Annotated in this window: 71 protein-coding genes, 3 tRNA genes and 1 pseudogene (1 of these 75 cut by a window edge); 43 read left to right on the forward strand and 32 right to left on the reverse strand. The window is 61.0% G+C overall.

The window, feature by feature from the left end; genetic code table 11:
* On the reverse strand, positions 1–2,790 hold the 5' portion of the coding sequence (gene mfd / locus AWB64_RS20090; RefSeq protein WP_060857179.1) for a transcription-repair coupling factor. 702 nt of this gene lie to the left of the window's left edge; the window shows 2,790 of its 3,492 coding nt (coding positions 1–2,790); it begins with the start codon at positions 2,788–2,790; its stop codon lies off the left edge, out of view.
* Between the two features lie 110 nt (positions 2,791–2,900).
* Between mfd and ispD the strand changes: the two genes are divergently transcribed.
* The gene (gene ispD / locus AWB64_RS20095; protein WP_060857180.1) at positions 2,901–3,614 is read left to right on the forward strand and encodes a 2-C-methyl-D-erythritol 4-phosphate cytidylyltransferase; all 714 of its coding nucleotides are present in this window, start codon (positions 2,901–2,903) and stop codon (positions 3,612–3,614) included.
* 51 nt (positions 3,615–3,665) lie between these two features.
* Positions 3,666–4,157: a 2-C-methyl-D-erythritol 2,4-cyclodiphosphate synthase gene (gene ispF / locus AWB64_RS20100; protein WP_060857181.1), complete on the forward strand. Its 492-nt coding sequence runs from the start codon at positions 3,666–3,668 to the stop codon at positions 4,155–4,157.
* Between the two features lie 69 nt (positions 4,158–4,226).
* Here ispF and AWB64_RS20105 read toward each other — a convergent pair whose 3' ends face one another.
* The 4 genes from AWB64_RS20105 to ompR all read right to left on the reverse strand — a co-directional run bounded on the left by AWB64_RS20105 (position 4,227) and on the right by ompR (position 7,808).
* Positions 4,227–4,751 (reverse strand): carboxymuconolactone decarboxylase family protein, encoded by a 525-nt coding sequence (locus AWB64_RS20105; protein WP_060857182.1) that lies wholly within the window; start codon positions 4,749–4,751, stop codon positions 4,227–4,229.
* A 114-nt stretch (positions 4,752–4,865) separates the two neighbouring features.
* Positions 4,866–5,414: a peroxiredoxin gene (locus AWB64_RS20110; protein WP_060857183.1), complete on the reverse strand. Its 549-nt coding sequence runs from the start codon at positions 5,412–5,414 to the stop codon at positions 4,866–4,868.
* A 218-nt stretch (positions 5,415–5,632) separates the two neighbouring features.
* The gene (locus AWB64_RS20115; protein ID WP_060857184.1) at positions 5,633–6,994 is read right to left on the reverse strand and encodes a two-component system sensor histidine kinase GluS; all 1,362 of its coding nucleotides are present in this window, start codon (positions 6,992–6,994) and stop codon (positions 5,633–5,635) included.
* Positions 6,995–7,082: 88 nt separating this feature from the next.
* Positions 7,083–7,808 carry a two-component system response regulator GluR gene (gene ompR / locus AWB64_RS20120; protein WP_056353156.1) on the reverse strand — a complete coding sequence of 242 codons (726 nt, stop codon included), beginning with the start codon at positions 7,806–7,808 and terminating at the stop codon, positions 7,083–7,085.
* 203 nt (positions 7,809–8,011) lie between these two features.
* On the opposite strand from ompR, the gene AWB64_RS20125 reads away from it, so the two are divergent.
* Positions 8,012–8,539, forward strand: coding sequence for a hypothetical protein (locus AWB64_RS20125; protein WP_244164128.1), 528 nt, complete (start codon positions 8,012–8,014; stop codon positions 8,537–8,539).
* A 64-nt stretch (positions 8,540–8,603) separates the two neighbouring features.
* On the forward strand, positions 8,604–9,629 hold the full coding sequence (locus AWB64_RS20130; RefSeq protein ID WP_060857186.1) for a DUF1501 domain-containing protein: 1,026 nt from the start codon (positions 8,604–8,606) through the stop codon (positions 9,627–9,629).
* On the opposite strand, the gene AWB64_RS20135 is transcribed toward AWB64_RS20130, so the two are convergent.
* From AWB64_RS20135 to AWB64_RS20150, 4 genes are all read right to left on the reverse strand, one after another.
* Positions 9,626–10,462, reverse strand: a complete 837-nt coding sequence (locus AWB64_RS20135) for a squalene/phytoene synthase family protein (protein WP_060857254.1) — start codon at positions 10,460–10,462, stop codon at positions 9,626–9,628. The genes AWB64_RS20130 and AWB64_RS20135 overlap by 4 nt on opposite strands.
* Before the next feature lie 248 nt (positions 10,463–10,710).
* The gene (locus AWB64_RS20140; protein WP_060857187.1) at positions 10,711–11,526 is read right to left on the reverse strand and encodes a transglutaminase-like domain-containing protein; all 816 of its coding nucleotides are present in this window, start codon (positions 11,524–11,526) and stop codon (positions 10,711–10,713) included.
* Between the two features lie 37 nt (positions 11,527–11,563).
* Complete coding sequence (locus AWB64_RS20145; RefSeq protein WP_060857188.1) at positions 11,564–12,436, reverse strand: transglutaminase family protein; 873 nt, start codon at positions 12,434–12,436, stop codon at positions 11,564–11,566.
* 261 nt (positions 12,437–12,697) lie between these two features.
* Positions 12,698–13,477 (reverse strand): sigma-70 family RNA polymerase sigma factor, encoded by a 780-nt coding sequence (locus tag AWB64_RS20150; RefSeq protein WP_060857189.1) that lies wholly within the window; start codon positions 13,475–13,477, stop codon positions 12,698–12,700.
* A gap of 185 nt (positions 13,478–13,662) precedes the next feature.
* Between AWB64_RS20150 and clpP (AWB64_RS20155) the strand changes: the two genes are divergently transcribed.
* Entirely contained in the window at positions 13,663–14,262 is a 600-nt protein-coding gene (gene clpP, locus AWB64_RS20155) for an ATP-dependent Clp endopeptidase proteolytic subunit ClpP (protein WP_060857255.1), read from the forward strand.
* An 87-nt stretch (positions 14,263–14,349) separates the two neighbouring features.
* Here the strand turns inward: clpP (AWB64_RS20155) and AWB64_RS20160 are convergent.
* Positions 14,350–14,436: transfer RNA gene (locus tag AWB64_RS20160), tRNA-Leu, on the reverse strand.
* Positions 14,437–14,660: 224 nt separating this feature from the next.
* Between AWB64_RS20160 and AWB64_RS20165 the strand changes: the two genes are divergently transcribed.
* The 3 genes from AWB64_RS20165 (at position 14,661) to AWB64_RS20175 (ending at position 19,038) form a co-directional block, all read left to right on the forward strand.
* Entirely contained in the window at positions 14,661–15,056 is a 396-nt protein-coding gene (locus tag AWB64_RS20165; RefSeq protein WP_060857190.1) for a DUF2946 domain-containing protein, read from the forward strand.
* A gap of 216 nt (positions 15,057–15,272) precedes the next feature.
* Positions 15,273–17,579 carry a TonB-dependent receptor gene (locus AWB64_RS20170; RefSeq protein WP_374728639.1) on the forward strand — a complete coding sequence of 769 codons (2,307 nt, stop codon included), beginning with the start codon at positions 15,273–15,275 and terminating at the stop codon, positions 17,577–17,579.
* Positions 17,580–17,625: 46 nt separating this feature from the next.
* Positions 17,626–19,038 carry a PepSY-associated TM helix domain-containing protein gene (locus AWB64_RS20175; RefSeq protein ID WP_060857192.1) on the forward strand — a complete coding sequence of 471 codons (1,413 nt, stop codon included), beginning with the start codon at positions 17,626–17,628 and terminating at the stop codon, positions 19,036–19,038.
* Between the two features lie 14 nt (positions 19,039–19,052).
* On the opposite strand, the gene AWB64_RS20180 is transcribed toward AWB64_RS20175, so the two are convergent.
* On the reverse strand, positions 19,053–20,210 hold the full coding sequence (locus AWB64_RS20180) for a glycerate kinase (protein ID WP_060857193.1): 1,158 nt from the start codon (positions 20,208–20,210) through the stop codon (positions 19,053–19,055).
* A gap of 452 nt (positions 20,211–20,662) precedes the next feature.
* Here AWB64_RS20180 and tig point away from each other — a divergent pair, with 452 nt between their 5' ends.
* The 6 genes from tig (at position 20,663) to AWB64_RS20210 (ending at position 27,719) form a co-directional block, all read left to right on the forward strand.
* Positions 20,663–22,015, forward strand: a complete 1,353-nt coding sequence (gene tig, locus AWB64_RS20185) for a trigger factor (RefSeq protein ID WP_060857194.1) — start codon at positions 20,663–20,665, stop codon at positions 22,013–22,015.
* A gap of 178 nt (positions 22,016–22,193) precedes the next feature.
* Positions 22,194–22,847 (forward strand): ATP-dependent Clp endopeptidase proteolytic subunit ClpP, encoded by a 654-nt coding sequence (gene clpP, locus AWB64_RS20190; protein ID WP_056353750.1) that lies wholly within the window; start codon positions 22,194–22,196, stop codon positions 22,845–22,847.
* A gap of 258 nt (positions 22,848–23,105) precedes the next feature.
* Positions 23,106–24,377 carry an ATP-dependent Clp protease ATP-binding subunit ClpX gene (gene clpX / locus AWB64_RS20195; protein WP_060857195.1) on the forward strand — a complete coding sequence of 424 codons (1,272 nt, stop codon included), beginning with the start codon at positions 23,106–23,108 and terminating at the stop codon, positions 24,375–24,377.
* 207 nt (positions 24,378–24,584) lie between these two features.
* Positions 24,585–27,008 (forward strand): endopeptidase La, encoded by a 2,424-nt coding sequence (gene lon / locus AWB64_RS20200; protein ID WP_060857256.1) that lies wholly within the window; start codon positions 24,585–24,587, stop codon positions 27,006–27,008.
* Between the two features lie 271 nt (positions 27,009–27,279).
* Entirely contained in the window at positions 27,280–27,552 is a 273-nt protein-coding gene (locus AWB64_RS20205) for an HU family DNA-binding protein (RefSeq protein ID WP_060857196.1), read from the forward strand.
* 91 nt (positions 27,553–27,643) lie between these two features.
* Positions 27,644–27,719 (forward strand) — tRNA-Val (locus AWB64_RS20210).
* A 96-nt stretch (positions 27,720–27,815) separates the two neighbouring features.
* On the opposite strand, the gene AWB64_RS20215 is transcribed toward AWB64_RS20210, so the two are convergent.
* The 3 genes from AWB64_RS20215 to AWB64_RS20225 form a co-directional block, all read right to left on the reverse strand.
* Positions 27,816–29,240, reverse strand: coding sequence for a sigma-54 dependent transcriptional regulator (locus tag AWB64_RS20215; protein WP_082850562.1), 1,425 nt, complete (start codon positions 29,238–29,240; stop codon positions 27,816–27,818).
* Positions 29,241–29,839: 599 nt separating this feature from the next.
* Entirely contained in the window at positions 29,840–30,598 is a 759-nt protein-coding gene (locus tag AWB64_RS20220; RefSeq protein WP_157766663.1) for a hypothetical protein, read from the reverse strand.
* Between the two features lie 204 nt (positions 30,599–30,802).
* A complete protein-coding gene (locus AWB64_RS20225) occupies positions 30,803–31,051 on the reverse strand; it encodes a hypothetical protein (protein WP_157766664.1) in 249 nt (82 codons plus the stop codon).
* Positions 31,052–31,162: 111 nt separating this feature from the next.
* On the opposite strand from AWB64_RS20225, the gene AWB64_RS20230 reads away from it, so the two are divergent.
* Entirely contained in the window at positions 31,163–31,642 is a 480-nt protein-coding gene (locus AWB64_RS20230; protein ID WP_060857199.1) for a RidA family protein, read from the forward strand.
* On the opposite strand, the gene AWB64_RS20235 is transcribed toward AWB64_RS20230, so the two are convergent.
* On the reverse strand, positions 31,639–32,427 hold the full coding sequence (locus AWB64_RS20235; protein ID WP_060857200.1) for a helix-turn-helix transcriptional regulator: 789 nt from the start codon (positions 32,425–32,427) through the stop codon (positions 31,639–31,641). The genes AWB64_RS20230 and AWB64_RS20235 overlap by 4 nt on opposite strands.
* A gap of 283 nt (positions 32,428–32,710) precedes the next feature.
* Here AWB64_RS20235 and AWB64_RS20240 point away from each other — a divergent pair.
* Together AWB64_RS20240 and AWB64_RS20245 are read left to right on the forward strand one after the other, a co-directional pair.
* Positions 32,711–32,787 (forward strand) — tRNA-Asp (locus AWB64_RS20240).
* Between the two features lie 168 nt (positions 32,788–32,955).
* Complete coding sequence (locus tag AWB64_RS20245) at positions 32,956–34,056, forward strand: LacI family DNA-binding transcriptional regulator (RefSeq protein ID WP_060857201.1); 1,101 nt, start codon at positions 32,956–32,958, stop codon at positions 34,054–34,056.
* Positions 34,057–34,079: 23 nt separating this feature from the next.
* Here AWB64_RS20245 and AWB64_RS20250 read toward each other — a convergent pair whose 3' ends face one another.
* Positions 34,080–35,873: an IlvD/Edd family dehydratase gene (locus tag AWB64_RS20250; RefSeq protein WP_060857202.1), complete on the reverse strand. Its 1,794-nt coding sequence runs from the start codon at positions 35,871–35,873 to the stop codon at positions 34,080–34,082.
* Positions 35,874–35,923: 50 nt separating this feature from the next.
* Complete coding sequence (locus AWB64_RS20255; protein WP_060857203.1) at positions 35,924–36,871, reverse strand: 2-hydroxyacid dehydrogenase; 948 nt, start codon at positions 36,869–36,871, stop codon at positions 35,924–35,926.
* Positions 36,872–36,969: 98 nt separating this feature from the next.
* Between AWB64_RS20255 and AWB64_RS20260 the strand changes: the two genes are divergently transcribed.
* From AWB64_RS20260 to AWB64_RS20270, 3 genes are all read left to right on the forward strand, one after another.
* Positions 36,970–37,839 carry an NAD(P)-dependent oxidoreductase gene (locus AWB64_RS20260; protein ID WP_060857204.1) on the forward strand — a complete coding sequence of 290 codons (870 nt, stop codon included), beginning with the start codon at positions 36,970–36,972 and terminating at the stop codon, positions 37,837–37,839.
* A 102-nt stretch (positions 37,840–37,941) separates the two neighbouring features.
* Positions 37,942–39,318: an MFS transporter gene (locus AWB64_RS20265; protein WP_060857205.1), complete on the forward strand. Its 1,377-nt coding sequence runs from the start codon at positions 37,942–37,944 to the stop codon at positions 39,316–39,318.
* Positions 39,319–39,641: 323 nt separating this feature from the next.
* A complete protein-coding gene (locus AWB64_RS20270; protein ID WP_060857206.1) occupies positions 39,642–41,576 on the forward strand; it encodes a SurA N-terminal domain-containing protein in 1,935 nt (644 codons plus the stop codon).
* Positions 41,577–41,654: 78 nt separating this feature from the next.
* On the opposite strand, the gene AWB64_RS20275 is transcribed toward AWB64_RS20270, so the two are convergent.
* Together AWB64_RS20275 and AWB64_RS20280 are read right to left on the reverse strand one after the other, a co-directional pair.
* A complete protein-coding gene (locus AWB64_RS20275; RefSeq protein WP_060857207.1) occupies positions 41,655–41,996 on the reverse strand; it encodes a hypothetical protein in 342 nt (113 codons plus the stop codon).
* A gap of 163 nt (positions 41,997–42,159) precedes the next feature.
* Positions 42,160–42,876 (reverse strand): arylesterase, encoded by a 717-nt coding sequence (locus AWB64_RS20280; protein WP_060857258.1) that lies wholly within the window; start codon positions 42,874–42,876, stop codon positions 42,160–42,162.
* On the opposite strand from AWB64_RS20280, the gene AWB64_RS20285 reads away from it, so the two are divergent.
* Positions 42,851–43,552, forward strand: coding sequence for an ABC transporter ATP-binding protein (locus tag AWB64_RS20285; RefSeq protein WP_060857257.1), 702 nt, complete (start codon positions 42,851–42,853; stop codon positions 43,550–43,552). The two genes, AWB64_RS20280 and AWB64_RS20285, sit on opposite strands and share 26 nt — an antisense overlap.
* Positions 43,553–43,592: 40 nt before the next feature.
* Here AWB64_RS20285 and pgi read toward each other — a convergent pair whose 3' ends face one another.
* The 3 genes from pgi to AWB64_RS20300 all read right to left on the reverse strand — a co-directional run bounded on the left by pgi (position 43,593) and on the right by AWB64_RS20300 (position 48,349).
* A complete protein-coding gene (gene pgi, locus AWB64_RS20290; protein ID WP_060857208.1) occupies positions 43,593–45,218 on the reverse strand; it encodes a glucose-6-phosphate isomerase in 1,626 nt (541 codons plus the stop codon).
* Positions 45,219–45,378: 160 nt separating this feature from the next.
* Positions 45,379–46,941 carry an NAD(P)H-hydrate dehydratase gene (locus AWB64_RS20295; protein WP_060857209.1) on the reverse strand — a complete coding sequence of 521 codons (1,563 nt, stop codon included), beginning with the start codon at positions 46,939–46,941 and terminating at the stop codon, positions 45,379–45,381.
* A gap of 103 nt (positions 46,942–47,044) precedes the next feature.
* A complete protein-coding gene (locus AWB64_RS20300) occupies positions 47,045–48,349 on the reverse strand; it encodes an FAD-dependent oxidoreductase (RefSeq protein ID WP_060857210.1) in 1,305 nt (434 codons plus the stop codon).
* 494 nt (positions 48,350–48,843) lie between these two features.
* On the opposite strand from AWB64_RS20300, the gene purL reads away from it, so the two are divergent.
* Positions 48,844–52,902: a phosphoribosylformylglycinamidine synthase gene (gene purL, locus AWB64_RS20305; RefSeq protein ID WP_060857211.1), complete on the forward strand. Its 4,059-nt coding sequence runs from the start codon at positions 48,844–48,846 to the stop codon at positions 52,900–52,902.
* Between the two features lie 106 nt (positions 52,903–53,008).
* Here the strand turns inward: purL and AWB64_RS20310 are convergent, their stop codons facing one another.
* The 5 genes from AWB64_RS20310 to AWB64_RS20330 form a co-directional block, all read right to left on the reverse strand.
* Positions 53,009–53,791 (reverse strand): peptidylprolyl isomerase, encoded by a 783-nt coding sequence (locus tag AWB64_RS20310; RefSeq protein ID WP_060857212.1) that lies wholly within the window; start codon positions 53,789–53,791, stop codon positions 53,009–53,011.
* An 87-nt stretch (positions 53,792–53,878) separates the two neighbouring features.
* Positions 53,879–54,202, reverse strand: a complete 324-nt coding sequence (locus AWB64_RS20315; RefSeq protein ID WP_060857213.1) for a BolA family protein — start codon at positions 54,200–54,202, stop codon at positions 53,879–53,881.
* A complete protein-coding gene (locus AWB64_RS20320; protein ID WP_060857214.1) occupies positions 54,199–54,738 on the reverse strand; it encodes a septation protein A in 540 nt (179 codons plus the stop codon). Before AWB64_RS20320 ends, AWB64_RS20315 begins: the two co-directional genes overlap by 4 nt.
* Positions 54,739–54,995: 257 nt before the next feature.
* Entirely contained in the window at positions 54,996–55,418 is a 423-nt protein-coding gene (gene msrB / locus AWB64_RS20325) for a peptide-methionine (R)-S-oxide reductase MsrB (RefSeq protein WP_060857215.1), read from the reverse strand.
* A gap of 63 nt (positions 55,419–55,481) precedes the next feature.
* The gene (locus AWB64_RS20330; RefSeq protein WP_060857216.1) at positions 55,482–57,068 is read right to left on the reverse strand and encodes a protein adenylyltransferase SelO; all 1,587 of its coding nucleotides are present in this window, start codon (positions 57,066–57,068) and stop codon (positions 55,482–55,484) included.
* 174 nt (positions 57,069–57,242) lie between these two features.
* Here AWB64_RS20330 and AWB64_RS20335 point away from each other — a divergent pair, with 174 nt between their 5' ends.
* The 9 genes from AWB64_RS20335 (at position 57,243) to AWB64_RS20375 (ending at position 66,934) form a co-directional block, all read left to right on the forward strand.
* Positions 57,243–58,901: a 3-(methylthio)propionyl-CoA ligase gene (locus AWB64_RS20335; RefSeq protein ID WP_060857217.1), complete on the forward strand. Its 1,659-nt coding sequence runs from the start codon at positions 57,243–57,245 to the stop codon at positions 58,899–58,901.
* Positions 58,902–59,152: 251 nt separating this feature from the next.
* Positions 59,153–61,237: a 3-hydroxyacyl-CoA dehydrogenase NAD-binding domain-containing protein gene (locus tag AWB64_RS20340; RefSeq protein WP_060857259.1), complete on the forward strand. Its 2,085-nt coding sequence runs from the start codon at positions 59,153–59,155 to the stop codon at positions 61,235–61,237.
* Positions 61,238–61,260: 23 nt separating this feature from the next.
* Entirely contained in the window at positions 61,261–61,887 is a 627-nt protein-coding gene (gene pncA / locus AWB64_RS20345) for a bifunctional nicotinamidase/pyrazinamidase (RefSeq protein ID WP_060857218.1), read from the forward strand.
* Between the two features lie 39 nt (positions 61,888–61,926).
* Positions 61,927–63,105 (forward strand): acetyl-CoA C-acyltransferase, encoded by a 1,179-nt coding sequence (locus tag AWB64_RS20350; protein ID WP_060857219.1) that lies wholly within the window; start codon positions 61,927–61,929, stop codon positions 63,103–63,105.
* A gap of 89 nt (positions 63,106–63,194) precedes the next feature.
* Positions 63,195–63,497 (forward strand): Dabb family protein, encoded by a 303-nt coding sequence (locus AWB64_RS20355; RefSeq protein ID WP_060857220.1) that lies wholly within the window; start codon positions 63,195–63,197, stop codon positions 63,495–63,497.
* Between the two features lie 4 nt (positions 63,498–63,501).
* Positions 63,502–63,966: a PaaI family thioesterase gene (locus AWB64_RS20360; RefSeq protein ID WP_060857221.1), complete on the forward strand. Its 465-nt coding sequence runs from the start codon at positions 63,502–63,504 to the stop codon at positions 63,964–63,966.
* Between the two features lie 39 nt (positions 63,967–64,005).
* Complete coding sequence (locus AWB64_RS20365; protein ID WP_060857222.1) at positions 64,006–65,013, forward strand: NADP-dependent oxidoreductase; 1,008 nt, start codon at positions 64,006–64,008, stop codon at positions 65,011–65,013.
* A gap of 26 nt (positions 65,014–65,039) precedes the next feature.
* Positions 65,040–65,909 (forward strand): SDR family oxidoreductase, encoded by an 870-nt coding sequence (locus tag AWB64_RS20370; protein ID WP_060857223.1) that lies wholly within the window; start codon positions 65,040–65,042, stop codon positions 65,907–65,909.
* Between the two features lie 59 nt (positions 65,910–65,968).
* The gene (locus AWB64_RS20375) at positions 65,969–66,934 is read left to right on the forward strand and encodes an alpha/beta hydrolase (RefSeq protein WP_060857224.1); all 966 of its coding nucleotides are present in this window, start codon (positions 65,969–65,971) and stop codon (positions 66,932–66,934) included.
* Here AWB64_RS20375 and AWB64_RS20380 read toward each other — a convergent pair.
* A complete protein-coding gene (locus AWB64_RS20380) occupies positions 66,931–67,764 on the reverse strand; it encodes an NRDE family protein (RefSeq protein WP_060857225.1) in 834 nt (277 codons plus the stop codon). The genes AWB64_RS20375 and AWB64_RS20380 overlap by 4 nt on opposite strands.
* 9 nt (positions 67,765–67,773) lie before the next feature.
* Positions 67,774–68,772 (reverse strand): CAF17-like 4Fe-4S cluster assembly/insertion protein YgfZ, encoded by a 999-nt coding sequence (gene ygfZ / locus AWB64_RS20385; RefSeq protein WP_060857226.1) that lies wholly within the window; start codon positions 68,770–68,772, stop codon positions 67,774–67,776.
* Positions 68,773–68,833: 61 nt separating this feature from the next.
* On the opposite strand from ygfZ, the gene mltG reads away from it, so the two are divergent.
* From mltG to AWB64_RS20435, 10 genes are all read left to right on the forward strand, one after another.
* Positions 68,834–69,850 carry an endolytic transglycosylase MltG gene (mltG, locus tag AWB64_RS20390; RefSeq protein ID WP_060857260.1) on the forward strand — a complete coding sequence of 339 codons (1,017 nt, stop codon included), beginning with the start codon at positions 68,834–68,836 and terminating at the stop codon, positions 69,848–69,850.
* Entirely contained in the window at positions 69,850–70,470 is a 621-nt protein-coding gene (tmk, locus tag AWB64_RS20395; RefSeq protein WP_060857227.1) for a dTMP kinase, read from the forward strand. Before mltG ends, tmk begins: the two co-directional genes overlap by 1 nt.
* A gap of 81 nt (positions 70,471–70,551) precedes the next feature.
* The gene (locus AWB64_RS20400) at positions 70,552–71,571 is read left to right on the forward strand and encodes a DNA polymerase III subunit delta' (RefSeq protein ID WP_060857228.1); all 1,020 of its coding nucleotides are present in this window, start codon (positions 70,552–70,554) and stop codon (positions 71,569–71,571) included.
* A gap of 29 nt (positions 71,572–71,600) precedes the next feature.
* Positions 71,601–72,122 carry a GNAT family N-acetyltransferase gene (locus AWB64_RS20405; RefSeq protein ID WP_060857229.1) on the forward strand — a complete coding sequence of 174 codons (522 nt, stop codon included), beginning with the start codon at positions 71,601–71,603 and terminating at the stop codon, positions 72,120–72,122.
* 33 nt (positions 72,123–72,155) lie between these two features.
* Positions 72,156–72,947, forward strand: a complete 792-nt coding sequence (locus AWB64_RS20410) for a TatD family hydrolase (protein ID WP_060857230.1) — start codon at positions 72,156–72,158, stop codon at positions 72,945–72,947.
* A 135-nt stretch (positions 72,948–73,082) separates the two neighbouring features.
* Positions 73,083–73,784, forward strand: coding sequence for an ankyrin repeat domain-containing protein (locus tag AWB64_RS20415; RefSeq protein WP_244164124.1), 702 nt, complete (start codon positions 73,083–73,085; stop codon positions 73,782–73,784).
* A gap of 150 nt (positions 73,785–73,934) precedes the next feature.
* Positions 73,935–74,291, forward strand: a complete 357-nt coding sequence (locus AWB64_RS20420) for a Rap1a/Tai family immunity protein (RefSeq protein ID WP_060857232.1) — start codon at positions 73,935–73,937, stop codon at positions 74,289–74,291.
* A 167-nt stretch (positions 74,292–74,458) separates the two neighbouring features.
* Positions 74,459–75,736, forward strand: a complete 1,278-nt coding sequence (locus AWB64_RS20425) for a mechanosensitive ion channel family protein (RefSeq protein ID WP_060857233.1) — start codon at positions 74,459–74,461, stop codon at positions 75,734–75,736.
* Between the two features lie 155 nt (positions 75,737–75,891).
* A complete protein-coding gene (gene otsA, locus AWB64_RS20430) occupies positions 75,892–77,298 on the forward strand; it encodes an alpha,alpha-trehalose-phosphate synthase (UDP-forming) (protein ID WP_060857234.1) in 1,407 nt (468 codons plus the stop codon).
* A 252-nt stretch (positions 77,299–77,550) separates the two neighbouring features.
* Entirely contained in the window at positions 77,551–78,618 is a 1,068-nt protein-coding gene (locus tag AWB64_RS20435; RefSeq protein WP_060857235.1) for a glycosyltransferase family 4 protein, read from the forward strand.
* A gap of 119 nt (positions 78,619–78,737) precedes the next feature.
* On the opposite strand, the gene AWB64_RS20440 is transcribed toward AWB64_RS20435, so the two are convergent.
* The 3 genes from AWB64_RS20440 to AWB64_RS20450 all read right to left on the reverse strand — a co-directional run bounded on the left by AWB64_RS20440 (position 78,738) and on the right by AWB64_RS20450 (position 80,794).
* The gene (locus AWB64_RS20440; RefSeq protein WP_060857236.1) at positions 78,738–79,328 is read right to left on the reverse strand and encodes a BPSL1445 family SYLF domain-containing lipoprotein; all 591 of its coding nucleotides are present in this window, start codon (positions 79,326–79,328) and stop codon (positions 78,738–78,740) included.
* Between the two features lie 390 nt (positions 79,329–79,718).
* Positions 79,719–80,198, reverse strand: coding sequence for a hypothetical protein (locus AWB64_RS20445; RefSeq protein WP_060857237.1), 480 nt, complete (start codon positions 80,196–80,198; stop codon positions 79,719–79,721).
* Between the two features lie 287 nt (positions 80,199–80,485).
* The gene (locus tag AWB64_RS20450) at positions 80,486–80,794 is read right to left on the reverse strand and encodes a PsiF family protein (protein ID WP_060857238.1); all 309 of its coding nucleotides are present in this window, start codon (positions 80,792–80,794) and stop codon (positions 80,486–80,488) included.
* Between the two features lie 417 nt (positions 80,795–81,211).
* Here AWB64_RS20450 and AWB64_RS20455 point away from each other — a divergent pair, with 417 nt between their 5' ends.
* Positions 81,212–81,493, forward strand: coding sequence for a hypothetical protein (locus AWB64_RS20455; protein ID WP_060857239.1), 282 nt, complete (start codon positions 81,212–81,214; stop codon positions 81,491–81,493).
* A 198-nt stretch (positions 81,494–81,691) separates the two neighbouring features.
* Positions 81,692–82,016: pseudogene (locus AWB64_RS20460) on the forward strand (sugar ABC transporter substrate-binding protein); the annotation flags it as partial.

Raw genomic sequence — 82,016 nt, forward strand, 5'->3', positions numbered from 1 at the left:
CTGTTTCGTGAGCGCGGCGGGGTCGTGCACCAGCAGGTACGCGTAGGCCTGATGGTGCGAGCGCCCGACGCGGCCACGCAACTGATGCAACTGCGCGAGGCCGAATTTATCGGCGCGATGAATCAGGATGGTGTTTGCGCTCGGCACGTCGATACCGGTTTCAATAATCGTCGTGCACAGCAGCACGTTCGCGCGCTGGCCGACGAAATCGCGCATCACGCGTTCGAGTTCGCGCTCGTGCATTTGCCCGTGGGCGACCGCAATCCGCGCCTCGGGCACGAGGGCTTCGAGCATCGAACGGCGGTTCTCGATGGTCTCGACCTCGTTGTGCAGGAAATAAACCTGGCCGCCGCGTTTGAGTTCGCGCAGCATCGCTTCGCGGATCACGCCGTCTTCCTCGCGGCGCACGAAGGTCTTGATCGCGAGGCGCTTTTGCGGCGCGGTCGCGATGATCGAAAAATCGCGCAAGCCTTCCAGCGCCATGCCAAGCGTGCGCGGAATGGGCGTGGCGGTGAGCGTGAGTACATCGACTTCAGCGCGCAGCGCTTTCAACGCTTCCTTCTGGCGTACGCCGAAGCGGTGTTCCTCGTCGATGATCACGAGCCCCAGCCGTTTGAACACCACATCGTTGGAAAGCAGCTTGTGCGTGCCAATGACGATATCGACAGTGCCGTCGTTGATTGCCTGGATCGATCCGGCCACTTCTTTCGTGCTCTTGAAGCGTGACAACTCGGCAATCTTCACGGGCCAGTCGGCAAAGCGGTCGGTAAAGGTGTTGGTGTGCTGTTCGGCGAGCAGGGTGGTTGGCGAGAGAATCGCCACCTGTTTGCCGCCGAGCACCGCAATAAACGCCGCCCGCAGCGCCACTTCCGTCTTGCCGAAACCCACGTCGCCGCAAACGAGCCGGTCCATTGGCTTGCCGCTCGTCATGTCGCCAATAACAGCCGCGATCGCCGCGGCCTGGTCGGGCGTTTCCTCGAAGCCGAAGCTTTCCGCGAATTTCGCGTAGTCGCGGGCTTCGAGGGGGAATGCGTGTCCCTGACGCAGTGCGCGGCGTGCGTAGAGGTTGAGCAGCTCGGCGGCGGTATCGCGGATCTGCTGGGCGGCCTTGCGTTTGGCCTTGTCCCACTGGCCGGAGCCAAGCGCATGCAACGGCGCCGTGTCCGGGTCCGCGCCGCTGTAGCGCGAGATCACGTGAAGCTGCGCGACCGGCACGTACAGCTTGGTTTCGTTCTGGTACTGGAGATGGAGGAATTCGGTTTCGCCTTCGCCGAGATCCATCGATACCAGTCCCATGTAGCGCCCGATCCCGTGCTGCGTGTGCACGACCGGGTCGCCGATCTTCAGTTCGGAGAGGTCGCGCACCATCGAATCGACGTTGCTCGCCTGTTCCTGGCGGCGGCGTCCGGCGCGGCGCGTGAGTTGTCCGTAAAGCTCGGTCTCCGTGACGATCGAGATGCCTTCTTCGGGCAACGCGAAGCCGTTCGCAAGCGGCGCCACGCCCAGCGAGAACTTCGCTTCGCCCGCGAGCCATTGCTGGAAGGTGTCGTCTAGCGCGGCACGCAGGCCGTTGTCGGCAAGCAGTTGCTGGATGGTTTCCCGCCGGCCGGCCGATTCGGTTGCGAGCAGCACGCGATTCGGCGTCTGCTCGAGATAATGACGCAGCGCGAGCAGCGGGTCCTCGGCATGGCGATCGACGGCAAGATCCGGCAACGGCACCGCCCAGCCGCCTTCCGGTGTGGGCGGAAACTTGAGTTGCGCGAAGGGCTTGGCGAAGGAAAAGAAGTCGTCGTCGGAAAGAAAGAGGCGTTGTGGTTCGAGCAGCGGCCGCTCGCGGTCATGAGACAGGAAGTTATAGCGCTGCTTCGTGTCGTTCGTGAAACGCTTGATGGCCGCGTCCATGTCGCCCACAAACGCCAGTTGCGCGTCTTGCGGCAAATAATGGAAAAGCGTGGCGGTTTCGTCGAAGAACAAAGGCAGGTAATACTCGATCCCCGCCGCCGGCACGCCATTGCCAATGTCCTTGTAGATCGAAGAACGGCTCGGGTCGCCTTCGAACACCTCGCGCCAGCGGCTGCGAAAGGCGGTGCGGGCGGGTTCATCGAAGGGAAATTCGCGGCCCGGGAGCAGGCGCACTTCGCGCACGGGATACAAGCTGCGCTGCGTGTCGGGATCGAAGGCGCGAATGGAATCGACCTGATCGTCGAACAAATCGATCCGATACGGCAGCGCGGAGCCCATCGGATACAGATCCAGCAACGACCCCCGCACGCAATATTCGCCGGGACGCACGACCTGGCTCACGTGCTCGTAACCCGCGAGCGTCAACTGGCTCTTGAGCTTCGCCTCGTTGAGCCGCTCGCCCTGCGTGAACGAAAACGTGTACGCGGCCAGGAAGGACGCGGGCGGCATCCGGTACAACGCCGTGGTCGCAGGCACGAGCAGGATGTCGCAGCGGCCTTCGCCCAGATCGTGCAACGTGGCTAAGCGGGCGGAAACCAGGTCCTGATGGGGCGAGAACGTGTCGTAAGGCAGCGTTTCCCAGTCGGGCAGGAGCCTCACGCGGGCGTCGGGCGCGAAGAACGGAATTTCGACGGCGAGACGCTGCGAATCCACGGCGCTTGCGCACATCACGACCAATAAAGGGACTTTTTCGCGGAACGCGAGGTGATAACGCGCGAGCGCGAGGGCGTCGGAGGAACCGGTGGCGCCATCGAAGACAAAGCGTTGACCGGCCTTGACGAGTGCGATAGGAGACGTTGAGTGCAAACTGACGGCTTTTGAAGGCATAAAGTGTGCGGGGAACCGTTCGCGTGCGAAAGTGCATGCGGGACCGGCATGGTCGCGATAGACCTATTATAAAATCCGGGCTTCACTTTTGACTTGGGCGTTTTCAACTCGTGACTTCCCGCCTGTTCGCCCTCATCCCGTGCGCCGGCAACGGCAGCCGGTCCGGCGCGCCAATACCGAAGCAATATCAGACCGTCGGCCGCCATCCTATGTTGCGATATTCGCTCGCCGCGTTTGACGCCTGCTCGGAGTTTGCGCAGACGCTCGTGGTGCTCGCGCCGGGCGATCATCACTTCGATGACCGCCGTTTTGCCGGCCTGCGCTTTGCCGTGCAGCGCTGCGGGGGCGCGACGCGGCAGGCGTCGGTATTCAACGGTCTCGCCGCACTGGCCGGTTTTGGCGCCCGCGACGACGATTGGGTTCTCGTGCACGACGCCGCACGGCCAGGGCTCACGCCCGAGATGATCCGCAGGCTGGTGGGCGAGTTGAAGAACGATCCCGTCGGCGGGATTCTGGCGCTGCCGGTGGCGGACACCTTAAAGCGCATCGAGGCCGAAGGCGCGCTGCACGACGAAGGGCGCATCGCCCGTACCGAATCGCGCAACGGATTGTGGCAGGCGCAGACGCCGCAGATGTTCCGGCTCGGCATGTTGCGCGACGCGATCACGCGCGCGCAGCAGGACGGCCACGATCTCACCGACGAAGCCAGCGCCATTGAATGGCTCGGGCATGCGCCGCGTTTGATTCAAGGAAGCTTGCGCAATTTCAAGGTCACGTATCCCGAGGATTTCGCGCTCGCGGCGGCCATGCTTGGCGCAGCCTGAGTTTCGTTTGGCTTTTCGCTGTATTGCTCGCTTACCTATCTAGGATTATCGATGGATTTCAGAATCGGACAAGGCTACGACGTTCACCAACTGGTCGAAGGGCGGCCGCTGATCATCGGCGGGGTGACGATTCCCTATGAGCGCGGATTGCTCGGACACTCGGACGCCGACGTGCTGCTGCACGCGATCACGGACGCGTTATTCGGCGCGGCGGCCATGGGCGATATCGGCCGCCATTTTCCGGATACCAATGCCGAATTTTCGGGCGCCGATAGCCGGGTTTTATTGCGGGAAGCTTTTGCGCGGGTATCGGAGGCGGGGTTCGCGATCATGAACGTCGATTCCACGGTGATTGCGCAGGCGCCGAAGCTTGCGCCGTTTATCGAAGCGATTCGCGCGAATATTGCGGAGGATCTGGAACTGCCGCTGAGTCGCGTGAACGTCAAGGCGAAGACCAACGAAAAACTGGGCTATCTGGGACGCAAGGAAGGGATCGAAGCGCAGGCGGCGGTGCTGTTGATGCGCACGGGGATTGACGCGTAGGCGGAAACCAACCTCTGCTGAACCGGCAAACGATGAAAACCATCCGCCGGTTCGAGCAGGACATATCCGTTACTTGCCTTCGGCCGTAATCGCCAACTGGGCGGCGACAATCACGGCGGCGATTCGCCCGACATCGCGAAGTTGGGTCGTGCTCATTCCTTCGCCAACAAGATTTTCATAATGCGATTTCACGCAGAAATGGCATTTCCCGACAATCGATGCCGCCAGCGCGAACATTTCGAAGCGCCGTTTATCCACGCCGCCATGCGTGGCATACGCGTTCATCCGCAGGTTGGCGGGTTGCGTCTTGAGATCGGCGTTATCGGCCATTTCCAGATACGGGTACCAGACGTTGTTCATGCCCATCAACGCGGCCGCGGTCAGCGCGCCATTCGTTTCCTCGGCCGTTAAAACGCCTGAATCGCGGATCAACGCGACAATCTTCGTAGCCTTTGCGGCATACGCGGCCGCGAGCGCGACGCCCACGGCGTCGTTGCCTTCCAGCGATGACCGCGCAATCGTCCCGTCCACGTTGAGCCGGATGTCCTTGGCGTAATCGGGAATCAGTTCTTTAATCGATGCGAGGAATTCCATAAATTTCTCCTATTCTTTAACCGATAAAAAAGCCCGCCGGCTCGAGCGCAACGCGCAAGCAGACGGGCTCGGGCGCCAAGCCACGAGGGCTTCTCGCCGGAATACGATTCCAATTTATAGCGTCGTGCCGCCGACAGCGCGATTGCACGGGCAGAGTTCGTCCGTTTGCAGGCCATCCAGAATACGCAGCACTTCTTCCGGATTGCGGCCGACGTTCAGGTTGTTCACGGACACGTGCTGGATCACGTTGTCCGGATCGATGATGAACGTTGCGCGCAACGCTACGCCGGCTTCCTTGTCGCGCACGCCGAGCTGGTCGATCAACTCGCCTTTCACGTCTCCGAACGAATAGTGGTTCAGCTTGTTCAGGTCCTTGTGCTCGCGGCGCCATGCAAGCTTCACGAACTCGTTGTCCACGCTGCCGCCAAGCAGCACCGCGTCGCGGTCGGCAAAGTCGCTGTTCAGCTTGCCGAACTCGACGATCTCCGTGGGGCAAACGAACGTGAAGTCCTTCGGGTAGAAATACAGGATCTTCCATTTGCCAGGAAATGACTGTTCGGTGATCTCCTCGAACGCCGACACGCCATTTTCTTCGTGATTGTTGAAACCCGGTTTAGCGGCAGTAACGGTAAACGCTTCGACTTTATCGCCCACGGTCTTCATATGAATACTCCTGTGTTCGTTGGAAGAAAAACCAAGATTACCCGATCGCTGTAACGCTCGCATGACGCCGCATCAAGCGCGGACGCCGTGCAAAGTGCGCAGAACGAGGTTCACTATAACTCTATTAAGCGATCGTATCAATAGTTTTTAGCTAACACTTTAGATAGCTTTTGACGAACGGATTGATAGATTTTTTAAACGCTGCAATGCGCCATTTCTCAGGATCGCAGGGTGCGCTTTTCCATCGCCGGGAAGTCGATAGTGACTTCGAAGCCCGGTTGCGGCGCACGATTGCGAAGCCGCAACGTGCCGCGCTGTCGTGTCACCAGCCGCTGCACGATCGCCATGCCCAAGCCGGTGCCGTTGGCTTGCGTGCGGGCTGTATCGACGCGATAGAACGGCCGTGTGATCAGCGCCACCTGATCTTCGGGAATGCCGCGCCCTTCGTCCATCACGGATAATTCCACGCGCCCGTGACTGACCCGAGTGTGCAGCGTGATCCGCGCGACGTCGTCGGCGGCGCTGCGGCCATATTTGCGCGCGTTCTCCAGCAGGTTGCCGATCACGCGCCGCACATCGGTGGGATCTCCCTCGATGATCGCGCCTTGCGCAAGATCGGTTTTCATCACCACGCCTTCCTCGGTCAGGAAGCGCGCGGCCATCTCACCGCCGATCATGGAAAGATCCACGGCTTCCGCCATGCGCTGCATCGGGCGGGCGTAGTCAAGAAAACGCCCGATGATCATGTCCATCTGTTCGATGTCATCGACCATCGCGAGTTTCGTGGCTTCGTCCGACGGACTCATCTCGGTTTCCAGCCGCAGGCGCGCAAGCGGCGTGCGCAAGTCGTGCGAGATGCCGGCGAGCATCAGCGCGCGGTCGGCGTCGAGTTGCTCCAGGTCCTGCACCATCTGGTTAAAGCTTCGATTGGTTTCAGCGGCAACGCCCATGCCGCGCTCCGGGAGCGGCTCGGGCGACTGACCCGATCCAACCTTGCGCGCGGCGAGCGCGAGCCGCGCAAACGGCCGATTGACGAGACTGGTGATGAACGCCGCACCGAAGAGGGACAGCGCGAGCGCGAAGATACCCCAGCCGGCCCATTGCAGGCCAGTGACGGTATCGAGCTGATCGCGATCGAGCGCAACCCAGTAGTCGTCGTCGTCGATCTTGAAGCTGATCCACACGCCCGGGATGTCGTTCACCGACTGCGCGATGACGGTGTCGTTGCCAAGCCGGCCGCGCACGTCGCGCTCGATCAGCCGGTTCAGCGACTCATCGGGTTGCAGGCGGTATTTGTCCGTGGTCTCACGCGGATACACGCGCACCCCTTCGTTGCTTTCCAGATCCTGCAGCAGGGCGCGGCGCAGATCGGGATCGGAATAAAGGAGGGCGGTGCGCGTAAGTTTCACGACGGCGACGAGCTGCAGCGCCACGCGCTGGGCGCGCGGCTCGCGCTCGATCACACGGAAGCTCTGGAACCAGGCGGCAATGCTCACCGCGATCAACAGCGCGATAAGGGCGAACGTCCGCCAGAACAGGCCGCCGAACGCGAGCGTCAGTAGCCGCCTGTCAATCCGCATGGCTCGTTGATGCTCGTGCTTGTGGCGCGCGTAAAGCGCGTGTGCGAGGGCTCAATCAGAACTCAATCGTACTAATCGTACTCAACGCTCAAGCCGCGCCGTCAGGAATGAAGACGTACCCAAGCCCCCACACCGTCTGGATAAAGCGCGGGCTGCTCGGGTCCGGCTCGATCAGCTTGCGCAGCCGGGAAATCTGGACATCGAGACTGCGGTCGAACACTTCATATTCACGTCCGCGCGCCAGTTCCATCAGTTTTTCACGCGACAGCGGCGCACGCGGATGACGCGCAAAGACTTTCAACACGGAGAACTCACCCGTGGTCAGCGGGATTTCCTGTCCATTCTTGGTGAGCGTGCGCGTGGCGAGATTCAACGCAAATTCGCCGAACTCAAAGACTTCCGCGGTCTCGGACGGTGCGCCGGGCAATTCCGATGGCGACTGCCGGCGCAGCACGGCATGAATCCGGGCCACGAGTTCACGCGGATTGAACGGCTTGGGAAGGTAATCGTCGGCGCCCATTTCCAGGCCCACGATACGATCCACGTCTTCACCCTTCGCGGTCAACATGATGATTGGCGTGCGGTCGTTGCTGCCGCGCAAACGCCGGCAGATCGACAGGCCGTCTTCCCCCGGCAACATGAGGTCGAGCACGAGCAGGTCGAAACGTTCGCGAACCCAGAGCTTGTTCATCGACGGCGCATTTTCGGCAACATAGACATTAAAGCCCTGTTCACCGAGATAACGCCGTAAAAGATCGCGCAAACGGGGATCGTCGTCGACTACGAGTATTTTTGAGGGATTTTTGGTTTCCATGACGGCATCTTAGCGCGATTAGAAAGAGGTGCGAGTTTGCGTGAATTATAAGGTAACAGATAGTTACAAAATTTACGGCGACTGTGGCACGACGTAAAGGTTCTATGCGTACACTCCTTTACCTAAGCCCGTCATTCGGTAGATACTCCATTAGTACAACGATTGCGCGTCAGCATCATGGCGGCATTGACCGTCCACCTTGCATGCCACGCAAGCACGCCAAAGAGCCTGAGACTGTCCGGTTGTCGAGCAACGAAGGGAACAACATGAAGGGAGCGCGGCGGCGCAAACCTGTGCGCACCAAGCGCATCATCCGACTAACGCTGATCGCCAGCGCGTTTTACGCCGTGTTTGCCGTGCGCTGTGTTTTCGCGCAACCATCCCAATCCTCCAGTCGCAATGCGTCGGCATTTGACCGGCCCGATTCGTCGTGGGCTTCTTCTTCATCAGGTTATTTGAATCGGGAAGGCGGTGAGAATTCGGCTTCCGACGATTCAAATACGCGTCCTCAAAAAAGCCGCAGTTTCGACGGACGCGTTATGCGCGCCCAGCATCGAATGGGAAAGCAGCCGGGAAATACTCACGCCCAGCAAATGCCTGTCATGCAGCCTCCGCCGCCAGATCCGCAACCGCCCGAACGTCCGCCGAGGCACGGGGTAATGACCGCCGACGAACGCAGGCTGCTGCGCCAGCATATCGAGGAAGCGGTCCGGGACTTGTACAAGCGGTGAGTGCAATCTGGTTCGTGCCTGCGAGTTGTGAGATGCGTGAGATGCGTGAGATGCGGATCGGCCAATGAACCGACGCGATTTTCTATGCACATCCATGGCGGCCAGCACGTGTGTGCTGATACCGCCAGCGCTCGTCATGGCTCGCGAGGTTCTGCCGCGTCGCCATGAAAAGCTCCTTATCCTGATCGAGTTGAACGGCGGCAACGACGGCCTGAATACGGTCATTCCCTTCGCTGATCCCGCTTACTTGAGCTTGCGTCCGACGATCGGCATTCATCGCGAGCATGTGCTGCAGTTGGACGAGCGCACGGGGATTCATCCCTCGATGCAGTCCCTGATGCCTATCTGGCGCGACGGGCAACTCGCGATTGTGCAAGGCATGGGTTATCCACGCCAGAACCTCTCGCATTTTCGATCGATGGAAATTTGGGACACGGCGTCACGTTCTGATCAGTATCTTCGCGATGGCTGGCTCACGCGCGCATTCGATACCCAAGCGGCGCGGGCAAGCTTCGCCATGACGACCAGCAGGTTCGAATCCTTGCAGGCTGCATCGCCGGCGTTAGAGACAACTTTCCCCGATGGTCCATTTGGCGCGTCGATCGAAACAGCAATGAGCGCGCTCGCTAGAAGGGACGCGTTGTCCGGCCAGGGAATACCGGTTATCCGCCTCACTCTCAGCGGCTTTGATACCCATCAGAACCAGCCGGTACAGCACGCGGCTTTGCTCAAGCAGCTATCGGAGGGATTGGCCGCCATTCGGTCGTCGTTGACCGAACTCGGCCAATGGAACAATACGCTCGTGATGACGTACTCCGAGTTCGGCCGCGGGCCCCGCGAAAACGAAAGCAATGGTACGGATCACGGCACGGCCGCGCCGCATTTCGTCATGGGCGGCGGTGTGAACGGTGGATTGCACGGCGAAGCGCCCGCGCTCGCGCGGCTCGACGGTAACGGCAATCTTCCAGTGAGCGTGGACTTCCGCCAGATGTATGCGACCGTCCTTGGACCCTGGTGGGGCATGGACTGCGCCGCAATCCTCGGCGGCAGGTTCCAGACGCTGCCGTTATTACGCGCCCGGGCGGCCTAGCGGACCAGCCAGGTGATCCACAGCTTGCGGATCGGCGTAAGCGCGATGCGCTGGTGCAGGACCTGAAAATTCTCGCGTTCGATCTCATCGAGTAAAGCCAGCGATAACGCCGCGTGCGAGCGCAACACGCGCTGCGTCGGGCGTTCGTCGGCGGGAATCGCTGCCAGCGCCTGGTTGAGCGCGTCACGGGCGCGGCCCGTCTGAAAGCGCATGAGTTCGATAAACGCGTCGCTGTATTTGCGGTTGATCAGATCGGCGGCCGTGACGCCATGGCGCTGCAGTTCATCTATAGGCAAATAGATGCGGCCATGACGCGCGTCGTCGCCGATATTCTCCACGCGCTCGGCAAGCATCAGTGCCGATCCAAGCGCCATCGCCCAGTTTGGGGCGTCTTCGGGGCGGCGTGCGGTGGCGCGCGCGACGATCGCGGCAAACGCGCCGCCCGCGTTATCCAGATAACGCCGAAGACCGGCCCAGTCCATATACCGCGCTTGCTCCAGATCGAGTTCGAAGCCATCGACCATGTTGTCGATGTATCCGCGGCCTTCATTGTCCAGAACGGGCGTCGCGGCCTGATGGGCGGCAATGGCTTTCGTGACCGGATGCATCGGCTCACCACCAAAGAGGCTCGCCAGTTCCTTCTGCCACCATGCGTGTTTTGTCCGGCCGATGGTCGGATCGCTTGTTTCCCTGGCCGTTTCCTCGAGTTCGCGGCGCAAGGCGTGGAGTGCGGTCAGAAGCGCCTGCTTCGAAGCTGGCGCGCGGCGCAGTGCGTAGTAAGTGCTGGAGCCATCGGGTGCGGCTTTTTGCTGGCAATAGTCGTCGAAGTTCACGGCAATGGAGTGAAGACGGCGCGAAGCCGAAAAGTCCCGCCCAGAAAAAAAGCCATTGAAACTCAATGGCTCTGGCCGTTCTGGCGTGAGGACGAGTAGGGGAGGACGGTTAGTCTGTTGTGCCTGCGCGTGTTCTGGTCCCGCGCGAGTTTCCGGGCGAATTATCACCCGGATGGGAATGTGCTGCAAGGCGCAAGTACCTGCGCAGAAACAGCGGCGTCTCAGCGCGAGCTACTTGGCATTCCGAATCAAACACGTGCTTCCTCCGGCTCGCAAATGACATCGAATTTAAGCAGGGCCGTAGGCCCGAAAGTATTGCTGATCGCTACATCCGCCGCATCGCGGCCACGCGCCATCAACACGCGTCCGATCCGCGGCGCGTTGTTGCGTGGATCGAAAGTCTGCCAGCTTGCGCCGATATATGCCTCGAACCACGCCGCGAAATCCATCGCGGCGTAAGGCGGAGGAAGGCCGACGTCGCTGATATAACCCGTGCAGTATCGCGCCGGAATGTTCATGGCCCGGCACAGCGTCACGGCCAGGTGCGCAAAGTCGCGGCAGACGCCCTGACGCTCCTGATAGGCTTCAAAGGCGGTTTTCGTGGGCCGTGCGTGCGCGTAGTTGAAGACAATGTGGTTGTGCACGAAATCGCAGATCGCCTGCACGCGCGCCCGTCCCGGCGGCGTATTGCCGAACTGCTTCCACGCGAAGTCGGAGAGCAGATCGGTCTCGCAATAACGGCTGCCCAGCATGAACACGAGGCACTCGTTTGGCAGATCTTCCACCGGGTGCTGTTCGCCGTTCGGCCCGGGCTGCTCGAATTCGCCCGATACCTCCAGCAGCGCGGACGTCGACAGCGATATGCGTCCCGCCGGCGCGACGAGCCGGCTGCACAGGTTGCCGAATCCATCGCGATACTGCGAGATCGGCACCGGCGGATCGACTGTCAGCACGTCGGCCAGCAACACCTGCGGCGCAAACGTGAAATGCGTGTTCAACATGAGCAGCATGGGTGTCGGTTGCGGACACTCATAGACCAGTTCGTAGCCAACGCGGAGTTTCATGGGAGGTGCCTTTTGCTATGAACTATGAAAGAAGACGTCACTGGTTCTCGGTCACGCTGACCTCGACATCGAGGCTTCGAAACGATCCTGGCTCGCCATTCCAGGTTCCCCACAGTGGCAGGGCCTGATGGTGATCCCAGGCGACCGCGACGCGGATCAGATGACGATTGCCAACAATGCTGTTGGTAGGATCGAAATCCACCCAGCCCGCGCCCGGCAGATAGATCTGCAGCCACGCGTGCGTCGCGCCGCCGCCGCGCGTGGCGTCGCGTTCCGGCACGAAGATGTAGCCGCTGACAAAGCGCGCCGCAAGCCCGAGCGATCGCACCGCGTCCATCATCAGCACCGCAAAATCGCGGCAACTGCCGCTGCGCAAACGCAACGTGTCGGCGGGGCGATTCACGCCTTTTTCCGTGCGCCGCACGTACTTGAAATCGTCGTTGATCTCCTGCGTCATTGCCCGCAGGAGCGCCATCGTGCCGATACTTTCACCCGGCGCGACAAACCGCCGTGCCCACGCGTCGACGTCGCTGTCCGGTTCCGGGCGATTGCGCGCATTAACCAGATCCGATGCTTCCTCGTTCGTGTACGCGAAGGGAAACGTGAGCGCATAGCGCTCCAGCGCGTAGTCCGGTTGCGGCGACTCGAAATGCTCCAGCGTGACCTCGCTTTCGAAAGTCAGTTCGGTCGCCTGCGTGTCGAATGTGGCGACGGCCACCGAGTTATCGAAGACGTCGTGCAGCCAGCGCAGCCGCGCCGGCTCGGGCGTGATCTTCAACTGCGTGGTAACCAGCCGCAGATCGTGGCTGGACCTTGGCCTGAACATCATTCGATGCTCGCCGAAATCGACCGGCTCCGAGTATCGATAAATACTCGTATGCCGGACCGTAAAGCGTTGCGGCTCTTTCACCTGATGACTCGTCCCAAATGCAGGCCGGGGAGCCGGTCGGCGCCGTGCGAGCACACTGCCGCTTTCGGAACCTGTTTGCTGAAATCCATGTGAACCCTTTTATTGCGGCGGCCGGACGATCCAGCCGCCTGAATTCAGGATACACGAGACAGTTCCGGCGAAAGAATTCGTTTGCGACCCGGTGCGTGGAGTTTTTGTCCGCAATGCGACGCGCGTAGCGCAAGCCGCGCCGTGAACCGGCGCATAGCGGGCAAATTTGCCTTATGCGAGGACGGGAGCGGTAATGAGCGGCGTGTGGGCGTTGGCGTGCAGATCGATACGTCCGATCCTCAGTCGCGCGATCAGGTCGCGCGTCAGCATTGCCGCGTGCGCACTCGCCGATGTTGCTGGCGCGGCGGCGAGCGTCAATGCAACGAGCGCATGCACGTCCTGACGCGCGATGGCATCGAGTAGCGGTTCGATGGCGGGTTCGACGGCGGGTTCGACGGTGTCACGCACATCAGACGTGTTATCCGGACGATCGCGCCGGTCGTCGCGCACGCGGTCTTTTGCCCGATGCACGATCTGCCGGCAATGCGCCGCGCTCCGGTTCAGGATGCTGGCGATGCTCGCATAGTCCTCGTCGAACGCTTCGCGCAGCAAAAACGCGGCGCGTTCTTCCGCCGAAAGACGCTCGAACACGCGGCGCATTCCGTACGATAAATCGGACGTACGCTCGGCCAAAGCCTGCGCGGACGGCACGTTATCCCCGAGCAGGAAATCGATTTCGTCCACGAGCCGCGAGTCCCGCGCCTTACGCCGCAACCGGTCGATAGCCATGCGTTTTGCGACCGTCGTGAGCCACGCCGCCGGCGTATCGAGCGTATCCGCAGCGCTCGCCCGCTGATGCAGATGCCATTTCACGAACGTGTCCTGGACGACGTCCTCGGCGTCCGCGCGCACGCCAAGAATCCGGTACGCGAGCGAGAAAAGCCGCGGGCGCGCGGCCTCGAAAATGGCGAGCTGCGCCCGATCGCGATGTGATTCGATATCCACGTTCATGCCTTTTCTCCTTGTTGCATTTATGACGTATGACGGTCTTTGACGTCCGTTACGCGGCAAACGTGACAGCCGGCGGAAAAAATATATCGCGGGCGACGGTATTGCGCTGGTGTCACGCACATACCGTCGCGCGCGTCATACCGGATGGAATTCCCAAAACCGGAAACACCCAGGAACCGATAGACATGAACCCGTTGAACCTTGGTCTCGTACCGACCGTCATCGAGCAATCCGGACGCGGCGAGCGCGCCTACGACGTTTATTCGCGGCTGCTGCGCGAACGCATCATTTTCATGGTCGGGCCGGTGACCGACCAGACGGCGAGTCTTGTCGTCGCGCAGTTGCTGTTTCTCGAAGCAGAGAACCCGGAAAAGGACATTTCGCTGTATATCAACTCGCCGGGCGGCTCGGTCTACGACGGCATGGCGATTTTCGACACCATGCAGTTCATTCGCCCGGACGTATCCACGCTGTGCACAGGTTTTGCCGCCAGCATGGGCACGTTTCTGCTGAATGCAGGCGCAAAAGGCAAGCGCTATGCACTGCCGAACGCGCGCATCATGATTCACCAGCCATCGGGCGGCTCGCAGGGCACGGCGGCGGATATTGCCATTCAAGCCGAGGAGGTGCTGCACCTGCGCCGCCGGCTGAATGGAATCATGGCCGAGCGCACGGGGAAAACCGAGGAGGAGGTCGCACGCGACACCGACCGCGATAATTTCATGTCGGCGCATCAGGCACAGGAATACGGTTTGGTCGATGAAGTGCTGCTGCAGCGCACTTGAAGCGGGTTCGGCGCGCAGGTCCGGCGCGCATTCGGCGCATTAACGACGAAGCCCCGCGGCTTTTGCCGCGGGGCTTCGTTTTCAATCTGGTGCGTGAGGTCGGACTCGAACCGACACGACATTGCTGCCGTCAGGACCTAAACCTGGTGCGTCTACCAATTTCGCCACTCACGCGTGTCTTTTCCGGTGACTCGACTCATGAACGTCGTCATGAAAGCCACTGAGCCCGGCATTCTAACCGAATCGATCGCCAATGTCTGCACGGCGGCGCTTTCGATGCGAACAGCCCGAAGCCCGACGCGGTTCCACGCGTAACAATCTACATTGCATACAAACAACGACCTGCCTACAATCGCAACTCATTCCTGTTTGTCTGCGTATCGGCAACTTTCACGCCCATGAACCGCACTTCGCGCAATCGCTTTGTTGCATGGCTCGGCATTGCCGCCATGTGGCTTGCCATTGTCGCGCCGGTGATCAGCCAGACGCTGGTCTCGCACGAAGCGCGGTTCAACCTGATCGCGGCGCTGTGCTCGGTCGATACGCCGCGACACACTCAAAGCGCGTCGCCGGTGCCGGACGAACACGCCGGCCATCACATGGCAGGCGATACCTTCGACGCCTGTTCGTACTGTGGACTGCTCGCGCACAACGTACCGCTTGCCTCGGCGCCACCGGCCGCGCTCGCGCGGGTCGAACGCGTCACGCGCCTTGCCGCCGAGCCGATCGTGCGCGCGGTACATGTCAAGTCGTTCAACGCCGCGTCACCGCGCGCGCCTCCCATCGTTTCCTGAAGTCCGTCGTCAGAGCCAGTCTGCCGTGATCTCGCGCGCCGTTTGAGCGTTCATTCGAACGCGTTCGTCCGGCTGGACCGGCTCTCGTCCACTCATTCAGGATTTTCTTCGATGCTCAAGCTCCTCAAGCGAGCACGGCAGCCATCCGGCCGCCGTGCCGCCGTGCGTTCGCGCGCGTTCAGTTTTCATTCCCATGCCTGCGTGCCGCTTTCGCTGATGGCGCCTGCGTTCGCGCTAGCCGCGCCTGTCACCACGGCCACGGCCCCGGGCAACTCCGAAACGCCGCCCGATCGCCGCGATGCCGACGCCAGCGCGGTTCAGCTCGCTCCCGTCATTGTCACCAGCACGTCGAGCCCGTCCGCCCGTTCCCCGCTCGATCCCGATCTGCCGTCCACGACCGCGACCGTTACCACCGATCAGTCGCAATACTGGAACGTGGTGACGGCCGAAGACGTGTTGAAATACGTGCCGAACCTGGCTGTACGCAAGCGTTTCATAGGCGATGTGAATTCGCCCATCGCCGTGCGCGGCACGAGTAATTCGCAAACGGCGCGCGGTCTCGTCTACGCCGACGGACTTCTGCTCAGCAATTTCCTCGGCAACACGTTCACGTTCGCGCCGCGCTGGTCGATGGTCTTCGCGGACAACATAGAACGTACCGATGTGATCTATGGTCCGTATTCGGCGCTCTATCCCGGCAATTCGATTGGCGCAACCGTCGCGATCACTACGCGCATGCCGCAGAAATTCGAGGCGGACGCGCACGTCCAGGCGTTCAGTCAGCATTTCGATCTGTTCGGCGTGAACCGCAGCTTTAACGGGACCAACTCGTCGGCGACCATTGGCGACAAGAACGGCAATCTGTCCTGGCTGATTGGCGTCGATCATCTGGAAAACACCGGTCAGCCGTTGCAGTTCGCGACACTGGCTGCATCGAATGTTCCGGCGAAGGCCACCGACCGTCCTGTGACCGGCGCCATTTTCTACAACGACCAGAACAATGCGCGAACCGCGGTTCTGGGCGTAACGGCGGAAGGCATAGAGCGGACCTTCCAAGATCAGTTCAAGCTGAAGCTGGCGTACGATTTCACGCCGACCTTGCAAGCCGGTTTCACGCTTGGCTACTGGCATCAGAAATACAACAGCGACACACAATCGTTTCTTCGCGACGCCGCGGGCAACGCCGTTTATAGCGGCCTTGTGAATATCGGCGGCTACGAATACAACGTCCCGGCCGCCACGTTTGCGCCGAGCCAGGGTTCGAGCGAAAACTTCCTCTACGGGCTGTCGCTCAAGACGCGCAATGCGACGGGCTGGAACGCCGAGGCGGTCGCGTCGTATTTCGACATCACGCAAAGCATTGCACGCACGGCGAACTCGGGCGTTCCAGGCAATGGACCGGGCACGATCGCTTTTGGCAACGGCGCCGGCTGGAAAACATTCGACCTGCGCACAACGTGGACGCCTGCATCGGCAACACCGGGACTTGCTGCGCACTGGCTCTCGTTCGGTTACCACTACGACGACTATTTCCTCGACAACGAAACCTACAACACAGCCGCGTGGCGCGATGGCGGCGGAGCCTCGTTCGCCAATGCATTCGGCGGGCGCACGCAAACTCAAGCCGTCTATGCGCAGGATGCGTGGCGCTTTTTGCCGCGCTGGAAGTTCACATATGGCGCGCGCTACGAGAACTGGAACGCTTATGACGGCTCGCGTGCAATCGGCGCGACGTCGCTTGCCTACAGCGATGTGAGCCAGAGCCACTGGTCGCCCAAGGCGTCGCTTTCCGTCGATGCCACGCAAGACCTCTTGCTGCGTGCATCGATAGGACGCGCTTATAGATTCCCCACCGTCGGCGAGTTGTTTCAAGGGCAGATCACGGGGTTATCGATTGTCAATAACAACCCTAACCTGAAGCCCGAGGACGATCTCTCCAAGGAACTGACCGCCGAGTGGCAGCATGGAGACGGGGTGTACAGGTTCACGATGTTTCAGGACGACGTGAAAAACACCTTGTTCAGCCAGACCAACACCACGGTGATACCGAACATCACCAATTTCCAGAACATCGACAAGGTGCGCTCGCGCGGCATTGAGACAAGCTACGAAGGGCAGGACGTGCTGGTTCATGGCCTCGATATCACCGCGGGTCTTGCGTACACGCAGTCGAAGATCGTGGCGAACAGCGGTAATCCGGCGTCGGTAGGCAAGTACTTTTACCGGATCCCGTTGTGGCGCGCGAACCTGGCCGCAACCTGGCGCGCGACCAGCCAGAGCGCCGTCACCGTCGCCGCGCGTTATTCGGGCCGCGAGTACAACACGCTCACCAACACGGACACGAACCCCAACACCTACGGCGGCACGAGCACGTACACCGTGGTGGACGCCAAGTTCACTTTCAAGCCAACCAAGCGCACCGAGCTTGGAATCGGCGTGGATAACCTCTTCGATCATCGCTATTACGTGTTCCATCCGTACGCGGGACGCACGGTTTATGTCGAAGGACGTATCGGTATCTAGGACGCGTGCGCGCGCTTGCTGCCTGATTAATAAGAGGACACCTCACATGCAATCCGCTTCTCTATCCGATGCCCGCGCGCTCGCGCGGCATCGTCTTCTCTGGCGCTGGCATTTTTATGCCGGCTTGTTCGTCATGCCGCTGCTGCTGGTGCTCGCGATCACCGGCACGCTGTACTGCTTTCAACCGCAGATCGAGCCGTTGCTGTATCGCGATCGAATGATCGTGGATGCTCGCGGCGAGCCGCGTCTGAATCAGGAGATATTGCTCGCCAAGGCAAGCGCCGCCGAGCCACGCGACGCAACGCCCGTGACCGCCGTGATCAACAACGATCCGCGCCGTAGCGCAGAATTCATCTTCAAGTTGAAATCGGGTGCAAATGAAAGCGTTTATATCGATCCGTACAGTGGTGCGATGCTTGGACGGCTGAGCGTGGAGAACCGGTTGATGAAGCAGATTCGCAATATTCATCGCGGCTTGCTGCTGGGCAAGACCGGTGAAATCGTGATGGAACTGGCCGGTTGCTGGACGCTCGTGATGATCGCAACGGGCGTGGCGTTATGGTGGCCGAAAGCGCGGCAGAAGGGCGGACGTTTCGTACCGCGTTTGGCGTCTGTAAAGGGCCGCGCGTGGTGGCGGGAATTGCATGCGGTCGGCGGCGCATGGCTGGCTGTAGGCGCATTGTTTTTCGTGCTGAGCGGCTTGCCGTGGTCAAGCACGTGGGGCAAGCAATTCAAGGCGTTCGCGACATCGGCGCAACTTGGGTATCCGAAGGGCGCCTGGGGCAAGGCGCATGTTCATTCCATCACGCCTGAGCCCGCGATGAACATGGCTGATCCCTCGATGGCCGGCATGAAGATGGACGACCTGCCGTTGCCGCAAACACCCTGGGCGGTGGGCGCCACGCATGTTCCGCATAGCGCTGACGCTACGGGCGCGGCCACGGTTTCGCTCGCCCAAGTGGTGAGGATTGCAGCACAAGCGGGCGTCAACGACGGCTACGAGATCGCTTTGCCGGCCACGCCGCAAGGCGTGTACACGGTCTCCTATTTTCCCGCCGATCCACAAGACGAACGCACGCTTCACATCGACCGGTACAGCGGCCAGATCCTCTCGGACATCGCGTATCGCGATTATGGCCGGGTGGCGCAGTGGATTTCGTACGGGACGTCGCTGCACATGGGACGTTATTTCGGCTTGGCGAATCAGTTGCTCGCTTCGGCAATTTCGCTTGGTCTCGCCGCCATGACCGTGAGCGGTTTTGTGATGTGGCGCAAGCGCCGCCCGGGTGTGACTGTGGGCGCTCCATCGCGGCCGTCTGTGAACCCGCCCATGCGCGCGTGGGCGATCGGCCTGACGGCGCTTGGCATCGTCTTCCCGATGATGGGCCTGACAATGCTTGCCGTGTGGTTATCGGATCGCGTGCTGTTCAATCCTGGACGAATCGCCAGCACGCGATAAAGCCGTTGCGCCGATCAGCTTCCGTTCGATCCGAACTTCAAGCGTGTCAATTGCTCGGCTTCGTTTGCTAGCAGCGTGGCGGCGTCACGAATGGCGGCCTCCAGCGTGATCGGCCCGGGCGCGGGCGAGAAGCAGCCGCTAAAATGTTCCGACAAACGCGGCAGCGCCGCCGGATCGATCGCGCCCGACAGCAACGATGCAGCCACGCCATGTGCCTTCGCATGCTGGCACGCAATAAACGGCGCCTTGCCGTGCAGCGTCTGCACATCCGAGCGTCCTTCGCCGGTGATCAGCCAATGGGCGCCGTCCAGCGCTGCATCGAGCCCCACTTCCCGCGCGACCACTTCGGCGCCCGCCTCGAAGCGCGCGCCCAGCATATGCAGCGCAAAACCGAGACCGCCGGCCGCGCCCGCGCCGGGTTTATCGCGCGCTTCGACATTGAGCGCGGGTTCCAGCAGATCGGCGAAGTGCGCGAGCGCGGCATCGATGGTCGCAATCTGCTCGGGCGTCACGCCTTTTTGCGGCCCGAAAATCGCGGTTGCGCCATGTTCGCCGGTAAGCGGATTGTTCACGTCGGACATGCCGGTGAATTCCGCCTCGTGCACGCGCGGATCCAGCCCCGTTGCATCGATGCGCGCAATCCTCGCTAGTTGCGACGGCACGGGATCGAGCGCGTTGCCGTCGGCATCGAAAAGCTTGAGGCCGAGACCCGCCAGCAAGCCCGCGCCGCCATCGTTCGTGCTGCTGCCGCCTAGCGCCACATAGAATTTGCGCACGCCGAGATCCAGCAGCGTGCTGATCGCCTCGCCCATCCCGAGCGTGCTGCGCTCGGTGACCGGCACCGCCATGCCGTCCGGGTCCGTGATGCCCACGACTTCCGCCGTTTCCAGGATGGCGCTGCCATCGTCGAGCAGACTGGTCGCGGCGTCGCGCCGTTTGGGCGACGCACCGCGGACATTGATCAGACGGCGCTCGCCGCCGGCCGCCAGCATAGCGTCGAGCGTGCCTTCGCCGCCGTCGGCCATGGGCACGATGCGGATGACGGCATCGGCCCGGGCACGCCGGATACCGCTGGCAATGGCTTGGGCGACCTGTTCCGCGTCGAGCGATCCCTTGAACGAGTCGGGCGCGATCACAACAATCGGGGGAATGGAAGAATGGGAGAGGGGCATGGCGTCTCGTGTTATGGAATTTGCTTGAAATCTATCGGCCCGGCCCGAATTAATCAAACCTTATGCATCTCGCGCATGCTTTCGATGCGCGCCGGAAATGAGGGGACACGCATGGAAGCTCAGGGCGGCCGCAACCCGCCATGTCCGCACGGAGTCGGAAAACCCGCTCGAAAATCGCTAAAACGCGCCTGATTTGCCGGTATTTGCACGGCTCTGCCCTCAACCGGCGTGGCGCTTGCAAATAGTTTGGTAAAATGTTTGGCTCTGTTGACTCAAAACCGGCGCGGAGGGTGTCCTGTCCGGCTTGCTGAATGCCTCGGCGAGCCGCTGGCTGTTCAAGGAACTGCGCAGGAACCGCGAGACGCCGTGCGCCTCACGCGGCGCGAGATCGAACAAGAATTGACCCGATACACGAACCCGAATACTCGATTTACTCTAGGACGATAGAAGCCATGGCTAACGTTGTTGAAAACCTCGGCAAGCTCGAACGCCGTGTGACGATTTCCCTGCCGAAAGATACGGTGCAAAAGGAAGTGGATTCGCGTATCCGTCAGCTGGCGAAGAACGTGCGCATGCCGGGCTTCCGCCCGGGCAAGGTGCCGCTCAAGATGGTCACGCAGCAGTACCAGGGCCAGGTCGAAGCCGAAGTGCTGAGCGACAAGGTCGGCAAGGAATTCTTCGACGTCACGCGCACGGAAAACCTGCGCGTGGCAGGCCAGCCGAGTTTCGCGCCGAAGGTGGCCGAGGGCGAAGTCGCCGAAGACTACGCCTTCGACGCGACCTTCGAGGTGTATCCGGAAGTGAAGATCGGCGACGTTGCAACGGCCGAGATCGAACGCACGGTGACGAACATCTCGGAAGCCGAGATCGACCGTACGCTGGAAATCCTGCGCAAGCAGCGCGTGCATTTTCACGCGCGCGGCGAAGGCGGCGAGCATGGCGACGGCGGCGCGGATACGGCGGCCAAGGACGGCGACCGCGTGACCATGGACTTCGTGGGCAAGCTTGACGGCGCGCTGTTCGAAGGCGGCAGCGCCGAAGACTTCACGTTCGTGCTGGGCGAAGGCCGCATGCTGCCGGAATTCGAAACCGCGGCGCTCGGCCTGAAGGTCGGCGAGTCGAAGGAATTCGACCTCAAGTTCCCGGACGATTATCACGGCAAGGACGTGGCCGGCAAGACGGCCCAGTTCACGATCACCATGAAGAAGATCGAATGGCCGCATCTGCCGGAAATCGACGCCGACTTCGCCAAGTCGCTGGGTGTGGAAGACGGTGACATCGCCAAGATGCGCGGCGAGATCAAGGACAACCTGGAGCGCGAAGCCAAGCGCCGCACGCAGCAAATCGTGAAGAACCAGGTCATGGACGCGCTCCTGAAGATTTCGGATCTCGACGTGCCGAAGGCGCTGGTCGAGCAGGATCAGGAACGTCTGGTGGAAATGGCGCGCCAGGATCTGCAACAACGCGGCGTGCCCAACGCGGCCGACGCGCCGATCCCCGCTGAAATGTTCGCGGAACAAGCTGAACGCCGAGTCAAGCTGGGCCTGGTTCTGGCCGAACTGGTCAAGGCTCACGACCTGCAGGCAAAGCCGGAACAGATCCGCGCTGAAGTCGATGAATTCGCGAAAAGCTACGAGGACCCGAAGGAAGTCGTCCGCTGGTATTATTCGAACCAGCAGCGCCTTGCCGAGATGGAAGCGTACGTCGTGGAAAGCAACGTCGTCGAATTTGTGCTCGGCCGGGCACGAGTGAGCGACAAGGAAGTAAGCTTCGAAGAATTGGCCAGCGCGACGGCGCAAGCGTAAGCAGCGTCGGGAAGGCGTGCAGGGCCGTCGGGGTGACGGGCCGGCACGCCTTTTTTGCGTTCATGCAGGATTGACGTTTTCGGCGCCGGCTTTGCAAGTCATTGCAAGTTACCGTGTTTGACCCTATCTAAGGATGTTGCTTGTCGCTCAGTATCCCTATTCCGAACAAGGAAATTGCATGACCTATCGCGCTCAATTGCTGGACTCGCTCGCATCGAACGCGCCGCATGATTTCGAAACCAAGGCGCTGGGTCTGGTGCCGATGGTTGTTGAAACGAGTGGCCGCGGTGAACGTGCTTATGACATCTATTCGCGCTTGCTGAAAGAGCGCGTCGTGTTCCTGGTCGGCGAAGTGAACGACCAGACGGCAAACCTCGTTGTCGCGCAGTTGCTGTTTCTCGAAAGCGAGAACCCGGACAAGGACATCAGCCTTTACATCAACAGCCCGGGCGGCTCGGTTTCCGCCGGCATGGCGATCTACGACACCATGCAATTTGTGAAACCGGACGTCGCCACGCTGTGCATGGGTCTTGCAGCAAGCATGGGTGCGTTCCTGCTGGCCGCCGGCGCCAAGGGCAAGCGCGTGGCGCTGCCCAATGCACGCGTGATGATTCACCAGCCGCTTGGCGGCGCGCGCGGGCAGGCATCGGATATCGAGATTCAGGCGCGGGAAATCCTGTACCTGAAGGAGCGTTTGAATCAGCTGCTGTCGCACCATACCGGTCAGCCGGTCGAGCGTCTCGCCCGCGACACGGATCGCGACAATTTCATGTCCGGCGACGACGCGCAGGCTTATGGTCTTGTGGACCAGGTTCTTCACAAGCGTCCTTGAGTGGTTAAGCGCCGGACCCGGGAATAACCGGTCCGGCCGAGTGTTTCATTAAGAAGGCGTTGTGGAACAAGGCTGTGCAGCGGCCCGGTTCCCAGCGGGCACGCAGCAAGGAAGCCCGGCACACCATGCTGGAGCCGACGCGCGAAAATGGCGTTAAAGCACACGCCACACACGCTTTCACCTACTGCACATGCCGTTTCTGCGTAGGTGAATTGAGCGGCGTATTATGTAATCGAGTGTCCGGAGGCTCACACATCCATGGCGGACAAAAAGGGTTCAAGCAGCGAAAAGCTGTTGTATTGCTCGTTCTGCGGTAAAAGCCAGCACGAGGTCAAGAAGCTGATTGCCGGTCCTTCCGTATTCATCTGCGATGAATGCATCGACTTGTGCAACGAAATCATTCGCGACGAGGCAGCGGGCGCGGCGGAAGAGGCCGGCCTGACAAAATCGGATTTGCCGAGTCCGCAGGAAATCAGCGAGATCCTGAACCAGTATGTGATTGGTCAGGACCGCGCGAAGCGCATTCTTGCCGTGGCGGTTTATAACCACTACAAGCGCCTCAAGCATCTCGAGAAGAAGGACGATATCGAGTTGTCGAAGAGCAACATCTTGCTCATCGGACCCACGGGTTCGGGCAAGACCTTGCTCGCGCAAACGCTCGCACGCATGCTGAACGTTCCGTTCGTCATTGCAGACGCAACCACGCTCACCGAAGCGGGTTATGTTGGTGAAGACGTCGAGAACATTATTCAGAAGCTGCTGCAAAACTGTAACTACGAAGTCGACAAGGCCCAACGCGGCATTGTCTATATCGACGAAATCGACAAGATCAGCCGCAAGTCGGATAACCCGTCCATCACGCGCGACGTGTCGGGCGAGGGCGTCCAGCAGGCGCTGTTGAAGCTGGTCGAAGGCACGATGGCTTCAGTGCCGCCGCAAGGCGGGCGCAAGCACCCGAACCAGGATTTCATCCAGGTCGACACCACCAATATCCTGTTCATCTGCGGCGGCGCGTTTGACGGCCTGGAAAAGGTCATCATCGACCGGACGGAAAAGACCGGGATTGGCTTTGGCGCGAGCGTCAAGAGCAAGGTTGACCGTGACGCAGGTGAAGTGCTGCGCGAAGTGGAACCGGAAGATCTGATCAAGTTCGGTTTGATTCCCGAACTGATTGGCCGTTTGCCAGTGGTCGCCACGCTTGGCAAGCTGGATGAAGAAGCGCTGATCAAGATTCTGATCGAGCCAAAGAATGCGCTGGTGAAGCAGTATCACAAGCTGTTCAACATGGAACGGGTGGATCTTGAGATTCGCCCGGCCGCGTTGCAGGCGATTGCCCAGAAGGCGATCCGGCGCAAGACGGGTGCGCGTGGCTTGCGCTCCATTCTGGAACAGGCGTTGCTGGATGTGATGTACGAGTTGCCGACCATGAAGGGCGTCAGCAAAGTTATCGTGGACGACAACACCATTGACGGCGACGGCAAGCCGCTGTTGATTTACGAAGATACACCGAAGGTAGCAGGTTCTAACTGAAGTTGGGCTGTGTGTCGGCGAAAAGCCGTTCATGGCAACGTGAACGGCTTTTCGTTTATTTTTTTCGGATATCTTGTGGATGTTACTGACACGTTACTGAGGCGAATTTTTTCGATTCACTGATCTTTTCCCACACGCTTAAGGCTTGCAATCCATTTTGACGGCCTTATTTACGACTGAACTGATTCCACTACTGGGGAAATGAAAATGTCAGGAACCCAACTCCTCCCGCAGGAACGCATTACTCTCCCGCTGCTCCCGCTGCGCGACGTAGTCGTTTTCCCGCATATGGTCATTCCGCTTTTTGTCGGACGACCCAAATCGATCAAGGCCCTCGAAGCTGCGATGGAAGGTGGCAAGCACATCATGCTTGTTGCCCAGAAAACCGCCGCGAAAGACGAGCCGACCGAAAAAGACATGTACGAAGTGGGATGCGTTGCAAACATCCTGCAAATGCTGAAGCTTCCAGACGGTACCGTTAAGGTGCTTGTGGAAGGCTTGCAGCGCGCCAGAACGCTCACGATCGAAGAACAGGAAACGCAGTTTTCCTGCGACGTGATGCCGCTCGAACCCGACCACGCCGACAGCGCCGAAACCGAAGCACTGCGCCGCGCGATCGTGTCGCAGTTCGATCAGTACGTGAAGCTCAACAAGAAGATTCCTCCCGAGATCCTGACGTCGCTGTCGGGTATCGACGAAGCGGGTCGTCTGGCCGATACCATCGCGGCGCACTTGCCGTTGAAGCTCGACCAGAAGCAGCACATTCTCGAAATGCTTCCGGTGGTCGAGCGCCTTGAACATCTGCTTGCGCAGCTCGAAGCCGAGATCGATATCCTGCAGGTTGAAAAGCGTATCCGTGGACGCGTGAAGCGTCAGATGGAGAAGAGCCAGCGCGAGTACTACCTGAACGAACAGGTCAAGGCGATCCAGAAGGAATTGGGCGAAGGCGAGGAAGGCGCGGATCTCGAGGAGCTCGAGAAGCGCATCACCAACGCGCGCATGCCGAAGGAAGCCAAGAAGAAGGCGGATGCGGAGCTGAAGAAGCTCAAGCTGATGTCGCCGATGTCGGCCGAAGCGACTGTGGTGCGCAACTACATCGACACGCTTATTGGTCTGCCGTGGCGCAAGAAGAGCAAGGTCAACAACGACCTCTCGAATGCGGAACGCGTACTCGACGAAGATCACTTTGGCCTGGAGAAGGTCAAGGAACGGATCCTCGAGTATCTTGCGGTCCAGCAACGTGTAGAGAAGGTCAAGGCGCCTATCCTGTGTCTCGTCGGGCCTCCGGGCGTCGGCAAGACCTCGCTGGGCCAGTCGATCGCTCGTGCAACGAATCGCAAGTTCGTGCGCATGGCGCTTGGCGGCGTACACGACGAGTCCGAGATTCGCGGTCACCGTCGCACGTATATTGGGTCGATGCCCGGCAAGATCCTGCAGAGCCTCGCGAAAGTCGGCGTGCGCAATCCGCTTTTCCTGCTCGATGAAGTCGACAAGATGGGCATGGATTTCCGCGGCGACCCGGCTTCCGCTTTGCTTGAAGTGCTCGATCCGGAACAGAACCATACGTTCGCCGATCACTACATTGAAGTGGACTTCGACTTGTCGGACGTGATGTTCGTGGCGACCTCGAACTCGCTGAACATTCCGCCGCCATTGCTCGACCGGATGGAAGTGATTCGCCTCTCGGGTTACACCGAAGACGAGAAGGTCAACATTGCGCAGAAGTACCTGTTGCCGAAGCAAACGCGCAATAACGGCCTGAAGCAGGGCGAGATGGATCTGACGGAAGAAGCGATCCGCGACATCATTCGTTACTACACGCGTGAAGCCGGCGTTCGGTCGCTCGAACGCGAAATGTCGAAGATCTGCCGCAAGGTCGTGAAGATGCTTCTGCTGAAGAAGGCAGAAGGTGCGGTCAAGGTCGACGGCAGCAATCTGGACACGTTCCTCGGCGTGCGCAAGACCGACTTCGGTCTGGCCGCGAAGGAAAACCAGGTGGGCCAGGTAACGGGTCTCGCGTGGACGGAAGTGGGCGGCGATTTGCTGACCATCGAAGCCGCAGTGATGCCGGGTAAGGGCAATATCATCCGCACGGGTTCGCTTGGCGACGTGATGAAGGAATCGGTCGAGGCTGCACGCTCGGTGGTGCGTTCACGGTCGCGTCGTCTGGGTGTATCGGACGAAGCGTTCGAGAAGAAGGATATACATATTCACGTGCCCGAAGGCGCGACGCCGAAGGACGGTCCGTCCGCGGGTATCGCGATGACAACGGCGCTGGTGTCGGTGCTGACGGGTATTCCGGTTCGCGCGGATGTTGCGATGACCGGTGAAATCACGCTGCGTGGCGAAGTGTTGCCTATCGGCGGATTGAAGGAGAAGCTGCTGGCAGCGCATCGCGGTGGCATCAAGCTCGTGCTGATCCCGGAAGAAAACACGAAGGATCTGGCCGAGATTCCGGATAACGTGAAGAACGCGATCGAAATCGTTCCGGTTCGCTGGATCGACAAGGTGCTCGAGCTTGCGCTCGAACGTGTTCCCGCTGCTTTGCCGGATGAAGAAGCGAAGCCCGCAACGCCTGCCGTCGCTGAAAAGAAGGACACGCCCGCTGCAGGCGACTTCGTGAAGCATTGATCGGCGTCGATGTTTGGCCGAAAGTTTGACCGAAGCGCGGATTGAACTGTCGCGCGGATGTCGAGAAAGTCTGAAACCCGCGGGGTGTTCCCCGCGGGTTTTTTATTGCACGCCCGACGCGAGCGAATGGTGCGTGGAATCAGGCTCAATCCCGGTTGACACACGTGTTTCGGCTACTTCTAATGACCGCCGCATAGTTGGCTTAAGGCCTGTGCTCAAGGCAGTTCGCTCCTTGCATTGCCCAACCACAAACCATTATCGGGGGATCACAATGAACAAGACGGAATTGATCGACCATATCGCGCAGCAGGCGGATATATCAAAAGCAGCGGCGGGACGAGCGCTGGAAGCCGTGATCGGCGGCGTGAAGACGACGCTGGAAAAAGGCGGTTCGGTCACGCTGGTTGGGTTTGGAACATTCGCGGTCGGCAAGCGCACGGCGCGCACGGGCCGCAATCCTCGCACGGGCGACGCCATCAAGATCAAGGCCGCAAAAGTCCCTAAATTTCGCCCTGGCAAAGCGCTGAAAGATGCGCTAAACTAGCGGACTCGCTGGGTACGGAACGGTTTGGGTAATTGTAACCAAGTTTCCAATCCAGTAGAAACGCACAAGTTGTTGCGGAATTTGCAAGGCGGGGTGCTTAGCTCAGTTGGTAGAGCGGCGCCCTTACAAGGCGTAGGTCGGGAGTTCGAGCCTCTCAGCACCCACCACCGTTTTGCAGACTCGGCGTTATGAACGTGCTCTGGAAACCCACACGGCTTTTGGCTCTGTGGGTTTTTTGTTGTCCCGTGATTTCTCCGCGGTTTTCAGCATGCGGTACGACGGCCGCTCTCGGCGAGATCAAAAAACCGTGAGTTCGGGAGCAGGTCCGGTTCGACATCATCGGTATCGACGGATGGCGTCCTGAGCCCATGCGCGGTCAATAGCCTGTACAGCGTCACGCGCGATATCTCCAGTTCTCGCGCGGTATCGTTGAGCCTTCCACGATGCCGAAGCAAGGCGAGTTCGATCGCATGGCGTTCCGCCGCGTGGCGGGCCTGCGCGAGCGAGACTGGCGCGACTTCCACATAGTCGGCGAGTTCAAGGTCGCGGGCGGTGATCTGCCGCCCCTCGGACATCACGATTGCGCGCCGCACGCGGTTGATCAGCTCGCGCACATTACCGGGCCAGCCGTAGTGATAGATTGCGGCGGTCGCATCGGGCGAAAAACCGCGCAGGCGCCGCGTCCCATCTTTTCGGTATCGATCGAGCATATGCTTGGCGAGTAGCTCGATGTCCGTACCTCGCGCACGCAACGGCGGTTCATCGATTTGCAGCACGCACAGCCGATGATACAAATCAGCGCGAAAACGGCCTTCCATCATTGCGCGTTCCATATCGACGTGAGTTGCCGAAATGATGCGTACGTCGACCGCCGTGGATGCGTGGCCGCCAAGGCGCTCTATCTTGCGTTCCTGCAGGAAACGCAGCAGGCTCGCCTGGCTTTCGAGCGGCAAATCGCCGATTTCATCGAGGAACAGCGTGCCGCCGTCAGCCGCCTCGACACGCCCGATCTTTCGCTGGTTCGCGCCGGTGAACGCGCCGCGCTCGTAGCCGAACAACTCGGATTGAAGCAGATGCGGCGGAACGGCACCGCAATTGATCGCAACGAACGGCTGGTCGCGCCGCGCCGAGCGCTCGTGAATGGCGACGGCAGTCAGCTCCTTGCCGGTGCCCGATTCGCCGGAGATGAATACGGCGGCGTCGGTCATGGCGACTTTGCGGATTGAGCGGTACAGCGTGCGCATCGGTTCGCACGATCCGATCATCTGGCCTTCGGCATCCTCGCCGAGCGGATCGTTCGAAGCTGTGTCGTGCAATGACGCCATGCCATACGCGTGTCCGACGACGTCGATGATGCGCTGGTTCGGAACGGGCAGGGTGATGTAGTCGAAGCAGTAGTCGCGGATCAGCCGGCGCACGGCTTCGTCGTTGGTTTGTCCCGGCGTGACGGTGGCGACCCAGCCTGCCGCGGTTTTATCAAGCAGTTCTTCAATGGCAGAGAAATCCCGAGGCAATTCGCAGGTCGACAGATCGAGCAGTCCGCCCAGCACCGCCTGATTTCCCGGTGCATGCTTGCGTGTGTGGGGAGGAAGCACGATGACCTCCCAGTTGCGTCCCTCGAAATTAGACGTGAGCGACATCGACGCATCTCGACACACGTAGATCAGTTTGCGCGGTGTCGAATCCATACATGCCTCGGCTAATGCTGCGTTTGGACGGGTCCGGCCGCACTAGTAAAGGGCCCGGCCACGGAATCAATTTCTAGATTATGCCGAGCAAAAACGAGACAGCGCACGCGCGTTTGAAGCCTCATGAAACATTTCAATCGGGGCGGCGTGGGCTATCGTCTTAGGTTAAGAAAAGCTTGCGCAGCATGGCCATACATCTCGGTAGTTAGTTCGTGAAGGAGTAACTGTTTGGCGCAATTGTGCGAGTGTTGGGTGCGGATGTGGCGGACATTAAATGCCTGCCTTATCTGGTGTGAAATCCCCGCGAGACCGATAGCTGCAAGCACGAACGAGCTTCGAGCAAGCGAAATCGAGACGAATTCAAGTTAACTGAAGACTGGCGCAAAGCGCCTAATTAGGGGCGGGACGATGGCGCATTATGCTGATGCGAATAAGCAACGGATTTGCGCTGGAACATCCGGCTAATTTGGCTGTAATCCGTATGTGCTATGGGACGCGAAAAAATGAGCCTTTAGATATCGCATGGCGACTGAAACGCACTGCCAAACGTTTGCGAGTTCTTAAACGAGCAAGTTCAAGGCGGCGGTTTTCTCAGCGCATTAAGGCTTGGAGTAGATGTCGTTGAGATTGGCAAACGACTGAGTATCGCGCCGGAACATGAGTCGTTCAGGGCGTCGGCGCGCAACAATCCGCGTGTCGGTGCGCCTTATCGCCGTGGGAGTCACTCCCGGCGACGGCGCGACGATCGCAGGGCCTCCAGGCACGCCAGTCTGCGCCACGGCACGCAGCAGCATGTCTCGCGCTTCGGAATCCGACACGTCGCTCGCCAGAGCGTCGCCGGCGGCTCGCAGCACACATGGGTTATCGCCGGCTTTTTCGCATGCGCGTGCAAGTCCTATGGCGGCGTCCAGCGCGAGTTCGCGCTGAATCAATTCGTTCGTGATCTGACGTACGTCGTCTCGCTTGCTTTCGCTGGCCGGCAACATCGCAAGGCGTGTGCGGGCGTCGCCGAGTGCACCGCGCACCATTGAGAGCCGGGCCGCGTTGATGGTGCCCGCGATATCGAGCGATGCGTTCTTTGCGTAGAGAGGCGCATCGATCCGCGCGTCGGGCGCCAGCCGCGGAATGCTGTTCTGCGCAATCGGCTCGGTACCCGGCTCCGAACCCTCGTGCTCTGTTGCTGAGCCGAAAGCCAGATACACCCCGCCGGCCAGCAGTGCAACGAGGGCAACGCCAATCACCGTGTTTCTGAGCTTTCGGTCGGGTTTTCTTTCGACGGCGAGCGCTTCAGCGCGTTCGTAGGGTTCTGCTTCTTCGAGACTCGGGCACGCCGAATCCGGCGAAGTTCGCGAGTGCATCAGACTCTCCCGGAGCGTTCGCTTGCTGGCCGTATCCATGATGGCTTTGCCAGCCCCGCTCATTTCGGGCATGCACGGTTCACCTGCTGCGTCGCCAGCGGCGATCGTGTGGCAACGGCTGCAGGCAGCATGAGGCGAAGAGAGCACATTACCGCACGTAAGGCAGTAATCGGTCGGATCTGTATTGGGCACGGTCAGGTCGCATCAAAAGGCAAAAGCAAAATCGCTCGAAAGAGATATTAACGGTTCGGAGCGGCGAGGGTGTTCGCCACAAGCATGATCGATGCCGACCTGCAGGTAGACGCGCACACCTTTTCCCATGCTGGCGCTGGCCGAAATGCCACCGGCCGAGCCAAGCGCATGACTGTAGAAAATAACCCGGTTTTGCAATTTCGGCAGGAACAGAAGCGCGGCGAACCATTGAAGCATCGGGGAAAAAACGGCTTCAGGCAACTTAACGTTCGGACACACACACACGTGGGTAAAATCAACAAAATGTTGACGTTAATAATATATTGTTGAATTATCGGATTTCATGCTTTGTTCACTTGCCACCAGGAAGACATGACCATTCACCGAAGACTGAAAGAACTGGATCTGGATTTGCCCCCGGCCCCGAAGCCTGCGGCATCGTATGTGACCGTGGTCGAGGCGTCGCACCTGATCTTTGTTTCCGGGCAGGGCCCGCTGGTTGGGGCTGACCCCGTGTGTACGGGACGCATCGGCGAAACGCTTACGCTGGAAGACGGATATCGCGCAGCACGCTTGTCCGCCATGAACGCGCTGGCGGCGCTGGATGCCGAGATCGGTCTTGATCGCGTGATGCGGATCGTGAAGCTGACCGGATGGGTCAGCAGCGCTCCCGATTTCTATTTCCAGCATCGCGTGGTGGATGGCGCGTCCGACCTGCTGATCGCGCTCTTCGGAGAAAACGGCTTGCACACCCGATGCGCGCTGGGCGTGCATGTACTGCCATTTAACATACCGGTCGAAATCGAGCTGGTGGCGGCACTGAAACCCGAGACCGCGGGCGAGGAAAGCTAGGCTGGCTTCTTCGCTGATTTTTTTGTAGCAGTTTGCTTGGACGCGGCCGCGCGCAGATCGCTGCCTCGCGGCTGACCCAGTTCTTCAAGATAGTTGTAGATCGTAAAACGAGTGACCGATAGCGCTTCTGCAACTCGCTCGACCGCGCCCTTGATCATGAAGACACCGCGCTTCGTGAGTTCGGACACGACCTTCAGCTTCTGACTTTTGTCCATGAGCGCAACCGGCACGCCTGCACGCTGGATCGCGTCGCTCACAATCTCTTCAATGAGTTCGTCGATAGTCTGACGATGATCCGCCTCTTTCACCTGCGGTTCGCTCGGCCGCGAGAGCATGCGTCCCAAGCTCGCATGCAGGACCTGATAGTCGGTGAGATCGGTGTTCGCACACACCGAAGCGACCGGCACGCCTTTCTTGTTGCGCAGCAGGACCGTCATGGAGAGCAGTTCGCGGCCATCCTTGGTGCGAGACTTGTAGCGTCCCACGGAAGTCGTGACGCCTTTCGATGGCGGCCGTGGATCTAGCAGCAGATCAAAGCCTTTGTCGTCCACAGGCGCTGCGATGATCGGGTCGCCGACCTGCCGTCCGGTCACGTGACCGTTGACGATTGCGAAAGTGGAATGCGCCGGATTGCGCATGTCGTGGAGAATCAATTCGGTGTTCGCGCTGATGACCGAACTCAGGCCGTCGAGCACGGACGCCAGGATTTCCAGGAGCTTCTGATCTTCGTCGGTTGTCGTGATTGTCTTCTCCGACAGCGTCAGGTCAGTCAGTTTCTGTTTCAAGGAATCGCTCTCGCTAAGCTGGGTTTTCAGGGCGGCTCTGCGCCACTTTCTGTCAGTTTGAGTTTATCGGATTTGAGTTGGCGCACATCGACGCTCGCCATCCGCACGAGGCGCAAACGCTTCCTGTCATACCGATGAAAAATTTTTCGCATCGCCGGAATTTCGTTATATACTTCGTCCCCCGATTGATTGAAACGGTTGCAGGACAAGGCTGACAGAGGTGTTGTCCACGCTTTAACACTGACGCGTTCCGGTTCGAATCATTGCGGCAAGCAGCACAAATGGAGTGGTAGTTCAGTTGGTTAGAATACCGGCCTGTCACGCCGGGGGTCGCGGGTTCGAGTCCCGTCCGCTCCGCCAGCATCCCGTTTCAAGCAGTATCGAAGTTCCAGTGTCGAAGCAAAATTTCAGAGCCCGCCTGCAGTTCACAGCGGGCTTTTTGCTTTTCGGCACATCCGTTTATCGGGTGGGTTAACCACGAACGGTCATCCAGTATCATTAACAGACTCAGTCAATGATTCCAGCACGATGCCCGACGACCACAAGCTTCCGACTTCCGCACCGCCCCGGATGGCCGACGTAGCGCGCGTTGCCGGAGTCTCCAAGATGACCGTATCGCGTGTACTGGCCGGCAGGCCGGTAGGCGCCGCCACGCGCGAGCGCGTGCTGAGCGTGGTCAATGAATTAGGGTATGTGGCGGATGCGGCGGCGGGTGCGTTGTCGTCGGGGCGTTCCTCGTTTGTGGCCGTGCTCGTGCCGTCGCTGTCGAGTTCGAATTTCTCCGATACCGTGCGCGGCATCAACGACGTGATCGAACCGGCGGGCATGCAATTGCTGCTCGCGAACACGGACTACGAGTTGCCGCGCGAGGAAGAACTCGTGCGGGCGATGTTGCGCTATCAGCCGCGCTGCATCGTGCTCACGGGTAGTCACCACACCGCCGAAACACATTCGTTGCTGGCCCGCGCGCGCATTCCCGTTGTTGAAACGTGGGACATGCCGGCCAATCCTATCGATCGGGTGGTGGGATTCTCGAATGTGGAGGCGTCGGCCGCGATGGTGCGCCATCTCCACGAGCGCGGTTATAAACGCATTGCGTTCGTAAGCAGCGCGTCGAAGCTGGACCGGCGCGGTATCGATCGTCGTCGCGGATATCTGAAAGCGGTGAGGGCGGCAGGGTGCGAGCCGCGCGACATCACCAAAAGCGCGTGGACCACGACCATGGCGCACGGCGTTGCCATGGCGCATGGCGCGGCCGCGTTAAAGCAGTTGCTGGAACGCTGGCCCGATACCGACGCGGTCATGTGCGCGAGCGATATCCACGCGTTCGGCGCGGTCATGGCGTGCCATCGGCTCGGGTTGTCGGTTCCGGGCGATATCGCCATTGCCGGGTTCGGCGACTTCGAAGTCTCGCGCCATTGCTATCCGACGATCACAACCGTTTCCGTCGATGCCTATGGTATTGGACGTGCGACCGGCGAGTCCTTGCTCGCGGCGCTCGACGAAACCGATGCCGGTGAGAAGCAGGACAAGACGCGCGGCGCGAAGGCGGCGCCGGCAGCGAGGCGCGAGCCATTGCCGCCGATCATCGAAATTCACTACGAAGTCGTGCCGCGCGAGAGTACATAGGAGCCCACGCGGCACGAACATGCTCAATGGTTATGCCGCGACTCCCCGCGCGTTTCGACAATGTTGAGATACAGGGTCGCCGGTTCCAGGCACGCGCCGCTGCCGTGCTGCCCGACCATGCTTCGGTAGATCTCTTCCCAAGGCGTCATGTGCTTGAGCACCGGCAGCTTCCACGCCGCGCGACGTTGCGCGAGTTCCGCCTCGGGAATCATCAGGTCGACCTTGCGCGTCTTCAGGTCGATGCGAATCCTGTCGCCCGATACCAGCAGCGCAAGGCCGCCGCCGACAGCCGCTTCCGGCGACACATTCAGAATGGAAGGACTCGCCGACGTCCCGCTTTGACGGCCATCGCCAAGCGTGGGCAATGTATCGATACCGCGCTTGAGCAATGCCGCCGGCGGCTGCATGTTCACCACTTCGGCGCCGCCCGGAAAACCGACCGGGCCGCAATTGCGGATGACGAGAATCGAGCGTTCGTCGACACCTGTTTCCGGGTCCTCGATACGCGCGTGATAATCCTCCGGGCCTTCGAACACGACGACCTTGCCCTCGAACACATCGGGATGATCGGGGTCCGCGAGAAAGCGCTTGCGGAAGGCTTCGTCGATCACGCTGACCTTCATCACGGCGCTGTCGAAGAGGTTGCCCGAGAGCACCACGTACCCCGCCGATTCCTTCAACGGGTTGGCATACGCGCGGATCACCTCGCGATCGGGCGCGGGCACCGGGGACAGATCTTCGGCCAGGGTCTTGCCTGTCACCGTACGCACGTCCGCGTTCAACTTGCCTGCATCAAGCAGTTCCTTCATCACGGCCGGCACGCCGCCTGCCCGATGAAACGCTTCGCCCAGAAAACGTCCCGCGGGCTGGCAATCCACCAGCAGGGGCACGTCAGGCCCAAGCCGTTGCCAGTCGTCTAGCGTATGGTCGATGCCCATGTGCCGCGCGATCGCGATCATGTGGATCGGGCAATTCGATGAAGCGCCCAGCGCCGCGGCCGCCACGACCGCGTTCTCGAATGCGCCCTTCGTCATGATGTCCGAAGGCCGCAGGTTCTCGCCGACCATCTCCACAATGCGCTTGCCCGTTGCATACGCGATCCATCCGCGTTCGCGATGCGGCCCTGGAATCGCAGCGCATCCCGGCAGCGACATGCCGAGCGCTTCGGCGAGCGAGTTCATGGAAAGCGCGGTGCCCATGGTGTTGCAATGTCCAACCGATGGCGCCGACGATGCCACCCTGTCCATGAATCCCGGGTAATCGATCTCACCCGCCGAGAGCTGTTTGCGCGCGTCCCAGATTACGGTGCCGGAGCCGGCCAGCTTGCCTTGATACCAGCCGTCGAGCATGGGACCGCCGGACAGGACGATTGAAGGAATGTTGACCGTGGCCGCGGCCATCAGACAGGCGGGCGTGGTTTTGTCGCAGCCGGTGGTGAGCACGACGCCGTCGATGGGATAGCCGTGCAGGATTTCCACGAGCCCTAGATAGGCGAGATTGCGATCGAGCGCGGCGGTCGGGCGCTTGCCGGTTTCCTGGATCGGATGCACGGGGAACTCGAGCGGAATGCCGCCTGCGTCGCGGATGCCGTCGCGCACTCGCTTGGCGAGTTCCAGATGATGCCGGTTGCAGGGCGCGAGGTCCGAGCCCGTCTGCGCGATACCAATGATCGGCTTGCCCGACTGCAATTCTTCGCGCGTGATGCCGTAGTTCATGTAGCGCTCGAGATACAGCGCGGTCATGCCGGGGTCGGAGGGGTCATCGAACCAGCGGCGGCTGCGAAGCGGGTTTTGCGGGGTGTTCGATTGATTCGACATGCTTATATATCCGTCTCTTTGTATGGGGGATTCAGCGATTCGCTCGCGGTTCAGCGCGCCAGAAATTCGGTCACGAGAGGCGCACCGCTAAAAAACGCCTCGAGATTCTCGCGCACCAGTTGCGCCATCGCGCCGCGCGTTTCAACGGTCGCGCTGGACCGATGCGGTTGCAGCACCACGTTGCCCAGCGTGAAGAAGCGCGGATCGATTGAAGGCTCGTTCCAGAATACATCCAGCGCCGCGCCGCGAATACCATTCGTGCTCAGATATTCGAGCAACACCGGTTCATCGACAATGCTGCCGCGCGCAATGTTCACCAGGATGCCGCCGGGACCGAGCGCGTCGAACACATCGCGGCTTACCGACGCCTGGCTCTGCCGGTCCGCCGCCGCGCAGATCACGAGAAAGTCCGACTCGAGCGCAAGACTCACGGCGCTGTCGTAATACGTGTAGTCGACATCGCTGAAACGAATGCGATCGTGATACGCAATCGACATGTCGAACGCGGCGGCACGCCTGGCGAGCGCCCGTCCCACGCGACCAAGCCCAAGAATGCCGAGGCGTTTGCCGAACATGCGCGTGGCAAGCGGTATTGCGGCTTTGCCCCATTGGCCGTCGCGCACGACGCGATCGTTCGCCGGAATCTGACGCGCAATGGACAACATCAGGCCCATGCCCATGTCGGCGACATCGCCTGTCAGCACATCGGGCGTATTGGTGACACGAATGCCGCGCCGCGCCGCGTGCGCGAGATCGATTGCATCGACACCCACGCCGTACGACACGATGATCTCAAGCGCCGGCAACGCGTCGATCAACTCGGCGCTCGCACCGGCTTCGCCATTGGTCGCGAGCGCACGAATACGTGGTCCGACCTCGGCGAGCAATGCGTCGCGATCCGGGGAATCCGACAGGACATGCAGCGTGTAATGGCGCTCCAGTTCCGTCATGTCCCGCTCGGGATACCGGACGACTACCAGTAAATCCGCCTTGTGCATGCTATCTCCTCATGTTAGATTCGTTTAATAGTTACCGGTAACCATACCTCACGAAGAAACGCGTGTCCAGCGGATGATGACTTCAAGGCGGGGAGACGATGGCGAATGCGATGGAACGGGCGGAAACGCTTGCATTTCTAGGAACTGGCTTGATGGGCGAGCGGCAAGCGCGCGTGCTGCTCAGGGCGGGTTACCGGTTGACTGCATGGAACCGTACCCGCGACAAGGCCGAGCGGTTAAGCGCGGACGGCGCGCGTGTTGCGGACTCGCCCGCGCAAGCCGTTCGCAGTGCCGACATTGTGATTACGATGCTTGCAAACGGCGAGACCGTGCATGACGTCCTGTTCGAACAAGGTGTGTGCGAGGCGCTGAGCGGGAGTGCGGTTGTCATCGACATGAGTTCCATCCGCCCGGATGAAGCCATCGCTCACGCGCGCCTGCTTGCGCAGCGCGGCATTGACCATATCGATGCGCCCGTGTCGGGCGGCACGAGCGGCGCCGAAAAGGCCGCGCTCGCAATCATGTGCGGTGGCGAAGCGGAAGCGTTCGAACGTGTATCGGCGGTGCTGCGCTGCATGGGGCGTCCCGTCCTGATGGGCGCGCACGGCACGGGACAACTCGCCAAGCTCGCCAACCAGATGATCGTGGGAACCACTATAGGCGTGGTGGCCGAGGCCTTGTCGCTGGTCGCGAAGGGCGGCGCGAATCCCGCGATGCTGATTGAAGCGCTTGCCGGCGGATATGCCGACAGCACCATCCTGCGGATTCACGGCCGCCGCATGGTGGACAAAAATTTCGAGGTCAGCGGACGGTCTAGCACGCAACTCAAGGACTTGCACAACGCGTTGCGCGCGGCGCAGGAAGCGGGAGCCGCGATGCCTTATACCGAACTCAGCGCACAGCGTTTCACTTCTCTCTTGCAGCAGCACGGCGATATTGACCATAGCGGTGTCGTGCTGACTTTCTGATAGCGCGTCAACAAACACGCAGCCACGCCGGGCGATACATAAATAAAGAAATAGCCGGATTTCCACGAACCGGCATACCGATGATTTGCAAAGGAGACGCAAATGGATGTGCAGCAACCCGCAATACCTTCGTCGGGACCCGTCGCCGATGCCGTAAAAAAACCACTGGTTTCCGCGCAGCAACTGAGGCGGGCCATTCTCACGGGCGCGGTCGGAAGCGCGCTGGAATACTACGACTTCGCGATCTTCGGGCTTGCGTCGGCGCTGGTCTTCAGTCACATCTTCTTTCCGGCGCTCGGTGCAAAAGCGGGACTGCTGGCAAGTTTCGGCACGTACGGCGCGGGCTTTCTCGCGCGGCCGTTCGGCGGGCTGTTCTTTGGTTCGATCGGCGACAGGAAGGGGCGCAAGTTCGTTCTGCTCGTGACTATCGCGATCATGGGAACGTCGACCACGCTGATCGGGCTTTTGCCAAGCGGCACGGTCGGCGCGGTATCGCTGGTGCTGCTGCGGCTCGTGCAAGGATTTGGCGCGGGCGCGGAACAGGCCGGCGCATCCACGCTCATGGCGGAAGTCGCGCCCGTGAAGCAGCGCGGTTTCTTCGCGGCGCTGCCGTTCGTCGGCATCTTCGCGGGCCTCGGGCTCGCCACGGCCACGTTCAGCGCGATGCAGCATGTGCTGGGCGAGCAGGCCATTCTTGCCTGGGCATGGCGCATTCCGTTTTTATCGAGCGTGCTGCTGATCGGCGTCGCGATCTGGATCCGGTTGCGCTTGCGTGAAAGCCCGGCGTTCATCAGCCTCGAAGGCGCGCACGCCGTCATCAAGTCGCCGATGAAAACCGTCATCACGCACGCGCGCCGTCCCGTACTGGCCGCGACCTTGATGCGCTTCGCCGAACAGGGCGGATCGACGATCTACACCACGGTGGTCATCGCGTTCCTGGGTGGAACGGTCGCGGCGAAGCTGGGCGTAAAACCCTCAGAGCTGAGTTCGATCGGCACAACGGGCGCATTGATTGCCAGCATGGCAAGCGTCATCACCACGCCGATGTTCGGCGCGTTGTCCGACCGCATCGGCCGCATTGCCGTGTACCGTGGCGGCGCCATTTTCATGCTGCTCTGGTCCGTGCCGTCGTGGTACATGGTGAGCACGGGAAAGCCGCTATGGGTCGATGTGGCCATGTTCGGCGGCCTCGCGCTCGGGGCGAACAGCATGCTCGGCGCGCAGTGCGCGCATTTTTCCGAGCTCTTTGGCAACCGCTACCGGTATTCCGGCGTGGCGCTCGCGCGCGAACTGGGCGCGGTGCTCTCCGGCGGCCTCGCGCCTTTGCTCGGGATCTACCTGATCGGGCTGTCCGATGGCGCGTTCTGGGTCATGGGCGCGTACATGGCGGTGCTGTCGGCGATCACGCTGGCGGGCGTGGCGCTCTCGACCGAAACCCGGCAGCGCGACCTGACCTTGCTCGACGACGCCGTGCGCTGATTTTGGCCCGCAAAACGGCCGCAATCCACTGTTGCAGATCCCGGTTTTATCGGGTCGTTTATCGCGGCCGGAGAACGGGCGGCAAGGGCGCGGATGTTATACTTCGCGCGCTTTACAGAGTGCCCGTTCGTCGACCGAGCGTACTTTCAAGCTGCACCGTGGTTCGTTGAATCGCGCAATGCCTTGACTGATAAGGCTCACCGGCAGGAGTGCGTACCCCGTCCACACCGGCCGAATTCACGAGAAAGGCGAACTCCGGTTCGCCTTTTTTATTGCCCGCTGCTGTAACATCGGGCGTTTCGTATTAGGCAGAATCGTCACGCATGCTCGACTTTTTCCGTAACCACCAACGCCTGATGATGGCCCTGCTGATCCTGATCGTCGTGCCGGGATTGGGCATTGTCGGGGTCCAGGGTTTCAGCAGTTTCTTCGACGAAAACGCGAACGTCGCCAGCGTCAACGGCCACAAGATCACGCGTGTGGAATATGACGGCGCGATGCGTCAGCAGGTCGATCGCGCGCGCCAGATGCTCGGCGCGCAATTCGACCCGAAGATGTTCGAAACGCCGCAAATGCGCGCGTCGCTGATCGACAGCCTGGTTCAACAGCGCGTTCTCGCCGATGAAACCCAGCGCCTGCACCTGACCGCGTCCGACCAGGCTGTGCGCCGCGCGCTGATGGCCGATCCGACCATCGCGTCGTTGAGAAAGCCCGATGGTTCCATCGACCTGGACCAGTACAAGCAACTGCTCGCCATGCAGGGCATGACGCCCGAGCAGTACGACGAGCGCGTGCGGTATGGTCTTGCCACCGATCAGTTGCCGTCGAGCATCCAGTCCACGGCGTTCACGTCGAAGACGCTCGCGCAGCACCTGACCGAGATTGCCGAACAGCGTCGCGACGTGCAGGGCCTCGCGTTCCGTACCGCGGACTACACCGCGAAGATCCAGCCGACCGACGCGCAGCTAAAGTCCTATTACGACGCGCACAACGCCGAGTTCACCACGCCGGAGTCGGCCAGCATCCAGTACGTGGTGATGTCGCCGGCTACGCTGTCGGGCGCGATCAAACCCACGGACGCCGATCTCAAGAAGTACTACGACGACAACCTCGCGCGTTTCAAGACGCAGGCCGAAGTGCGCGCAAGCCACATCCTGATCACCGCGCCGAAAGACGCGAGCGCGGCCGACAAGGCCAAGGCAAAGGCCCAGGCCGAAGCGCTGCTCGCGCAAGTGAAGGCGCATCCGGACCAGTTCGCGCAGATTGCGCAGAAGGAATCGCAGGACCCGGGTTCGGCGTCGAAGGGCGGGGATCTGGGGTATTTCACGCACGGCATGATCGCGGGCGGCCAGGCATTCGATGACGCCGCTTTCGGTCTGAAGAAGGGTGAAATCAGCGGCGTGGTGCAGACGGACTTCGGTTATCACATCATCCAGGCAACCGATGTAAAGCCGTCGTCCACGCAGTCTTTCGACGAAGTGAAGGACCAGATCACGCGTGACGTCACCGCGGCGCAAGCAGCGAAAAACCTGGCCGATGAGGCCGAGGGCTTTACGTCGATCGTCTACGAAAAATCGAAGACGCTGCAACCCGCCGCCGATAAATACAAGCTGCAGATCCAGACCGCGACGGTCGGTCCGAAGCCCGATCCGAAGCTGCCGGCCGATAGCCCGCTGAACAATCCGAAGGTCCTGAACGCCATTTTCGCCTCGGACGCCGTGAAGGAACGCAACAACACTCAGGCTATCGATATTGGCAACAGCACGCTGATCGCGGCTCGTGTGACGGACTACAAGCCGGCGGCGGTTCCCGCACTTGACGCGATCAAGGACGCGGTGCGCACGAAGGTTATCGCCGTGCAAGCCGCTGAAATGGCGCGCAAGGACGGCGCGGCGAAGCTTGCCGAAGTGCAGAAGTCGAACGGGACAACGGGCTTCTCGTCGGTCGCGACGGTTTCGCGCAACGACGCGCAAGGCGTGCCGCCCCTGGCGCTCGCCGCGATCTTCAAGGCGGATTCATCGAAGTTGCCAACGTATGTGGGTGTCGATCTTGGTGCCGACGGTTATGCGATTTATCGCGTGAACGGTATCGAGAAGCCGGAGCCGGTTGCCGCAGACCGTTTGACGGGTGCCCAGCAACAGGTCGCGCAGGTGTATGCGCAGGCCGAGATGGAGTCGTATCTCGACGCCTTGAAGGCGCGTTCGAAAGTGAAGGTCAATGTACCAACCACGAATGCAACGGCGGATCAGGCGCAATAAGCCGAACCTTCACTACACGCAAAAAAAGCCCCGCTGGATAAAACCAGCGGGGCTTTTGCTTCTTGCATCCCGGACGTCTTACAGGCAGCCCTGGATGTCGCCAGTTGCATCGCTTCCGGCCGCACCTGCCGAACGGAAGCCGACCCACGAACCCGGACCCGAGTAGTTCGGACGCACGACGGCTGCCGCGCCGTTCGGCGGTTGCTGACCCGGAACGTAGACATCGGCTGCCATGTCGTTCGCGAGCGTGTCCTGAGACACCACTTGCTGCTGTGATTTATCGGCCCATTTCTGCGCGATACATTGTGCGACGGCCTTCGGCGGTTGTTGGCTCGTGCCGACCTGGCTGACGCCAACGGGCGGCTGAGCGGCGCAAGCCGAGATCGCGACGGTTAAAGCGAGAATTGGTAAATATTTCACGTTACCTCCTTTCAATGCGCTCACAAGCGGAGCCGGGGTTTTTCAGGGTTACGCGAAAACGTTGATGCTCGATCGTGGCCTTTCTTCGCGCATGGTTGAAAGCCGGCCGGGCAACGCACTGACGGGATTTAAACGCGACTCTCCTCGAACGGCTCAATCCTCATCATTTCGATGGCGTGCCCAGCAATGGTCTCAAAACTGGCCAGACGTTGTTCAATAGCAAAGGCTGGGCCTGAGGGGTCGGATGAATTTGATCGGCCTGGAACATTTCGGGCTTGTTCTCTATGCCAGCCAGTAGAAAAGGGACCAGTGGCACCTGCTTTTCCTTCGACAACTTTTCGTACACGCCATGGAATTTCTGCGAGTAGTCCGGGCCATAGTTAGGTGGGACATACATGCCGATGAGTAAAACCTTCGCGCTCGCCGCCTGTGACTTCTCGATGATCGTGCGCAGGTTGGCTTCGGTCGTAGCGAGCGGCACGCCGCGCAACGCGTCGTTGGCGCCCAGTTCCACGATCACCAGTTTCGGCTTGATGCGATTGAGCGCGGCAGGCAAACGGGCGAGGCCGCCGCTGGTGGTGTCGCCGCTGATGCTCGAGTTGGCGACGCTATAATCGAAGCGCTCCTGCGTGAGCTTCTTGCGAAGCAGGGCGACCCATCCTGTATCGCGCGGCAGGCCGTATTCCGCCGAAATGCTGTCGCCGAGCACCACGATCGACGGTGCGCCCGGCGAGGCGCGCATGGCGGTATCGGCTACGGGCGCGGCTGCGTGCGCCGGCAACGCGATCACGCATGCGATCATTGCCATCCGCGCCAGCGTGGCGCGTGGTGTCCAGTTCACCTTAAGTCTCTCCATGCCAAACAATATCGAACCAGTCATTGAAGTACGGGGTTTAAGCAAACGGGTGAAGGACGCGACGGGTGAACTGATCATCCTCGATCAGATCGACCTGTCGATCGAAAAAGGCAGCAGCGTCGCCATAGTCGGTGCATCGGGCTCGGGCAAGTCCACCTTGCTCGGGCTGCTCGCCGGTTTGGACAGCGCCAGCAGCGGCTCGGTTCGCCTGCTTGGACATGATCTCGGCACCTTGAACGAAGACGAGCGCGCGGCGTTGCGCAGTGGCTCGGTGGGATTCGTGTTCCAGTCGTTCCAGTTGATGCCGCATCTGACCGCGCTGGAAAACGTGATGTTGCCGCTCGAATTGCGTGGCGGCGTGCCGCACAAGGAGATCACCACGCGCGCGCGTGACCTGCTCGAACAGGTGGGTCTGGGTCAGCGCACCGCGCATTATCCGAAGCTCCTGTCGGGCGGCGAACAACAGCGCGTGGCGCTGGCGCGGGCGTTCGTCACGCATCCGGCCATCCTCTTCGCGGATGAACCCACGGGCAGCCTGGATGCCGCAACGGGCTACGCGATCATCGACTTGATGTTCGAGATGAACCGTCGCAACGGTGCAACGCTGATCCTCGTCACGCACGACACCGAGCTTGCCGAGCGCTGCGACGCGACGGTGACCATCGAGGCCGGGCGAATCGTGAATGGCCTGAGCGTGTGAGAGCGAGGGGCGTCGCGGGTGAACGGGACGCCCCATGCGGCTACAGGCTCTTCAACGCGGCCTGCGCCCGCGCAATCAACGCCGATGTCGACGAGTCGTGCTTCGAAGGATCGGCCTTCGAACTGGTGATATCGGCTTCAACCACCTTGCCGAGGATCTTGCCCAGCTCCACGCCCCACTGATCGAACGAGTTGATGTCCCACACCGCGCCCTGTACCAGTACCTTGTGCTCGTACAGCGCGATGACAGCACCCAGCGTTTCCGGCGTGAGCGCATCGAGAATGATCGTGGTGGTCGGCCGATTCCCCGGAAAGCTCAGATGCGTCGCGAGTTCTTCCTTGCCTGGTCCGGCAACCTTTTTCGCTTCTTCAAGCGTGCGTCCGAGCATCAGCGCTTCGCTTTGCGCGAAGCAGTTTGCGAGCAGCTTGGCGTGATGATCGATAAGCGGATGCTCCGGTTTCAGCACCGCGATGAAGTCGATGGGAACCAGCGTCGGGCCCTGATGCAACATCTGATAGAACGCATGCTGACCGTTTGTGCCCGGCTCGCCCCAGATCACGGCCGCGGTCGGATAATCGACCATGGTTCCGTCGAGCCGTGCGGACTTGCCGTTGCTTTCCATCTCGAGTTGCTGCAAATACGACGAGAGATAGCGCATGGCCTGCGAGTATGGCGCGACCATCACGCTTTGCGACTCGAAGAAATCGCGATACCAGATGCCGATCATGCCCATCAGCACCGGCAGATTGCGTTCGAACGGCGCGGTGCGGAAATGCTCGTCCATTGCATGCGCGCCAGCCAGCAGTTTCTCGAAGTTTTCCGGTCCGACCGAGATCACGATCGACAATCCCACGGTCGACCATAGCGAATAACGGCCGCCGACCCAGTCCCACATTTCGAAGACGTTTTCCTTCGCAATGCCGAACTTGACCACTTCCTCCGGATTCGCCGATACACCCACGAAGTGCTTCGACAACGCGTCTTCCGGGCAGCCGCTTTTGACGAACCAGTCGCGCATGGACCGCGCGTTGGTCATGGTTTCGAGCGTGGTGAACGTCTTCGACACGACAATGGCCAGCGTCTCTTCGGCGTTGATGTCCTTGAGCACGTTGTAGATATCGGCGCCATCGACATTGGAGACAAAATGCGTCTGGATCTGCGGCAGCGCGAGATGCTGCAATGCATGCACGACCATCTTCGGGCCGAGGTCCGAACCGCCAATGCCGATGTTCACCACATGGCGAATGCGCTTGCCGGTGTAGCCCGTCCACGAGCCGTCGCGAACCTTGTTTGCGAAAGCGGCCATCTTGGCTTTCTCGGCGCGGATTTCCTTCTGGAAAGGCGAGTTCTCGTCGGTGGAACGCAGCGCCGTATGCAACACCGCGCGATGTTCGGTTACGTTGACAATATCGCCCGCGAACACCGCGTCGCGCTTCTCGGCAACCTTGGCTTGTTGCGCCAGTTCGACCAGCAGCTTGAGCGTGGCTTCGGTAACGCGGTTCTTGGAGAAATCGACGGAGATGCCGCCGCCGTCGAAGGTCAGGCGCTCGGCGCGCGACGGCTTGGTGTCGTTTTGCGGCGCGAACCAGTCGCGCAGGCGCTCGTCACGGATGGCATCGTAATGCGCCTGGAGCGCCGGCCAGGCAGGAAGCGAATTGAGCGTCATAGCGGTCCGTTTGTCAGAGAGTGGCGGAAAGTGCTGATCATCACGCGCGGCCGGACACGGTTCACATCGACCGGATCACGCGAAGCAACAAGTATAGCCACGATGCATGAACGTATGCTTGCTTGAAGATGAAGGCGCGCCTCGCATGTGCCGTGTTTAGTCAGGCCGGGTAGAACAGCCGGTTAAGGAGCGCGCGCACCTTGGGTGCGAGTTCTCCCGCGGTCAAGCCGGCGGGCCCTTCGCCTTCGCCCGTCAGCGTCTCGGCGGCCAGGCCATGCAGATAAACCCCGGCAAGCGCAGCCTCATACGCGGGCAGCCGTTGTGCGAGAAATGCGCCAATCAAGCCGCCCAGCACGTCGCCGGTGCCGCCGGTCGCCAGCGCCGCGTTGCCGGTGGGATTCACCGATATACGGCCATCCGGCGACGCCACGATCGTGCCCGTTCCCTTCAGCACGGCGACAGCCGCGAAGCGCGCGGCCAACTGGCGCGCCGCCGCGATCCGGTCCGCCTGGACTTTCTTCACATCCGACCCAAGCAGCCGCGCAGCTTCGAGCGGATGCGGCGTCAGCACGCAAGGATCGCCCTGCGCGCCGCGTCCGGCGACCTTGCCCGCAAGTTTTTCATCCGATGAAATCAGGTTCAGCGCGTCGGCATCGAAAAGCTTGGGGACATCGAGCGCGAGAATATCGGCCAGCACTTTTTTTGCACGGTCGGTTTGGCCCATGCCGCAACCGACCGCGAGCGCGTCCATCTTGTCGAGCGAAAACTGGTCGACCTGATGCAGCATCAGTTCAGGATGCGGCGGATCGTAAGGCGGCGAGTCCGTCCCGATGAACGCCACGTTGACCTTGCCCGCGCCGCCGTAGAGCGCCATGCGCGCGGCGAGGATCGGCGCGCCGCACATGCCGGTGTCTCCGCCAATGACAGCCAGCGTGCCGAAGGTGCCCTTGTTGGTCGCGTAATCGCGCGGTGGCAGATGCGGGCCGAAGAGCGACGGCGCGTTCAGCACAACGGCAGGTTGTGCTGAACGCGCGACGCCCAGATCGGCAATATAAAGCTTGCCCGACAAGTCTCGCCCGTCGCCAGTGAAATGCCCCGGCTTGCCGCCAATGAACGTGATCGTGTGAGTCGCACGCACGGCCTGCGCGCGGCCGTCGTTGCCGCGGCTGACGGGCTCGCCGGTATCGCTGGAGAGGCCGCTGGCAATGTCCAGCGCGAGGACGTTGGCAGCCGATCTGGAGCGCTTCGACAACCGCGCCGCAAGCTCCGCGAAAACGCCTTCGAGCGGTCGGCCGAGACCGATGCCGAACATGCCGTCGACAAGCCAGCCGAAGTTATCGAACGAATCGGGTGCGTCCGTGGTGATCCTGACGCCCGCTTGCCGCGCTTCGTTGAGCGCCCAGCGGGCATCGTCGGGTTTCACTTCCACGGGCATGCACACTTCCACATCGATTCCCGCCTGGCGCAGGCGAGCCGCCATCACGAGGGCATCGCCGCCATTGTTCCCGGGACCGGCCACGATCCAGACGGGCTGCTGCGAGCCGGTATCGATAATGAATTGCGCCGCGGCAGCCCCCGCGCGCGCCATCAGTGTATTTGGCGCGAGGGCGGCCGCCGCGCGATGCTCCAGCGTACGGAGTTCGTCGAGCGTCAGCAGCGCGATCGCGTGATCGCGCGGTTCGGTGTAAAGCGGAGATGGGGAATTGAAAGCGGAGTCGGTCATGGCGGCGGCATGGAAAAAGTGCTTGAACCCGCCGCAATTATTGCGCCCAAATGAGCGATGACGTCCATGTTTCCACGGCGGCCGCCAAAACCGCGACGCGAACCTAAAACCGGTCGATCCTCAGCGCCCTCAGCGTCCGTTCGGGCACGTCAGGTTCAGTGTGCGATATGAGCGCCGCAATCACCTTGGCGGCGCCACAGGCAATACCCCATCCCGCCGGCCCATGCGCCGTGTTGACGAACAATCGCGCATGCGACGTGGCGCTTACGACAGGCAGTCCATCTGGCGACATGAGGCGCACCCCGGACCAGGCCCGCGCCGCCGATACCTTCGCCGCACCCGGAATCCAGTCGTGCGTTGCCTGCCCGAGCAGCGCGAGGGCACGATGCGTCAGGCTTTCGCTCATGGGCTTGCTGGCTTTGGCGGCGCTTTGCAACACCGCGCCGCCGGTCACGCGCATGCGCTGATTGATCCGTGTCATCGCAATGCGTTTCACCGAATCGACAATGGTCAGGTGCGGCGCACGTTCTTCATAGGCAATCGGTGCAGTCAGCGTATGCAGGCTAAGCGGATGCAACGGCAGCGAAATCCCCAGCGTGGCCAGCAATGCTGGCGTGCCGGTGCCCGCAGCCACCACGACAGCATCGGCCGCGATCAGTTCGACCTCGCGAGACCTGCCGCCTTTGCCATCCACCGCGCCGTTGAGCGGCGCCAGTTCCACGGCGGCGCGCTGGGCGTCGGCGCGAATCGCGGTCACTTCGCGGCCCAGCCGGAACTGGACGCCGTCGTCTTCCAGCACTTGCTTGAGCAGCTTGGTGAACAACGGACAGTTGGCCGTGCGCGCGTCGGGTAGCAGCACGCCGCCGGCGAGCGGCGGATCGTCCGGTATGGACGGTTCCGCCGCAATGCATTCCTGCGCGCTGAGAATCCGGTGCGGCGTTTCGAAACTCTGCAGCAACTTGATTGCCGAATCCGCCAGTTCCAGGTCGCGCTCGTGCCGGAACACGTGCAGCACGCCGGTGCGCTGTTCGAAGTCGAGCGGGAACTCCGCTTCGATTTCCGCGATGACATCGCGTGAAATGTCGACGAGCGGCCGCAACGCGCCGTACTGGGTCGCGAACCGGTGAGGATCGTGAAATTGCGCGAGCTTCTTTGCAAAGTCGCGGGTTTCGGAATTGAAGCCGGGCTTGAACACAATGCCGGTTTTCGCGGCGCGGCGGGTCTGCATGAAGGTCGGTCCGAACCACACGTCGAGCGGCGAGGGCAGGACAGCGCCGCCGTGACCATAGGTGGCGCCCTGCGCGACCGTGGCGTGGCGCTCGACCACGCAGACCCGGTGCCCTGCTGCACGCAACTGATACGCGGTGGCGATACCGCCAATTCCGCCGCCGATGACGATGACATCCATGATTCGTTTTCGCCCGGAGGCGCAAGACCTTGACTGGTTCACAAGCCGGCGGCCGCATGAGCGCGGGCGTCCGGACCGCTTGGCCCGGCATGTCGCTCGGACTGCCGGGGATGCCGGGATTCTCGTGAGAGAGGCGAGCCGGCGCATCGATACACAAGAGAGCGGTGCGCCGGTTGAGGAAAGCGCGCCATGATAGCGCCAAACGCGTCCGGCCGGGACGCTGCGAGGTAGGCCGAATCCATGAGCCGGGTCCGTTGCAGCCGCGGGAACTGAGGCGCGGCGCGGCTTTCAGCGGGCATCGCCGGAACAGGTCAAAAACTATCCCATCGTCATTGGGAGATGGCGAAGCGCGGCGCATACCGTTTCACGCATGGCCGCGAGGGCGTTTTCGAGACACTTCCGGGTTATAATCCGAGTCTTCCCATCGCCAAATGCGGCGCGTCCGCAAGCGGCTCCGACGTCTTTCGTCCCGACGTCTTCTAAGCACCGTGACAATGGCCCACTTCTCGTGTTTCCCCGGCGCTTCGGCCCTCTCTGATTTCCGTCAAACCCGCCTGCTCGAAACACTGACGCGCATCGACCCGAATATCGTGGGCGTGCGCGGCCAGTATCTGCATTTCGTGAACTCGGCCGAACCGCTCTCCGACGAAGACAGCAACCGCATCCACGCGCTGATGCACTACGGCACGCCGTTCGAAGCCGCTACGGAGCGCGGCGCGCAGGAAACCTTCATGGTCGTGCCGCGTTTTGGCACGGTGTCGCCGTGGGCCAGCAAGGCGACCGACATTGCGCATCATTGCGGTCTCGCGCAGGTTCGCCGGATCGAGCGCGGTATTGAATATACGGTGCTGCTGAAGGGCGGCCTGCTCGGCACGGGCATTGGCGGCAAGAAGGCGTTGTCCGAAGCGGCGCGCGCCGAAGTGGCCGCCGCGCTGCACGACCGGATGACCGAAAGTGTCGCGCCGTCGCGCGATCACGCATTGCATCTGTTCGACGAACTTCCGGCACAACCGCTGCAAGCCGTCGATATCCTCGGCCACGGCCGCGGCGCGCTGGAAACGGCGAACGTGGAGCTGGGCCTCGCGCTCGCCGACGATGAAATCGACTATCTCGTCGATTCATTCAAGCAGTTGCAGCGCAATCCCACGGACGTCGAACTGATGATGTTCGCCCAGGCCAACAGTGAACATTGCCGCCACAAGATCTTCAACGGGCAGTGGACCATCGACGGCGAGCCGCAGGACATCTCGCTGTTCAACATGATCCGCAATACCGAGAAGCTGAACCACGCCGGCACGATCGTCGCGTATTCGGACAACTCGGCGATCATGGAAGGCGGCACGGCCGAGCGCTGGTTCCCGCGCGGTTCGAACGAGCAATATGGGCGTCACACCGAACTCACGCACACGCTGATGAAGGTCGAAACGCACAACCACCCGACCGCCATTTCTCCGTTCGCGGGCGCGGCAACGGGTTCGGGCGGCGAGATTCGCGACGAAGGCGCGACCGGCCGCGGCGCGCGTCCGAAGGCCGGTCTCGCGGGTTTCACGGTCTCCAATCTCGATCTGCCCGATGCACGCCAGCCGTGGGAAAACGCCCGCGACAGCGCCGTGCCGGTGCCGCAGCGCAATCCTTCTGATGCGCACGAGCCGTATGGACGTCCTGAGCGCATTGCTTCGCCGCTGCAGATCATGATCGATGGTCCCATCGGCGCGGCTGCGTTCAACAACGAATTTGGCCGGCCCAATCTGGGCGGCTATTTTCGCGCGTATGAGCAGAACGCCGCAGGGCGCGTGCGCGGCTATCACAAGCCGATCATGATCGCGGGCGGGATCGGCAATATCTCGGACCAGCACACGCACAAGATGGATCTGCCGGCGGGATCGTTGCTGATCCAGATCGGCGGCCCCGGCATGCGCATTGGCATGGGCGGCGGCGCCGCGAGTTCCATGGCGACCGGCGCCAACACCGCGCAACTCGACTTCGATTCGGTCCAGCGCGGCAATCCGGAAATCCAGCGGCGCGCGCAGGAAGTGATCAACGCGTGCTGGCAACTGGGCGCGGAAAATCCCATCCTGAGCATTCACGACGTGGGCGCGGGCGGGTTGTCGAATGCGTTCCCCGAACTTGTCGATGGCGCCGGCAAAGGCGCGCGTTTCGAACTGCGCCGTGTGCAACTGGAAGAGTCCGGTTTGTCGCCGCGCGAAATCTGGTCGAACGAGGCGCAGGAAAGGTACGTGCTGGCGATTGCGCCAGAAAGCCTGCCGGCCTTCGAAGCGATCTGCACGCGTGAGCGCTGCCCGGTGGCTGTGGTCGGTGTTGCCACCGAAGAACGCCAGCTCAAGCTGATCGACGATCAGAAGAACGCCGGTCAGACGCTCGAACCCGTCGACATGCCCATGGACGTGCTGCTCGGCAAGACGCCCAAGATGCATCGCGACGTGAAGCGTGAAGTGCTGGCATTCGAACCCGTCGATGTAACCGGCCTGGTCTTGTCCGAGATTGCGGTGAGCGTGTTGAAGCATCCGACCGTCGCCAGCAAGTCGTTCCTGATTACCATCGGCGACCGGTCGGTGGGCGGCACAACGGCGCGTGACCAGATGGTCGGCCCATGGCAAGTGCCTGTCGCCGATTGCGCGATCACCACCATGGATTACGCCGGCTTCCGTGGCGAGGCCATGACCATCGCCGAGCGCACGCCTCTGGCGGTGATCGACGCGCCCGCGTCAGGCCGCATGGCCGTTGGCGAAGCGGTGACGAACATCGCGGCGGCGCCTATCGAATCGTTGAACAAGCTGAAGCTCTCCGCCAACTGGATGGCCGCGTGCGGCAGTCCCGGCGAAGATGCCGCATTGTTCGATACCGTGAAGGCCATCGGCATGAAACTGTGCCCGGCGCTGGGCATCAGCATTCCGGTCGGCAAGGATTCGCTGTCGATGCGCACCAAGTGGCAGGACGCAACCGGCGCGGCGAAGGAAGTCGTGTCGCCGGTATCGCTGATCATTTCGGCGTTCGCGCCGGTCGAGGACGTGCGCCGCCAGCTTACGCCGCAATTGCAGCGCGGTACGGACACGGTGCTGATTTCCATCGACCTCGGGCGCGGCAAGAACCGTCTGGGCGGCAGCATCCTGGCGCAAGTCACGCAGCAGATAGGCGACGCGGTTCCAGATGTCGATGACGCCGAAGACCTGAAGCGTTTTTTCAACGCCATTCAGTCGCTGAACGCCGCGGGCAAGCTGCTCGCGTATCACGACCGTTCCGATGGCGGCCTGTGGGCGACCGTCTGTGAAATGGCGTTCGCGGGGCACGTGGGTGTGTCGTTGAACGTGGACATGCTGATTCTCAATCCGAACCATGAATCCGATTACGGCGACGCCAAGGACTGGGCGAAGCAGACCAGCGGACGCCGTGAGGACCGCACCATCCGCGCGTTGTTTTCAGAGGAACTCGGCGGCGTGATCCAGGTGCGTCTGTCCGATCGGGACGCTGTGCTGGCCGCGTTGCGCGAACACGGATTGTCGGCGTGTTCGGAAGTCATCGGCAAGCCGAACGAGCGTGATGTCATCGAGATTTATCGCGACGCAAAGAAGGTCTACGACGCGCCGCGCCACGAGTTGCAGCGTGCCTGGAGCGAAGTGAGCTGGCGCATTGCGCGCCTGCGCGATAACCCCGCATGCGCCGATGCCGAGTACGACGCGTTACTCGACGCGAACGATCCTGGCATCTCGCCGGTCCTGACTTTCGATCCGGCTCAGGATGTGTCGGCGCCGTTCGTGGGCACGGGCGCGCGTCCGCGTGTGGCCATCCTGCGCGAGCAGGGCGTGAATTCCCATCTGGAAACGGCTTATGCGTTCGACCGGTCCGGCTTCGACACGCACGACGTCCACATGAGCGACTTGCTGGAAGGGCGCGTGACGCTGGCGGACTTCGCGGGCGCCGTGGCATGCGGCGGCTTTTCGTACGGCGACGTGCTCGGCGCTGGCGAAGGCTGGGCGAAGACGATCCGTTTCAATCCGCGTCTCGCCGACATGTTCGCCGGATTCTTCGGTCGCGCCGATACGTTCGCGCTCGGCATCTGCAACGGTTGCCAGATGATGAGCAGCCTTGCATCGATGATTCCCGGCGCCGACGCGTGGCCCAAATTCACGCGCAACAAATCGGAGCAGTTCGAGGCGCGGTTTTCATCGGTTCAGGTGCAGGGTTCGCCGTCTATCTTCTTTGCCGGCATGGAAGGCTCGCGCCTTCCGGTGGCGGTTGCGCACGGTGAAGGTTTCGCGGACTTCTCGCAACAAGGCGATGCAACCCAGGCACTGGTGGCGATGCGCTTCGTCGATCATCAAGGCGCGGCGACCGAGCGCTATCCGTACAATCCGAATGGATCGCCGGCGGGGATTACCTCCGTCACCACGCCGGACGGGCGTTTTACGGTGTTGATGCCGCACATGGAGCGCGTGCACAGGAATGTGCAGATGAGCTGGACGCCGAACGACTGGACTGCCGATGCAAGTCCGTGGTTGCGCGTGTTCCAGAATGCACGGCGTTGGGTCGGGTAAAGCGGATTGAATGCGGCGAGAGCGGGTTTGCCGCTCGCCGTTGAACCCATGAAAAAGCCGCTCGGAACATCGAGCGGCTTCTTTACTTCGGCTAACTAAAGCAGCGTTACTTGATCGTGGCTTTCTTGCGCAGATCTTCCTCGAACGCAGCCAGCTTTTCCTGCTGAATCTGCTGCGCAATCTGCGCCTTGACCTGCTCCAAGGGCGGCGGCGCGACGTCGCGCACATCGTCGAGCCGGATGATGTGCCAGCCGAACTGCGTCTTCACCGGCGTGTCGGTCATCTCACCCTTCTTCAACTTCTCGGCCGCTGCGCCGAACTCCGGCACATAAGCCTGCGGGCTCGACCAGTCCAGGTCGCCGCCGTTCTTGCCTGATCCCGGGTCCTTCGAATATTGCTTCGCCAAATCTTCGAAGCTCGCGCCACCCTTGATCTTCGCGATCAAATCCTTGGCCTGCGCTTCGTTGTCGACCAGGATGTGGTGCAGGTGATATTCCTTGCCGCCGCCAGCCTGCTTGACCATCTCGTCGTAACGTGCCTTGATCTCGGCGTCGGTGGGCGCGTTGGCCTTCACGAAGTCTTCAATCAACGCACGCAACACCACCGTTTGCTGGGCCACTGCAATCTGCGCCTTCACGTCCGGACGCGTGGCAATACCGCGGCGCGCGGCCTCCTGCATCAGGATTTCGCGGTTGACCAGTTCCTGACGCACGGCAGCCTGCAATTGCGGCGTGTCCTGCTGGCCCTGCTGGACCAGTTGCGCGACGAGCGCGTCAACGCGGGATTTCGGAATCGGCGTGCCGTTGACCACGGCAATGTTCTGAGCGAAAGCAGGCGCTGCCGCGAACGCGGCCAGCAATACCCAAATACGGGGGTTTTTTAGAATCATCGATAGTTCCTGATCAGAACGAGGGCTGGAAATTCGAGGCTGAAAACGAGGCGGCTTGCGAACTTGAGCCCGCAGCAACATGGAGACTCATTTGAACTGGTCTGCAAATTCTTCAGGCGTATAAGCCTTGATGGCGAGGGCATGAATGCCGCGCCGCATCTCGTCGGCCAGCGCATCATACACTAGCCGGTGCCGCGCCACGCGTGGCTTCCCGGCGAATCCGGCGGCCACGATGGTCACCGTATAGTGGCTTCCCGCCGATGCCCCGGCGTGTCCGGCATGGGCCGCGCTGTCGTCGTCGATATGAACCGATTGCGCGTTCAGCGCCGCATTCAGCCGTGCTTCGAGGTGCGCGATCTTGCTTTCGGCCGAAGCGTTGACGAAGGTGTCCGTGGAGGCTGGATGGCTCATTTTCCTTCGTCCTCTTTCATGTACTTCGCCAGCCACAAACTCTGCGCGACGATAAACACGAGCAGGCAGCCCGTCGCGCCGAAAAGCTTGAAGTTGACCCATTGATCGGTGGTGTAGTTGTACGCCACGAACAGGTTGACCACGCCGAGGATCGCGAAAAATACCGCCCACGCGAGATTCAACTGGCCCCACACGCGATGCGGCAGCACGATCTGCTTGCCCATCATCGCCTCGATGAGGTTCTTGCCGAACGCAACCTGGGAGACGATCAGCGCTCCGGCAAACAGCCAGTAGAGCGCGGTGGGTTTCCACTTGATGAACGTATCGTTATGCAGCACGAGCGTAGCGCCGCCGAACACCACCACGACGCCGAGGCTCACCCACAGCATGGGGTCCACCTTGCGATGCCGGAACGCGACCCACGCAATCTGCACGAGCGTGGCGACGATCGCGACCGCCGTGGCCGTGTAGATGCCCCAGATCTTGAAAGCAACGAAGAAGAGGAGGATCGGAAACAGATCGAACAGAAATTTCATTTCGTAGATTTCTTAGGGACGAAGAGGGGCATCGATTTCAAACCGGTTGAACGGTTTAGAACGTGCTCGCACGCCAGATGCGGCCCGGATCGAATTGTGTCCGCCGCAGCCGCGAAAAGACGCGTGTGAAGCAAATGTGACTCAGGGGATCTTTAGTAAGTACCCGCTAAAGAAAGCAGTTCAAACCCAAGGCCCGAACGCGCCTGTTTGCACCGCAGTCATAAAAAAGGCGGCTTACCGGAGTAAGCCGCCCGTACTTACTTGGGTTCGAATTGTAGCGCAGCCGAGTTGATGCAGTAGCGCAGGCCCGTTGGCGCGGGACCGTCCTCGAAAACGTGGCCCAGATGCGCGCCGCAGTTCTTGCATTGCACTTCGATGCGCAACATGCCGTGCGTGCGATCCGTTTTTTCCTTGATGACTTCGCCATTGATCGGCTTGAAGTAGCTTGGCCAACCGCAGCCGGCATCGAATTTCGTGTCCGATTCAAAGAGCGGTGTGCCGCAACACACGCAATCGTAAACGCCGCGTTCCGTGTGATCCCAGTATTCGCCGGTGAATGGCCGCTCGGTGGCGGCGTGGCGTGTGACCTGATACTGGATATCGGACAGTTCTTTTTTGTAAGTGGCGTCGTCCTTTTGCAGCGGAGCAGCGGGTTCCTTCGTGAGGTCGTCTCGGTTCATCTTTCGTTTCTCCAGAGCGGTAGAGCGGCTTTGATAGTCCGGCTCAAGTATTTGGGGGCTTTTTCAGGAAGAACAACTGACTTCCAGACCGTTCGCCCAGTCGGGCGGCAGGCCGACGTAGGATTCGAATTCGGGTTGCTCACTAAACGGATGGCGCAGCACGCGTGCCAGCCGTTCGACTTCCGAAAAATCCTTTTCCTTCGCCAGGCGGATGGCATTTTCGGCCAGATGATTGCGCAGGACGAACTTCGGATTAACAGCGTTCATGGCAATGGCGCGGTCTTCGTCGCTGCGCGTTTCCTCCGATAAACGCAGCCGGTACGCGTTCGCCCAGACGTCGAAGGCGGCGCGATCGAGGAACAGGTCGCGCACGGGCGCATCGCCGGAAGCGTCTGCCTTGTGCATCTTGGCAAGGTTGCGAAACGTCAGCGTGAAGTCGGCGCGGTTCGCGTTCATCGCTTCGAACAACTGGTTGGCGAGTTTATCGTCGCCATCGCGGATCTCCGCAAGACCGAGTTTCGCGCGCATCCGGCGTTCGAGCGCGGGCGCGAACCGGTCCCGGAAGCCCTCCAGCACGCGTTGCGCATCTTCGATGATCTTCTCGTTGCGAACGGCTTCGTCGTAATGCGGACCGAATAGCGGCACCAGCGCTTGCGCCAGACAAAACAGGTTCCAGTAGCCAATCTGCGGTTGCATCTTGTACGCGTAGCGGCCTTGCGAATCCGAGTGATTGCAGATGTGACCGGCGTTGAATCCGTCGATAAACCCAAACGGCCCGTAGTCGATCGTCAGCCCAAGGATCGACATGTTGTCCGTGTTCATCACGCCGTGACAAAAGCCGACCGCTTGCCAGTCCGCCATCAGATCGGCGGTGCGCAGCGTGACTTCGTTCAGGAGCGCGAGGTAAGGGTCATCGGCTTCACGGCATTGCGGATAAAACCGGTCGATCACGTGATCGGCGAGCTTGCGCAGTTCGTGCGGCCGGTCGTTCGTGTAGAAATGCTCGAAGTGGCCAAAGCGCACGAAACTCGGCGCAACGCGGGTCACGACCGCCGCTGTCTCCATAATTTCGCGGCGCACGGGCTGGTCCGATCCGGTCACGCACAGCGCGCGCGTGGTCGGAATGCCGAGATGGTGCATGGCTTCCGAGCACAGATATTCGCGGATCGATGAGCGCAGCACCGCGCGGCCGTCGCCCATGCGTGAATACGGCGTGCGTCCCGCGCCCTTCAACTGCAACTCGAGACGCTTGCCGCCATGTTCGATTTCACCGAGACCTATTGCGCGGCCGTCGCCCAGTTGTCCGGCCCAGACGCCGAACTGATGCCCTGAATAAACCGATGCATACGGCAACTCATCAGGCGGTAAATCGCGGGTTGTGTTGCCCGTGAAATATTCGATAAATGCAGGATCGTGCGCATGGCTTGCGTCGAATCCGAGTTGCGCGGCGGTATCGGCGGAAATGCCGACCAGATAAGGCGCGGGCAAGGGCGAGGCGGGCAGGCGCGTGAGGAACGCGGAACCGAGCGCGACGAATGAATCCCGGCGGTCGGTTTCAATGGACCCGACCAGCGCATTCACTGCGTCCGGGCCCGCCAGTTCGGCTTCAGCAGCGGCACCGGCAACCGTACCGCTTGGGGAAAACGACATATTGAGCACCTCATGGTTAACCGATATTGTAAATCCGCGCCCGCGCCGCTGCAGGAGCCCGCTCCGAGCCTTTCGCACCTTGGCTTTGAGACAAAAATCGGATATTGCTTATCCAGGTATCGCAGCAGAACGCGCATCGAATCCCGTGCATCCGGACTTGTGAGGAACTTGCCCATGACGTCGCCGCTTTTCGGCCAGATGATGGATGTACCGCTGCTCGCTTCATCGCTGATTTCCCACGCTTCGCGCCACTTCGGCAGTACCGAGATCGTGTCGCGCCGTGTTGAAGGCGACATTCATCGCTACACCTGGCGCGATTGCGAAAAGCGCGCGAAGCAGCTTGCGCAGGCGCTCATTGGCCTGAACGTGCAGCCGGGCGAGCGCATCGGCACACTGGCCTGGAATGGGTATCGTCACCTGGAGTGCTATTACGGCGTGAGCGGCATGGGCGCCGTTTGCCACACGATCAACCCGCGGCTGTTTCCCGACCAGATTGCGTTCATCATCAACCATGCCGACGACGAATATGTCGCCTTCGACATGACGTTCACGGCGCTTGTCGACGCCATTGCGCCGCAGTGCCCGAACGTGAAAGGCTGGATCGCGCTTGGCGACGAAGCGTGCATCAGCACCCATCTCGCCGACATGGCCACGCCTGTCATCAGTTACGAAACGCTGCTCGCAATGCACGATGGCGACTACGCATGGCCCGTGCTCGATGAATGCTCGGCATCGTTTCTTTGCTACACGTCCGGCACGACCGGCAATCCGAAGGGCGCGCTCTACACGCATCGTTCGACGGTCTTGCACGCTTTCGGCGCGGCGCTTCCCGACGCCATGGCCTGTTCGTCACGCGATTCGATCCTGCCCGTCGTGCCAATGTTCCACGTCAACGCATGGGGCATTCCGCACGCCGCGCCGCTGGTCGGCGCAAAGCTCGTGCTGCCCGGCAATTGTCTCGATGGCAAGTCGCTCTATGAACTGATGGAAGCCGAAGGCGTGACCTATTCGGCTGGCGTGCCGACCGTATGGCTGGGTTTGCTCAACTACGTGAAGCAGGCCGGCGTGCGCTTTCACACGCTGCAACGGACGGTGATTGGCGGCTCGGCGTGCCCGCCCGCGATGCTGCGCACGTTCGAGGACGATTACGGCGTCGAGGTCATCCATGCATGGGGCATGACGGAAATGTCGCCGCTCGGCACGCTCGCCAAGCTCAACTGGGAACAGCGCCAGCGTTCGCCGGAAGAACAGCGGCATCTGCGTGAAAAGCAGGGCCACGTCATGTTCGGCGTGGACATGAAAGTCGTCGGCGACGACGGCGCGGAACTTCCGTGGGACGGCAAGTCGTTCGGCGATCTGTACGTGCGCGGTCCGTGGGTTATCGACAGGTATTTCCGCAAGGAAGATTCGCCGCTCGTGGATGGCTGGTTTCCGACGGGAGATGTCGCGACCATCGACGAGGATGGTTTCATGAACATCACGGATCGCAGCAAGGACGTGATCAAGTCGGGCGGCGAATGGATCAGTTCGATCGATCTGGAGAACGTGATGATGTCGCATCCGCAAGTTGCGGAGGCCGCGTGCATTGCGTGTTCGCACCCGAAGTGGACGGAGCGGCCGCTGATCGTGGTCGTGCCGCGTCCAGGCGCGACCGTGACGCGCGAGGAATTGCTCGCGTTTTATGACGGCAAGGTGGCGAAGTGGTGGCGCCCGGACGACGTTGTTTTCGCCGATGAACTTCCGCATACGGCAACCGGCAAGCTGCAGAAGCTGCGGTTGCGGGAGTTGTATCGTGAACATGTGTTGCCGACGGTTGGCGAAAGCGTCGACTAGATCATGATTCACCGGGCTGCCGCCGCGCAGCCCGCGTCCGCCTTTTTCTTCCTTTTACGTCCCGCCTCCGTCATCCCGCAATAACGAAATTGAACGATCGTTCTTTTTTGTGTATTCTTCACGGGTAACGCAGACTTACCGCAACAATTATCGCGGCACGGAAATCAGCGTCATCCGGATTTTTGCCGGAAGATACGAACGAGACATGGCGCGCATCGAATTGCATGAAAGACGGAATGGAGGAAGACGAAATGGCAGTGGATTACACGACCCGCGACGGCATCGCCGTTATCACGCTGAACAACCCGCCGGTGAATGGCCTCGGGTTTTCCACGCGGCTTGGCATTGTTGAAGGCGTGGAGAAAGCCCAGGCCGACGCGTCGGTCAAGGCGATCGTGCTGATCGGCGCGGGCAAGGCATTTTCCGGCGGCGCCGACATCACCGAATTCAATACGCCGAAGGCGACCCAGGAACCGACGCTGCATACCGTCATCAAGGTCGTGGAGAGCAGCGCAAAACCTGTTGTGGCCGCGATCCATAGCGTGGCGATGGGCGGCGGTCTCGAGCTTGCGCTTGGTGCGCATTATCGGATTGCGTCGGCGGGAGCGCAGATCGCGTTGCCCGAAGTCAAGCTCGGCCTCCTGCCGGGCGCTGGCGGCACGCAGCGTCTGCCGCGCGCGGTGGGCCTTGAAACGGCGTTGAACATGATCGTCTCGGGCGCTCCGGTGATGTCGGAGAAGCTGGCCGGATCGGGCCTGTTCGACCAGATGGCCGAAGGCGACCTGCTGGATGAAGCCGTCAAATTCGCCAAGAAAGTCGGCGCGCAAGGCGGGGCGCTTCCGAAGGTGCGGGATCGCAAGATAGATCATCCGAACGCGGAAGGTTTCATTCAGTTCGCGCGCAACATGGTCACGCCGATGGCGAAGAATTTCCCGGCACCGCTCAAATGCATCGATGCAGTCGCGGCCGGCGTGAAGCTCGGTTTCGACCAAGGCTTGGCGGTCGAGCGCGAATGTTTCATGGCGCTGGTGCAGACGCCTGAAAGCCGCGCGCTGCGTCATGCGTTTTTCGGCGAACGCGCGGCGAGCAAGATTCCCGATGTGCCGTCGAATACGCCGGTGCGCAAGATCGAGCGCGTGGGTGTGATCGGCGCGGGAACCATGGGCGGCGGTATCGCGATGAACTTCATCAACGCCGGCCTGCCCGTGACCTTGCTTGAAACGAAACAGGAAGCGCTCGATCGCGGCCTCGCGACGATTCGCAAGAACTACGAAAGCGCCGTGAAGAAAGGCCGGCTGACGGCTGAAAAGCTCGAAGAACGGCTTGCGCTGATCACGCCGACTCTTTCCTACGATGACCTCAAGGATGCGGATCTCATTGTTGAAGCGGTGTTCGAGGAACTCGGCGTGAAAGAGCAAGTGTTCTCGAAACTCGATCAGGTGGCGAAGAAAGGGGCAATCCTGGCGTCGAATACGTCCACGCTCGATGTCGACAAGATCGCGGCCTTCACCAGGCGTCCTGAAGACGTCGTCGGCATGCACTTCTTCAGCCCCGCGAACGTGATGAAACTGCTCGAAGTCGTGCGCGGCGCGAAGACATCGAAAGACGTGCTCGCGACCGTCATGCAGCTTGCCCGGAAGATCAGGAAGACGGCTGTGGTGTCGGGCGTGTGCGATGGGTTTATCGGCAACCGGATGATCGAGCAGTACTTGCGCCAGGCGCTTTTCATGCTCGAGGAGGGCGCGCTGCCGGCGCAGGTGGATCGCGCCATCGAAAAGTTTGGCTTTGCAATGGGACCGTTCCGCATGAGCGATCTGGCGGGCAATGACATTGGCTGGGCCATTCGCAAGCGCCGCTATCAGGAGAAGCCGGACCTGAAGTATTCGAAGATCGCGGACCGTTTGTGCGAGACCGGACGCTTCGGCCAGAAGACGGGCGCGGGATGGTACGACTACAAGGCTGGGGACCGTGCCGCGCATCCGTCCAAGATCGTGGACGAGATGATCGTCGGGTATTCGAAGGAACACGGTATCGAACGCCGCAAGATTGCCGACGAAGAGATCGTCGAGCGCCTCGTGCTCGCGCTCGTCAATGAAGGCGCGCTGATCCTGGAAGAAGGGATTGCGTCGAAGGCGTCGGACATCGACATGGTCTATCTGACGGGCTACGGGTTTCCGCTGCATCGCGGCGGGCCGATGTTGTACGCGGACACGATCGGCCTCTACAACGTCGAGCGCGCGATGCGCAAATACGCCGCGCAAACCAATGGCGATGCCTGGAAGCCTGCGGCGCGCGTGACTGAACTCGCGGCGCAGAGCCGCGGTTTCAATAGCTGAAACAGCCTGGAAGCGAGGCAGCAATGAGAGGTGCAGACGAAGTCCTGCTTGTCATCGACGTGCAGAACGATTTCATGCCGGGTGGCGCGTTGGCCGTGCCTCACGGCGATGAAGTCGTGCCCGTGATCAACCAGCTTGCGCTGGCGTTTTCGCATGTCGTCGTGACGCAGGACTGGCATCCGGCCACGCACGTTTCCTTCGCCGAGCATCACGCGGGGCGCGCGCCTTTCGAGATGACCACGCTCGCTTATGGCGAGCAGGTTCTATGGCCGACCCACTGCGTGCAGGACACGCAGGGCGCGGCGTTGCATCGCGACCTGCATGTGCCGCACGCGCGGCTCGTGATCCGCAAGGGGCATCACGTGGGCGTGGATAGTTACTCGGCCTTCATGGAAGCCGATCGCGTCACGCCGACGGGCCTGACCGGCTATCTTCGTAATACCGGCGTGAAGCGCGTCTACTGCTGCGGACTGGCGACGGATTATTGCGTTGCCTGGTCCGCGCTCGACGCACGCGGCGCGGGCTTTGAAACAGTTGTTATCGACGACGCCTCCCGCGCCATCGACCTGAACGGATCGCTTGAACGCGCGTGGGAGCAGATGACGGCCGCCGGGGTTTTGCGGACCCGCTCTGTGGACGTGCTGCGCTGAACACCATCAACATTATTCGTACTTGAAGTGGAGACAGGAATGACTGACGCGGTAATCGTATCGACGGCACGTACGGGCCTGGCCAAATCGTGGCGCGGCGCATTCAACATGACGCACGGCGCAACGCTCGGCGGCCACGTGACGCGGGCGGCGGTGGAGCGCGCCGGCATTGACCCGGCGCGCGTGGAAGACGTGATCATGGGCTGCGCAAATCCGGAAGGCGCGACGGGCATGAACATCGCGCGGCAGATCGCGTTGCGCGCCGGTTTACCCGTGAGCACGCCCGGCATGACGGTGAACCGCTTTTGCTCGTCCGGGCTGCAAACCATCGCGCTCGCGGCGCAGCGCGTGATTGCCGGCGAAGGCGATGTCTTCGTGGCCGGCGGCGTGGAGTCCATCTCGTGCGTGCAGAACGAGATGAACCAACACATGCTGTTCGACGGCTGGCTGAAGGAACACAAGCCCGGCATCTACTGGTCGATGTTGCAGACCGCCGAGAACGTCGCGAAGCGCTACGAAATCTCGAAGGAACGCCAGGACGAATACGGCGTTCAGTCTCAACTGCGTGCGGCGGCCGCTCAGGCCGCGGGCAAGTTCAACGACGAAATCGTGCCAATCACCGTGCTCGCCGGTGTCGCCGACAAAGCCACGGGCCGCGTCTTTACAAAAGAACTCACGCTTTCATCCGATGAAGGCATTCGCGCCGACACGACGCTCGAAGGGGTATCGAAGATTCGCACCGCCATGCCTGGCGGCGTGATTACCGCGGGCAACGCCAGCCAGTTTTCCGATGGCGCGTCGGCGTGCGTGGTAATGAATGCGTCGCTGGCCGAAAAGGAAGGATTGAAGCCGCTCGGGATTTTCCGCGGCTTCGCGGTGGCGGGCTGCGAGCCGGACGAAATGGGTATCGGCCCGGTGTTCGCCGTGCCCAAGCTCTTGAAGAAGGCCGGGCTCAAGGTCAGCGACATCGGCTTGTGGGAATTGAACGAGGCGTTCGCGGTTCAGGTGCTGTATTGCCGCGATACCTTGGGCATTCCCGCCGACCGTCTGAACGTGAACGGCGGCGCGATCGCGGTGGGACATCCTTACGGCGTGTCGGGCGCGCGGCTGACGGGACACGCGTTGATCGAAGGGAAACGGCGCGGCGCGAAATTCGTGGTGGTCACCATGTGCATTGGCGGCGGGCAGGGCGCGGCCGGGTTGTTCGAGGTGGTGTGAGCCGTGACGGTCGCCCGGGGTTTTTGATACGCTTGGGCGACGCGGCATATCCGTGCCGTGTTCGCTGCAGCTACAACCAGGAGCCTGTCTTGTTACGACACATCGTCATGTGGAAGCTGAAGGAAAACGCCGAGGGCGGCACGCGCGCCGAAAATATCGTCAAGCTGAAGGCAAAGCTCGAAAGCTGCCGCAGCATTGTTTCAGGTCAGGGGCACTTTGAGGTCGGCGTGGCGCAGGACGGCTACGAAGCCACGTGCGACGTCATCCTCGTTTCGGATTTCGATAACAAGGAAGCGCTTCACGCGTATCAGGTCCACCCGAAGCATGTTGCTATCAAGGACTTCGTGGCGGCGGTGCGTGAGTCGCGTCAATGCATCGATTACGAAGTCTGATCCCATGGCCGACTTTTCCGCGCTGCCAGAAAGCCCGTTCATCGATTCACTCGGGGTGCAGCTTGTTTCCGCCGAAGATGGCGCAAGCGAAGTCTTGCTTGCGTTGACCGCCACGCACATGAACACGTGGGGAATCGCGCACGGCGGCGTCACCATGACCCTCGCCGATGTCGCCCTTGCAATGGCGGCCCGCAGTCTTGCGGGCACGGGCATAGGCGTTGTCACGGTCGAAATGAAAGTGAACTTCATGGAGCCGGGCCGGGGCGAACTGCGCGCGTTCGCGCGCGTGCTGCATCGCTCGACCACCATGGCGTATTGCGAAGGCGAAATCCGCGATAGCGAAGGGCACTTCGTCGCCAAAGCGCTTGGAACATTCAAGTACATGCGCAGGCTCGCGGTTGGCCGCGATATTGCGCAACAACGCCTTCGATCCGATCCGTCGGCGAAACCCGGTCCGAGCGACGCCTGACCGTCAGGGAACGCATCAAGACCGCACAGGAGCATCACGATGTCCGAACGCGCTTCAATCAATCGTCAGATTCTCCTCGTCTCGCGTCCTCAGGGCGCGGCGAGCACCGACAACTTCAAGCTCGTTGAAACGCCACTTGCGCCGCTCGCCGATGGCCAGGTGCGCGTGCGCAATCACTACCTCTCGCTTGATCCTTACATGCGCGGCCGCATGGACGACGCGAAGTCGTACGCCGCGTCGCAGCCGCTCAACGAAGTCATGATCGGCGGGACGGTGGGCGAAGTGGTGGAATCGAAGCATCCCAAATTCGCGATCGGAGACAAGGTCGTCGGAACCCATGGCTGGCAGGAATTTGGTACATCGGATGGCCGGGGCCTGCGCAAGGTCGACGATACGCACATCCCGCTTTCCGCGTATCTCGGTCCCGTGGGCATGCCCGGCGTGACGGCATGGCTTGGCCTGAACAAGATCATCGAGCCAAAGGCAGGCGAGACGGTGCTTGTCAGCGCCGCGAGCGGCGCGGTGGGCAGCGTGGTCGGACAGTTGGCGAAAGCCGCGGGTTGCCGCGCGGTGGGTATCGCGGGCGGCGCGGACAAGTGCCGGTATGTGACCGAAACCCTCGGCTTCGACGCGTGCGTGGACTATAAAGCGGGCAATCTCCACGACGACCTGAAAGCGGCGCTGCCCAATGGCGTGGACGGCTATTTCGAAAATGTCGGCGGCGAAGTGCTCGACGCCGCGTTGTCGCGCATGAACGCGTTTGGCCGTATTGCGTTATGCGGGATGATCGCAAACTATGACGGCTCGCCAAAACCGCTTAAAAAACCCTCGCTGCTGCTCACGCAGCGGCTGAAGGTGCAAGGGTTCATCGTCAGTGAGTCGCCGGAAGTCTGGCCCGAAGCGCTTGCGCAGCTTGGCGGCCTCGTGGCGCAGAAGAAGCTGCTGTATCGCGAAAGCATTGCGCAAGGACTCGAGAACGCGCCCGAAGCGTTTCTCGGCCTGCTCAAGGGCAAGAACTTCGGCAAGCAGCTCGTGAAGCTGATCTGACGCGGGTTGCATCGAGGGGAGACACAGTGGATCAGTTCGACGGAAAAGTGGCGGTCATCACGGGCGCCGGCAGCGGCTTCGGGCGGGCGTTCGCCATGCAGGGCGCGTCGCTTGGCATGAAGCTCGTGCTTGCCGACGTCGATGTCAAGGCGCTCGCGCAAACCGTCGAGATGGCGCGCGCTTTGGGCGCAGAGGCGCTCGGCGTGCCCACCGATGTCTCCGATGCAAAGCAGGTCGACGCCCTCGCCAGCGCAACCATGGACACGTACCGCGCCGTGCATCTGCTCTTCAACAACGCGGGCGTTGGCGCGGGCGGCTTCGTATGGGAGAACAGCGCGAACGACTGGGCGTGGGTATTCGGCGTCAACGTAATGGGCGTGGCGAACGGCGTGCGCGCGTTCACGCCGTTGATGCTCGCGCAAAACGAGCCCGCGCATATCGTCAACACGGCGTCTGTCGCCGGTCTGCTTTCCGCACCTGCGATGGGCGTGTACAACGCATCGAAGCATGCGGTCGTCGCGCTGACCGAGACGCTTTATCACGATCTGAAGATTGCTGGCGCACAGGTGGATTGTTCGTTGTTGTGCCCGGCGTTCGTGCCAACGGGTATTGCCCAGGCGGAACGCGCGCGGCCCGAAGCGCTGCGCAATGACGAACCCCTGACGACATCGCAGCGCATGGCCGTCAGGCAACTCACGAAGGCGGTGGAGGGCGGCAAGCTGAGCGCGAACGACGTGGCGCAGATCACGTTCGACGCCGTGCGCGAACGGCGGTTCTACGTGCTGACGCATCCGAAGATCCTGGCGTCGGTACAACTGCGTTTCGATGACGTCGCGCAAATGCGTAACCCGACCGATCCGTTGTCGCTTAAACCCGAGGTCAGAGGGCGAGGATAGGGCGAACCGGGAGGGCCGAATGTGTCATTATCGCGAGCTTTCACCGCCATACATTCCTCATGCCGCTGAATCCCGCCATTGCGCAGGTCCTCGAACTGATCGCGAAAGCCAGGCGGCCGCCGTTCCACACGTTGACCGCCGAAGCTGCGCGCGCGTCGTACGAACGCAGTGCGCTGATCATCGATATTGCGCCCGCGCCCATGTTCGATATCCAGGAACTCACGATTCCCACGCGTGATGGCGCGTCCATTCGCGCGCGGCTGTTTCATCCGGTCGAACCGGCGTGGACGTCGCCCGCGCCGACGCTCGTGTATTTTCATGGCGGCGGTTTCGTGGTGGGCAGTATCGATACCCATGCCGCGCTGTGCCGGCGTCTCGCGGCCGATTCGGGATGCGCGGTGGTATCGGTGGATTACCGGCTCGCGCCCGAACACAAGTTCCCAAGCGCCGTCCACGATGCATTCGATGCCCTCGAATGGCTTCACGAGCAAGCGGCGTCGCTAGGCCTCGATAGCACGCGTTTCGCCGTCGGCGGCGACAGCGCCGGCGGTACGCTCTCCACCGTTTGCGCGGTGCTCGCTCGCGACGCCGGCATTGCGCTGCGCCTGCAATTGCTGATTTACCCGGGCGTCAGCGCGCGTCAGGACACACGTTCCTATGCGCAATTCGCGGAAGGCTACGTGCTTTCGGCGAAAACGGTGGAGTGGTTTTTCAAGCACTATCTGCGTAACGAGAATGACCGCGATGACTGGCGTTTTGCGCCATTGGACGCACGTGGAGAGATGCCATCGCTTGAGGGCGTTGCGCCGGCTTGGATAGCTGCCGCCGATCACGATCCGCTCTTCGATGAAAACATCGCCTACGCCGCGAAACTCGAACGCGAGCGCGTGCCGGTTGAACTGGTCCGCTACGAAGGCATGACGCACGAGTTCTTCAAAATGGGCGGGCTGGTGCCGGACGTCGCGAAAGCGCATGCGGACGCAGCGAACGCGTTGCGCGAATACCTGAGCGCGACAGAAAGTTAGCGGACGATCACGAACGCGTCGCTGCGTTCGAAGTTTCCAGGGCGGACGATTTTGTGCGAACCGTCGTCGTCGCTGAGTTCCTTGATTTGCAGCGTGAGCTGCTTGCCTGCGGAGGCAACGCGCAGCGCGGTCGTACTGCGCGTTCCATAGCCGTCCGACTCTATGAACGCCGCCGACAACACGCGCTCGCGTTCAAGCGAAACGCCGGTGGAGGGCAGTAGCGCGTCATCAGCAACATGCGGATTCCGCATTGTCTCGATCAAACCATCTAGCGAGGGCTGGATACGGTCGCCGGCATGGACGAGATCGCGAAGCGCTTCACGTTGGGCGACGAGCTTCGGCCAAGGTGTATCGAGCAAACTGTTCGACAAGCCGTGAATGCCGGCATCGAGCAACGCGGGCGGGGCGTCGGCGCGATTGCCGTACCACGCAAGTTCGCGCCGCGTGAAATCGCCGACGATCAGGTTGAAGCCGTTATACAGACGGCCGTTGCGCGCAACGTGATTGAGATAATCAAGCGGCGCGACCGGCTTTCCTGTCAGGAAATCGCTGACCAACGTACCGCGGGTCGGCGCATCCGGTCGAACTTCAGAAGGCGCCCGATAATTCGTCAACGCGGCAAAGCGGCCATCGTGCGTCACGCCGAGCCACGTTCCGCCGCCGGTCAGATCGCGTCCGGCAAGCAGGTCGGGCGCATCGTTCCACCAGTGCATCGGCTCGGTTTCGCGGCTATAGAATTCGTCGCGGTTCGCGGCGAGCGTGAGTAAAGGAATACCGTACCGCGACGATCCGTCAGCGTCCGGCTGCCAGTCGAAGACGATCAGGCACATGAATTCGGCTCAGACTTCGGTCGGCAGCGTATAGGGCAACGGCGAGAACTTCAGCACGGGGCCATCGGCCGCGCCCACGTGCACCGAACCCTGCTCCAGAGCCGCGAGCTTGATTTCCACCAGCGCATCCACGCCGCCTTCCGGCGCGCTCGCCACGTTGACCACGAGGCCGCACGGCTGGCCGGGGTCATCGGAGTGAAAAAGTTCGTTGCCGGCCTGGGCCGATTCCATGTGCGCAAGTGCTGTGCGCCGTTTGATCGTGCCGCGATACTGGCTGCGCGCAACCACTTCTTGGCCCGGATAGCAGCCTTTCTTGAAGTTCACGCCGCCAAGCACGTCGAAGTTCACCATCTGCGGGACGAACTGCTCGGCAACCGGCTGAGTGATGCGCGGCTCGCCCGCGTGGATGTCGAGCCAGTCCCACACGTCGGCGCTTGCGCGCGTCAGCTTCTTTTCCAGATCGGCGAGGTGCGCGTCCACTTCGGCTTTCGGACCGACCCACAGAAAACGCGGCCGGCCAACGGCGTCGGGCACACGGATCAGCGAACCGAGCGGGCCGTCGACCTTGACATGCACGCCGTCAGGCATGGCGTCGAAGAGATGGGACAGCGCATGGCGCACGTCGCCGGCAAACCCTACGGCTGTGAGCGTGGGCGTGGTGTCGGCGAGTTTGGCCTTGGCGCGCATCACGAACATGGACAAGCGCTTTTGCACCGTGGCCTGAAGGTCCGCGGCGATCATCAGGCGCACGGCGTCCCCCGCGCGCCACATCAGGAAAGACGCCATCAGGCGGCCCTTGGGCGAGCAATAACCCGCCAGGCGCGCCGACGACGCATCCAGATGCTGGACGTCGTTCGTCAGCTGCGTGTGAAGAAAAGCGGCGGCGTCGTCACCGGTTGTATCGATGAATCCGAACTGCGTGAGCGGCGCAAAAATACCGCCGCCGGGCACGGCCTGAAAGGGCGAAGCAGCGGACGGCGTGGCAGGTGAGGCGGCTGAAGAATTCATGGACCTGACTTTGGCGGATACGAGCTTGTATTATATGGGTCTATCCCAGAGCGTGTTTCGCATGTCCCTTTTGAAGAAATGTCTGGTCGCGGCTGTCGTCGCGGCCGTGGTTGGTGGTGCGCTCGTTGCGGGCATGTTCAAGTGGGCGAACAGCCCGGTCGATCTCGCCGCGCCCGAACTCGATATCACCATCAAGTCCCACAGTACGCTCAAAAGCGTGAGCATCCAGCTTGATCGCGGCGGCGCGCACATGCGGCCCGAGCTGTTCGTGCTGATGACGCGCGCGCTGGGTCTTTCGTCGCAGTTGAAATCGGGGAACTACGCGTTCAAGGAAGGCATCACGCCGTACGAGATGCTGCAAAAGATCGCGCGTGGCGACGTGAACGAGTACGTGGCGACGATCATCGAAGGATGGACGTTCCAGAAAATGCGCAGCGAACTGGACGGCAATCCGGCGCTCCAGCACGACACGGCCGGCATGACCGATACGGACTTGCTCAAGGCTATCGGCGCGCCGGACGACCTGATCGCGAAGGCGAGCGCGGAAGGCCTGTTTTTCCCCGACACCTATCTGTTCGACAAAGGCACGAGCGACATCGCCGTCTACAAGCGCGCCTACAGGCTGATGCAGATGCGCCTCACCGAAGCGTGGAACGCGCGCGCGCAGAACCTGCCGTACAAGACGCCGTACGAGGCGCTGATCATGGCCTCGATCGTGGAGAAGGAAACCGGGCGCGCCGCCGACAGGCCACTGGTCGCGGCGGTGTTTGCGAACCGCCTGCGCATCGGCATGCCGTTGCAGACCGATCCGTCGGTGATCTACGGCCTGGGCTCGGCTTACGGCGGCCGCCTGAAGAAGAAAGATTTGCAAACCGACACTCCGTACAATACCTACACGCGCATGGGCCTGCCTCCCGGCCCCATCGCGCTGCCCGGCGTCGCGGCGCTCGCGGCGACAGTCAATCCGGCGTCGAGCAGCGCACTGTATTTCGTGTCGCGCGGCGACGGCAGCAGCTTCTTTTCAGACAACCTCGGCGACCACAATCGGGCCGTCGACAAGTACATCCGGGGACAATGATGGTGCGTGGCAAGTTCATCACGTTTGAAGGCATCGACGGGGCAGGAAAGACCACGCACCTCGGATGGTTTCGCGAGCGTCTGGAAGAGAAGATTGCATCGGGCGGCCGTTCTGTCGTGATGACGCGCGAGCCCGGCGGCACGGCGCTTGGCGAAAGCTTGCGCGAACTGCTCCTGAACCAGCCGATGGACCTCGAAACCGAGGCGCTGCTGATGTTCGCGGCGCGCCGCGAACATCTGGCGCTCGTGATCGAGCCAGCGCTGGCGCGGGGCGACTGGGTATTGTCCGATCGTTTCTCCGATGCCACCTTCGCGTATCAGGGCGGCGGGCGCGGCCTGCCGCGCGACAAGCTGGAAGCACTGGAACGATGGGTTCAAGGCGGTTTCCAGCCGGATCTGACCGTACTCTTTGACGTTCCCACGAATGTTGCGAGCGAGCGGCGCGGCGCAGTCCGTGCTCCCGACAAGTTCGAAAGCGAATCCGATTCCTTCTTTGGACGCACGAGGGCCGAATATCTGCGCCGTGCGGCGGAATCGCCGGACCGGTTCGTGGTAATCGACGCCACGCAATCAGTCGTCGATATTCAGAAGAAACTTGAGAAAGTAGTTTCAAGCATTTGATTTTAAAGTAAATAATATTTACTTAAAGTTAATTATAACTTTGAGCAGCCCGCCATAAACATCTGATTCAAAAGACTTTTCATGATCTATCCGTGGCAAACCGATGACTGGGCGCGTCTGGGGCAACTTCGCGCAAGCTGGCCGCATGCACTGCTGCTGCACGGCCGCGCGGGCATCGGAAAGCTGCAGTTCGCGCAGCATCTGGCGCAAAGCCTTTTGTGCGAAGCGCCGACCGCGACTCACGAGCCGTGCGGGCACTGTGTTGCCTGCTTGTGGTTCAGGCAGGGCAATCACCCGGATTACCGGGCGGTGCTCCCCGAAGCGCTTGCCGGAGAATTGATCAGCGACGACAAACCGGACGCCGATGAAGGCAAGAAAACCAAGGTGCCGAGCAAGGAAATCAAGATCGACCAGGTGCTTGGGTTGATGAACTTTTTCAGCCTCGGCTCGCATCGGGGCGGCGCGCGGGTCGTGCTGGTTTATCCGGCCGAATCCATCAACGTGTTCGCGGCCAACGCCTTGCTTAAAACGCTGGAAGAACCGCCGGCCGGTGTCGTCTTCATTCTGGTGACGGCGCGTATCGACCGTTTGCTCCCGACAATCATCAGCCGATGCCGCCAATGGCCAATGACGCTTCCGGCCACTGAACCCTCCGTGGCCTGGCTCGCGCAGCAAGGCGTCCCGCAGCCGGCGGCGCTGCTTGCCGAGGCGGGCGGCGCGCCGTTGACGGCGCTGGCGCTGGCACACGACGAAAACCGCGCGTTGCGTGATTTCGCATTGGCGCAACTGGCCGCGGGTCCCGGTTGTGACGCGTTTGCGTGCGGCGAGAACCTGCAAAAGCTGCCTGTGCCGATGGTCCTCGGCTGGCTGCAACGCTGGCTCTACGATCTGCTGGCGCAGAAAACGGCTGGGCGGCCGCGCTATTACCCGGCGGCATCGAAGGCGCTCGAACGCTGCGCCACGCAACTCAATGCGGACCGCTTCGCCCGCTATCAAAAATCGGTGACGCGCCAGCGCGCGGTGGAAAATCATCCGCTCAACGCGCGGCTGGTGTTCGAAGAACTGTTTCTAGGCTATCGCGACGTGTTCAACGCCGCCTGATATTTCATTTATTCGCACGCAAACGCACCATGACGCTCAATTTCCGCGACGCCATTCTCGACGATCTTCCCGGTATCGTGGCCATCTACAATTCCACGGTGCCTTCGCGCCTCGTGACGGCCGATCTGGAGCCGGTGACGGTCGAAAGCCGCCTCGCGTGGTTCCACGCTCACGGACCGAAAGCCCGGCCGCTATGGGTCGTGGAAGAATACGGCGCGGTTGTGGCGTGGCTGAGTTTCTCCGATTTCTACGGCCGCCCGGCCTATCTGCGCACCGCCGAAGTCAGCATCTACCTCCACGAAAGCACGCGCGGGCGCGGACTTGGCACGCAGTTGCTGGAAGCCGCGTTGCAACGCGCGCCGGAGTTGGGCATCGATACGCTGCTGGGCTTCGTCTTCGGCCACAATGACCCGAGCCTGCGGCTTTTTCGCCGCTTCAACTTCGATGTATGGGGCACGTTGCCGCGCGTGGCCGTGCTGGATGGCATCGAGCGCGATCTTGTGATTCTTGGCCGCCGCCTGATCGGCGAATCGGCCAAATCCAGCGCTTAACCCAAGCCTTACCCACGTCTCAACGGAACCACCATGTTCGTCGATTCACATTGCCACATCAATTTCGAAGGTCTCGCCGACCGCATGCCCGAAGTCCTCAGCAAGATGCGGGAGCTGAAGGTGACGCATGCGCTCTGTGTATCGGTGGATCTGGAGACGTTGCCGTCCGTCCTGAAGATCGCGGAAGAAAACGAGCACATCTATGCGTCGGTGGGCGTGCATCCCGATCACGAGGACGCGCGCGAGCCGAGCGTCCAGGACCTCGTGGAACTGGCGCGGCATCCGAAAGTGGTCGCCATCGGTGAAACGGGACTGGATTATTACCGCCTGGAAGGGCGCAGCATTGCCGATATGGAATGGCAGCGCGAACGCTTTCGCACGCATATTCGCGCGGCGCACGCGACCGGCAAGCCGCTGATCATCCACACGCGGTCGTCGTGGGAAGACACGCTGCGGATCATGGCCGAAGAGCGCGCAAGCGTGCCGGGCGGCGTGATGCATTGCTTCACCGAACCATGGCACGTTGCGCAAGCCGCGCTCGAACAGGACTTTTACATTTCGCTGTCGGGCATTGTCACGTTCAAGAGCGCGAAGGACGTTCAGGATGTGGCGCAGCGCGTGCCGCTCGACCGTTTGCTGATCGAAACGGACTCGCCGTATCTCGCGCCGGTGCCGTATCGGGGAAAGCCGAATGAACCTGCGTACGTAAGTTATGTCGGACGTTTTATCGCGCAGTTGCGCGAAACGCAGGAAGACGCGCTCGCCGCGGCCACGACCCGCAATTTCTTCAGGCTCTTCAAGATTCCCGAGCCAGTGGAACCTTGATCCGGCCCGCAGTCTTGCTGCACGAACCATTAAAACCATCAGATTCGATCAGTAATCCCCAAGGAACACATGTTTAAATTTTCGGCGGTCTCGTCTTCGACATCTTCTTCGATATCTTTCAACCGGCATACGGCATTGCGCGCCAGAACGTGGCGGACCCTCGTCACGGGCGTGCTCCTGACGGCGTCCGCGATTGCGCAGCCGGTCTTCGCCGCGCCCGCCGATTCCATGATCAAGGCGGTGAAATTCGACGATGTGTCGGCCGTCAAGAAGCTGCTGGCGCAAGGCGTGGACCCGAATCTCGTCGATAACACCGGCGCGCCGCTGCTCGTGATCGCAGCGCGCGAGAAGTCGGACAAGGTGGGCAAACTGCTCGCCGAGAATCCGAACACCGACCTGGAAAAGCTCGACTCCGCGGGCGAGAACGCGATGATGCTGGCCGCGCTCAACGACGACCTCGAATTCGTGAACATGCTGATCGCGAAGGACGCGGAAGTGAACAAGAAAGGCTGGACGCCGCTGCACTACGCGGCCACCAACGGTCACGACGACGTGGTCAAGGTGCTGCTCGACCATTCGGCGTATATCGATTCCGGCTCGCCGAACGGCACGACGCCGCTGATGATGGCCGCGCGCGGCGGTCACCTGTCAACGGTCAAGCTGCTGCTTGACGAAGGCGCCGACTTGCGCGTGAAGAACCAGATCGGGATGACGGCGGTGGACTTCGCCAAGCAGTATCACGAGAAGGACGTGGCGGAAGGTCTGGCGGCGCGCCTCGCGTCGATGCAGACGGGCGCATCGGGAGTTCCGCAAACCGGTACAAACAGTGCAAAATGACGCACTCGCGGGATGAGAACCGGAAAAAACGAACCGGTTTTCTTCCACGATACGAGGAAAAGCCTAAACAAGCCGGGGCTCGAGCCGAAGGCGCTCTAAGGCGCAGGGAGGGCCACACCCGGCAACCGCCAAACATAAGAAAGGATCATCATGCTGCGGGTTTTAGTCATGGCCGGTGCGCTTGCGTTTCCGCTCTGCGCGGCCGCGTTCACCGGCAACGATCTGAACATGCTTTGCACCAAGACGGACACCGCTTCGCGCAGCGCATGCGCGGCTTACATAGAAGGTGCTGCTGACGGCATCTACAACACCATTGAAGCAATTGGCGGAACGTCCGGCCCGCAGGTCGGACAGTATTTTTGCCTGCCAGTCGATGTAAAACCGCAGGAACTCACTGATGCGGTGCGCAAGTTCATTGCCGATAACCCTGCGCAAGGTAACTTCAACGCGACCACCATGGTGTCGCTCGGGCTCGGCAAAGCCTTTCCGTGCAAGGCGGAGAAGTAGGCAGTCCAGCTTTCCAGTAACAATGTTGCCCGCCGCCCGCTCGGCGGGCACGGCATTTGCTGCACTGCAATAAAGCGGGCATCCTAAAGCGGCATCCTAAAGCAGCATCCAAACGGTTCCTTCCAAATCCCCGTCGTATCCACCTTTCAAAGGCTGATTCCACGACGATGATCAATATCGACTCCTTCGAGCGCATCGCTTCCGCGCCGCTCAACACATGGCCCGGCGCAATTGTCGTGGCAACGCTTGCCGTTCTGTTTGCTATCGGCGTGCATCGGATTGGAGCGCGTATTCTCTTGCGCATCGCGCGGCCGTATCCGCTGATGAGCGTGGTGCTGCGTTTCATCGATAAACCCGCGCTTGCGCTCTTCATCATTCTCGGCCTCGGCTTCATACTGGTCGAAGCGCCTGATTCGCTGCCTTTCGCCACCGCGTTGCGCGACCTGCTTACCGTGCTGTTGATCGTCGCGCTGACGTGGCTTGCCGTGCGGTCGGTCGGGGCGGTCGCCGAGGCGCTGGTCCAGTCTCATCCGCTCGATTCCAAGGACAATCTTCAGGCGCGCCGGATTCACACGCAGGCGCGCGTTCTGGCGCGATCCGTGATGGTGGTGATCGTGATTATCGGATTCGGCGGGGCGTTGATGACGTTTCCAGCTGTGCGGCAGATCGGCGCGAGCCTGCTGGCGTCGGCGGGTGTGGCGGGACTGGTGGCCGGTATCGCCGCGCGGCCGGTGCTCGGCAACCTGATCGCCGGGTTGCAGATCGCGCTGTCGCAGCCCATCCGGCTTGACGACGTGGTCGTGATCCAGGGCGAATGGGGCCGCGTGGAAGAGATTACCGGCACGTATGTGTCCATACGCATCTGGGATCAAAGGCGGATGATCGTGCCGCTGCAGTGGTTCATCGAAAATCCGTTCACCAACTGGACACGCAATAGTTCGCAAATTATCGGGACGGTGTTTTTAAATGTCGATTACCGGATGCCGCTCGCGCCCATGCGCGAAGCGCTCGAACGCATTCTCGAGCACGCGCCGGAATGGGATGGCCGTGTTCAGGTGCTCCAGGTCACCGACGCAACTGAGAAGTCGATGCAGCTTCGCGTACTCGTCAGTTCCTTTGATTCAGGCCTGAACTTCGACCTCCGATGCCGCGTGCGCGAAGGTTTGCTGAACTTCGCGCAGGCCGAGTATCCGCAATTTCTGCCGCGTACACGGGCGGATTTCGCGCCGGAGGGCGAGCACGTCGACTTTGTCGCGCCATTGGAGCGCACGCAGGCGAGCAGCGCGATCCGGCCCGCCATGCGTGGGACCGCCAACACGGAAGCCGATCCGGTAGCGAGCCGGGGAGAACGGAATGGGCCGGATCCATCGGCGCATTCGGCGGCATCGACAGCTAAAACAGCGCCTGAACCCGCCGAGCCGGTCGGCGCGGGAAACCCGCGCTGATCAGGCACCTCGTGTTGGCACCCGGGGCAAAAGTTTGAACTGACGCCGCCGTCTGCGGCCAAACCCGCTATAAATTCGAGACAGCGGTGAGAGATACTCGCGCACCGCCGGCCGGAAGCGGCCGCCTCTCACGAACCAATAAAGGAATGAAGAGAATGAGCCGCCTAGTCGTTGTATCGAACCGAGTCGCCTCGCCCACGGAGACCAAAGGCTCCGCCGGCGGCCTTGCCGTAGGCGTGTTCGGCGCACTGAAGGACAGCGGCGGCGTGTGGTTCGGCTGGAGCGGCGATGTGGTCAGCGACACGGTCGCAAACCAGGGCCCGAAACTCGAACAGGACGGCGCGGTTACGTTCGCCACCGTCGGCCTGCCCAAGAAGGACTACGACCAGTATTACCGCGGGTTTTCGAACGCGACGCTCTGGCCCGTTTTCCATTATCGAAACGATCTGGCCGTTTATGACCGCGAGGAGTACGCCGGATATAGACGCGTGAACTCATGGCTCGCACATCGCGCAATCAAGCTGCTTCAGCCCGACGATGTCATCTGGGTTCACGACTACCATCTGATTCCGTTTGGCGAAGCGCTGCGCGCCGAAGGCGTGACCAACAGGATGGGGTTTTTCCTGCACATCCCGTTTCCATCGCCGCAAATCCTGCTCAACATTCCGCCGCACGAAGAGCTCGTGAAATCGCTGTGCTGCTACGACGTCGTGGGTTTCCAGACGCCCGGCGATCAGGCTGCGTTTCACGATTACATCGTGCGCCACGCGCATGGCACGGCGAGCGCCGAGGGGCACGTGGAGGCGTTCGGGCGCAAGTTGAAGACCGGTGTGTACCGGATCGGCATTTTCCCCGATGAAATCGCCGAGCAGGCCAAGCGCGGCGAAGCGCGGCAGGACGTGATGGACCTGAAGCAGAGTCTGGAAGGGCGCAAGCTCATCATGAGCGTGGACCGGCTGGATTACTCGAAAGGTCTAGTCGAACGCTTCAAGGCGTTCGAGCATTTTCTCGAGAAATCGCCGGAATGGCGTGGCAACGTCACGCTCGTGCAAATCGCGCCGCCAACACGGTCCGACGTCGATACCTACCAGCAGATCCGCCATAACCTCGAATACGAGGCAGGGCGGATCAATGGCCGTTACTCGGGTCTCGACTACACGCCGATCCGCTACATGAACCAGCGCTATGACCGCTGGAAGCTGATGTCGCTGTTCCGCGAATCGCAGATCGGGCTGGTGACGCCGTTGCGCGACGGCATGAACCTCGTCGCAAAGGAATACGTCGCGGCGCAGAATCCCGACGATCCCGGCGTGCTCGTACTGTCCCAGTTCGCCGGCGCCGCTGACGAAATGACTGGCGCGCTGATGGTGAATCCTCACGATATCGTGGGAATGAGCGAAGCGATTGGACGGGCTTTGTCGATGCCGCTGGCCGAGCGTCGCGAGCGCTACGAAACCAACATGAAAATGCTGCGCAAGTACGACCTCGGCGTGTGGCGCGACTCGTTCCTCGCGGATCTGCGCGGTGTCGATCAGGGCAAACACGCGCCTCAGAAGCGCTAAGCGCGGCTCTAAACTACGTTCTCCCAACCTTAAAACGCGCTGGAACGTCGAAGTAACGTTGCAAGACGAGTGTTTCGTGACTGTAACAGCGTCATGAAATTGAAAGTTTTGCCGACCGCGAAGCGTTCACGGCCAATAATGCAGGTGTCGTCGTTGCGCGCTGACCACGCGCGATGGCGGCCGTCGACCGTCCTTATCCGGCATCGCTGGATAAAGAGCGCGGCGACGCGAGACCGAGTGGAGACGAGAACAATGAGAATTGCGCAAATAGCCCCGCTGACCGAGTCGGTGCCACCCAAGCTGTATGGGGGAACCGAGCGGGTGGTGTCGTACATCACCGAGGCGCTTGTCGATCTTGGCCATGACGTGACGCTGTTCGCTTCCGGCGACTCGCAAACCACGGCCAAGCTGGAAGCCGTCTGGCCGCGCGCCTTGCGTCTCGATCCGGCGATTCGCGACCGGATTGCGCCACATATGCTGCTGATGGAAATGGTGCGCCGACGGGCGGACGACTTCGACGTGCTGCATTTCCACATGGATTACTACTCGTTTTCGCTCTTCAAGCGGCAGGACACGCCGTTTGTCACCACGCTTCATGGCCGGCTCGATCTTCCCGAGCAGCAGCCGATTTTCAACACCTTCAACACCGCGCCGGTAATCTCCATTTCGGATTCGCAGCGTCATCCGTTGCCGCAGGCGAAATGGCTAACGACCGTTTATCACGGACTGCCGGAAAAGCGCTACATGCCGCAGCCGGTCGACCAGACGTATCTGGCGTTCCTTGGACGGATATCGCCGGAAAAACGCGTCGATACCGCCATTCGCATCGCCGGCCGCTGCGGCATGAAAATCAGGATCGCGGCGAAAGTGGACACGGCGGATCGCGAATATTTCGAACGTGAAATCGCGCCGCTGATGAAACTGCCTTACGTGGAATTCATCGGCGAGATCGACGATCATCAGAAGGCCGATTTTCTTTCGGGCGCGCATGCGCTGTTGTTTCCGATCGACTGGCCGGAGCCGTTCGGCTTGGTGATGATCGAATCCATGGCGTGCGGCACGCCGGTTGTCGCGTTCAATCGCGGTGCGGTGCCCGAAGTGGTGGACGAGGGCGTGTCGGGATTCATTGTCGAGGACGAGATTGGCGCGGTTGCCGCCGTGAACCGGCTGCACACCATCTCCCGTGCAGGCGTGCGTAAATGCTTTGAAGAGCGCTTTACGTCGCATCGGATGGCGCAGCAATACGTGGACGCGTATCAGGCCGTCGTGCGGGCGCAAAAGCGCGCGCGTTTCAAACTGATCGATAGCGCCACGAGCTAAAGCATCTGTAGTAGACGCTTCAACGAAAACCGCCGCGCATGACGACTTTTCGGGTCGTGCTGCGCGGCGGTTTTTTTGCGGCTTGGTTTCATCAAGCTGGCCTTACGCCAGCGTGGAACCTAGATGTTCAGGCGCGACACCTTCGTGCCTTCCAGCGAGAGATTCGCCATCAGGCCGGCGTTCGTCAGCACGAACACTTCAACCGGCGCTGTTGCCGTCGTGGAATCGATGTTGCCGTTCGCGCCCATCTTCACCAGCGCAACCGATGCATCGCCGCCCACCGACCAGCCGTCGGTATTGCGGAATTTGTCGAGTGCGTCCTGGGTCATGAACAGGAAGATGATGGACTTGGATTGCGCACCCGCTTGCAAGCCAATGGAACCCGAAGTCGTGCTGTAGTAGCCGACCGAGCTGCCGCCCACTCGCAGCGCGCCCTTGCCGTACTGCGCGCCAACAATGAAGCCCGCCTGGATCACTGACGGGAACACGAGCACGCCGCGCGCCTTGCCCACGAGTTCGCGTGAACCCTTGGCCGTGACGTACAGCCGCTGCATGGTCGCATCGATATCCGCGTCGATAGAACGGCGTGCGTCCGAGTCACCGGCCGTCTTCTGTGCGCCTTGGTTCGACGTCGTCGTGCAACCGGCCAGCGCGAGGCCGCCCAGTGCAAGTGCGGCGGTCGATTTGATCATGAAGTTTCGTCTTTGCATCGTTTTCTCCATCGTGGTTTTTTGGGAAACCCCATCTAACGAGTGTTCCAGCAGGGCGATTTATAACACAGCGGGTTGCCGAGCAACACCTACCGAATCGCGCGAAGCCTTACCCCGCTTGGGCTGCGGCACAATCACGCATAATAGTCAGGTAAATTTGACCTTTATCGAACTGCACCCCGGTTCAGGCAAGAAGCCGCTTGTTTGTGTTCAACATTTGGCGGTCCCGCCGGCCACGCTGTACTGCGCAAAATCCAGGCCAGCTCCCGCAGGCGCAACACAAATACGGTCAAACTTACTGGGAATATAAGCTGAAAAAGAGCTGCAGATTGAATGAAAAAGTTGTGATGTGTTGTCACCACGCAAAGATCTTGGCGGCAACGTGCGATGTCACGGCTTCGCCACGCGCGGAGGTTCATGTGTTTTCGACTCATGCCCTTGCGCTTTTTTCATGGGATGGCGCAGCGAGCGGCGAATCACGCCGATAACCGCGCCGAGCACGAAAAGCGTGACCGCTGGCACAACCCAGTAGCCCACGAAGGCCGTCCAGAGATAGCCGAACAGTACGCTCTTGCGAACCGCGTACTGAGCGATGGCTTGCTGGTCTGCAGCCGCTTTCATGGCCAGCACGTCTTGCGGACAGCCAGCGGAACGCGCTTCATCGATCAGACCGTGGCAACGCTGTATGGCGGGCAGGGCGCGCTGGGCATCGGTGAACGTCCACGAAGAAAGCGCATGTGACAGATCTTCGGAATCGTAAGCAAGCTGCTCGCGGATTTCGTTCGCCGCGACGATCATGACCGGGACCGCCCAAAAAACGATCAGGACCAGCCACCGCCTGAACCAGCGGTTCTTATATCGCCACACCATCCTCGGGCCTCCGTCCGTTGCAATGCTGCAAGCCGGCTAGACTGGCGGACCGATGGCGCTTGAAAGTCGTATTTGTGTTGTAGGGCGGGCCGCCTTCGCGTCATCTTATGAGATAAAACGCGCGCCGCGTAGCGAGACCGTAGGTGCACTGCAATATGATGGGCGCGGGTTTGCCCGCGTTTAACGACATCGCCCGTGCCGCGTTTTCGGGTCTGAAAATAAACAAAAAGCCGCGTACCCGAAGGCACGCGGCTTGGCACAAAAGACTCGCGTCACCTTGCTGCGGCTTATCCTTTGTTGCTCAGGCAGTCCTTCATGAACGCCTTGCGCTCATCGCCTTTCTTGCCTGTAGCTGACTTGTTGCAGGCGGTCATTTTTTGCTGCTGGGTCATGGGTGCAGTTGCAGCAACAGGAGCCGATGAAAGGCAGTCTTTCATATACGCCTTGCGCTCGTCGCCCTTCTTGCCTGCGGCCTGCGTGTTGCAGGTGCTCATTTTCGACTGCTGGCTGTTCTGCGCGAACGCCGGCGCTGCTGCGAAGCTTACGCTTAAGGCTGCGCCCAGCACCAACGCTGACATGGTTGCCTGGATCTTCATTGCGATGCTCCCTTTTAGTTGAATGACTTTCTATAAGGTGACGCCGGTTGTTGATAAAAACCGGCCTGTGCCGCCGGTTTCCGTGTTTCGGCGCCTCATTATGGCAAAAAGCACCGCCCATGCAGTACGGTTTCGTACTGATGCAGCATCAAATCCCGCGCTCGCGCATCAGGCCGAAACGCTTTGCCAATGTCAGCCACCGGACATCATCCAGGTTGTAAGCTAGTGCTTCACGATGAAGAAAACCAGCTCGAGCGGTCTTACACTTTCTTCGATACGTACGATCAGGTGTCGTTGAGTCGTGCCCGCGTTGCAGCGTTGCTACATCGGAGAATCTGTTTGCTGCCGTTGTGATTCAAATCGTCGCAGATATGTTTCGGCCGATCCGCTTGTTCAAACCGTTTGAAGGAGTCGCGTATGACCAGCCCCTTGTCAGATCACTACAAAGGTTTCGAGATCAGCGTCCAGGCGTTGCGCCGAGCCAAGGATCGCGATGAGCCCGACGACGGCCCGCGCCATTTCGATATCGTCGTGACCATCTCACGAAGCGCAGCAGGCGAGAGCGGCAAATCGGAGATGTTCGGCGTGCCGGATCAGGAACCCTTCAGCAGTCCCATCGACGCCACGCGGGCGGGGATCGACTACGCGCGGCAGATCATCGACAAACAGGTGGAAGGGCAATCCGTCGACGAGCTTTGAGCGTTTCCCATGTGAGTCGGCTTGGATCCGCTTCGTGCGCCGGCACGCTGAAATCAGGGGCAACAGCAATTGCGGCATGCGGGGGAAACGTCCACGCTCAACGCCAGCCGTCGGCCAAACGGCTGGCTGGTGCATTTTTTACGCTCGCTTATCTGCCCGCTTTATCCAACAACTCGAACAATTCGGGAGATTCGTTGCATGAACTCATTTGACCAGACCGGTAACAAGACGAACAAACTCGCGCTGCGCCGACGCTTTCTCTCCGTCGCGGTGTCGCTTGCGGCATGTGCCGCGTTGCCTTTGTCGCTGTATTCGAGCGGCGCGGCTGCGCAAACCGCGCACAAGCCGAAGGTCGCGCTCGTAATGAAATCGCTCGCGAACGAGTTCTTCCTGACCATGGAAACCGGCGCGAAGGATTATCAGAAACACAACCCGAACCAGTTCGACCTCATCACGAACGGCATCAAGGACGAAACCGATACCGCGAACCAGATCCGCATTGTCGAGCAGATGATCGTCTCGA

Origin of the sequence: Caballeronia sordidicola (assembly GCF_001544455.2) — a bacterium.
In the GTDB taxonomy this organism is placed as follows: Bacteria; Pseudomonadota; Gammaproteobacteria; order Burkholderiales; family Burkholderiaceae; genus Caballeronia; species Caballeronia sordidicola.

Bases quoted from the DNA above. Each gene is read 5' to 3' on its own strand.
- ispF (WP_060857181.1), top strand. From the start codon at position 3,666: ATGGATTTCAGAATCGGACAAGGCTACGACGTTCACCAACTGGTCGAA.
- AWB64_RS20105 (WP_060857182.1), bottom strand. From the start codon at position 4,751: ATGGAATTCCTCGCATCGATTAAAGAACTGATTCCCGATTACGCCAAG.
- AWB64_RS20110 (WP_060857183.1), bottom strand. From the start codon at position 5,414: ATGAAGACCGTGGGCGATAAAGTCGAAGCGTTTACCGTTACTGCCGCT.
- AWB64_RS20115 (WP_060857184.1), bottom strand. From the start codon at position 6,994: ATGCGGATTGACAGGCGGCTACTGACGCTCGCGTTCGGCGGCCTGTTC.
- ompR (WP_056353156.1), bottom strand. From the start codon at position 7,808: ATGGAAACCAAAAATCCCTCAAAAATACTCGTAGTCGACGACGATCCC.
- AWB64_RS20125 (WP_244164128.1), top strand. From the start codon at position 8,012: ATGCCACGCAAGCACGCCAAAGAGCCTGAGACTGTCCGGTTGTCGAGC.
- AWB64_RS20130 (WP_060857186.1), top strand. From the start codon at position 8,604: ATGAACCGACGCGATTTTCTATGCACATCCATGGCGGCCAGCACGTGT.
- AWB64_RS20140 (WP_060857187.1), bottom strand. From the start codon at position 11,526: ATGAAACTCCGCGTTGGCTACGAACTGGTCTATGAGTGTCCGCAACCG.
- AWB64_RS20150 (WP_060857189.1), bottom strand. From the start codon at position 13,477: ATGAACGTGGATATCGAATCACATCGCGATCGGGCGCAGCTCGCCATT.
- clpP (WP_060857255.1), top strand. From the start codon at position 13,663: ATGAACCCGTTGAACCTTGGTCTCGTACCGACCGTCATCGAGCAATCC.
- AWB64_RS20165 (WP_060857190.1), top strand. From the start codon at position 14,661: ATGAACCGCACTTCGCGCAATCGCTTTGTTGCATGGCTCGGCATTGCC.
- AWB64_RS20170 (WP_374728639.1), top strand. From the start codon at position 15,273: ATGGCGCCTGCGTTCGCGCTAGCCGCGCCTGTCACCACGGCCACGGCC.
- AWB64_RS20175 (WP_060857192.1), top strand. From the start codon at position 17,626: ATGCAATCCGCTTCTCTATCCGATGCCCGCGCGCTCGCGCGGCATCGT.
- AWB64_RS20180 (WP_060857193.1), bottom strand. From the start codon at position 20,210: ATGCCCCTCTCCCATTCTTCCATTCCCCCGATTGTTGTGATCGCGCCC.
- tig (WP_060857194.1), top strand. From the start codon at position 20,663: ATGGCTAACGTTGTTGAAAACCTCGGCAAGCTCGAACGCCGTGTGACG.
- clpP (WP_056353750.1), top strand. From the start codon at position 22,194: ATGACCTATCGCGCTCAATTGCTGGACTCGCTCGCATCGAACGCGCCG.
- clpX (WP_060857195.1), top strand. From the start codon at position 23,106: ATGGCGGACAAAAAGGGTTCAAGCAGCGAAAAGCTGTTGTATTGCTCG.
- lon (WP_060857256.1), top strand. From the start codon at position 24,585: ATGTCAGGAACCCAACTCCTCCCGCAGGAACGCATTACTCTCCCGCTG.
- AWB64_RS20205 (WP_060857196.1), top strand. From the start codon at position 27,280: ATGAACAAGACGGAATTGATCGACCATATCGCGCAGCAGGCGGATATA.
- AWB64_RS20215 (WP_082850562.1), bottom strand. From the start codon at position 29,240: ATGGATTCGACACCGCGCAAACTGATCTACGTGTGTCGAGATGCGTCG.
- AWB64_RS20220 (WP_157766663.1), bottom strand. From the start codon at position 30,598: ATGCACTCGCGAACTTCGCCGGATTCGGCGTGCCCGAGTCTCGAAGAA.
- AWB64_RS20230 (WP_060857199.1), top strand. From the start codon at position 31,163: ATGACCATTCACCGAAGACTGAAAGAACTGGATCTGGATTTGCCCCCG.
- AWB64_RS20245 (WP_060857201.1), top strand. From the start codon at position 32,956: ATGCCCGACGACCACAAGCTTCCGACTTCCGCACCGCCCCGGATGGCC.
- AWB64_RS20250 (WP_060857202.1), bottom strand. From the start codon at position 35,873: ATGTCGAATCAATCGAACACCCCGCAAAACCCGCTTCGCAGCCGCCGC.
- AWB64_RS20255 (WP_060857203.1), bottom strand. From the start codon at position 36,871: ATGCACAAGGCGGATTTACTGGTAGTCGTCCGGTATCCCGAGCGGGAC.
- AWB64_RS20260 (WP_060857204.1), top strand. From the start codon at position 36,970: ATGGCGAATGCGATGGAACGGGCGGAAACGCTTGCATTTCTAGGAACT.
- AWB64_RS20265 (WP_060857205.1), top strand. From the start codon at position 37,942: ATGGATGTGCAGCAACCCGCAATACCTTCGTCGGGACCCGTCGCCGAT.
- AWB64_RS20270 (WP_060857206.1), top strand. From the start codon at position 39,642: ATGCTCGACTTTTTCCGTAACCACCAACGCCTGATGATGGCCCTGCTG.
- AWB64_RS20285 (WP_060857257.1), top strand. From the start codon at position 42,851: ATGCCAAACAATATCGAACCAGTCATTGAAGTACGGGGTTTAAGCAAA.
- AWB64_RS20280 (WP_060857258.1), bottom strand. From the start codon at position 42,876: ATGACTGGTTCGATATTGTTTGGCATGGAGAGACTTAAGGTGAACTGG.
- pgi (WP_060857208.1), bottom strand. From the start codon at position 45,218: ATGACGCTCAATTCGCTTCCTGCCTGGCCGGCGCTCCAGGCGCATTAC.
- AWB64_RS20295 (WP_060857209.1), bottom strand. From the start codon at position 46,941: ATGACCGACTCCGCTTTCAATTCCCCATCTCCGCTTTACACCGAACCG.
- AWB64_RS20300 (WP_060857210.1), bottom strand. From the start codon at position 48,349: ATGGATGTCATCGTCATCGGCGGCGGAATTGGCGGTATCGCCACCGCG.
- purL (WP_060857211.1), top strand. From the start codon at position 48,844: ATGGCCCACTTCTCGTGTTTCCCCGGCGCTTCGGCCCTCTCTGATTTC.
- AWB64_RS20310 (WP_060857212.1), bottom strand. From the start codon at position 53,791: ATGATTCTAAAAAACCCCCGTATTTGGGTATTGCTGGCCGCGTTCGCG.
- AWB64_RS20315 (WP_060857213.1), bottom strand. From the start codon at position 54,202: ATGAGCCATCCAGCCTCCACGGACACCTTCGTCAACGCTTCGGCCGAA.
- AWB64_RS20320 (WP_060857214.1), bottom strand. From the start codon at position 54,738: ATGAAATTTCTGTTCGATCTGTTTCCGATCCTCCTCTTCTTCGTTGCT.
- msrB (WP_060857215.1), bottom strand. From the start codon at position 55,418: ATGAACCGAGACGACCTCACGAAGGAACCCGCTGCTCCGCTGCAAAAG.
- AWB64_RS20330 (WP_060857216.1), bottom strand. From the start codon at position 57,068: ATGTCGTTTTCCCCAAGCGGTACGGTTGCCGGTGCCGCTGCTGAAGCC.
- AWB64_RS20335 (WP_060857217.1), top strand. From the start codon at position 57,243: ATGACGTCGCCGCTTTTCGGCCAGATGATGGATGTACCGCTGCTCGCT.
- AWB64_RS20340 (WP_060857259.1), top strand. From the start codon at position 59,153: ATGGCAGTGGATTACACGACCCGCGACGGCATCGCCGTTATCACGCTG.
- pncA (WP_060857218.1), top strand. From the start codon at position 61,261: ATGAGAGGTGCAGACGAAGTCCTGCTTGTCATCGACGTGCAGAACGAT.
- AWB64_RS20350 (WP_060857219.1), top strand. From the start codon at position 61,927: ATGACTGACGCGGTAATCGTATCGACGGCACGTACGGGCCTGGCCAAA.
- AWB64_RS20360 (WP_060857221.1), top strand. From the start codon at position 63,502: ATGGCCGACTTTTCCGCGCTGCCAGAAAGCCCGTTCATCGATTCACTC.
- AWB64_RS20365 (WP_060857222.1), top strand. From the start codon at position 64,006: ATGTCCGAACGCGCTTCAATCAATCGTCAGATTCTCCTCGTCTCGCGT.
- AWB64_RS20375 (WP_060857224.1), top strand. From the start codon at position 65,969: ATGCCGCTGAATCCCGCCATTGCGCAGGTCCTCGAACTGATCGCGAAA.
- AWB64_RS20380 (WP_060857225.1), bottom strand. From the start codon at position 67,764: ATGTGCCTGATCGTCTTCGACTGGCAGCCGGACGCTGACGGATCGTCG.
- ygfZ (WP_060857226.1), bottom strand. From the start codon at position 68,772: ATGAATTCTTCAGCCGCCTCACCTGCCACGCCGTCCGCTGCTTCGCCC.
- mltG (WP_060857260.1), top strand. From the start codon at position 68,834: ATGTCCCTTTTGAAGAAATGTCTGGTCGCGGCTGTCGTCGCGGCCGTG.
- tmk (WP_060857227.1), top strand. From the start codon at position 69,850: ATGGTGCGTGGCAAGTTCATCACGTTTGAAGGCATCGACGGGGCAGGA.
- AWB64_RS20400 (WP_060857228.1), top strand. From the start codon at position 70,552: ATGATCTATCCGTGGCAAACCGATGACTGGGCGCGTCTGGGGCAACTT.
- AWB64_RS20405 (WP_060857229.1), top strand. From the start codon at position 71,601: ATGACGCTCAATTTCCGCGACGCCATTCTCGACGATCTTCCCGGTATC.
- AWB64_RS20410 (WP_060857230.1), top strand. From the start codon at position 72,156: ATGTTCGTCGATTCACATTGCCACATCAATTTCGAAGGTCTCGCCGAC.
- AWB64_RS20420 (WP_060857232.1), top strand. From the start codon at position 73,935: ATGCTGCGGGTTTTAGTCATGGCCGGTGCGCTTGCGTTTCCGCTCTGC.
- AWB64_RS20425 (WP_060857233.1), top strand. From the start codon at position 74,459: ATGATCAATATCGACTCCTTCGAGCGCATCGCTTCCGCGCCGCTCAAC.
- otsA (WP_060857234.1), top strand. From the start codon at position 75,892: ATGAGCCGCCTAGTCGTTGTATCGAACCGAGTCGCCTCGCCCACGGAG.
- AWB64_RS20435 (WP_060857235.1), top strand. From the start codon at position 77,551: ATGAGAATTGCGCAAATAGCCCCGCTGACCGAGTCGGTGCCACCCAAG.
- AWB64_RS20440 (WP_060857236.1), bottom strand. From the start codon at position 79,328: ATGCAAAGACGAAACTTCATGATCAAATCGACCGCCGCACTTGCACTG.
- AWB64_RS20445 (WP_060857237.1), bottom strand. From the start codon at position 80,198: ATGGTGTGGCGATATAAGAACCGCTGGTTCAGGCGGTGGCTGGTCCTG.
- AWB64_RS20450 (WP_060857238.1), bottom strand. From the start codon at position 80,794: ATGAAGATCCAGGCAACCATGTCAGCGTTGGTGCTGGGCGCAGCCTTA.
- AWB64_RS20455 (WP_060857239.1), top strand. From the start codon at position 81,212: ATGACCAGCCCCTTGTCAGATCACTACAAAGGTTTCGAGATCAGCGTC.